Raw genomic sequence first — 109,768 nt, forward strand, 5'->3', positions numbered from 1 at the left:
TGATCGAGCCCGTGCGCTCACCGGTCAGGCCCATGATGGCCCGCAGCGTGGTAGTGCGCCCGGCGCCGTTGCGGCCCAGCAGTGTCACCACTTCGCCCGGCCGCACCACGAGATTGACGTCATGCAGAATGTGGGATTCGCCGTACCAGGCCTGCAGCTTACGGATTTCCAGTGCGGGTGCGCCCATCAATGCCCTCCTTCCAGCGCGCCGGCGCTGGTGCCCATATAGGCTTCCATCACCTGGGGGTTGTTCGATACTTCCTCATAGCTTCCCTCGGCCAGCAAGGCGCCGCGCTGCAACACCGAGATCTTGTCGCAGATGCCGGACACCACGCTCATGTTGTGCTCCACCATCAAAATCGTGCGGTTGGCGGAAACCCGCTTGATCAACTCGGTCACCCGGTGCACGTCTTCGTGGCCCATGCCCTGCGTCGGCTCATCGAGCAGCATCAGTTCCGGCTCCATGGCCAGCGTGGTGGCGATTTCCAGCGCGCGCTTGCGGCCGTAGGGCAGATCCGCCGTCACCGTATCGGCGTAGCTTTCCAGGTCGACCGTCGCCAGCAATTCGCGGGCGCGGTCGTTGAGCTTGTAAAGCGTCGTCTCGCTCTTCCAGAAATGGAATGAAGTCCCGAGCGCGCGCTGCAAGCCGATGCGCACGTTTTCCAGCACCGTCAGGTGAGGGAATACGGCGGAAATCTGGAAGGAACGGATCACGCCGCGATCGGCGATCCGCTCCGGCTTCAAGCCGGTGATGTCCTGTCCCTTGTAAAGGATGGCGCCTGAGGTCGGCGTCAGGAACTTGGTCAGCAAATTAAAACAGGTGGTCTTGCCGGCGCCGTTCGGCCCGATCAGCGCATGGATATGACCCCGCTTGACCTTCAAATTGACTTCATTAACGGCCGTAAATCCCCTGAACTGTTTCGTCAGGTTGCGCGTCTCCAAGATGACGTCTGTCATCGCTCCTCCAGTAGTGTCGATGGATGCCCGTGCGGGCAAGAATGGCTGTCAGAACGCCGCTTGATAAATGGCCAAGGCGTCACTTTCCGTGACCTCGCGCGGATTGTTGGCGAGCAGGCGGGTTTGCAGCATGGCGCTTTCCGCCAAGCGCGGCAGGTCGGTCACCTTGACCCCCACCTGCCGCAGCGTCGTCACGATCCGGGTTGCCTCGGCAAGCCCCTCCAGGTACCGGATGAGCGCCAGCGCGCGCGCTTCGGTGCTTCCCGTACAGCCCGGCACCGCCACGTCAGCAAGCTCGGCATAGAGCGCGTGCGCAACGGGCAGATTGAAACGCAGCACATGCGGCAGGACCAGCACATTGGATGCGCCGTGCGGAACGTGGAATATCCCGCCCAGCGGGTAGGCCAGCGCATGCACTGCGGCCACCGGCGCGTTGGCGAACGCCTGCCCTGCCAGCATGGCGCCCAGCAGCATGGCTTCACGCGCGCGATGGTTGCTGCCATCCTGGCATGCAGGCAGCAGGTTGCCTGTCATGATTTTGATTGCCTGAACCGCAAACATGTCCGACATCGGATTTTTACGGACCCGGCTGGTGTAGGCCTCGATCGCGTGCACCATCGCATCCATGCCGGTCGCCGCCGTGAACTTGGGCGGCAGACCAACCGTCAGTTCGGCATCGAGAATGGCAAGGTCGGCGTACAAATGCGGCGAAACGATACCGGCCTTGGTGGTTTCGCCGGTGGTGACGATGGAAATCGGCGTCACTTCGGAACCCGTGCCGGCAGTGGTAGGAATTTGCACCAGCGGCAAGCGCGGTCCTGTCACCTTGCCCACGCCATACATATCCTCAAGCGGCTGTTCGGACGCCGCAAGGACCGCAATCAGCTTGGCCACGTCCAATGACGATCCGCCACCGAGGCCCAGAATAATTTCCGCCCCGGCTGCACGGGCGCGGACGGCCGCGGCCAGGACCACCGCTTCCGGCGGGTCGGCCACCACGTCGTCGATGACGCACACTGCCCAGCCTTCCTCGCGCAAGCTGGCCAGCGCCGCGTCGAGCAGGCCGCTGTTGTGGAGGTAAGCATCGGTGACCAGGCACAGACGGCGCAGCGGATAACGTTCCCGCAAGATGGCGCCGAGCCGGCGCGCGCCGCCGAACTCGATAATGAAGCTCGGGACGGTTTGAAATTCGAAGTTAGTCATGTCTCTTCCAGTCAGCACTAGAGCTGCTCGCACAGGTATTTGATCTCGAGGTATTCGTCGATGCCGTGATGGGAACCTTCGCGTCCCAGGCCCGATTGCTTGATGCCGCCAAAGGGCGCGACTTCATTGGAAATGACGCCGGTATTGATCCCCAGCATGCCGCATTCCAGGGCTTCGGCAACGCGGCGGCGCCGGCCGAGGTCGTTGGTGTAGAGGTAAGCGGCCAGGCCGAACTCGGTGTCGTTCGCCATCCCGATGGCTTCGGCTTCGGTACTGAAGCGGAATACCGCAGCAACCGGCCCGAATATCTCTTCCCGGGCAAGCCGCATTGCCGGCGTGACGTCCACCAGCACCGTCGGCTGGAAGAAGTTGCCGCCGGCGGCGTGGCGCCCGCCGCCCGTCAACACAGTGGCGCCACACTCGCGGGCGTCGCCGATCAGCGCTTCCACTTTGGCCAGCGCCCGGCTGTCGATCAGCGGGCCCTGCGTCACGTCCGCTTCCAGGCCATTGCCCACCTTGAGCGTGCGCACCCGGTTGGCAAGCGCAATCGTGAACTGGTCGTAGACGGTATCCTGCACCAGGAAACGGTTGACGCACACACAGGTTTGGCCACTGTTGCGGAACTTGGCCTTGATGGCGCCGTCCACGGCCCGCTCGATGTCCGCATCGTCGAACACGATGAACGGCGCGTTGCCGCCAAGTTCAAGCGACAGGCGCTTGATGGTCGGCGCCGACTGGGCCATCAGCAGGCGGCCCACCTCGGTCGAGCCGGTAAACGACAGCTTGCGCACGTCCGGGCTAGAGGTCATGACGCCACCGATAGCCCTCGAGTCGCCCGCCAGTACTTGCAGCACGCCGCCCGGAATGCCGGCCCGCTCGGCAAGCGCGGCCAGCGCAAGCGCCGACAGCGGCGTCAACTCGGCCGGTTTGACGATCATGGCACAGCCCGCTGCCAGGGCAGGCGCCACTTTGCGGGTGATCATTGCGGCCGGGAAGTTCCAGGGGGTGATCGCTGCACAGACCCCCACTGGCTGCTTGAGTACGGTAATTTGCTGGTTTCTCTCGGGGTGGGGCAGGATTTCGCCGGCGATGCGTTTGGCCTCTTCCGCATACCATTCCACGAACGACGCCGCATACTGGATCTCGGCCTTGGCCTCGCTCAAGGGCTTGCCCTGCTCCAGCGTCATGATGAGCGCAAGGTCGTCAATATTGGCCAGGATGGCGTTGAACCAGGCCCGCAGCAGCCCCGCCCGCTCTTTGCCGCTCAGGAGCTGCCATTCCTTTTGGGCAGCAAGGGCATGAGCGACCGCGCGCTGCGTCTCGGCCGCGCCCAAGGCTGCCACATTGACCAGCAGCTCGCCAGTTGCTGGGTTGCAAACCGCCAGCGTTTTGCCATCGTCGGCGCCTATCCATTGACCGCCGACATAAGCGCGCTCGCGGAGCAAGCTTGAATCCTTCAGTATCATTTCGTCTCCATTGTCCCGTATGCGGGATGCTGTTCTGTACCCGGGATGACAGAATCATAGAAGACGTTTTCGTGGCGGTCAATCACTATTTTTCGTGCGCTCGTGCGAAAATCGCGCTTATTTCAACGGCCAAGCGTTCCGCTTTTGGCCTATTTGTTCAGCAAAGTGATCCACTATGTCTTCCAGTCCGGTTCCCGGGTCTTCCATCGTCAGCGCCTCCTCTGAGGCGCTCGACACGCCGCAGGCAGCCAAGAACTTGGCGCCCGCGGTGATGAAAGCGGCGCAAATCCTTGATGTATTTGCCCAGAGCAGTGCGCCGATTTCGCTGGCGGAATTGGCGCGTACCGTTGATCTTCCGAAGAGCACGCTGCACACGCTGTGCAACACACTGGTTCATCTACGCCTGCTTAACCGGCTTGAAACAGGCCAGATGTCATTTGGGCCGCACGTGATGACCTGGGCGAACGCATTCCTCTCCCGTAGCGACGTGACGCAGGAGTTCTTCTCGGTTTGGAACGAAGTCAATGTGCTGCCACAAGAGACCATCACGCTGTCCGTACTTGACGGCGGCAGCGTGATCTATATCGCGTGCCGCAACGGAAATCGACCGCTCGGCGTTACCTTCCGCATCGGCATGCGCTTGCCTGCACCCTACACGGCGACGGGCAAGGCCATACTGAGCACCCTGCCTGAACATGAAATCAGCGCGCTGTATTCGGAGGACTGGCCAGAACCGCTAACGCCGGCAGGAACCCCGAGTCTCCCTGCATTCCTCGATGAAATGCGTGAAGTACGGGAGCGGGGTTTCTCCGTCGACGATGGCGAGGTGCGCGAGGGCATGCATTGCTTTGGCGCGCCGGTGTTCGACTCGACCGGAGGGCGTGCGGTGGCAGGGGTTGCAGTCAGTATGCTGTCGCAGGAAATCACCCCGGAGACCGAGCTGGCGGCCGGCAATGCCATTCGCCTGATTGCGGATCGCTTGTCCAAGAGACTGGGCGCGAACGTTCGATAGATCAGCCACAGGCCTTGCGTTTGATATGGCCGGGCCCATGATATGATCAGAACAGTATGCAACCGTCCCGCACCACGCGCCTTGTCGCCGCCCTCATCACCATGTTCAGCCTGCTGTTCGCCCAGCTCGCTGTCGCGGCGTATGCTTGCCCCGACCTGACGATGTCCTCCATGTCGGCAAAGGCCGCGCAGGATGCCATGCCCGGCTGCGCGGACATGGATATGGCACAGCCGGGATTGTGCCAAGCGCATTGCGCCAGCGGACACCAGTCCCTGGACACGCCCCCCGCCCCGCATGTCCCGGCTTTCGTATCGGGCGGCCTGGTCGCCGTGGTTGCAGTTGCTGACCGCGTATTCTCCACGGCCCCGCCGCCGCTGAGCAGCCCGCTGCTGACGCGTACCACTGCGCCCCCCCTGGCGATACGCCACTGCTGTTTCCGCATTTAACTCCAGAAATACAGAATCCAATGCCACGCCCGCGCAGGGCGTGTCGTTTCCATTCGCTTTCTGGAGTCTCCCATGTCCGTAACACATCCCACGCCAGCGCCGGCAGGCGCACCGGCGTCCCTATTCCTGCGCGCGGCGGGCGCCACCCTTGTGAGCGCCGGCCTGCTGCTGTCGCCCTGTTCCGCCGCCCCGGCGCTGACCTTGCCCGAGGCGCAGAGGCTGGCCCTGCAGCGCTCGCGGCAACTGGCCGCCCACGACTCGTCCCTTGATGCGGCGCGCCAGATGGCGGTTGCGGCGGGCCAGCTCCCCGATCCTGTATTGAAGGCCGGCATCGACAATCTGCCGGTCAGCGGCGCCGACCGTTTCAGCCTGGGCCAGGACTTCATGACGATGCGGCGCATCGGCATCTCACAGGAGCTCACCGGCGCGGACAAGCGCCGGCGCCGCGCCGCGCTATATGAGCAGGAAGGAGCCAAGGCCCTGGCGGCGAAAAGGGCCACCGCCGCCGGCATCGAGCGTGAGACGGCATGGGCCTGGCTGGAACTCCACTTTGCGATCAAGGCGGAGCGGCTGATCGCGGCGCAGGCGATCCAGACACGCAACGAAGTCGAGGCCGCCGAGGGCGCATACCGCGGCGCGCGGGCCAGCCTTGCGGACGTTTCCGCTGCGCGCATGGCATTGGCCCTGGCTGAAAACCAGGCCACCGAAGGCTCCCGCCGCAGGCGCAACGCCACCGTCATGCTGGGCCGCTGGACAGGCACGGATGCAGGCGCCGAACTGGCGGAGTTGCCGCCTATGGCACACATCGGCCTGGATCCGGCCACCCTCGAGGCCACGCTGGCCGGCCACCCCGACCTCGCGGTGCTTGCCCAGCAAGAGCGCATCGCCCGGGCCGAGGCTGACCTGGCCGACGCCAACCGCAAGGCGGACTGGAACGTCGAGCTTGCGTTCCAGCAGCGTGGACAGGGCTATTCGAACATGGTGTCGGTCGGCGTTTCGGTGCCGCTGCAGTGGGACCGGGGGCGGCGCCAGGACCGTGAACTGGGGGCAAAGCTGGCGCTGGCAGAAGCGGCAAGCGCGGAGCGCGAGGAAGCGCTGCGCGCCCGCCTGGCCGAGACCCAAGCCTTGCTGGGTGAATGGGAAAGCGGTCGCGAGCGTCACCTGCGCTTCGAACGGGATGTCTTGCCGCTGGCGCGGCAGCGCAGTGTAGCGGCGCTGGCGGCCTACCGGGGCGGCAAGACGTCCTTGACCGATGTGCTCGCGTCCAGGCGAGACGAGCTCGACGCTACCCTGCAGGGTTTGCAGTTGCAAGCGCAAACGGCCCGCGTGTGGGCCCAGCTCACTTACCTGATCCCATCGCCCCAGGCAGATAAGGACATCAAATGAACAAGCGGCAGCGCATCACCCTCATGACGCTGGCGGCCATCCTTGCCTTCGGCGCCGGCTGCTATGCCGCCTACCAGGCCGGCGTCCGGCACGGCATGCCGGCGGCGCCGGCCAGCCCCGCCACGGCGGACGCAGGCGCGGGCGCCGGCGGCAAGAAGCCGCTGTACTGGCACGATCCCATGTATCCGGCCCAGAAGTTCGACCGGCCCGGCAAATCGCCTTTCATGGACATGCAGCTGGTGCCGGTGTACGGCGACGACGCAAGCGGCGGCGCGGCCGTGTCCATCAGCCCTGGTGTGCAGCAAAACCTCGGCGTGCGCCTGGGCGAAGTCACCGAAGGCGTCATGGCCTCCGACCTGGTGGCGAGCGGCAACGTCGCGTACAACGAGCGCGACGTGGTGCTGGTGCAAGCCAGGAGTGCCGGCTTTATCGAGCGCCAGTATGTGCGCGCGCCACTCGATCCAGTGCGCAAGGGGCAACCGCTGCTTGAACTGTATGTGCCGGACTGGGTGGCCGCTCAAGAAGAATTCCTGTCGGCCAGACGCTTGCAAGGCGGCGGCACGGCGGGCATCGTCGACGCCGCAAGGCAGCGCATGCGGCTGGCCGGCATGCCGGAGGACCTGATCCGGCAAGTGGAAGGAAGCGGCGCCGTGCGCGCGCGCGCGACCTTGACCGCGCCGGCGGGCGGCGTGGTCTCCGAACTGGCGGCGCGCGAAGGCATGACGGTGGCGCCCGGCGCGACGCTGTTCCGCATCAACGGCACCGGCACCGTCTGGGTGCTGGCCGACATCCCGGAAACTGCAGTGGCACAGGTGCAGCCCGGGCTGGCCGTGGAAGCGGGCACGCCGGCATTGCCGGGTGTCGTCTTCAAGGGCAAGGTGAACGCGCTGCTGCCCCGGGTCGACGGCGCCACGCGCACGCTGCAGGCGCGCATCGAATTGGCGAACCCGTCGGCGCAGCTGGTGCCGGGCATGTTCGCGACCGTGAAGTTCGCACGCGCCGCCGGCGGCCGTGTGCTGCAAGTGCCGGCAGAGGCCGTCATACGCACCGGCACCCGCAACGCGGTCATGCTGGCCCAGCCGGGCGGCAAGTTTCTGCCGGCTGAAGTGGAAACCGGCGCCGAGGCCGGTGGCATGGTCGAAATCCGCAAAGGCTTGCAGCGCGGCCAGCAAGTCGTCGTGTCCGGCCAGTTCCTCATCGATTCCGAGGCCAGCCTCAAAGGAACGGCGAACCGTATGGCAGGAGAGGCGGGAGAGGCCGGGGCGGCCGCTTCCGCCGCGCCCGGTCCGCGCCACCATGCGGAAGGACGGGTCGAGCGCATCGCGGACGGCAAAGTGACGATCTCGCACGGGCCGGTCGCCTCGCTGCAGTGGGGGCCGATGACGATGGACTTCGACGCGCCCCCTGGCGGCTTGCCGCGCAATGTCGCCACGGGCGACGCGGTCTCGTTCGACTTCCGGCAGCGCGCCGACGGCGGCTTCGCGCTGATCGCCATTGCGCCGACCAGCGCGGCACCGGCCAGCGTTTCGCCAGCCAGCAAGTCGCCGGAAGCGCCGAAATGATCGCGCGCCTGATACGCTGGTCCATCGCGAACCGCTTCCTGGTGCTGCTGGGGACCGTCCTGCTGACCGCGTGGGGAATCTGGTCGCTGCAGCGCACGCCGCTGGACGCGATCCCCGACCTGTCCGACGTGCAGGTCATCATCCGCACCAGCTATCCCGGCCAGGCGCCGCAGATCGTCGAGAACCAGGTGACCTATCCGCTCACCACCACCATGCTCTCGGTGCCGGGCGCGAAGACGGTGCGCGGCTACTCCTTCTTCGGCGACTCCTTCGTCTACGTGCTGTTCGAGGACGGCACGGACCCGTATTGGGCGCGTTCGCGCGTGCTGGAATACCTGAACCAGGCGCAGTCGCGCCTGCCCGCGCAGGCCAAGCCGTCGCTGGGCCCGGACGCGACCGGGGTGGGCTGGATCTACGAGTACGCGCTGGTGGACCGCAGCGGCAAGCATGACCTGTCCCAGCTGCGTGCGCTGCAGGACTGGTTCCTCAAGTTCGAACTGAAGACGGTACCCAACGTGTCGGAAGTCGCCAGCGTGGGCGGCATGGTGCGGCAATACCAGATCGTGCTGGACCCGGAGCGCCTGCGCGCCTACCGCATCCCGCACGGCAAGGTGATCGAAGCCGTGCAGCGCGCGAACCAGGAGGGCGGCGGCTCCGTCCTGGAACTCGGCGAGGCCGAGTACATGGTGCGCGCCTCCGGCTACCTGCGCTCGCTGGACGATTTCCGCAACGTGCCGCTGCAAGTGAGCGAAGCCGGCGTGCCGGTCAAGCTGGGCGACGTGGCGCATATCCAGATCGGCCCGGAAACACGGCGCGGCATCGCCGACCTGGACGGCGAAGGCGAAGTCGCCGGCGGCGTGATCGTGATGCGTTCCGGGAAAAACGCGCTGGAGACCATCGCCGCCGTCAAAGCCAAGCTGGAAAAGCTCAAGGCCAGCCTTCCCCCCGGCGTGGAAGTGGTGCCCGTGTATGACCGCTCGCACCTGATCGAACGCGCGGTGGAAAACTTGCAGCACAAGCTGATCGAGGAGTTCATCGTGGTGGCGGTGGTATGCGCCATCTTCCTGTTCCACATCCGCTCGGCCCTGGTGGCGATCGTCTCGCTCCCGCTCGGCATTCTCGCCGCCTTCATCGTCATGCACTACCAGGGCGTGAATGCGAACATCATGTCCTTGGGCGGGATTGCGATTGCCATCGGCGCGATGGTCGATGCCGCCGTCGTGATGATAGAGAACGCGCACAAGCATATCGAGGCCTGGCATCGCGCGTATCCGGACCGCAAGCTGGACGGCGACGAGCACTGGCGGGTGGTCGGCGACGCGGCGGCGGAAGTCGGGCCCGCGCTGTTCTTTTCACTGCTGATCATCGTGCTGTCCTTCATCCCGGTCTTCACGCTGGAAGCGCAGGAGGGGCGCTTGTTCGCGCCGCTGGCCTTCACCAAGACCTACGCCATGGCGGCGGCGGCGGGCCTGGCCGTGACGCTGATCCCCGTACTGATGGGCTACCTGATACGCGGCCGCATTCCCGAAGAGCACAGCAATCCGCTGAACCGCTTGCTGATCGCCCTGTACCGGCCGGTGCTGGAGCGGGTGCTGCGCTATCCGAAGGCGACGCTGCTGGTGGCCGGCCTGATGGTGCTGGCCACGCTGTGGCCGATGGCGCGCCTGGGCGGCGAATTCATGCCGCCGCTGGACGAGGGCGATCTGCTGTACATGCCGTCGGCCCTGCCCGGCATCGGCGCCGGCAAGGTGGCGCAGCTGTTGCAGCAGACCGACCGTCTGATCAAGACGGTACCCGAAGTGCACAGCGTGTTCGGCAAGGCGGGCCGCGCGGAATCGGCCACAGATCCGGCGCCGCTGGAGATGTTCGAGACCACCATCCAGTTCAAGCCGCGCGATCAGTGGCGCCCAGGCATGACGCCCGACAAGCTGGTGCAGGAACTGGACCGCGTCGTCAAAGTGCCCGGGCTGTCCAATATCTGGGTGCCGCCGATCCGCAACCGCATCGACATGCTGGCAACCGGCATCAAGAGCCCGGTGGGGGTCAAGGTGGCCGGGGCCAGCCTGCAGGAGATCGACCGCATCACCGGCGAAATCGAACGCGCCGTCAAAAAGGTGGACGGGGTCTCGTCGGCGCTGGCAGAGCGCCTCAACGGCGGGCGCTACATCGACGTGCAGATCGACCGCCCGGCGGCGGCACGCTACGGCCTGAACGTGGCGGACGTGCAAAGCGTGGTGTCGAGCGCGATCGGCGGGGACAATGTGGGCGAAACCGTCGAGGGATTGCAGCGCTTCCCGATCAATGTGCGCTATCCGCGCGAAGTGCGCGATTCCGTGGACAAGCTGCGCGCACTGCCGGTGCTGACCGAGCGCGGCGCGCAAATCCGGCTCGGCGACGTTGCCGCGATCCGCATCCAGGACGGGCCGCCCATGCTCAAGAGCGAAAACGCCAGGCTGTCGGGTTGGGTGTTCATCGACATCCGCGACCGCGACCTGCGCTCGGCGGTGCGCGACATGCAGCGGGCGGTGGCGAAAGCAGTGGCGCTGCCGGCGGGCTATTCGGTCTCCTGGTCCGGCCAGTTCGAGTACCTGGAACGCGCCAGCGCGAAACTGAAGGTGGTGGTGCCCGCGACCTTGCTGATCATTTTGGTGCTGCTGTATCTCACCTTCAAGCGGCTGGACGAGGCGGTCCTGATCATGGCCACGCTGCCGTTCGCGCTGGCCGGCGGCGTCTGGCTGCTGTGGCTGCTGGGGCACCATGTGTCTGTGGCGAGCGGGGTCGGCTTCATTGCGCTGGCCGGCGTGTCGGCTGAATTCGGCGTCATCATGCTGCTCTACCTGAAGCACGCATGGGAAGGCCGCCAACAGGCCGGCACAACGGGCGAGCTCGATCTGCGGGACGCGATCCGCGAAGGCGCCGTGCTCCGGGTGCGCCCCAAGGCCATGACGGTGGCGGTGATCGTGGCCGGGCTGCTGCCGGTGATGATAGGCGCGGGCACCGGCTCGGAGGTGATGCAGCGCATCGCCGCGCCCATGGTGGGGGGCATGATCACGGCGCCGCTGCTGTCGATGCTGGTCGTCCCCGCGCTCTATCTGCTGCTGCGCCGGCGCCAAGCGGGCTAGCCAGGCAGGCGGCGGGCAATTTGCCGCGGCGCTTTGCGCTAGCACAAGGTCGGCTCAAATATTCGTCTTGTGACTTGGCCGGCGGCGGCATAGAGTTTAAATGACGCCGCAGCGCGTTTCACGTTGCGACACCGCTGCGGCAACGCTGCGACACCCTGTCCCGGCTGCGACGGAGGAGAAGACTCATGGATGCACGGCCGACGCATGATGGCAAGCCTACACGAGCGCTGGTCGCGCTTGCGCTCCTTGCTACCGGTGTGACCGGGTATCTGTTGGGATCGGGTCGGCTGCGCTTCGACCCGGTCTCGAAGATGCCGCTGACGTCGGGCCCGCCTGCATTCGATCCCGTATCGGTACAGCGCGTGCCTCAGGTCAATCTTGCTGCGGACACGATCGACGCCTTCGTGCGCTGGGTGGCTGCGACCCCTGGCGCCAATGTTCAAGACGTGCGCGACGCCATCGCAGCGGCCCGCACAGACGACGCAGTGGTGCATGCGCTGATTGCGAACCTCTTCAATCTGCCGACCAGCGACATCGGCCAACATCTGCTTCTGCTGGCGATCGTCGGGGAGATGCGCCAGCCTGCGTTTTCCGAACCACTGGTGGAGTTTATCGGCCTCGCACCGGGCAGCATCGTGGGCGATGTGTCGAATCAGCATGCGTGCGGCACGAGCATTTCGCACATCGATGCAGCCGCGCTGCTGAAGGCCAGAGCGGTGGAAATGCTCGCGTTTCTTCGGACCAGCGAGGCGTTCGAGGCGGTGCTGGGATTTGCTCGCTATCACGAGTCGCGTGTCGTGCGCATTGCGGCCCTCGACGCGTATATTTACAACCACGAGGACAGCCCCGACGCCATCGAGCGGGCCCGCGCGACGGCTCGCCGCAACGAAGCGAAGTTCGTCGGGCTTCCCCGATTTACGCGCGACAGCAATCCGGCGCAATTCGCCGAGAAAATGGCCGCCTTCTACGAGCAGCACCCGGAGGAGCGGCCGCCGGTGCCGCACTTCGCGCGCGGGCCCACCCGGCAGTCGCCGCAACCGCGCCCGCCGCAGTGAGGAACAACCATGTCGTACCCAAGCGAACCCGGCTTTCCATCCGACCCGCCTCCGTCCTTTCCCGTGCATTGCGCAGCCGGCGCGAACGTTGAAGAAATGACGGTGGCCGGCCTCTATGGCGGATGCTGGCGAGAGCTATACGTCTGGGTGTGGGGCGCCTACGACCTCACCGACCCCACCTGGTATCAGGACGGTCTGGCGGATGCGTGCAACGTCACCCTGCCGTTCGCCAAGGTCGTCAACGCCGCCTTCCTCATCAACTATGCGCTGAGCGACAATCTCGCATTGCAGTGGCACTCGACCGAGGACTACCGGAGCTCGTCGCGCGCGGCGGATAACCGCTTCCATGGGCCGTTCTATACCCGGCTCGGTACGACCGGCGCCCCCGATGGCACAACCGAGGCCCAGGCCCAGACGGGCCGCTTCCTGGCGCGGGACCGCACCAACCTCTACTGCCGTTTGTTCAGCGCTGGTTCGCCGAGCGACTCCGCGAGCAATCGCGCGGCGGTCATGGTGCACGAGTCCTGGCACCACTGGCAGTACAAACACGACTTCAAGACCTCGCATATCAAGATCGGATCGCCTCCGGCCGACGCGGACTGGTTCTACCCGCACCGAGTGAGTGATTTCGACTTCGGCTTCCTGCATGGCTACGACACGGACCCGAACCACTTGCTGTTCCACTCGCCATACCAGATGGCGGTCGAGTTCGACGCCGATCTTGCCGAGATGTCGCAGCCGTGGGTGCCGCTGGTGGTGACGCAGGCGGCGCGCGCCTTCGGCAACACGCGCCTAGGCTCCCAGTTCGCGAACACGGTCGCGTACCGGATCGGCAACCCGCGTCCCTTCTGAAGCAGGAATTCGAACCGGAGGCCGCATGGCAAACAGTGTGAGAGTAGGCGTGGAATGGATCAACATTTACCCGCAGCACGACGCTGAGTGCCCGGCAGTCCCCAATCTCAGCTTTATGGACGACGTCGCGGAAGGCTTCCTTCTCGCCATGCGCTCGTGCGGCCACGCCGACATTTTCGACTGGGGCGATGACAACGCGTGGTCGTCGGACTTCGACCATCCCGACTTCGGCGGCGATTCGCTGCGCTGGAGCGACGACGTCCACTTCTGCTATGTGGCCGGGCATGGCGGCCCCACCTTCTCAAACGACCCGTTCAAGGCGTTTAACATCGGGTTTTCGTCGCGGCATATCAATCCAGGTGTGCTGAAGTGCAGGGCGATCAGTTCGAACTGGAGGCTCGGTTCGAAGCGGCTCAAGTGGTTCGTGCTCGACAGCTGCAACATCGTCTCCGACACGGTCGCCGCGCACGTGGTCAAGTTGTGGGGCGGGCCCATGCAGGGCCTGCATCTGCTGCTTGGATTCATAGGTCTCGGCCGCATCTGGCCGAGCACGCGGAACCGCCGGATCTCCTTCGCCCTCGATATTTGCCGGGGCATGCCGATCGCGAATGCCTGGATCGACACCGCGTACGTCCTGGAGAGTCCGGGCCAAGCGGTGCGTCCGATCGCGATTGCCGCAGGCGCCACCCGCGACGAAGCCGTCGCGCGGCGGGAAGGCGAAACGCTGGACTGGCTCTGGTCTGACGTCCGTGCAAGCAACTGGCTCGCATGGAAATGGCGCGACTGACGGCGCCTAAGGGGGGCATACGATGTTTACGTTCGAGGTATCGTGCAAACCGCCAGACGTCGCGCAGGAGCGCGTGCACATCTTCCGGCTGGCGCCGCCGCGGGTCAGCCAGAAAACGGTGCTGGCGCATGCGCGGCGGCTCGGACTTAAAGCCAGCACGAAGGCCGGCACGCTATGCCAGGACGCGCGCCAGATCATCTACAGCGAGGGGTCCTGCAAGATTGTGGCCCATCACGCATCCGGCGGTGTGCGCTTTTTCGACCAGGCGCGCTGGCAGGTTGACGACGGCACGTCCCACGTCGAGTTCGATGACAAGACGGCGATCAGCATGGCCGAGCGCTTCATCGCGACGCACTCGGTCGTCCCAGTTGCCGACTGCAAGGTGCTGCGCGTGACGCGTCTCAACGTCGGTATCGCGGAGAAGGAAACTGGGTTCTCCGAGCACCGCGTCGTCGACGTGGGCGTGGTGTTCGCGCGTGTCGTCGATGGCATCCCCGTCGAGGGGCCGGGGGGCAAGGCGATGGTGTACATCGACGCCAAGGGCAATCTCACGGGGATCGACTGCCTTTGGCGAGACGTCCGGGAGATCCACACCGACCACGTCCCGTTGCGCTCGCCGGACGAGGTCCTGAAAGAAGCGGCCCGGGAGTGGGACATCGAGGGCAGCGGCCGCGTGACCGTGGACGACTTCCGCTTCGGCTATTTCGAGCAGGAATGGGACGTGGCGCAGCGCTACCTTCAGCCTGTTTACATGCTCTCGATGACCGTTACCGCCACCGAAGGCGAGCAGGCGGGGCAAGCCACCATGCGATCCGGTTACCTGGGCGCAGCGGCCGTCGAGTCGCCGGAGAGGCTGATGCCGCGGCGTCCGGCCGCTTCCCCGCAGGCAGCGCGGCAACGCTATAGCACGCAGGGTTTGTAACTGCAATTGACAAATACGGCATTCAGCCTTATCTTTCGGCTGTTTCCATTTCCGGGGTCCCTCATGGGTACTTGTTCGTGTCATAGTTGCCGCCAGACTGATACTGGCACCGCCTCGTCAAGATAACAGCAGCCCCCTGCCGTCATCTTGCTCAACGCGGATGATGGCGTCCCCGGCGAACCGCAGTTTGCCCCGCACCCATCGAATTCCTGCCGCCACCGCGGCGCGCCCGCCGTTGCGCTCCGTATGGACGCAGTGCACGGCGCGCGCCGGCGCGTCGCGGCCCTTCCCTTGTTACGCCCGTCCGCGGGCGTTCTATTGCTGGAAAAATCATGTTGAACACCAATCCAACCGTCGCGGCGCGCGCCCGCACGCCATCCGCCACCTGGCTGAGCAAACTCGGCCCCGGCCTCATCACCGGCGCGGCGGACGACGATCCGAGCGGCATCGCCACCTATTCCCAGGCCGGTGCGCAGTTCGGCCTGAGCATGCTGTGGACCATCTTGTTCACCTACCCGCTGATGGTGGGCATCCAGGTTGTCAGCGCCAAGATCGGCCGGGTCAGCGGCAAGGGCCTGGCCGGCAATATCCGCGAACATTTCCCGGCCTGGCTGGTGTACGCCATCGTGGGCCTGCTGCTGGTCGCCAACACCATCAACATCGCCGCCGACGTGTCGGCGATGGGCGAGGCGATGACGCTGATCGCGGGCGGCCAGCCGCACTGGTACACCGCCTTGTTCGGCCTGGTCTCCCTGCTGCTGCAGGTGTTCATCCCCTACCGCCGCTATGTGCATTTCCTGAAGTGGCTCACGCTCGCGCTGCTGGCCTACGTCGCCACCATATTGACGATCAGCGTGCCCTGGCTGGCGGTGGCGCGCGCCGCCGTGTTGCCGCAGCTGGAATGGTCGCCGGCCTACGTCACCACCATGGTGGCGGTGTTCGGCACGACCATCAGTCCCTATCTGTTCTTCTGGCAGGCCTCCCAGGAAGTCGAGGAACTGCAAGCGTGTCCGAATTCGCAGCCGCTGCGCGAGGCGCCCGGCCAGGCCCGCGCCAATTTTCACAGGATCAAGGTGGACACGGTGATCGGCATGGGGTTCTCGAACCTGGTGGCATTCTTCATCATGCTCACGACGGCGGTGACCTTGCACATGCACGGCGTGCACGACATCGACACCTCGGCCCAGGCGGCGGCGGCGTTGCGTCCGCTGGCCGGGGAGTTCGCCTTCGCCCTGTTCAGCGCCGGCATCATCGGCACCGGCCTGCTGGCGGTGCCGGTGCTGGCCGGTTCCGCCGCGTATGCGATGGCGGGCGCCTTGCGCTGGAAAAAGGGCTTGGAGCACCCGCCGTCCCAAGCCAGGAAGTTTTACAGCATCATCGCCATCTCCACCCTGGCCGGTATCGCCCTCGGGTTCACGGAGATCGATCCGATCAAGGCGCTGTACTGGAGCGCTGTCGTCAACGGCGTGATATCGGTACCCATCATGGCAGTGATGATGCTGATGGCCGGCCGCACCAGCATCATGGGCAAATTCGTGGTCAAGGGGCGCTTGAGATTATTGGGCTGGGGCGCGACCGGGGTGATGGCCCTGGCGGTATTGACCATGTTCTGGATCATGGCCAAATGATCAATATTCAAAAATTCAAGGGCGAATCCGCCATATCCGGCCTGCGCCAAAACGCATAACAGGCGGCGCGCGAACAGGCATAGAATGGGCGCATGGACACTCCCGGAATACAAGCCGCCCTCCGCCCGATGCTGCTGGCGCTGCTCGCGTGCGCCTGCGCCGCCGGCCAGGTGCGCGCCCAGGAGGCAGCCCGGCCGCCGCTGCGCTTCCTCGTGGTGGAGGGCCACGCGATGCCGCTGGGGGAGAGTCCGCGCGGCGCGCTGGGCGCGGGCATCATCCGCGAATGGCAGGACGCGCTGGCCGCCCAGTTGGGACGCACGCCCGTCAACCTGGTGCTGCCGCGCAAACGGCAGGACCAGGCCGTGGCCCAGAACAAGGTGGACCTGCGCTGCTTCGTCAGCCCTGAGTGGCTGACGAAGGAAGCGATCGCCGAATACGACTGGCCCGCGCCCTTCCTGGCGGTCGAGGAACGCGTCGTCACGGCCGCCGGCGCCGCGCCGCTGCGCAGCCTGGACGAACTGGCAGGGAAAACCATAGGCACCGTGCACGGCTACCAGTACCGCAGCCTGGCGCCGCTGTTCGAGACCAGGCGCGCGCGGCGCGACGACGCCCCGTCCGAGGCGGCCCTGCTGCTCAAGCAACTGGCCGGCCGCACCGACGTCTCCGTCATGCGCGCCCTCGATTTCGCCTACCTGCAAAGGCGCGACCCGCGCCTGTCCCGCCTCGCGCTGTCGCCGCTGGTGGTGAGCAGCTTCTCGATGTACTGCGCGCGCACCAAATACGGCAGCGTCACGCTGGAGGCGCTGTCTGCGGCGCAGGAAAAACTGCTGCAAGCTGGCGTGATGGACAGGATACTGCAAAAGCACAAATAACAACGTTAAGATGGCGGCATGCAGACGCCCATTCCAGCCCCCACCTCCACACCTGCCCCAGTCAGCTTCCGCTCAGCGTTCATGTTCTGGCTCAAGCTCGGTTTCATCAGCTTCGGCGGCCCGGCCGGGCAGATCGCCATCATGCACCAGGAACTGGTCGAGCGCCGCCGCTGGATCTCGGAACGGCGCTTCCTGCACGCCCTCAATTACTGCATGCTGCTGCCCGGACCGGAAGCGCAGCAGCTGGCCACCTACATCGGCTGGCTGATGCACCGCGGCTGGGGCGGTATCGTGGCCGGCGCGCTGTTCGTGCTGCCGTCGCTGCTGATATTGACGGTGCTGTCCTGGATCTACATCGCCTTTGGCGACCTGCCGTTGGTGGCCGGGCTGTTCTACGGCATCAAGCCGGCCGTCACCGCCATTGTGCTGCAGGCGGCGCACCGTATCGGCAGCCGCGCGCTCAAGAACAGCTGGATGTGGGGCATCGCGGCCGCGTCCTTCGCCGCCATCTTCGGCGCCGGCGTGCCCTTCCCCGCCATCGTGGCGGCCGCCGCGCTGACCGGCTACGTGGGCGGACGCGTGGCGCCGGACCGTTTCCAGGCAGGCGGCGGCCATGGCGCGGCCAGCCACTCCTTCGGCCCCGCGCTGATCGACGACCACACCCCGCCGCCCGAGCACGCGCGCTTCCGCTGGCGCAGCCTGGCGCGCATCGCCACCGCCGGCGCCGCGCTATGGGCGGTGCCGATGGCGGCGCTGACCGCCGTCTTCGGCTGGCAGCACACGTTGACGCAAATGGGCTGGTTCTTCAGCAAGGCCGCGCTGCTCACCTTCGGCGGCGCCTACGCGGTACTGCCCTATGTCTACCAGGGCGCGGTCGAGCAGCACGGCTGGCTATCCGCGGCGCAGATGATGGATGGCCTGGCGCTCGGAGAAACGACGCCCGGTCCCTTGATCATGGTGGTGGCCTTCGTCGCCTTCGTGGGCGGCTACCTGCAGGCCGTATTCGGCCCGCACGCGCTGTTCCTCGCCGGCGCCGCGGCGGCTGCGCTGGTGACGTGGTTCACCTTCCTGCCCTCCTTCGTGTTCATCCTGGCCGGCGGCCCGCTGGTCGAAGCGACGCACGGCGACCTGAAATTCACCGCCCCGCTGACCGCCATCACGGCCGCCGTGGTGGGCGTGATCGCCAACCTGGCGCTGTTCTTCGGCTACCACGTGCTGTGGCCGCAAGGCTTTGCCGGCCGCTTCGACTGGCTCTCCGCGCTGATCGCCATCGGCGCCGCCATCGCCCTGCTGCGCTACCAGCGCAATGTCATGCACGTGATCGCCGCGTGCGCGCTGATCGGACTGCTGCAGCAGCTGGCCTGAAGCGCGCCCAGGCGGCCCGCATCAGGCCACCGTCACTTGCACGGCATGGTCGCGCCAACTGGTGTTGCCGTAGCCGTGCACATTCTCGATCCGGGATTCAGGCTGCCGGCAGCCCGTGCTGTCCTCGGCGCGCGACACCAGCGTGTGCGTGCCCGCCCCAAGCTGCACCGCCGCCTCGAACCGGCGCCACGCGTAGCGGCCCGGCTCCGGTCCGGTGAAGCGCGCTTCTTGCCAGCTCCGGCCGCCGTCGGCCGACACGTCGACGCGCTTGACCGGGTGCAGGCCGCCGAAGGCCACGCCCTCGACCACGTGCCGGCCCGGCGCCAGCGCGCCGCCTTCAGGCAGCGGGCCACTGATCCACGACTTCACTCCCATCTCCCACATCGATGGATCGCTGGGGACGCTCTCCCGGCCCGGCGCCGTCATGCGGTAGCTGCGCTGCTGGATCTCCGCCCCGCTCTGCTCCGCCGTGAAGGCCAGGCGCTTGATGTATTTGATGTGGTTCACACCCATGTAGCCGGGCACGATCAGCCGCAAAGGGCCGCCGTGGGCCAGCGGTATCGGCCCGCCGTTCATGTCCCACGCCAGCAAGGCCTCGCCCATGGCCTCGGCCGGCATCGAGCGCTCGACCACCACCGTGAGCGGATCGACGCCGTCCGGCAGCGCTTCGCCGCCGGTGCCGGTCATGTATTTCAAGCCCGGGAGCGCGCCGCCCAGCGCCTGCACCAGCGCGCGCACCGGTACGCCGCGCCACTGCACGCAAGCGGCCGCGCCGACCAGCCAGGGGCTGCCGGCAGGCTCGCTGGGGAACATGCCGCGCCCGTTTCCTGAACACTGCAGCACCATGGCCACGCTCTGCGCGTCGAATTCCTTGAGCTCCTTCAAACGCAGCGCGCGCGGATTTCTCACGCCGTCCACCCGCAGGGACCAGGTGTCGCGGTTGGCCACGATGCACGCGTCGGGCACCGGCAGGTTGTTGCGGATGAAGACATGTTCGGCAGGCGTGATGGGGCTGGCGCCCAGCACCGCGCGCCGGGTTTCCAAAGCGTCCGGCCCGTGCACGATCAGCGCGGCGGCATCCTTCCATGCGGCGAAGGCGGGCAGCGGTTTCATCGTGCGGCTACAGGCGAACAAGGTTTCATATCGATATCCTCATCTCTTCAGCAGCTTCATGGCACGGAGTCAGTGCCGGGCCCGCCCAAGCATACAACAGTCCAGAGACCAGAACGCCGCGTCCATGCCGCCGCCGTGTTTTTGTACTTTTTTGCCCTTTTTTGAATCCGGTCCTCGCCGCGCCGCGTATATGCCCATGCAGCACTTCCCCGGACCAGCTATTCAAAGGAGAAACAGCATGGCAATTACCAATACCTATCCGCTGCGGGCCGCCGTGATCGTCGGCCTGATCGCAGCGGCCCTGGCGCAACAAGCGGCGGCGTCCAGCCACCGCGAGGCGCCCTTCATCACCAGGCAGCCGAAAGTGGACGCAACCGACTTCTACATGTTCCGCAGCTACGAGCCGGGGCGTGAGAAATTCGTCACCCTGATCGCCAACTACGTGCCCCTGCAGGACGCCTACGGCGGCCCGAACTTCTTCACCATGGACCCGGACTCGCTGTACGAGATCCACATCGACAACGACGGCGACGCCAGGGAAGACCTGACCTTCCAGTTCCGCTTTTCCAACACCAACAAGGACACCCAACTCACCGTGGGCGGCAAGAAAGTATCGATCCCGCTGGTGATCAACGGCGGCGCCATCAACGGCGTCAACCCGGCCGGCATCAATGTGCGCGAGACTTATAGCGTGAACGTGGTGCGCGGCGACCGGCGCGGCGGCAAGCGGGCCGCCGTCACCAACGCGGCCGGCGGCGGCGCCAGCTTCGACAAACCGATCGACAACATCGGCAACAAGGCCATCCCGGACTACGCGGCCTACGCCGCCAAGCACGTCTACGCGGTCAACATTCCCGGCTGCGCCACGCCGGCCCGCATGTTCGTCGGCCAGCGCAAAGATCCTTTCGTGGTCAACCTGGGCGAGACCTTCGACCTGATCAACATCAAGGCGCCGGCCGTCGAGTTCCTGGCGGGGGCCGAGAAGAACGCCAGGGACGACCTGGACGACAAGAACGTCACCGCCATCGAACTGGAAGTGGCGGCCGACTGCCTGACCGCCGCCAACGGCGCCGGCGCGGACCCCGTCATCGGCGGCTGGACCACGGCCAGCATGCGCCAGGGGCGCTTGCTCAATCCGGCGCCCGGCGGCGGCACAGGCGCGTCCAGGGAAGGCGGCGCCTGGACCCAGGTGTCGCGCCTGGGCGCGCCGCTGGTCAATGAACTGGTGATCGGCCTGAAGGACAAGGACAGGTTCAACCACAGCAAGCCTTCCGGCGACGGCCAGTTCGCCGACTACGTGACCAACCCGACGCTGCCCGCGCTGGTGGAGATCCTGTACGGCAGCGCCGGCGCCAAGGCGCCCACCAACTTCCCGCGCAACGACCTTGTGGCGGCCTTCCTGACCGGCGTGAAAGGCCTGAACCAGCCGGCCAAGGTCACCCCCGCCGAGATGCTGCGCCTGAACACCTCGGTCGCCATTACCGCCAGCGGCGCGCAAAAGCGCCTGGGCGTGATCGACGGCGACAACGCCGGCTTCCCCAACGGCCGCCGCCCCGGCGACGACGTGGTGGACATCGCGCTGCGCGTGGTGATGGGCAAGCTGTGCACGCTGAACCTGGGCTGCACCCCGGCCGACGCGCCGGCCGGCGCATTGCGCTTCACCGACGGCGCCTACCTGGACGAGAGTTTCGTCAACACCAGCTTCCCGTACCTGAAAACGCCGCTGCCAGGCTCACCGCAGAAATAAGGGGAACGCCATGAAAACACTCGTTCTGATCGCCTCCGCCGTGCTGCTCAGCGCCTGCGGCGGCAGCCACGGCACCGATGGCGGCACTGCTGCGCCGCCCGTGATCCCGCCGCCGGTGACTCTGGCCGACACCTTCTACTCGGCGGTGCTGGCCGTGGTCGGCGCCGCGCCGGACGACCAGGAACCGTCCGCCACCGATAGCGCGGTGCTGACCGCGCCTGAAGACAGCGAACCGGCGGCGCTGCAATAAGCGGCAGCGCTACCTCCGGCAATGCCGTCATCGGCAGTGCTGTTATCAAGCGGCGCGGCAACGGCACTGCCGGCGGCGCCGCGCTGACAAGCCAGGGGCAACCATGTACCAGACCACGCTCAAGTTCGCGGCGGCGGCCGCGCCGCCTTTCAGCGCCGTCGCGCTGTCGGCCTTCCTCACGCTGCACGCGCCGGCCGTGCAAGCCGCGCCGCACTTGCCACGCTCGGGCACCGAGGTGATCGAAACGCTGCCGCGCCGCGGTGATCCGCTGCAGCAGGAACTGCGGCGCATGCGCTCCAGGTTGGCGGCCGCGCCGGACGACGCGCAACTGGCCGCCACGCTGGCGCAGCGCTACATCTCCATCGGCCGCAGCGAGTCGGACCCGCGCTACTTCGGCTATGCGCAAGCGGCGCTGGCGCCATGGTGGCGCCAGCCCGCACCGCCGGCCGCCGTGCGCCTGCTGCGCGCCATCCTGTTACAGAACACGCACCGCTTCCAGCCCGCCATGGCCGATCTGGACGCCGTGACGGCGGCCGAACCGGCCAATGCGCAAGCCTGGCTCACGCGCGCGACGGTGCAGGCGGTGCTGGGCCGCTACGGCGCGGCCACCGCCAGCTGCGCACGCCTGTCCGCGCTGGCGGAGCAACTGGCCGGCATCGCCTGCCTGAGCAATGTGTCCGGCGTCACCGGTCGTCTGCTCCAGAGCGACGCGCTGCTCGCCACCACCCTGCAGCGCAACGCGGACACCGCGCCGGAGTTGCGGCTCTGGGCCTTGACGCTGCTGGCCGAGATGGCGACCCGCCGTGGCGACGCCGGCTTGGCCGAGGCGCGCTACAAAACCGCGCTCGCGCTGGCCCCGCGCGACAGCTACCTGCTGGGCGCCTACGCCGACTTCCTGCTCGACCGCCAGCGCGGTGCGGAAGCGACAGAACTCCTGAAAGACCAGCACCGTATCGACGGCCTGCTGCTGCGCCATGCGCTCGCATTGAAGCAGATCCAGCAGAGCCAGCAAGGCCGGCATCGCGACCGGCGCCAGGCCGCCGGCGCCGCCGCCAGCACGGAACTGGCTGACGCCATCAACGAGCTGCATGCCCGCTTCGCTGCCGCCGCGCTGCGCGGCGACAGCGTGCACCAGCGCGAGCAGGCGCGCTACGAACTGCACCTGCGCGGCGACGTCGGGGCGGCGCTGGCGCTGGCGCAGCAGAACTGGGCGGTGCAGAAGGAGCCCGCCGACCTGCGCATCTTGCTGGAAGCGGCGCACGCCGCCGGTGACCGCAGCGCCGCCGCACCGGCGCTGGCGTGGATGGCCCGGAGCGGGCTGGAAGACATTGCCATCGCGCCGCTGGCCGCGCAGCTCGGCATACAGCCAGCGAAACCTGCCCTCCAGCTGCAAAGCCAGGCGAAAGGCCGGCCATGATGCGCCGCCTGCTCATTGCCTGTCTGCTGCTGTGCGGCGCCACCGCCCCGGCCCACGGCCACAAACCCAGCGACAGCTATCTCACGCTGCGCGCCGACGGCCAGCGCATCGAGGGCCAGTGGGATATCGCACTGCGCGACCTGGACTACGCGCTTGGCCTGGACAGCGACGGCGACGGCCAGCTGACCTGGGACGAAGTACGCGAACACCATCACCAGATTGCCGCCTACGCGCTGGCCCGCCTGACACTGGCCTCCACGGAGGCGGGGGCGGCGACGGGTGCCAGCAGCGCCGGCGACGCGAGCGCGAACTCAGCCGGAGCCGTGGCCGGAGCCACAGCCTCGGCCCTGCCTGCCGCTACGCCCTGTGCAATTTCCGCAGGCGAGCAACTGATCGACCGCCACACCGACGGTGCTTACACCGTGCTGCGTTTCAGCGCCTTCTGCCCCACCGCGCCGGTTGCGCTGCGCATCGGCTACCGTCTGTTCGCCGACACCGACCCGCAGCACAAGGGCCTGCTGCGCCTGGAGCGCGGCGGGGCGACCGTCAGCGCCATCTTCGGCGCCGGCCAGGCCGAGCAAACGGTGCAGCTGGCGCACGCTTCCCGCTATGCGCAGTTCGCCGCCTACCTGAAGCACGGTGTCTGGCACATCTGGATAGGCTACGACCACATCCTGTTCCTGTTGTCGCTGCTGCTGCCGGCCGTGCTGGTCTGGCGCGACCGCGCCTGGCACCAGGCGCCGGACTTCAAGGCCGCCGCCATCGACGTGCTGAAGACCGTCAGCGCCTTCACACTGGCGCACTCGATCACCCTCAGCCTGGCCGCGCTGAACCTGGTGTCGCTGCCGTCGCGCCTGGTCGAGTCGCTCATCGCCGCCTCGGTGATCGCCGCCGCCCTGAACAACCTCATGCCTGTCGTGCGCGGCCGGCGCTGGGCGGGCGCTCTCGCATTCGGCCTGATCCACGGCTTCGGCTTCGCCAGCGTGCTGGGCGACCTCGGCCTGCCGCAAGGCGCGCTGATGCTGGCGCTGCTGGGCTTCAACGCGGGCGTGGAAGTGGGCCAGCTGGCCATCGTGGCCGCCTTCCTGCCGCTGGCCTTCATGCTGCGCGCCACCTGGTTCTACCGCCGCCTTGTATTCACGGGCGGTTCCGCCCTGATCGCGGCGGCGGCCTGCGTGTGGCTGGGCGAACGGGCCTTCTAGAAGCGGCTGCAGCAGCGTGGCGGCTACAGCAGCTTCACCCAGTTCCCCTTGTACAGCACCGGCCCGGTCGGCCCGTCGGGGTTGGGCGAGCCGCCCTTCGGCTCCAGGCTGATCGCCAGCAGCTGCACGTCGCCGCCGATGGCGCGCTCGGACAGCGCCAGCCTTGCGCTGCGGTTGTCCGGCAGGATGCCCAGCGAGCGCGGATTGCCCTGCTTTGGAATCGCCCACAGCTGCAGCGTCTTGTCGGCCGCGACGGCCACGCTGTTTACCACGCGCACATCCAGGGTATGGCGGCGGCTGTCGCCCGTCAGCAGGATGGCGGTCTGCGACTGTTCATCCGTCAGCGTAGCGGCGTAGTTGATGGCGGGCGTTTCCGGTGCCCGGGTCAGCGATACCGCGAACACCACGGCCAGCGCCGCCACCGCGCCCGACGCCATGCTCAAGGCGCGCCAGAAGTCCAGCGACTCGCGCCGCCAGAACTGCCAGGCCGGCGCCGGCGGCGCCAGATTCAGGCGACGCTCGATGCCGCGCCATACTTCGGCGCGCGGCGCCTGCTCGCCGGCGAACTCGGACAAGGGCAGCAGACGCTCCTCCCACTCGGCCACGGTGCGGCGCAGTGCCGCGTCGCCGTGCAGCCAGCCTTCGAAGCGGCGCCTTGCACCGCCCTTCAAGGTGCCCAGCACGAATTCGGCCGCGAGCTTCTCGCGCAGGACGGCATTGCCACGGATGTTCATGGCCGCTCCCCTTTCGCCAGACAGGTCTTGAGCCGCTCAAGGCTGCGCCGTATCCAGGTTTTCACGGTGCCGATCGGGATTGCCAGTTGCTGCGCCACCTCGCTGTGCGACAGGTCGTGATAAAACGCCATGCCGATCACCTGCCGGTGCAGGCCTTCGAGCATCGCCATGCAATAGGCCAGCGCCTTGGCGTCGCCGCTGATCTGCAGCGCCTCGATCGGCGTCGCGGCCGGATCCCGCAAGGCGTCCAGGATGGTGCTGTCGAAAGTATCCACGTCTATCTCCAGGCTGCCGTCCGTGCGGCGCAGTGCGTCGAGCGCCTTGTTGCGCACGACGGCCGCCATCCACGTCATGGGCGCGGCCAGCTCGCTCTGGTAACTGCGGGCACTGTGCCAAATGGAGATGAAACTCTCCTGCAGCACCTCCTCGGCCAGCTCGCGCTTGTGCAATATACGCAGCGCGTAGCCGAACAGTTTCGGCGAAGTGGCGTTGTACAGCAGGCGGAAGGCCTTGGCGTCGCGCGCGGCGGCGGCCGCCAGCCAGGTGCGCAGTTGTTGCGGATCGGCGGAGGGCGCAAGGGCCACGGCTAGCCTCGGGTTGGTGTGCATTGGTCGGAACAACGATGGTGTGCAAGATTATCGCAAATTCAACGCCCTGCCCAACACGATCGGTCCTGTCTCGTCAGCAAGCCGTTTAATAGCCGATCAGCATTCCAGCATGCAAGCTGGCGCGGGCGCACGGCTGGAACTGCTACATTGCTTCCATGGAATCACGAGGAGGACGGCCATGAGCGCCCAACTGAAACTGGCCGGCAAGCCGGACACCGCCGAAGTGCACAGCGCGCGGCCGAACGGGCCGGCCAGCGACGCCGTGCGCGCCGCGCCGCTGGCGCTGAACAAGGAACTCAGCGTGGAGCAGTCCTTCCGCCGCATCGCTGCCAGCTGCTGCGAACACATCGAGGCCAACCACGCCGCGGTGGCACGCGGCAACGCGCCCGAAGCGCTGCACCAGATGCGCGTGGGCCTGCGCCGCCTGCGCTCCGCCCTGGACCTGTTCGGCCATCTGCTGGAGCTGCCCGAGCCGCTGCGGCGCGACCTGGACTGGCTGGGCAAGGAACTGGGCGCCGCGCGCGACTGGGACGTGCTGGCCTCGTCCACCCTGCCGCGCGTGGCCGAGGACCTGCCCGACGACATGGAACTGGTGCTGGTGCGGCTGGCGGCCGAAACGCGCGCCAACGATTTGCGCGCGGCCGCCGCTGACGCGGTCAGCTCGGCGCGCTACGCCGACATGATGCGCAACCTGGCCAGTTGGCTGCATGACGCGGAATGGCGCGGGCATTGCACGGCACGGCAGCGCCGCTTGCTCGGCAAGGGCGCCGCCGGTTTCGCGGACCGGGTGCTGGAGGCAAGCCGCGCGCGCCTGCTCAAGCGCGGCGGCAAGCTGAAAGGCGCCGGCGCCAGGACGCGCCACCGCGTGCGCACCGCCGCCAAAAAAACGCGCTACGCCGCCGAATTCTTCCAGTCGCTGTATGCGAAGAAGCGCGTGCGGCCTTTCGTCAAAGCCTTGTCCAGGCTGCAGGATGAACTGGGCTGGCTGAACGACACCGCCGTGGCCGACAACCTGCTCAAGAAGCTGCAGCACGGCGAGGCCCGCCTGGACGGCAGCGCCGCCTTCACGCGCGGCTACCTGGCCTCAACCAGGCAAGGTTCCGGCCGCACGCTGCGCCGGCTGTGGCGCGCGTTCGAGGCAAGCAAGACACCGGCCTGATTGGCTGATTGGCTGATTAGCTGCTTGGCTGATTGGCCTGGTTGGCCTGGCTCCGCCAGCGCGGGCCCGTTCTCCCTCGGCCGCCGCCGCAGCCGGCACCAGGTCCCGCCCGGGCAGCTACTCGGGCTTGTCCTCGAAGTAGTAACCGACGCCGTACATGGCGTGGATGAAGCCGCGCTCCGGCGCCAGCAGCTTGACCTTGCGGCGCAGGTTCTTGATGTGGGTGTCGATGGCGCGTTCGCTGATGTCGCGGAATTCCTGGTGCATGGCGTTGAGCAGCGCTTCGCGCGTAAAGACGCGGCGCGGCGCGGCCGCCATGGTGCGGAACAGGCGTTCCTCCACCCGCGTGAACGGCACTGGCCGGCCGTCCCACAGTACGCGGTCGGCCGGGCCGCCCAGCACGAAGCCGGCCGCCTGCGGCTGCGCGCCGGTGCGCAGGCCGGGGTCGGCGCGGCGCAGCATGGCGCGCACCCGCGCCACGATTTCGCGCGGACTGAAGGGCTTGCAGACGTAATCGTCGGCGCCGCAATTGAGACCGTCCAGGCGGTCCTCCTCGTCGCCGCAGGCCGACAGCATCAGGATGGGCACCGCGCTGCTGGCGCGCACCGCGCGGCACACTTCCAGGCCGCTCATCACCGGCAGCATCACATCCAGGATGACCACCGACGGCGCGCCAGCCAGGATGGCTCGCAGCGCGGCCCCGCCGTCGGCCACGCGCTGGGTGCGAAAGCCGTCCTGCGCCAGGTAGTCGGCCAGCACGCCGGCGATCTGGTCGTCGTCCTCGGCGATCAAGACACTGTATTCATTCATGCTTTTTCCGGTAAAAATGGCAGTTCCACGCACACCCGCACGCCGCCCAGCGGGGAGGCCGACACGGCGATGCTGCCATGGTGCGCGTCCACGATGGCGCGGCAAATCTTCAGTCCCAGGCCACTGCCGCCGCTGCGCCTGCTGCGTGCGGCCTCGGCCCGGAACAGCGGCTCGAACACCTGTTCCAGTTCGCGCTGTTCCAGCCCCGGCGCGCTGTCCTCGATCTCGATGCGCACCTGTCCCCGGGCGGCGCCGGCGCGTATCAGGATGCGGCCCGGCGCGTCGGTGTAGGCGATGCTGTTGCCGATCAGGTTGATCAGCAGCTGGTTGATGCGGCCGCTGTCCCATCTTACCGGCGGCGGCAGCAGGCCGCAATCCGCGGCCGCCGCCTCCGCCCCTGCCTCCACCTCGGTCCCGAGCCCCGGGACCAGGCCCGGCTCCAGCGCCAGCTCCAGCTCCACGCCACGCTTGCGCGCCTCCGGCATGAAATGCGGCATCAGGTCGGCCAGCAGCTGCTGGTAATCGACCGGCGCGTAGCGGCACGCGAGCGGACGCAGATGGCTCATGGCCAGCTCGTGCAGATCGTCCACCAGCCGCGTGAGGCGTTCGGCGGCGCGGTGCAGCGACTCCAGGCGCGCCAGGTCGAGCGGATGGACGCCGTCCAGCATGGCCTCGATCTGCGCGATCAGGCCCGCCAGCGGCGTGCGCAGCTCGTGGCTGATCTCGGCGATCCAGTGGCGCCGCCCGCCCTCCAGCCGCGCCAGCGATTCGGCCATGGCGTTGACGCTGGCCGCCAGCGGCTGCAGCGCCCTCTCCTCGGGCATCGGCAGGCGCGCCGCGAATTCGCCGTCGGCCACGCGCTGGGTGACGGCCCCCACTTCGGCCACGAAGGCGGCGCGCCGCTCCATCGCCGCCAGTGCCCGGCTGCGCGCCGACATCTCCGCCTCCAGGTAGGCGTTGCGCTCGGCCAGCGCGCGCTCGTGCGCCTGTTCCAGTTCGCGCTGGCGGTCCTGCATCAGGCGCACATGGTCGTGCTGGGCCACTGCCAGCAGCAGCAACTCGGCGAAGTAGATACCCTGGAAGTTGACGAAGCCGTCGTAGGCGTAGATGCCGAAGCGCACGCCCGCCAGGCCGACCGCCAGCGGCACGGTACTGGTCAGCTGCGCGAAGAAGAACCAGCGCGCGTGCACCATGCCGCGCCGCCAGGCCTGCCAGGCCGCCAGCGCGGTCACCGAGCTCAGGGCCATCAAAGCCAGCGCCAGCTGCGCCACCAGCGTGTACACGCCGCTCAGGCGCAGCAGGATGCCGCCGCAGGCCAGCAGTATCATCGCGCGGAAGACCAGGTCGAAACCCGGCATCTGCGTGCGCGTCTGTAGGAACTCGCGCGCGAACAGCGTGAGGAAGATGGTCTGCACCAGCAGCAGCATGTGCAGCAGGCTGTTGAAAAGGTCCGGCGCGTCGAATTGCAGGAAGCGGGCGAAGTGCCCGTTGAAGCCTATCCAGGTGGCGACCGTGGCCAGCGCGTACAGCGCGTAGGTGGAGAAGCGGCGGTCGCGCGCCACCGCCGCGCCGACCATGGAGGAGAAGGCCAGCGCCAGCGGCACGCCGTACAGGATGCCGAGCAGGTTCTCGTCGGCGCTGGCGGCGGCGATGAAGGCGGTCAGCGTGTCGAGGCGGAACACCATCTGCAGCTCGGCCTTGTTCTCGTTGCCGAGGCGGACGTAGATGTCGGCCGTCTCGCCGGGGGCCGACGTGAATTTGAAGCTGGGCAGGTGGGACGGCATCTGCCGCTGCGCTTCCAGCGTGCGGTCGCCGGCGGTCTCCCTCAGCCGCAACTGGCCGCCGGTCAGCACCGACACCTGCACATAGTCGGTGAACGGCAGGCGGTGCTGCAGCACCCAGTCCACCGGCAGCGCGGACGTGTTGCGCACCGAAAAGCGCACCCAGTAGCTGGACGCGGTGAAGCCCTTGCTGAAATTGCGCGCCGTCAGCGGCGTGTAGCGCTGCGGCGGCATGGCGCGCACTTGCTCCAGCGTCAGGGCGCCCGAGGCGTCCTCCAGATATTCGAGTTTTTCCACTAATTGCAGCGGCAAGCCGTCCGGCATGGCCAGCACGGTGCCCGCCGCGCGGGCCACGGGCGCGTGCAGGCAGAGCGAGAGCAGCAGGGAACACCAGATCAGCAGGGCGCGCGGCGTAGGCCAGTTCATGCGGGAAATTGTAACGCACGGAAACAACACCGGCCATGCGCCAGTGACATTGCGACCACAATGCTCATAATTTCTTCACAAGTGTTTTATATGCTCGGCAACTTGCCAGCGCGTGCCCCACCCCCGCACGCCACGGGCCTCATAAAAATACAACGTTTAGGGATGCATCACCATGCAACTAGCCTTACCGGCGCCAGCCTCGACATCGCTGGCCAAACTCGCGCTGTGCGTCATTGCCGCGCTGCTTCCGCCCCTGCCGTCAGCGCAGGCCGCCAATTCGCTCAGCGCGGCCAAAACCGCGCCGGTGCAGAAGGCCATGCAGGAGACTTCCGAAACCCGCATCACCGACGCCTACGCCGAGTCGCTGCGCCAGTGCACGCTGCGCGCCAGCGTGACAGGCGAGATCGGCGAGTTGCTGGTCAAGGCCGGCGACCGCGTGCATGCGGGCCAGGTGCTGGCGCGCGTCGGCGCCAGCGAGATCACGGCGCCGTACGAGGCCGTCGTCTCGGCGACGATGGCGCGGCCGGGCGAGATCGCCACGGCGGGCCGGCACATCATCACCCTCTACGATCCGGCCCATATGCGGGTGGTGGCCTCGGTGCCGCGCTCGCGCCTGCGCGAGCTGAACCTGGACGAGCCGGTGCAGGTGGACGTGGCGGCGCTGAGCCAGCGTGTGAAGGCGCACAAGGTGATCGTCATTTCGCAGGGCGACAAGCCGATGCAGATGGCCAAGCTGTACCTGGAGCTGGGCGACGTGCCCGGCCTGCAGCCGGGCCAGCCGGCCCGCGCCACGTTTGCGCTGAGCAGTTGGCCGTCGCTGCGGCCGTAGCGGGAAAGACGCAGCGAAAAGAGTATACTGTCGCCCTCGAATCCGAATCGCCGCGCGGCCAGGCGCCGCGCAACAGTATCGCCATGACAACAGCAGAAACCGCGCTGCAGTGCCGCCCCGGATGCGGCGCGTGCTGCACCGCGCCCTCGATCACCTCGCCCATCCCCGGCATGCCCAATGGCAAGCCGGCGGGCGTCCGCTGCGTGCAGCTGGCCGACGACATGCGCTGCCTGGTCTTCGGCCGGCCCGAGCGGCCCGCCTTCTGCGGCGGCCTGCAACCGGCCGCCGACATGTGCGGCGCCAGCCGCGAGCACGCAATGCTGTGGCTGGCCGACCTGGAGCGCGCGACCGCGCCCTGAACGTCATTGGCCGCTTATTTCCCGCTTACTGGCCGCCTACTGGCCGCGCGGGCCCTTGTCGGCGCCCTTGTGGTCTTTCTGGCCGTCATTCTTGTGGCGGCCGGCCACTTCGCTTTCCTCGGCGCGCTGCTGATTCCTGTTCGCGTCCTGCTGCGCCTGTTGCGCTTCGCGCTGCTGTTTCATGCGTTCATCGTTGCTGTGCTTGGTCATGGCGGACTCCTGAGAAAGTGAAGTCCCACCTTACGCCCCTGTGCCCGCCGGCACCGTACGCTGGCGAACACAGGCGGGCGCACGACACAACAACTCATACCGTTCCAAGCATGGCTTGTTGAGGATCACCCTCCAAACTCAGGTACTCCAATCGCCACTCCTTTAGCAAACGGCTCTGCGCAACTGTCATGGCGTTGTCTGAAATTGACGAGCAGTCCAGCAACTGAATGTTGTGCCATCCTGTTGCCGACTGAAAGATTGATTCAAAGATCTCGACGATTGCGTCGCAAGCCAACTCAGCGGCAGCATGTGCTGCCGGTTCATCCTTGCCACTCTCGTAGAGCAAAGTGACACGCAAGCTGTACAAGTCATCAACATCCGTGCGTGCCACTTCATGGCCGCCATCTACGTCGAAGAAGACGGCAATAATATGCTGCCCCGCTGGCTCCAGCGCTTTGGCGATCTTTCTTGCAGCCTTACTTCGCAAGCGCTCTTCAAACTGCTCGGGAAACGCGGAACGTCTGTATCTGGCCGCAAGCCAAGCCTGCAATATCACCAAATCTTCAGATAGCAAGCACCATCCCGCTCGAGGAAGGTGCCGCCTTAGCGCCTGATTGGGTATTAGCCGTTTGTCGATCGCCTGAAGTTCGACCGCAACCGGTCCACTTTCTGTCTGGAACGCAATGTGCAGACGACGCGGTGTCTTGGCATTCGCATCTGCGCCCAATACCGCGATGCGCCTTCCCGTGATTACTTCGACCTGAGGCTCTTTCTCCAGATTGGCTATGTCGCAATCGTGGCTAATGACGACCACCACCCGCTCGGCAGGTCCTTCGCCCGCCAGACCAAACTCCACTACGGCCTCATCCTGGAGAACCATTCCTTGGCGCCAAGGCGTATCGCGGGTAGATATGGTCATGACCGGAGAAGCTAGTCATCACTTGGAAGTGCGGGGCTACCGTAGTCGTCCACCCGCACAGGCGGCGGAGCACGACCGGCCAACTGACGGCTCAATTGAGCACGTTGACTGCCCTCTCTTCTCAGAGTCTCGACCAAAGCGCGCGCAAGCTGAATGGCGTCTGCCCCCGTCAAGACGGCCCTCAACAAGGTTTCACTGCCGCCTACCTTGCGGTGCAAGGTCTGGGCATCGACTGTAACGCCAGAGTCTGCGAAAACTTTTGCCGCTTGGGCAAGCACTGCCAATTTTTCTTCAGACTCCGCGTTCGGCTGCGCGCCAGTTTGCCAAGCGTGGACTGCTTGCCGTGAAACGCCGAAGAGACTGGCCAATTCCAACACGCTAGGTTTCAACACTTCACGGATAAGCATGAGGTTTTGCGCTGGAGTCGGATGCAGCACCAGCGCCTGAGACGGACTCGTCAATACTGATTTGTAATGATTCCTTGCCGGATTTGACGTCGTGCGTATCGGAACCGCACCTTCGCTAGCAGGGCTCACTGAGGTTCCGGTACCTGCATAAACATAAGGTGCGTAGACTTTCTCCAGTCCCAAGCTGTCTTGGCTCAGATGAATGTAGGCTTGATGACCCGAAACTCGTTTCGCCTGTGCGGCGTTTTCCATCGCAGACATAAGTCCTCCCGTCAGCCCCAGGCATTCAAAGCGACGTCGGTAACGCTCGCTTGGAACGCCAAATGTACTTTGCTGTGCAAAGCCTCCAAGCGGAGGCGTAATTGTTCCACGTTAAAATCCTCGCGCCCAGCTTGCGAAGCGTCCGTGTCGATAATGGCATGCAGACCATCTATTTCCCGGAACCGGTCAGGGACAATCCAACCTTGGGGTTCCAAGTCACCAGGGAACCCCAACTGCCCATTTCGAACGATCGTCCTTGACAATAGATATGCGCCATCCATTGGCACGTGAGTCTCAGACAACGATAAGGCAATCGGTGCATTGCCCGGCAAACGACCGTGCAAGCCGAGCACCCCCGGTGTGAGGTAACGCTTCAAGTCCGGCTCACTCTCGTTCGGAACCACCGCATCAAGGTAACGCATGCCAAGCCGGTCCGAATAATCAAGCGACAGGATCGAATGGACAATCTCAAGCCCCGAGAAAAATGCGGAAGAAAATGTCTCGAAGGTGTCGTAATCGGTGGTCTGAAACGACAAACCATCGTGCTCAACAATGAAACCATGCGAACAATCCCGGTCGAGAAACGAATGCCGCTCTGTCTGCCTGTGAGCGCCAGCCTCGCCGTTTGGCCCCGTTAAATTGACAATCAGGGATTTTCCGGGACGGTGATCGGGATAGCCAGCCAGGCGCATCCGGTCTTGGATCTCTGGGATATAAGAGTCCAGCATCAAGACGGAATTGTGCCTCACCTGCGCTATGACAAAATAAACAGGCGCCTGCCTCATTTTCCTACTCATCACATCCCCGCTTTACAGTGGACTTTACATAACCACACTATACCCCACTGTCCACTGAACGCAAGCGAACCCTAGTTGAAGCCCGCCACCGGATGCGGCACGTAGGCCGATTCCAGCAGGCGCAGCTCGTCGGCCGTCAGGCGCACTTGCAGCGCCTGCACCGCGTCGTCCACGTGGGAGAACTTGGCGGCGCCGACGATGGGGGCGGTGACGGCCGGCTGCTGCAGCACCCAGGCCAGCGCCACCTGGGCGCGCGGAATGCCGCGCGCCTCTGCCACCTGCTTGACGCGCTCGGCCACCAGCCGGTCCGAGGCCTCGGTCGCGGTGTACATCTCCTTGGCGATCAGATCGGTGTCGGAGCGGTGGCTGGCCTCGGCCCAGTCGCGCGTCAAGCGGCCGCGCGCCATCGGGCTCCACGGAACCACGCCTATGCCCTCGGCCACGCACAGCGGCAGCATTTCGCGCTCTTCCTCGCGGTTGATCAGGTTGAGCTGGTTCTGCATGGTGGCGAAACGGGTCCAGCCGTGCCGGTCGGCCGTGTACAGCGCCTTGGCGAACTGCCAGGCGTACATCGACGAGGCGCCGATGTAGCGCGCCTTGCCGGCCTTGACGATGTCGTGCAACGCCTCCAGCGTTTCCTCGATCGGCGTGGCGTAGTCCCAGCGGTGGATCTGGTACAGGTCGATATAGTCGGTGCCGAGGCGGCGCAGGCTGTTGTCGATTTCGGCCATCAGCGCCTTGCGCGACAGGCCGCGCTGGTTCGGTCCCTTGCCCTGCGGGAAGTAGACCTTGGTGGCGATCACCACTTCCTCGCGGCGGGCGAAGTCGCGCAGCGCGCGGCCGGTGATTTCTTCGCTGGTGCCGTCCGAATAGGAATTGGCGGTGTCGAAGAAGTTGATGCCGGCCTCCAGCGCGTGGCGGATGACGGGACGGCTTTGCTCCTCGTCCAGCGTCCATGCGTGGCCGCCGCGCTCGGGTACGCCGTAGGTCATGCAGCCCAGCGCCAGGCGCGACACTTTCAGGCCGGTGCGGCCGAGATTCACATAGTCCATGCAGGCTCTCCTTGTTGTCCGGCCGGTCAGTATGCCGCGCCGGGGTCCGCTCCAGCATAGCTAAATAGTGGTTAGTTAAGCAACTAAAAATTGGCCATACCGGGTATATCCCGGCCGGCAGGGTAAAATGCCGTCCGCCTGCGTCCGCTACACAAGAACCGGGCCGGGCCATGGTAAGCTTCGACGCCGCTTTCGCGCCACTCTTTCCACCACGACATCACACACGACCTATGGACATCACTCTCGCGTTGCAGGCCATCATCATGGGCCTGGTTGAAGGTTTCACCGAATTCCTGCCGATTTCCTCCACCGGCCACCTGATCCTGGCTGGCAGCCTGCTCAACTTTGTCGGCGAGAAGGTCAAAGTGTTCGAGATCGTGATCCAGGCCGGCGCCATTGTCGCCGTTATGTGGGAATACCGCGCGCGCATCGCCGCGGTGCTGTCGGGCATGTTCAGCGACGCCAAGGCGCAGCGCTTCATCGTCAACGTGATCGCCGGCTCGCTGCCGGCCGGCATGCTCGGCATCCTGTTCAACAAGAGCATCAAGGCCTATCTGTTCCACCCGATCCCGGTGGCGGCCGCCTTCATTGTCGGCGGCTTCGTCATCCTGTGGGTGGAAAAGCGCGCCAAGGCCAACCCGGCCGCGGTGCGGGTCGAGAGCGTGGACGACATGACGCTGATGGACGCCGTGAAAGTCGGTTGCGCCCAGGCGTTCGCGCTCATTCCCGGCACCAGCCGCTCGGGCGCCACCATTATCGGCGGCATGATGTTCGGCCTGTCGCGCAAGGCGGCCACGGAATTTTCCTTCTTCCTCGCCATTCCCTTGCTGCTGTCGGCCACGGTATACTCGCTGTACAAGGAACGCGCGCTGCTGTCGGCGGCCGATCTGCCGATGTTCGGCCTGGGCATGCTGGCCGCCTTCGTGTCGGCCTTCCTGTGCGTGCGCTGGTTGTTGCGTTATATCAGTTCGCACGACTTCACAATTTTTGCGTGGTATCGCATCATATTCGGACTGGTGGTAATCGCCAGCGCCTATTCCGGCCTGGTAGTCTGGGCCGACTAAGTTAGAGAAATGACCAATCAGGACACCAGCGAACGCGCCCTCAACCTGCTCCAGACCGTATTCGGCTACCCAGCCTTCCGCGGACAGCAGGCCGACATTGTCGACCACGTCAGCAACGGCGGCGACGCGCTGGTCCTGATGCCCACCGGCGGCGGCAAGTCGCTGTGCTACCAGATTCCCGCCATGGTGCGCGATGGCGTCGGCGTGGTGATCTCGCCGCTGATCGCGCTGATGCAGGACCAGGTCGACGCGCTGGCCGAGGTCGGCGTGCGCGCCGCCTTCCTGAACTCGACCCAGACCTACGAGGAAGCGAGCCGCATCGAACGCCTGGTGCGCACCGGCCAGATCGACCTGGTGTACGTGGCGCCCGAGCGCCTGATGACGCAGCGCTGCTTCGAGCTGCTGCAGGCGTCCAATATCGCCCTGTTCGCGATCGACGAGGCGCACTGCGTGTCGCAGTGGGGCCACGACTTCCGGCCCGAGTACATCAAGCTGTCGATCCTGCACGAGCAGTTCCCCAACGTGCCGCGCATCGCGCTCACGGCCACGGCCGACCAGCAGACCCGCGCCGAGATCGTCCAGCGCCTGAAGCTGGAGGACGCGATGCAGTTCGTGTCCTCCTTCGACCGCCCCAACATCCGCTACCAGATCGTCGAGAAGGCCAACGGCCGCAAGCAACTGCTCGACTACATCACCGCCGAGCACGCCGGCGACTCCGGCATCGTCTACTGCCTGTCGCGCAAAAAGGTCGAGGAGACCGCCGAATTCCTGTGCGAGAACGGCATCCGCGCCATGGCCTACCACGCCGGCATGGACCACGCCAAGCGCTCGGCCAACCAGTCGCGCTTCCTGCGCGAGGACAGCATCGTCATGTGCGCCACCATCGCCTTCGGCATGGGCATCGACAAGCCGGACGTGCGCTTCGTGTGCCACCTGGACCTGCCCAAGTCGATCGAGGGCTACTACCAGGAGACCGGCCGCGCCGGCCGCGACGGCGCCCCTGCCAGCGCCTGGATGGCCTACGGCCTGCAGGACGTGGTGCTGCAGCGGCGCATGATAGACGAGTCGGAAGCCGACGAGACCTTCAAGCGCGTGCTGGGCATGAAGCTGGACGCCATGCTGGGCCTGTGCGAAACGCTGAGCTGCCGGCGCATGCGGCTGCTGGAGTATTTCGGCGAGCAGGCCACGCCCTGCGGCAACTGCGACACCTGCTTGATCCCGCCCGTGTCCTTCGACGGCTCGGTGCCGGCGCAAAAGCTGCTGTCGGCCATCTACCGCGTCGACCAGCGCTTCGCCGCCGGGCACGTGATCGAAGTGCTGCGCGGCGTGGAGACGGAGCGCATCAAGACCTGGCACCACGATTCCCTGTCCGTGTTCGGCATCGGCGCCGACCGCAGCGAGCAGGAATGGCGCGCCATCCTGCGCCAGCTGATCGCGCTCGGGCTGGTGACGGTGGACCACGAACAATACAGCTCGCTCAAGCTGACCGACGCCGCGCGTCCTGTGCTCAAGGGCGGGCAAAAAGTGCAACTGCGGCAGTACCAGAAGCCGGTCAAGCAGAAGCGCTCGACGGCGGCCGCCGCCAAGGGCTACGCGGAGACCGAACTGTCGGGCAAGGAACAAGCCATCTTCGACAAGCTGCGCTGGTGGCGGGTCGAGACGGCGCGCGCGCACAGCGTGCCGGCCTACGTGATTTTCGTCGACGCCACCCTGCGCGAGATCGCCAAGGCGCAGCCGATGTCGCTGGACGACATGCGCGGCATCAGCGGCGTGGGCGAAAAGAAGCTCGCATCCTACGGCGAGGAAATCGTCGCCCTGATCGCCGAGATGCTGTAACGGCCGAAGGGGACCTCGAAATACCTGTCGTTCTCGAATAAGCGGGAACCCATACGTCGCATGCTTAGACGCGCAGCATGGATTCCCGCGTGCGCGGGAACGACAAATCGGTGGAGGCCCGTAGGGCGGATTAACGCAGCGTAATCCGCCACACGGCGGCGCGGCGGCTCCGGCGGACTGCGCTACCGCGCCGCACGTCCCGCTACCAGCCTACCCCACAATCTGCCGGTAACGCCCCGGCGGCGCGCCGACCGCGGCGCGGAAGCGGTGGCTGAAATGGCTCAGGTCCGCGTAGCCGCAAGCGTCCGCCACCTGCTGCAGCGGCAGCGCGGTCTCGCGCAGCATGCTGCGCGCTCGGTCCAGCCTGCGCTGCGCCACCCACGCCGACGGCGGCATCCCGAACGACACCCTGAACATGCGCGCCAAGTGGAACTCGGACATGCAGGCCAGCTGTGCCAGCATGCCCAGCGTGATGGTGTCGGCCAGATGGGCGTCGATATACTCCGCCAGCCTGCGCCGCACCACCGGCGCCAGTCCGCCGCGCAGGCGGGCGCCCGGATCCACCATGGCTTGCGAGCGCAGCAGCTCACTCAGCGTTTCATGCGTGATTTCATTGGCGCGCAGCAGTCCGTCGCTTCCCTCCCAAGACGTCGCCACCAATGCATCGCACAGCTGCACCAGGCGCGGGTGCTCGAAATAGGTACGGTCGGCCAGGGTCAGCTCGCGCGGCTCCCGGTCCAGTTCGACGACGGCGCGCTGCGTGAAATGCTGCGGCATGAAGTACACGTGCAGCAGGCGCAGCTTGTCGCGCACCAGCCAGTGCGACTCGTGCCAGTCCGGCAAGGTGCATAGCCGCTTCGGCGCCCCGTACTGCCCCGGCGCGACGCCGGCCCCGCCGCGCTCGGTGCGGTAGCCCCCGCCCAGATAGCACGAAAAAGTATGGTGGCCCGGCTGCAAGTAAGCGGTCACTTCCTCGTCCGTCTCACGCTGCCAGATGGCGGCGGCCAAGCCATCGCCCAGCCAGGCGAAGCGTTCCAGGGTTGCATCGGTGTTCGACATAGTCCTGAAAACCGCATGCGACAACGCCTCCGCGCCGGGCGGCGCGGCGGTATCGATAGCGGGACGGGAAGTGGTAGCCATGCGAAAAGTCTAGCACGCCCCCATCGAGCCCGCCGCCGCCCGCCAAATTTTGCGCAAGATCAGACAATCAACCGCCCAGCCCGGTTTCTACCAGGGCTTTGACGGGAACGCCGAGTCCCCAGGTAGACAGTCCGCAAGTGCATGGATTGTCTACGAGGGATCTGACGGGGACGCCGAGCCGGGCTCGTGGGTGAAATTGCGCAAGATGGGACAAGCGCGGCCGGCGCGCGCCGCTCAAGATGCAAGCTCATACTCAACCAGGCACCGCCATGAATATCTTTCTCTATCTGCTGACCGTCCTGATCTGGGGCACCACCTGGATCGCCATCAAATTCCAGCTCGGCGTGGTGCCGGCGCCCGTGTCGATCGCCTACCGCTTCTGGATCGCGGCGGCGGTGCTACTGCTGTTCCTGCTCGCCACGCGCAAGAAGGTGTGGCCGCCGCGCCAGGCGTGGCGCTACCTGGTGGCGCAGGGCCTGGCCCTGTTCTGCTGCAATTTCCTGTGCTTTTATTACGCCAGCCAGTGGGTGCCGAGCGGCCTGGTGGCGGTGGTGTTCTCCACCGCGCCGATCTGGAACGCGCTCAACGGGCGCCTGTTCCTCGGCCGCGCGCTGCGCCCGCAAGTGGTCGGCGGCGCGCTGCTGGGATTGTGCGGCATCGCCTTGCTGTTCCTGCCGCAGATGGCCGGCCACTGGAACGACGGCGGCATGCTGGCCGGCCTGGGCCTGGCCCTGCTCGGCACCCTGTGCTTCTCGACCGGCAACCTGCTGTCGAGCCGCATGCAGTCGCTCGGCCTGGCGCCCTGGCTGACCAATGTCTGGGCCATGATGGTAGGCGCCACCATCCTCACCCTGGGCGCCCTGGCGCTGGGCATGCCGTTCACCTGGGAATCGTCCACCCGCTACGCCGGCTCGCTGCTCTACCTCGCCATCCCCGGCTCGGTGGTGGCCTTCACCGCCTACCTGTTGCTGGTGGGCCGCATCGGCCCGGACCGCGCGGCCTATTCCACCGTGCTGTTTCCCATCGTGGCGCTCACCGCGTCCACCTTGTACGAGGGCTATCACTGGACCGCACTGGCCTTCTGCGGCCTGGCGCTGGTCCTGGCGGGCAACCTGCTGGCCTTCATGCCGTCGTGGCCGGCGCTGGGTGCGGGCAAGCCCGCGACCGGAATCTAAGGCTGCCTGAACTTGAAACGGCACACCTGGCCGCCGATCGCCATGCATTCCTGGTGCTCCACGTCGCCTTCGGTGAAGGCCGACATCAGCGCCAGGTCGAATTTGCAGATATGGGGATTGGCGGCCGCCAGATTGTGGAAGACGCAATTGTCGGCTTCGATCAGGTTCGCGTCCGGGCCGCCCTGCACGCTGGCGTCATAGCCCAGCTCCTGCATCAGGCCGGACAATTGCCGCAGGCGCTCCGCCGGTTGCGACGCACCGGCCAGCTGCGCGCGCAATTGCTGGCCAACCTGCGTTCCCATCGCCTCGAAGCGCTCCCCCATGCCGTCCGCGCCCACCTCGCGCTGGATCGACTCGATCAGCAACTGCGCGAACCAGACATAGTGGCGCGGAAAGCACTCTCGCCCCTTGTCCGTCAGCACGTATAGCTGCTCCGGCCGGCCGCGCGTGGCCCGGCTCGTGCCCTTGCCGACCAGCCCCTCGTTTTCCAGCGCCGCGATGTGCTGGCGCACCGCGCTGCGCGTGATCGCGAGCCCGTCCGAGATCTGTTCCACCGTGATCCCCGCCTTGTTTTTCTGCAGCAGCCGCAGCAAGTCCTTCTGCCTGTCACCCAGCATGTCCAGCATGATGCCCTCCAATGTCCAAGCTCCATTTTACCGCATGAACAACTTTACCAACTTAAAACATATAAAACTGTACAAAGTATTTTAAATTGATTATTCTTATGTTCATCAACCACCACCCACTAGCCAGGAGCACACCATGCAAACCATACAAACCCTTCCCCGCCGTTCCTTCCTGCGCAACAGCAGCGCGGCCATGCTGTCCACCGGCGCGGTGCTGCTGCTTGCAGGCCATGGCGCGCAGGCCGCCAGCCAGGGCGACGCGGCCGCCGATGCCGGCATCCTCAATGTCGCACTAGGCCTGGAGCACCAGGGCATCAACGCCTATACGCTGGGCGCCAAGAGCGGACTGCTGCAAAAGCCGGTGCTCGATATCGCGCTCAAGTTCCAGGCCGACCACAAGGTGCACCGCGACCTGCTGATCGACGCGATCCGCAAGCTCGGCGGCAAGCCGGTCGAAGAGAAATCGCTGGAGGCCTATGCGACCGCGCTGAACGCCAACACGCTGCGCAATCAGTCGGACGTGCTGACGCTGGCCGCTTCCCTGGAACTGGGCGCGACCAACGCCTACCTGGGTGTGATTCCGACCTTCAAGGATCACGCCTACGCCAAGGTTGCGGCCCGGCTGGCGGCGGACGAAGTCTCGCACTGGACCACCCTCAACCAGGCGCTCGGTCTGCCGCTGCCGAAACCCATGATGTTCGGGGCATGAACAGACTTCTAGCCTGCATGCTGCTGGCCGTGTGCGCCGCGCCGCCAGCGCCGGCCAAGGCCGGGGGCGACGCCGTCCGGGGCAAACAGCTCTACAGCGCGCACTGCATGGCCTGCCATTCGGCCGACGTCAGCATGGCAGGACCGGCGCACCGGGGCGTGTTCGGACGCAAGGCGGGATCGGTCGCGGACTTCGCCTACAGCCCGGCATTGAAGCGCTCCGGCATCGTATGGGACGCCGGCACGCTGGACCGCTGGCTGAGCGATCCGGAAAAGCTGGTGCCGGGCCAGGCGATGAATTACTCGGTAGCCGATGCCCAGGCCCGCGCCGACCTGATCGCCTATCTGCGCACCTTGCAGCCGGCCGCAGCGGCACCGCCGCGACGCTGATCGGGACACTGATCGGGACACTGGCCGGAACACGCCGGTCGGCGCGGGCAATTCCACAGTATCATTCCTTACCGCGCCACCGGCTTCGGACGGCGCGGCCAAGAGGAGACTGTGCATGGCCCGAACCGCAATCGCTTTGACATCCCTGCTGCTGGCGGCGGCCGCCCACGCGGCGCCGGCGGACACGGTCTACCGCAACGGCTATGTCTACACGGTCGATGCGCAGGACAGCGTGCAGCAGGCGCTCGCCGTGCGCGCCGGCCGCATCGTCTACGTCGGCGACAACGCGGGCGCGCAAGCCCACACCGGCGGCAAGACCCGCGTGATCGACCTGCAAGGCCGCATGCTGATGCCCGGCCTGATCGATGGCCACATGCATCCGCAGTCCGGCGGCGCGCGCCTGCTCAGCTGCAGTCTGGATTACGAATCGCTGACCGTCCCGCAGTTCCAGGCGCGCATCCAGGCCTGCCTGGACAAGGACAAGAACCCCGATCCCAAGCGCTGGCTGCTGGTCGTCAACTGGTTCCAGCAAGGCATGCTGCCCGACGGCGTGGACACCGCCAGCGCCACGCTGGACAGCCTGAAGACCAGCCGCCCCGTCATCGTGCGCTCCTCCTTCGGCCACTCGGTCCTGCTCAACACCAGGGGCATGCAGCTGGCCGGCGTGAAACGCGATACCCCCGACCCGGAAGGCGGCAAGATCGCGCGCGACGCGGCCGGCAACGCCACCGGCATCCTGGAGGACGCGGCGCAAGACATGGCGATGAATTTACTGCCGCCGCTCACGCCGAAGCAGAACCTGGCCGCCTCCAGCGCGGCGCTGGCCGCGATGCGCAAGCAAGGCATCACCACCTTCCTCGACGCCTATACCGACCCCGAAACGCTGACCGCTTTCTCGCAACTGCACAAGCAGGGCAAGCTCACCGCGCGCGCCCACTTCGCGGTGCTGATCGATCCGAAGGATGCCCTGTCCGGCAAGGGCATCCGGGAAGCGCGCAAGCTCGCCAGGCGATTCGACCAGGGCGCGACGCGGGTGGAGCCGTCCATGCAGGTACGGCACGCCAAGCTGTTCATGGATGGCGTGATCTCCGCTCCCGCCTTCACCGGCGCCATGCTCGCACCCTACTACACGAACCAGGGCACGCAGCAAGAGCCGCGCTGGGCGCCCGGCGCCAACAAGGGCCCGGACAGCTACTTCGCCCCGGCGCTGCTGAAGGCCACCCTGTCCGCGCTGGCCAAGGCCCGCATCGACCCGCACATCCACACCGACGGCGACGGCGCGGTGCGCGACGCGCTGGACGCGCTGCAGGCGCTGCGCGACACGCCGGAAGGCAAGGACGTGCGCCCCGCGCTGGCGCACGACGAGATCGTCGATCCGGCCGACTTCCCGCGTTTCAAGCAGCTAGATGCAACGGCCGTGCTGTCGTTCCAGTGGGCCAAGCCGGCGCCGGACACGGTGGGCGCGCTGAAGGAATACATGGGCAAGGAACGCTACGCCATCGTCGAACCGCAATCGCTGCTGCTGGACGCCGGCGCGCGCATCGCCTACGGCAGCGACTGGCCGGTCGATCCGCTGGACATGTGGTTTGCTTTGAAAGTGGGCGTGACCCGCACCGCCGCGCCGGACGCGGGCGCGGAGTACGCGGGCCGCCTGGGCGCAGCGCCGGGCATGCGGCGTGCTGCCGTGCTGCGCGCGGCCACGCTGAACGCGGCGTACACGCTGAGGCAGGAAAAGGAGACGGGATCGCTGGAGGTGGGCAAGCTGGCCGACCTGATCGTCCTGGACCGGAACTTCCTGGAAGTGCCGGCCGAGGACATCGCCAACACCAAGGTGCTTCAGACCATGGTGGGCGGGAAGATCGTGTTTACTTCTTGGTGAACACCAGGTCCCACACGCCGTGGCCCAGCTTCAGGCCGCGGTTTTCGAACTTGGTCAGCGGACGGTAGGCCGGCTGCGGCGCGTAGCCCTCGGCGGTGTTCTGCAGGCCAGGCTCGGCGCCCAGCACTTCCAGCATCTGCTCCGCGTATTCCTGCCAGTCGGTGGCGCAGTGCAGGTAGCCGCCCGGCGCCAGCTTCTCGGTCAGCAGCTTGACGAAGGGACCCTGGATCAAACGGCGCTTGTTGTGGCGCGCCTTGTGCCAGGGGTCCGGGAAGAACACGTGCACGCCGGCAAGCGAGCCGTCCGGGATCATGTTGTTCAACACTTCCACCGCGTCGTGCTGGATCAGGCGCAAGTTGCCAAGCTCCTGTTCGCCAATCTGCTTGAGCAGGCTGCCCACGCCGGGCGTGTGCACTTCCACGCCGATGAAATCCTTCTCCGGCATGCCGCGCGCGATGTGCGAGGTGGTGTCGCCCATGCCGAAACCGATCTCCAGCACCACCGGCGCCTTGCGGCCGAAGGCCTGCTCGAAGTCGAGCGGCGCTTTCACGTAAGGCACCATGAATTTCGGGCCCAACTCCTCCAGCGCGCGCGCCTGCGCGGTGGACAGGCGTCCGGCGCGCGTCACAAAGCTGCGGATGCGGTGTTCGGTCGGGTCGTACAGCATGGCACGCGCTGGGTTGGCTGGATTATCGTTTGGAGTATCGGAAGACATGGGATGGACAAATTCAAAGGACGATCCGCCATTATACGTGAAGCGGTTTTCCCCGGTCCACCGCACCCGGCCTGCGATAATACGGCCTCGAACCACATGGGCGCCACGCGCGCCGCCACCGAACATGACCGACGCACTGCTCCTCGCCATCATGGCGCTCTCCCTGGCTGGCACCTATCTGCTGATAAAGAACGGCTTCAGGACGCCTCCGCCGCTGGCAAAAGACAAACCGGCCGGCGCGGGCTACCTCCCCGCGCAACCAGGCGCCCCGGCCGAACACTGGACCGACGGCGGCCGCTTCCTGACCGAGGTGGTGGCCGAGTCGCGCTACCAGGCGACGGTGCGCGAACTGGCGGGCGAGCACGGTGAAGCGAACGCCGACACGCGCTTGCAGGCCGTGCTGGCGGTGGATCCGCACAACCCCTACGACGACAGGCCGGTGGCCGTATTTGTCGCCGGTCGCATGACGGGCTACCTGTCGCCCAAGGACGCGGAAGCGTTCCGCACGCTGCAGGCGCGCAAGGAGATCGCAGGTCAGCCGGTATCATGCGACGCGGCCGTACGCGGCGGCGCAATCTGGCAAGGCAAGCGTTTGGAGTACGCGGTTTGGCTGGACCTGGAGCCAGCCCGTTAAATCCGACCGGAATCGAAAGAAAGCCGAAATCTGTCGGCCTTTCTTATGCAGGTCCCCAGGCTTGCAAGCGCGCTGTGCATTCAGCTTTGGGCAACCGGGCATTCGCGGCCAACATAGCAGTGAGGCTCGCATGCGCTTGTTGGGGCGTTATCAGACCAAGCTCGACCAGTCTATCCAGCAACCACAGTGCGCCGTGCACCTGCAAGCCATCTTTCACCGCCTGCTTCCGCAATTGGCCGTCGCCCGTCAACAACGGGAAACCGGTCTGCTTTGCCAAGTGGTAACAGGAGACATCAGCTAACGAGCTATTGTTATGCGCAGCTTTCAAATCTGTCAGCCCAACAATGGATTCCTCGTCTAGCTCTTTGACCTGCAATCCGCGAGCAATCAGATCTTCGTGATCAAAGTCGTTCAGTTCACTCAGAACAAAGTCGGTGCAGCACAATGAGAACGGCAGCGTGAACAACACTTCAAGCAACCCGGCATGTCGAAAATCAATCCAGATATTCGTGTCGCTTATGTATATGGAATTCATCCGTGCGCCAGCGCTCCGTACACCTTTGGGTCAAGTGCGCTGATAGGTAGCTGCAGAAACTCAGCTGCTCTGGATATAGTGAAGAATTCTTCTGCCAAGCCCCTAAACACCAGGGACTCGAATCGCCTGGGGCGCTCGGCCACCAAAGCCCCCGGCTCGCTCTTCCGCCAGCCGTTCGTATTCATAGTGAAAATGAGGGCTTTATACCCGCCTTCACTCAGCAAGCCAAGGTCCTTCAAGCGATACATGGCTACTTGCATTGAAACGCCATACAGAGCCTTTGCATTCAGTAGCTCCTGCGGATGGACTCGCGACCGCTGAATTTCACCGAACTCTGCCCGAACCTGAGCGGCGGGGAACAGGAAGGCCCCAGCAAACCTATGGCAGCAACGCTCCTTGATCTTTTCAGGCATAGAAGCCGGCAGATCCATAACCCAATGGCCCAGTTCATGCGCAGCAGTGAAGCGCATCCTCTCACCTGGACGAGCTGCGTTCAACGATATGAGCACATGCTGCTCATCATCAGTCGCGGCGCACGCACCATCAAAATCATCCGACACGTCCAAGAGCACAATCTTGAAACCATTGTTCTCCAGCAGATCGGTGAGATTGGCGATCGCATCGTCTCCAACTTTCCAATCCTGTCTCAGTTGTTCAGCAGCCTTCTCCGCTTCCTCCACTGACGCTACCTGAATAGATCGTGCAGCAGTAAGGCCAACCTTGATGGAGGCACCGAAACAATCCTCTAAGGAAATGTACCGTTCCAAGTGGTCGCGCATTTGTTCGCGCACTTGATCCTGTCGGTATTTAGGCATTTTCGCCAACTTTCGGAACTCTAGCGGCGCAAGAGCGAACGACTCTTGCCGGAAGAAATATTCCGGCTTCACCTCCAAAGCCTTCGCCAGTTTCAGGAGCCTTGCCGAGTTCGGTGCGCTTTGACCGCTTTCAAACTTGCTCAGCGCCTGCTTACTAATGTCGCCCATCCTGCCTGCGACGTCTTCCAAACTGAGGCCCCGTGACACACGTGCCCGGCGAATTCTTTCGTTCAGTTTTACTTTTTCCATAGTTGACAAACTACGCAAATTAGGAAATTCTGTCAACCAAAGTCAATCATGCATCGGGTGCAGGAGGCGACCCTAAGCAATAATTTGAGAGCCATCTCTTGCAGTGGCCTGCGGTTGCTCTCACGACGCCGAGCGCGATGGTTTGGCAGACTGGTCATGCAGAAGAAGGAATTTTGAGGGGGGAATGCAGGAATTGCGGAGCAGGGCTAGAACTGCGGAGCGACGACGACTGTGATATTCAGGCCGTTTTTCTCTTATGGAGCGGGTGAAGGGAATCGAACCCTCGTCGTAAGCTTGGGAAGCTTCTGCTCTACCATTGAGCTACACCCGCGTCACCCGCATTCTACGCGGGATTGTCCGTTATTGACAACTTCTCAAGCTGGACAGTGCGACAGCGCCCGCTGAAGGACAAAAAACCGCACGCATCGCATTTGAGCTTGAGTCCTCCCCACGGCAGAGGTACTATGGTGCAGTGCAATAAATTTCGGCCTGCACATTTTCATTGCCTTTTAGCAGGCCGCGTCCCTTCCCCCACTTAGAAGCGAGCGCAGCATGAAAAATCTGTTCAAGATCGTCCTGTTGAGTCTTTGCCTGTCCGGTTTCCACGGCGCCGTGGCGGCTGCCGAGAAGGGCACGGCCGAAGAAGCCGTGGCAATGGTGAAGAAAGCCAAGGAGTTCATCAAGAAAAACGGCAAGGAAAAGGCGTTCGCCGAATTCAACAACCCCAGCGGCCAGTTCATCCAGAACGACCTGTACGTCATGGTCTACGACATGGAAGGACTGAACAAGGCACACGGCGGCAACGCCCGCCTGATCGGCAAGAACCTGCTCGACATCAAGGACGCCAACGGTGTCTTCATCGTCAAGGGTTTCATCGAGGTCGCCACGACCAAGGGCAAGGGCTGGGTCGATTACAAGTGGTTCAACAAGGTCAGCAACGCCGTCGAGTCTAAATCGACCTATGTCGAAAAATCCGACGATGTCCTCGTTGGCGTGGGCATCTACAAATAACCGTTGCACCCCGGAGGTGGGCCATGGCTTGGTTGAACGACTTTCGTATCCGTACCCGTCTGCGCTTCGGTTTCGGCGTGATCCTGGCGCTGCTGGTCGCGGTCCTCGTCACTGACAATGTCATCAGCATCAAGAACAGGGAACACCTGTTCGACGGCATCGCGGCCTCCAACGTCAAGGTCGACCTCACGGCGAGGATGAAGGCGGCTCAGCTGGAAGGCGTGGTCGCGATCCGCAGCATCGGCCTGCATACCGAGGCCGCCGCCATGAACCAGGAGCAGGAGCGCCTCAAACAACAGCGCAAGCTGTATGTGGAGGCGCGCGACCAGCTGATGGCGCTGGGGATCTCCGAGGCGGGGCGCCAGGTCTTCGCCAATCTGGCCCGGCTGGACCGGGAACTCGAGGCGCCCACCTCGGACGCGATCGCCCAGGCGCTCGGCTTCAATCCCGATGCCGTGGCCAGCCTGATCTCGACCCGTATCGACCCCTTGTACCGCGCGGTGCTGGTGGAAATGAACAAGCTGGTCGCGCTGCAGAAAGCGGAACAGGACCAGCTGCTGGCGAAAGCCACTGCATCCGGCCAGCAATTGATGTATCTGCTGTCGGTGATCGGCCTGCTCGCGCTGGTGGTCGGCATCGTCTTTTCCCAGCTCATCACAAACAGCATCGTCGCGCCGCTCAACGCCGCGGTCGCCGTCGCGAAGCGGGTTGCCGCCGGCGATTTGAACAGCGATATCCGGACCGGCGGCCGCGATGAAACGGGCGACCTGCTGCAGGCCCTGGACGAGATGAACCGCAGCCTGACCCACATCGTGGGCAAAGTGCGGGGCGGCACCAGCACCATCGCCCAGGTCTCGCAACAAATCGCAAGCAGCAACCAGCATCTGTCGGCGCGCACGGAGCAGCAAGCCAGCGCCCTGGAACAGACAGCGTCTTCGATGGAAGAGCTGACGTCGACCGTCAGGCAAAACGCCGACAACGCCCGGCAGGCCAATCTGCTGGCGCTCGAGGCATCCGGCGTGGCAGTCAAAGGCGGCGCCGTGGTGTCCCAGGTGGTCGACACCATGGGCGCGATCAACGACTCGTCGAAAAAGATCGTCGATATCATCGGCGTGATCAATGGCATCGCCTTTCAAACCAATATCCTGGCCCTGAACGCGGCGGTGGAAGCCGCGCGCGCCGGCGAGCAGGGACGCGGCTTCGCCGTGGTGGCGTCCGAGGTGCGCAACTTGGCCCAGCGTTCGGCCGCCGCCGCCGAGGAAATCAAGCTGCTGATCGGCGCTTCGGTGGAACGCGTGGACGCCGGCGCCAAGCTGGTCAACCAGGCCGGCGCGACGATGAACGACATCGTCAACAGCGTGCGCCGCGTCACCGACATCATGGCCGACATCAGCAACGCCAGCCAGGAACAGACTTCCGGCCTGGAGCAGATCAACCAGGCCATCGCCCAGATGGATGAAGTGACCCAGCAAAATGCCAGGCTGGTGGAAGAGGCGACGGCCGCCGCCGCGTCCCTGCAGGACCAGGCGGGCAGCCTGCTGCAAGTGGTGCGGGTGTTCGCCGTCGACCAGCCCGGCGCGCCGGCGCCAATCATCGAACTGGCGGCGGCCCGCGCCGGAGCGGAGCAGGCAGCCGCGCCCCGGCCTCGTATCGCCCGGGCACGATAGCGATACGGCGGCACCGGACAAGCCGGCGGTCCGTCAAAGGCAACTGTCGCTGTCCCTGGACTGATACAGCATGTGTCTGCCACCTTGGCCTTGTGCCTTGTTGCCGCCGCGCCGCGTCCCTAGACTTGAGCCATTCCCACTCAGCGAATGGCATGCCATGACCGAACTCCTTCCCCTGATGAGCTATTGCCTTGTCATGTCGGCCACGCCCGGGCCGAACAATGTCATGCTTGCCACCACGGGCGCCAATTTTGGCGCGCGCGGCGCGCTGCCGGCCATACTGGGCATCCAGGCCGGCATGTTCGTGCAAACCATACTCATGTGCGCTGGGCTGGGCAGTGTCTTTACGGCCTACCCATGGTTGCAGCAAGTGCTGCGCATCGCTGGATCGCTGTACCTGGTGTTTTTGGCGTGGAAGCTCAGCGGGGCGTCTGTTGGCGGGGCACAAGCCCCGAAGGCGGTGTCGTTTTCCCAGGCTACGGCATTTCAGGCGCTCAATCCCAAGAGTTGGGTGAAGGCCATCACCGTGGCATCGGTATTCATGCCGGCGGGGCACAACACGCTTGTCAGTGCGCTGCTGGTGGCGGTGACGGGCGCCTTGGTGGGAGCGCCTTGCAATGTCGTGTGGGCTTTGTTTGGCGTCTCGATCCGCCGCTTGCTGAAAGATCCGCGCAAGCAGCGTGTATTCAATTTGACCATGGGCGCCATCCTGCTGATCCTGGCCATCCTGTTTTTACGCTAGACTTTCACCATGTTCGCCATCGACCGCTCCTCTCCCATCGCCCTGTCCAAGCAGATTGAGACCAAGTTGCGCCACATGGTCGAGAGCCGGGCCCTGGCCGGCGGCGCCAAGCTGATGTCGATACGCCAGCTGGCCTTGCAGCTGGCCGTCAGCACCAACACCGTCGTGCTGGCCTATGACAGGCTGGTCGCGGCAGGCGTCATCGATACGCACGGCACGGCGGGATTCTTTGTCCGCACGACGAACGACGCCGGCAAGTCCATCCCCGACGAGGTCGCCCTCGAAGCGGGGGCGGAGCAAGAGCCCGTCTGGCTGGCGCAGCAGGCAAATGACCAGCGCGCTGGTGTATTGCAGGCCAGCAGCGGCGCATTGCCGCCAGGCTGGCTGCAAGATGCGGTACCGGCCGCCGCCGTGCAACGGGCCCTGGCCCGCAGCGCCGCCGGCATGGCGTCGCGCTGTCCGCCCCAGGGACTGCCGGAATTGCGCGAGCACATCGCGCTGCTGTTGCGCGGCATAGGCGCCCCCTTTGATGCCGGCCACGTACTCACCACCTTTGGCGGCACCCACGCGATCGACTTGATTTGCCGCAGTTTTTTGCAGGCCGGCGACACCGTGCTGGTGGAAGACCCGGGGTATTTCCTGATGTTCGGCCGCTTGCGCCAGGATGGCATACGCGTGGTGTCCATCAGGCGCGGCCCCGACGGCCTCGACCTTGAGGCATTGGAGGCCGCCTGCCGCGAGCACCGCCCACGCCTGCTGTTCGTGCAGACGGCCTTGCACAACCCCACCGGGTGGAGCAGCAGCGCGGCCAATTTGCACAAGGTCTTGATGTTGGCGCGGCAATACGGTTTCCTGATCGCCGAGGACGACGTGCACGGCCATTTTCAGCAAGGCCACAGTACCCGGCTGGCATCCCTGTCCGGGCTCGACGGGGTGATTTACTACTCCAGCTTTTGCAAGGCGCTGAGCCCCGCCTTGCGCATGGGCTATCTGGCCGCCGCCCCGGCCTTGCTCAAAGTGCTGATGCGGACCAAGATCCATTCCATCATGACGACGCCGGCGCTGAACGAATATGTGCTGCTGGAAGTGCTCAGGGCCGGCAACTTGCGCAAACATCTGGACCGGCTGCAACGCAAGATCATGGTGGCGCGCAACGCCAGCATGCAGCAGCTGGGCGCGGCGGGCGTGCTGTTCGAACAGCCCGGCGATGCGGGCATTTTCTTGTGGGGCACCATGCCGGACGGCCTGGACGTGGACTTGCTGGTGCAGGACGCCTACGCCAACAAGATCCTGCTCATGCGCGGCGCCGCCTTCTCGGCGAACGAGACGCCCGACCGGCACATCCGCTTCAACGTCGCCTTCAGCCAGCATCCACGCCTGAGCAACTACCTGCAGGAGCGCTTGCAGGCCGTGGCCGGAGCGCGCTCAAGTTTGGCACGCGCCAGCGGCGCGGCCACCGGGACTGCGCGCTGAGCAGCAGGACCCGAGGATCCCGGACTGAACGGCCCGGATTCGGCCACAAGATTGCCGTTGCAACGTATCCGCTTAGCAACAAATTGAAAGACTGCTATTGCCTAAAGATAACATCTTGTAAAATGAGGGGAACCCATTCCCTTCCCCATGCTCAGCATCCATACCAATTCGGCCTCGCTGTCGGCACAAGTCTCGCTCGCCCGCACCGAGGGCAGGATGACCCTTGCCATGACGCGGCTGGGTACGGGCTTGCGCGTCAACTCCGCGAAGGACGACGCCGCCGGACTGCAGATCGCCACCCGCTTGTCGGCCGAGCGCCACGGCATGGCGGCCGCGCTGGCCAACATCCAGAAGTCCATGTCCATGCTGCAGACCGCCGAGGGCGCGCTCGATGTCGGCAGCGCGATCCTGATCCGGATGAAGGACCTGGCCACCCAAGCTGCCGACGGCTCCGCTTCGGACGAGGACCGCGTCGCGCTGCAAGCCGAGTACACCTCGCTGACGCATGAATTGAGCCATCTCTCCAGCGCCACCACCTTCGGCGGCGCCAAACTGCTGCTCGGCGATTCCACGGACGAACGCGCCAACGTCGCCGCCGCAGCAGCCAACGCGGCCGCAGCCGCCGGCAACGCCGGGGCCGCGCTGGGCGCCGCCCAAGGCAACCACGCCAACGCCCTCGCCGCCAGCCAGGCCACGCCGACGGTGGCCACACTGGGCGCGCTGGCGGCCGCCACCGGCGCCCTGGCGCAAGCGAACGCGGCTTTCGGCGTGGCGACCACGGCCGCGCTCGATGCCGCCGACTACGCCAACGCGGTGGCTGCGGCGACCGCTGTCGACGGCGTCTTTTCCAAGCCGCTCGACTTCCAGATCGGCGGCGCGCCCGAGCAGGTCATGACGGTCCGGCTGACGGGCCAGCTGACGGCCATGCACGGCGCCTTGCACGGCGCAGCCAGCACTTACGACACCTTCGGCATCGAGCGCAGGGGCACAGGCACCGACCTGGTGATCGCCAGCGCGGCGTCGACCACCATCGCCATGCTGGACGATGCGATCGATGTCGTCGCCCGCGTGCGCTCCTCGCTGGGCGCGGCAGCCAACCGCCTGGACCATGTGGCGTCCAACCTGGAACAGTCCCAGGTCAACAACAGCGCCGCCACCGGGCGCATCATGGACGCCGACTACGCGCAGGAAAGCGCCAGCATGCTGGCTCAGCAAATGCTGATGCAGTCCGGCACTGTCGTGCTGCGCCGGGCCAACCGCATTTCCTCCTTGCTGATGCAGTTGCTGCGTTAGCAGCGACGTCCCGCCTTGAAAACCGCGCTAAAACCGAAGTAAATTCCGTGGCATTTGTGGCAATATGCCACACCTCTCCCATGCCAAGGACAGCCGCATGCGCGTACCCTTCACTTCCCGCTCTTTCCGGCGCTTGACCGCCATCGCGCTGTCGCTCTCGGTGATGGGCGCGTGCAGCATGCTGCCGCTGCGGATCGACGACACGGCCAGCGCGCCCGTGCTCGACGGCTTCGGCGCGGGCAGCCTGCTGCCGTCGCAAGGCAACGAGGCGGCGCGCCGCCTGTTCGCGCAAGGCATGGCCCAGGTCTACGCCTTCAACGGGCCGGAAGCCATCCGCGCCTTCAAGGCGGCGCTGGCGCAGGATCCGGACTGCGCGCTGTGCGCCTGGGGCGTGGCCTACCAGATGGGACCGAACATCAACGACACCAAGCGGCACGACCTGCGCGAAGCGGTGAAGTACGTGGACTATGCGATGCGGCGCAGCGCCGGCGCCTCGCCGCGCGACCTGGCGCTGATCGGGTCGCTGGCGCTGCGCTACGGCCATGCCAGCACGGCGCGCGAGACCGCGCCGCTGAAGGCCGAGGTGTGCGGCCCGGGCGGCGCGGAGCGCGCCGACCCGCTCGACATCGCCTACGCCGGGCGCGTGCGCGAACTGGCCGAGCGCCACCCGGACGACGCCGACCTGCTGTCCATCTACGCCGAGGCCGAAATGGTGGCCACCACCGGCGACTGGTGGGACCGCGACAGCGGCAAGCCGGCCGGCCGCATCGGCGAACTGGCCGGCATGCTGGAAGCCGGCCTGGCACGCCATCCCGGGCATGTCGGCCTGAACCACTACATGATCCACGCGGTCGACGCGGTGCAGGTGGCCGCCCGCGCCGTGCCGGCCGCCGACCGGCTGGGCCGGCTGGCGCCGAAGTCGCCGCACCTGCTGCACATGCCGTCCCACACCTATGCCCAGGTGGGACGCTACGCCGACGCCACCCGCGTCAACCAGCAGGCGCTGGCGGCCGACGAGGCCATGATGCAGGAATTGAAGCGGCAGGGTTTCAAGGACAGCAAGGACTGGCGCGGCCACAACCGCCACTTCCAGTGGTACGCGGCGCTGATGGAAGGGCGTGCCGAACTGGCGCTCAAGACGGCGCGCGCGGCCGCGCTGGCGGCCAAGGGTGACCACGAGTACGCCGAGTACGTGCGCAGCCTGCCGATGCTGACGCTGCTGCACCTGCAGCGCTGGGACGCGCTGCTGAAGGAGCCGCTGCCGGGCGGCGGCAAGGGCATGGCGGCGGTGCTGGGCGACATGGCGCAGGGCATCGCCCAGGCCCGCAGCGGCCTAACCGGCGAGGCCAGGGCCGCGCTGGCGCGCCTGGAGCCGGCGGCCGCCAAGCTGGCCCGGCAATACACGGGGCAGGACTTCATGGGCAAGATGGTGCGCAGCCTGGTCAACACCGCGCAAGCGCAGTTGCGGGCGGAAATCGCGCTGGCCGACCAGCAGACCGACGACGCGCTGGCGCGGCAGACAGAGGCCGTGGCCGCGTCGCTGGACGCCGACGGCTTCGAACCGCCTATGCTGGCCAGCGGACCACGCCAGCGCCTGGGCGCGATGCAGTTGCAGGCAGGGCGCCACGCGGCCGCCGAACAAAGCTACCGCGCCGACCTGGCCCGCCATCCGGGCAGCGGCTGGGCCTTGCAGGGACTGGCCAGGGCGCTGGCGGCGCAAGGCAAGCAGGCCGAGGCGCAAACCGTCAGCGTCGATCTGGATCGCAGCTGGGCGGTGGCCGACAGCGGCTTGCGCACGCCGCAGTAGTCAAGGTATAAACCGGATCCGGCGCGACGCGCAAGCCAAGCCTGCCCAAAACTGATCCGCTCAGTCCGGGCTTTCCACCTTGTAGCCCCTGGCCTCCAGCGCGGCGATGTAGCCTTGCGGGCCGAGTATGTCCTTCAAATGCAGCATGGCGAAGGTGCTGGCGTTGGCCGCCAGCGCCTTTTCCGCCGCCGCCATCCACGCCGCCCGCGCGCGCGCTTCCATGTCCTTGAAAGCCGGCTGGTCCTTGACGAAGGCGGCGTTGCGCATGGCGTCGTCGCATGCGGCGCGGTGGTCGGCAAAGCTCAGCTTCTGGATCCCTGCCAGGTCGCCCTTGGACCAGGCGTTGGCGCGCACGCGCATGGCGTCGAGGTCGCTTTCCAGCCGTTCCAGCGTCTTCGAGAAACAGGCCACGTCCTCCAGCGGCGAATTCTTGAACTTCCTGATCATCCTGGCCGGATCGTCCACCTCCAATTCGATCCGGGGCGAGGTCACCTTCAGCTTGTTCTTCTTGATCTGCTGGTCGATCGCGGCGCGCACTTCGTAGCCGTTCGACAGGCCGGCGTGCTTCAGGCCGGCGCGGTACAAGGTCTCGGCCGCGAAGATCGGGCGCTCGCGCTCGATGCCGTCGTTGTCGCCGAGGTATTTGCCCTTCAGCGTCTGCCAGCGCGCGTAGACGTCGGCCGGCAAAACGTCCTTCAGCGTGGCGCCGTCGGGATTTTTCTTGATGCCGATCACGTAGGGCAGCAGGGTGATGCCGCGCAGCCAGCCCACATGCGCGGACGCGCCGGGCTCTTCCAGTACTTCCTGCGACTGTGCCAGGATGGTTTCCACCTGCTGCGAGCGCCACACCATTTTCTGCGGCAGCGGCCCGTAGGTGCCGAACACCCACAGTACATGCTCGTCCTTGGATACCTTCCACAAGCCCGGCCCCGGGCGCTGGCCTGCCACCAGGATTTTCTCGCCGGCGGGGTCGGTGGCCTCGGCTACTTCGCCGGGGTCAGCCGGCGGCGTGCCGGCGGGGGCGGCCGAGACGGCGGCGGCGGGAGCGGGAACGGCTGCGGAGCCGGGGGCGGCGGACTGGGACTTGGCGGCCCCGCTCAGCGCGATCAGGCACAGCGCGGGGATCGCACGGGAAAGCATGTGGGAATGCAGGCGGCGAAGCAGGCCTTGGAACATGGGCACCATCCTTTCTATTGAGCACCCAAGATTACTGTTTTTGCACTTGTAAGTCGTAAATATTTCAGTATGTTACAAAGTTGCCTGAATGCGAATGCGGGGCCCGATGCACGCACGGCGCAATCCGGCCCGTTAGCGTTGACACCACCCCGCTTTGCCTTTAGATTCACCCGCACGTCCGTACCAGCATACGCCATGAAGAAACGTCTTTTCCGCATTGCCACCATCGCTGCGATAACCATCGTCGCAGCCGCGCCGGCCGCCGCGCAGGATTACCAGCGCGCAGGCGTCGAGCACAACATGCCCGTGTTCCAGCAGGCCTTGAAGGCCAGGCTGAGCTTTCCGATGGCGTGGACGCCGCAGGTGAAGGACTTGCCCGCCTGGCGCAGCGCGGGCCGCGCCAAGCTGTGGGAGCTGACGCTGCAGGCGCCCGACAGCACGCCTTACGCGCCGCAGCTGATCGCCGCGACAGACCGTGGCAGTTATGTGGCGCGGCAAGTGGTGTTCAACCTCACCGCCGACAGCCGCGTGCGCGCGCTGATGCTGGTACCCAAGGGCACGGGCCCCTTCCCCGCCGCGCTGATGCTGCACGACCATGGCGGCAAGTTCGACATCGGCAAGGAAAAAGCGATCGAGCCATGGGGCGGCACGCCGCAGGACACGGCGCGGCTGGCGGCGTCGCAGGCCTGGGCCGTCAAGCATTTCTCCGGCCGCTATCCGGGCGATGCGCTGGCCAGGCGCGGCTACGTGGTGCTGGCGGTGGACGCGCTGGGCTGGGGCGACCGCGGCCCGCTGACCGGCGACACGCAGCAGGCGCTGGCGGCCAATGCATTTAATCTGGGCAGCTCGCTGGCCGGCATCATGGCCATGGAGGACGCCCGCGCGGCCGGCTTCCTCGCTGCGCAGCCGGAAGTGGACAGCCGCAAGGTGGCGGCCATCGGTTTCTCCATGGGGGCCTTCCGCGCCTGGCAGGTGGCGGCGCTGTCGGACGCGGTGACGGCCGTGGTGGCGTCGAACTGGATGGCCACCACCGAGGGCCTGATGGTGCCCGGCAACAATCAGCTGCGCGGCAGTTCGGCGTGGAACATGCTGCATCCCGGCCTGCTGCGGCAGATGGACTTCCCCGACGTGGCCAGCCTGGCCGCGCCCAAGCCTGCGCTGTTCTTCGCCGGCGCCGAGGACAAGCTGTTCCCTGCCGCGTCGGTGCAAGCGGCCTACGGCAAGATGGCCAAGGTATGGCAAGCGTGGAACGCGGCCGACAAGTTCGAGGCCCGCCTGCTGCCCGGCGGCCACGTCTTTCCACAGGAATCGCAAGATGCCGCCTACGACTGGCTGGACCGCCAGTTCGGCCGCGCGCCCGTCACCCAGCCGGCCCCAAGCAAGAACTAGCGTCTTGCCTGCCAATCCAGCAGCGTCGCTGCAAGCTTGCGGGAGATATTGACGTAGTACTGCATTGCGTCCCGAAGCTCTCGCTCCGCATCGGCATGAATCCGAACCTTCACGGCCGGGAAAACTCTGCCGCCAGGCGCTTCAAAACTTCTGTTGCGTCGCTGGCGGTGGAGTCGCCCTGCGCCAGCGACGCAAGCCGTTGCTGCACTTCTTGCGCCCAAGCTGCCTCCCATGCTGCATCGTCGATGCAGGCGGATGCCAGCAGTTCCTCGGCGAGCGCGATTTTCTCCGGTGCCGTCAGCATCGCAAGTTGCTCAATCAGTGTTTTGGCGGTCGCGCTCATGGCATAGGCTCCACAAATCCATTCCGATATTGTACGGACTACGCCGAGGCTTGTCTTGACGCCGCTCAGCGCAGCAGCGCCAGCACCTGGCTTTGCGAGCTGTGGGCCTGGGCGACCATGGCAATGCCGGCTTGCTGCAAAATCTGGCTGCGGGTCAGTTCCATGGTCTCGCTGGCGTAGTCGGTGTCGAGGATGCGCGAACGGGCGGCGGCCAGGTTGAGCGCGCCCGTCTGCAGGTTGCCGTAGGCGGCGCTCATCCGGTTCTCGGCCGCGCCCAAGGTGGCGCGCAGGCCATTGATGATGTCGAGTTTGCCGTCCACGTAATCCAGCACGGCCGAGGCCGACGCGGCGCTGCCGACATCGACCGGCGGGTCGCCCGAGCCGACCGCCCGCAGCACCGTGACGAACTGGCCGGTGCCGATGGGCGCGATGGTGCCGGCCGCAAAGCCGGCCGCACCCGGATTGTTGCCGCCGATTACCAGGCTGCCCGGCTCGACTTCGGCGAAGCCGCTCACCGCCACGACGCCGCGCGCGGTGCCGTTGTTGATGCCCAGGCCGCCGCTGGCGCCGGTCACGCTGATGTCGCGCCCGTCGGCCGCCGTCAGGGTCAAGGTGTTGCCGCTGGCGCTGGCCGACACGCCGGCCCCGGCGCCGCTGATGGCCGCCGCCGCCGCCGCCGCGAAGGCGCTGGCGTTGCCGCCGGCGAAGGCGCCGATGGCAACGCCGTTGATCTCCAAGGCGCCGGCAGCCACCACGCCGGCGCCGCCCGCGTTGCCGGTCACCGTGGTGGTGGCGGTGGCTGCCAGGCCGGCCGGGTTGGCGGCGTTGATGGCGGTCGCCACGGCATAGGCGCTGACCCGGCTCTGTCCCACGCCCGGCCCGTCCACCGTGGCGGCTATGGCCGTGCCGTTGATGGTCAGGTCGCCCGTCTGCAGGCCGGAAACGGCGCCGCCGGTGGAATTGATCTGGCGCAGCTCGACGTCGACCGGCTTCACCTGGGTCTGGTTGACCGGCAGCACCGCCGGCAAGGTCAGCTGCACGCTCTGGCCGGCCCCCGCGCCGACCTGGAAGGTTTCGTTGAAGCGGCCGTCCAGCAGCTTGTGGCCGTTGAAATTGGCCTGCCCCAGGATCTCGTAATTGGCCTTCATCAGCGCGTCGACTTCGCCCTGCAGGGCCTGGCGGTCGCTGGCGCTGTAGGTGCCGTTGGCGGCCTGCACCGCCAGCTCGCGGATGCGCTGGAAATTGTCCGTCACCTGCCCGGCCGCCCCTTGCGCGACCTGCAACATTGATATGCCGTCACTGGCATTCTGCGCGGCGCGGTTCATGCCGTTGATGCTGGCCGTCATGCGCTGCGAGATGGCCAGTCCGGCCGCGTCGTCGCGCGCCGAATTGATGCGCTGGCCGCTGGAGAGCCGCACCATGCTGCCGCCAACCGACGCCGCCGCCCGCGCAAGGCTGCGCTGGGCGGTCAGTGAATCAAGGTTGGAATTGATTTGCATGGTCGATGGATAGACGGTTCTCCATCGGGTTAACGGCCTGAAAGCCAGGCAACTTTAACCAAGGCAACAAATTCAGGCGACGATGTGGGCGGCGGTCGGGCTGGACAGTGGGCTGGACAGTGGGCTGGATAGCGGGCCGGACGCCGGGGCCGGCAGTTGCTCGACCCGTTCGCGCAGCTGCGCCAGCTGGGGCGCATCCATGCGGCCGGCGGCGGCCTGCAGGTATTTGCCGGCGCCGGGCACGCCGCCGCGCTCGGCCATGGACAGCCACAGCCAGGCTTGCGCCATATCGGCCGCCACGCCCTGGCCGCTGTAATACATCAGGCCGACGTTGAACTGGGCCCGCGCGTGGCCCTGCGCCGCCGCCTTCTGATACCAGGCCAGCGCCTCGCCGTAGTCGCGCAGCAGGCCGTGGCCGGTGTCGTAGCGCAGTGCCAGCGCGAACTGGGCCAGCGCGTGGCCCTGCTCGGCCGCCTTGCGGTACCAGAAGCCGGCCTGCACGCAGTCCGGCGCCGGACCGTCGTCGCTGTCGAGCAGCTGGCCCAGCATGTACTGCGCGGCCGCGTATTCCTGTTCGGCCGCCTTGCGGTACCAGGCCAGCGCCTTGCGCCCGTCCCGCGGCACGCCGCGCCCGGTTTCATAGCGCAGGCCGAGGTCGAACTGGGCCCGCAGATGGCCCTGGTCGGCCGCCTTGCGGTACCAGAACACGGCTTCCTGCGCGTCGGCAAGCACGCCGTGACCGTTGTCATATAGCAAACCCAGGTGGTACTGGGCGGCCGGGAAGCCCTGCTCGGCCGCCTTGCGGTACCACAGCTGCGCCTGCTCAAAATCCTGCGCCACACCCTGGCCGTGGTCGTAGCGCAGGCCGAGGTTGTTCTGCGCCGCCGCGTGGCCCAGGCCGGCCGCCTTGCGGTACCAGTGCAGCGCCTTCTGCTCGTCGCGCGGCACGCCCTGGCCGCCGCTGCTGCCGTTGTCGTAGATCAGCCCCAGGTTGAACTGCGAGCTGGCGTGGTCCTGCTCGGCGGCGCAGCGGTACCACTGGACGGCCTGCTGGCTGTCCTGCGGCACGCCGTCGCCCTTGTCGTAGCGCAGCGCCAGGTTGAACTGGGCCGGCGCATAGCCCTGGTTGGCCGCCTTGCGGTACCAGGACATGGCCTGATGCACATCCTTGGGCACGCCCTGCCCGTTGTCGTAGCGCAGCCCGAGGTTGAACTGGGCCCGCGCATAGCCTTGCTCGGCCGCCTTGCGGTACCAGTTGATGGCTTGCCTGAAGTCCTGCGGCACGCCTTTGCCGGTGTCGTACATCATGCCCAGGTTGTTCTGCGCGCCGGCGTCGCCCTGCTCGGCTGCCTTGCTGAACCAGTGCATGGCCTGCTGGGTGTCCTGCGGCAGGCCCTGGCCCTTGGCGTACATCCAGCCCAGGTTGTACTGGGCGGCGGCATAGCCCTGCTCGGCCGACAGCTGGTACCAGCGCGCCGCCTCGGCAAGATTCTGCGGCAGGCCCTGGCCCTTCTGGCACATCACGCCCAGGTTGTACTGCGCGTGCTCCAGGCCCGCCGTGGCGGCCTGGCGATACCAGGCCACGGCCAGCTCGAAACTCTGCGCCACGCCCTGGCCGTTGAAATACATGAAGCCCAGGCTGTGCTGGGCGTTGGCCACGCCGCGCTCGGCCAGGTCCTTAACGCGCAGGAATTCGGCGGTGAAATTGTCCGGCCCCGTGCCGACGCCGGGGGCATGCGCTTCGGAGGCCGAGAACTTTTGCATGGCCGTTTACGCCTGGACCGCGACCATGGGCGGCGCCAGGTGCGGCAGCTGCTGCTGCGCCTGTTGCCACCGGGCCGCCAGTTCGACGCCGCCCTGGCTTTGCAGCACGGCGATGAAACTGGTCAGCGAAATCGGACGGAAATACAGATAGCCCTGCATCGTGGTGCAGCCGTTGGCCTGCAGGTAGCGCGCCTGCACCTCGGTCTCCACGCCTTCGGCCACCAGGTGCAGGCCGAGGCCGCGCGCGATCGAGATGATGGCCAGGATCACCGGATAGTGGCCCTGCTCGTCGTGGATCTCCTTGACGAAGGACTGGTCGATCTTGATGGTGTGGATGGGGAAGCGGTGCAGATAGGACAGCGACGAGTAACCGGTGCCGAAATCGTCGATCGCCACCGACACGCCCAGCTGGCACAGCTTGTTGAGCTGCTCGATCGCGTACAGCGGATTGCGGATGCAGATGTTCTCGGTGATCTCGACCTCGATCTGCGCCGGCGATATGCCGTAGCGCGTCAGCGCGCCGCGCATCTTCTCGAAGAAGTCGCCCCGGTCCAGGTATTGCGGCGACAGGTTGAGCGACAGGCGCAGCGCCTCGCCGCCGGCCGCGTTCCACTGCACCAGGTCGCGGCACAGCGCGCCCAGCATCCAGTCCGAGATCGGCAGCATCAGGCCGTTCTCCTCGGCGAAGGGCAGGAACTCGCCGGCCGACAGCAGGCCGCGCTGCGGATGGTTCCAGCGCATCAGGCCCTCGGCGCCGATGATGCGGCCGCTGGCCACGTCGATCTGCGGCTGGTAGTACATTTCCAGTTCGTTCTGCTCCAGCGCGCGGCGCAAGGCCTGCTCCAGCGCGATCTTCTGGTGCGACATGTCCAGCATCGAGTTGTGGTAGAAGCTGTGGCCGTTCTTGCCCAGCGCCTTGACCTGGTACATGGCGATGTCGGCGTGGCGCAGCAGCTCGTCGATGCTCTCGCCGTCGCCCGGGTAGATGGCGATGCCGATCGAGGCCGAGATGTGCACCTGGTGGCCGTCCAGGTCGAAGGGCTTTTGCAGGCTCTCCAGGAACTTCTCGGCGATCACCTTGGCGTCGCCGCGGTCGCGCAGCTCCGGCAGCACGATGGTGAACTCGTCGCCGCCCTGGCGCGCCAGCGTGTCGCCCCTGCGCAGGCATTCCTTCAGGCGCAGCGCCGCCTGCTGCAGCAGCTCGTCGCCCTTGACGTGGCCCAGCGTGTCGTTGACCAGCTTGAAGCGGTCCAGGTCGACGAACATCACGGCCAGCTCGGTGAGCTTGCGCTTGGCCTGGATCACGGCCAGTCCGAGCCTGTCCTTGAACAGCATGCGGTTCGGCAGGTCGGTCAGGATGTCGTGGTAGGCCTGGTAGGAGATCACTTCCTCGGCGCGCTTGCGGTCCGTGATGTCGCGCGCCACGCCGTAGATGCCGAACTGCTCGTGCCGCAGCTGGTCAGCGACATGGACGCCGATGGCGTTCATCGACATCGTCATCAGGGTGTTGCTGAAGGTGCGCTCGACGCCGTTGCCCTTGCACTTCAGGCGCAGCTCCACGTTGCGCGAAGTGCGCTCGTCCGGGCGGCGCTCATTGAACACATAGCGCGCGCGTTCCAGGTCCTCGTCGTGTATCAGCACCGAATAGTGCTTTCCCAGCAGTTCCTCCCGCGCGAAGCCGAGCAGCTGCTGGGCGCGGTCGTTGACGAAGGTGAACAGGCCGTCGTGGTTCAGGGTGTAGATGATGTCCGGCGAACTGTCGACCAGGTTGCGGTACATGCGCTCGGAATTCTCCAGGCGCGAGGCGATGCGTTCGTTGTCCACCGCCAGGCGGCGCTGCGCCAGCGCGTTCTCCACCGTCTTGAGCAGCTCCTCGCGGCTGTAGGGCTTGCGCAGGTAGTCGTAGGCGCCGCGTTTGAGCGCGCCGATGGCGGCCTCGATGCCGACGTCGCCGCTCATCACGATGACGTCGCAGGCGATGCCCTTGCTGTTCATGAAGTCCATGATTTCATGGCCGCTCATGTCCGGCAGGCGCAGGTCCAGCAGCACCAGGTCGAACTGCAGTTTGGTCAGCTGCGCCAGCGCCTCGCTGCCGCAGGTGGCGGTCACCAGCTGGTAGTCGCGGTCGCGCAGCAGCTCGTAGAGGGAGGACAGCAGGCGCGGTTCGTCGTCCACCAGCAGCAGGCGCGGACTGTAGTCGTGCGCCAGGGGTGCGTCGCTTGCCAGATGCAGGGTTTGGGCGTTGGCATTCATCGCGTTAGTCAGTTAATCAAACAGAGTCCATGGCCCGCGTTGTTACGCCGGCGCTCAGGCTGGAGCTGCCGCGGGCCGGCAGCAGGATTTCAAACGTGGTGCCGCTCTTGCCGCTGCGGCAGGTGATCATGCCGTTCAGCTTCTTGACCAGGCTGTGCACGATGGACAAGCCCAGGCCGTGGTGCTTGCCTTCCTTGTTGCTGCGCACCGGCGTAAACAGGTTGGCCAGCACCTCGGTCGACAGGCCGGGGCCGTTGTCGCCGATCGCCAGCTCCAGGTACAGCTTGCGCTCGCGGTTCACGTGGCCGCGGTTGGCGACCTCGATCTTGCCGCCGTCCGGCAGCGCCTCGACCGCGTTCTTGACCAGGTTGACCAGGATCTGCTTGAGGATGTCGGCGTCGCCGTCGATCTCGGCCGGCTCGTCCTGCATGCGCACCAGGATCTGCACCGAGGCCGGCACGAAGTCGGTGGCGCGGAACAGGCGCAGCACGTCGTCCACCACGCGCGCGACGTCGGTGACGCGGTTGCCGTCGCTCGGCTGCAGGTCGGCCAGACCGTTGATCAGCGAGCCGACGCGGTCGATCTCCTCGTTCAGGATGGACATCTCGCCGACCACCGGCTCGCGCCGCGCCAGCTTGGTGTCCAGCACCGACAGGTAGTTCTTGATGATGGACAGCGGGTTGTTCACCTCGTGCACCACGCGGCGCGAGGCCTCGCGGTATTCCTCGGCCACGTGGGCGATCTGGCGCCGCGCGTGCCCGCGTTCGCTCAAGCTGGTCTCCAGCGCCGCGGCGGCCTGGTTGCCGAAGGCCTGCAGGAAGCGCTCGCGCTTCTGGTAGGAGGGCAGTTGCCAGGCGGCCGCGCCGCCCACCAGCACGCCCAGGCAGCGCTGGCCGGCGACCAGCGGCAAACACACCATGCTCTCGGTGCCGAGGATGCGGAACAGCTGCTCCTCGGCGATGCCCAGCGCCTGAACCGAACCCGGCGCGGCCTTGCTCAGGAATGCCATGCGGCGCTCCTGCGCGGCCTCGGCCACCGGGCCGCCCTTGGCCAGCGGGATGGAGAATTCGGCCAGGCGCTGCTGCTCGCCGGCCGTCATGCCGACCAGCGCGTGGCCGGTGGGGTTCTCCAGCAGGATCACGGTGTTGTCGAAATCGAACAGGATGCGCGCCGAGCGCGTCATGGCCTCCAGCAGTCCGGTCTCGCCGCTCTGGCGCGCGAAGGTCTGGCCCATTTCGGACACCAGCACCATGTTGCGCACCTCTTCGGACAGGCGCTGCTGCACCGGGTCGGCCGGCGGCGGCGGCGCGTAGGCGGCCGGGGCGACGATGTCGTCCGCGCCGGCCAGCTCGATGCCGAGATAGGCGGCCGACTTTTCCACCTGGCGCGTGGCGGCGTGGCAGATGACGTGCAGCGTGTCGCTGTCGAGGGCGCACAGGCCGGCGCCTTGCGCGATCGCCTCGTCCTCGTCCTCGTGGCTGCACAGCAGGTGCGCCAGGCGCACGATGCGGATCAAAGGATGGGCAGCTTCCAGGCGCGCCACCGGCTCGTGGTGGTACAGCACGCTGTCGGCCAGGAAGGAGTCGAGGTTCCAGCGCTCGATCAGCCAGGCGCCCGCTTCGGCATGCGTGATCTGCAGGGTGCGCTGCTCGACCGCGCACAGGTCCTCGTCGTCGCGCGCGGTGAAGTTGAACGTGTATTCCTTGGGCGCGGTGGCCAGCAGCGCCAGGCGGCCGACGTTGTGCAGCAGGCCGGCGAGGTAGGCTTCCTCGACCTGGGGGTAGTCCAGCTGCCTGGCGATGTCGCGCGCGAGCACGGCGGTGGTCAGCGAGCTCTTCCAGAAGGCGCGCAGGTCGGTGCTGCCGGAATGGGGGAAGCTGTTGAAGGTCTGGAACACGGACTCGCTGATGACCAGCGTCTTGATCATGTCGGTGCCCAGCGACACCAGCGACTGCTCGAGCCCGACGGCGCGGTTGTTGCGGTGGTAGGCGGAACTGTTGGCCACCGACAGTATCTTGCTGGTCATGCCTGCGTCCTTGGCGATCAGCGCGGCCAGCTCCGGCATGCCGGCATCGTCGGCCTGCAAGTGCTCTATCAACTTGATGAGTATCTGCGGCATGGCCGGCAGACGGGCAATCAGCAAGCGATTGCGAATATCATGGTCTGATTGATGCATCGTATCAAGCATTGCCGCCAAGGAACTTCATCGGAAGGGGATGTGCGCTCAACGGCCAGGCGCGCCACCGCGTTAATCATATACCAATAGTCTGGGCAGGCAAGCCAGCCCGACCTTTTTTGCCAACTGCAAAAATCGATATTAGCATAAACAACTTGCATAACTTATCAGCAAGAAAAATTTCTAGCTAAACTTTTTAGCCATCTTGCCGATAATTATCCGCCTGCCGGATGGCGTAGCAGCATGCTCCGGTAATAGCGCGACGTCAACCATAAGGCCAGCGCCGACACGGTAAACCCGAGTTGGCCGTAGGCCAGCCACAACACCGAGTCCGACAGCACCGGCGCGATGGCGCCGGCCACCACGGCGCCCAGCAGCGTGGTGGCGAAGGACTGGCAGGAGGCGACCGTGCCCCGGATATGCGGGAACAGGTCCAGCCCCAGCAGCGTGGCCGCCGGCGCCACCACCGACATCCCGAAAGTGTAGAAAAACAACGGCGCCACGCTCCACGGCAGCGACGGCGGCTGGAACAAATGGTAAGCGACGTTGAAGCTGGCGGCGGCGATCAGGAAGCAGAAGCCGATGCCGATCTGGCGCGCGAAACTCATCTTGCCGGCGATGCGGTTGGCAGCCAGCGCGCCGAGGAAGATGCCGCTCACGGCGGGGATGAAGAGCCAGCCGAACTGGTCCGGCCCCAGGCCGAGGTGCCGCGGCAGCATCACCGGCGCGGCCGTGATGTAGACGAACAGGCCGGCGAAATTGAGCGCCACCACGCCGGACTTCATGTGGAACAGCGGCGACATCAGGATGGCGCGGTAGTTGCGCACCAGGTAGCGCGGATTGAAGGGCTGGCGTTTTGCCGGCGGCAGCGTTTCGGGCAGGCGGCGCCAGCACACCAGGAACAGGCCAACCGTGTAGACGAACAGGAACAGGAAGATGGCGCGCCAGTCCAGGTATTTGACGATGATGCCGCCCAGCACGGGGGCGATGGCGGGCGCGATCGAGAAGATCATCGTGACCATGGACAGCAGGCGCGCGGCGTGCGCGTCGGCGTACAGGTCGCGGATGATGGCGCGGCCCACCACCACGCCGGCGCCGGCCGAGACCCCCTGCAGCACGCGGAAGAACCACAGGTAGTGCACCGAGTGCGCGGCGGCGCAGCCCATGGTGCCGATGGCGAACAGCACCAGCGACACCAGCACCACGTTGCGCCTGCCGAAGGCGTCGGCCAGCGCGCCGTGCCACAGCACCATGGCGGCGAAGGCCAGCATGTAGGCGGTGAGCGTCTGCTGCACTTCGATCGGCGTGGCGCGCAACGAGGCTTCGATGCTGGGGAAGGCCGGCAGGTAGGCGTCGATCGAGAACGGCCCGAGCATGGCCAGCGCGGCCAGCACGATGGCCAGCGCAAAGGCGCTCAGCGGCCTGGCGTGGCTCGGTTCGGGCGGCGGGATTTCGGGGATGGGGTCGGGCGGCAGGTTGGCAGGCGGGGTGGGGAACATGAACAGTCTCGCGGAGAGATGTCATCCCCGCGCACGCGGGGACCCATGCTGACTGGCCTGGCCCGCGCCGCATGGGTTCCCGCGTGCGCGGGAACGACAAGGTTATTGCGGAGCTTTCGGCTTGGCTTCTTCGCGGCGGTTGTAGCCGGCCACCATGTCGAAACGGAACAAGCGGCATTCCAGCGCGCCGTTGAAGAACGGCGTCTTGCGGGCCTCCTTCAAACGCAGCAGCTTGGGCAAGCCCAGGTCGGCGGTGAACAGGAAGGCGGTCCAGCCGGCGAAGCGCTGCTTGAGCGTGGTGCCGAAGGCCGAGTAGAACGACGTGGCCAGTTCATCCTCGCCCAGCGAACTGTCGCCGCGCACACCGATACGCTCGCCGTACGGCGGGTTGGTCAACAGGATGCCCGGCTGCTCGGTCGGCGCTTTCACTTCCTGCGCTTCGATCTGCTTGAGCGGCACGTCGAACATGATGCCGGCGCATTTCAGGTTGTGGCGCGTCATGGCCACCATGTCGCCCGAGATGTCGGAACCGAAGATGGTCGGCTCGGATGGCAGCGGATTGGGCTTGATGGCGTTCTTCATGTCCGCCCAAGGCTGCGGATTGAAGTCGTGGAATTTCTCGAAGGCGAAACGGCGGCGCGCGCCGGGCGGGATGCCCTGCACCATCTGCGCCGCTTCGCACAGGATGGTGCCGGAACCGCACATCGGATCGAACAGCGGCGTGCCCGGCTTCCAGCCCGACACGCGCAGCAGGCCGGCGGCCAGGTTCTCGCGCAGCGGCGCGTCGCCCGTCTCGTCGCGCCAGCCGCGCTTGAACAGCGCCTCGCCCGAGGTGTCCAGGTAGACGATGAACTGGTGCGCGTCGAGGAAACCGACGATGCGCATGTCCGGCTCGCGGGTGTTGACCGACGGGCGCGTGGTGTACAGGTCGCGGAAGCGGTCGCAGATCGCGTCCTTGATCTTCAGCGTGGTGAACTCCAGGCTTTTCAAGGGCGACTTCACGGCCGTCACGTCGACGCGGATGGTGTGGTCGACGCCGAACCACTCTTCCCACGGCTGCGCCAGGGTCAGGTCGTAGATGTCGTTCTCGTTCTTGTAGCCGCCGGCGGCCATGCGCATCAGCACGCGCGAGGCGATGCGCGAATGCAGGTTGACGCGGTAGGCGTCTTCCAGCGCGCCGGAGCAATGCACGCCGCCGGGAACCTGGTTGTGCACTTTCAGGGTGCTGCCGGGCAGCTGCGTGATTTCAGTCAGTTCTTCGGCCAGCGCCGCTTCCATACCGCGCGGGCATGGGCAAAAATAGGAAGCCATCAGGGGTACCTTTTATCCGTTGTGATACACACACGCTCACCACTGTCATTCCCGCGCAGGCTCGGCGCCACCGCGGGAATCCATGCCGCGCCGAGCGGGGATACCCGGCATGGTTCCCCGCCTGCGCGGGGACGACAGAATAACTAAAGGGCCATGGCCCGCTCGAGGAAATCGAGCCGGTCCTGTCCCCAGAAACTTTCACCTTCCAGGATATACCACGGCGAGCCGAATACATTGGCGGCGGTGGCGTCCTCGGTGTTCTTGTCGTATTCGGCCTGCACGCTGGCCGTCTGCGACGATTTGGTGAGTCCTCGCCCATCGAGCCCGCAGCTGTTCGCGATCTGCACCAGCGTCTCCTCGTCGCCGATGTTGCGCTCCTCCGCCCACAGGCCGCGCATGATGGCGCCGGATAGTTCCAGCGCCACATCCACGCCGTGCGTCAGGCGCGTGGCGACGATCAGACGGGCCGCCGCGTCCGGCGAGACCGGGAAAAACTTCGGCTGCACGTTGAGCGGCACGCCGAGGAAGGCGGACCAGCGCGCCAGCTCCACCACGCGGTAAGCCTGGCGCTGCGGCGCGCGCTTGGCCAGCGGCAGGCCGCCGGACACGCCGAACACCTTGCCCAGATCGACCGGGCGGATGTCGGCCTGCACGCCGTGCTGTTTGCACAGCGCGACAAAGCGTTCGTGGCCCAGATAGCTCCACGGCGAATGCGGGGCGAAATAGTATTGACAGGTCTTGCTCATTCCGTACCCGTTCAGAAAGGTTTGACAACGACCAGTACCACGATGGCCAGCAGCATCACCACCGGCACCTCGTTGAACCAGCGGTACCAGGTGTGGCTGCGCTTGTTTGCGCCACGCTCGAACTTCTTCAGGATGGCGCCGCAGGCATGCGAATAGCCGATCGCGAGCACCACCAGCGCCAGCTTGGCGTGCATCCAGCCCGGCATCTTGAAGCTGTCGCCGCCGCCATACTGCAGCCACAGCAGCCAGGCGCCCAGCAGCACTGCCGGCACCGACAGCATCATCATGAAGCGGTACAGCTTGCGCGCCATCAGCAGCAGGCGCTCGACGCTGACGCTCTCCTTCTCCAGCGCCAGGTTGACGAAGATGCGCGGCAGGTAGAACAGCCCGGAGAACCAGGACACGACGAACAGGATGTGGAACGCTTTGACCCAGAGCATAGGCTTCCTTACTTGCGTACTTCGCCGTGGCCGAACACCACGTACTTGAGCGAGGTCAGGCCTTCCAGGCCGACCGGGCCGCGCGCGTGCAGCTTGTCGTTGGAAATGCCGATCTCCGCGCCCAGGCCGTATTCGAAACCATCGGCGAAACGGGTCGATGCGTTCACCATCACCGAGGCGGAATCGACTTCGCGCAGGAAGCGCATGGCGTCGCTGTAGTCTTCGGTGATGATCGCTTCGGTGTGCTTGGACGACCAGGTGCTGATATGGTCCATGGCCTGGTCGATGCCGTCGACCACGCGCACGGCCAGGATAGGCGCCAGGTATTCGGTGGCCCAGTCCTCCTCGGTGGCGTGCACCAGGTGCGGATAGCCCTCAAGGAGCTTGTACGACTCCGGGTCGCAGCGCAGTTCCACCTTCTCGGCCGCGTACAGCCTGGCCAGTTCCGGCAGCACCTGCGGCGCGATGGCGCGCGCCACCAGCAGCGTTTCCATGGTGTTGCAGGGGCTGTAGCGCTGGCATTTGGCGTTGAAGGCGACGTCCAGCGCCTTCTTCATGTCGGCCTTGGCGTCGATGTAGACGTGGCAGATGCCGTCCAGGTGCTTGATCATCGGCACGGTGGACTCCTTCATCAGGCGCGCGATCAGGCCCTTGCCGCCGCGCGGCACGATGACGTCCACGTATTGCGGCATGGTGATCAGGGCGCCGACGGCGGCGCGGTCGGTGGTGTCGACCACCTGCACGCCGTCCACGGGAAGGCCGGCGCCCTGCAGGCCTTCCATCACCAGCCTGGCCAGCGCGCGGTTGCAGTGGATGGCTTCCGAACCGCCGCGCAGGATGGTGGCGTTGCCGCTCTTGATGCACAGGCCGGCCGCGTCCACCGTGACGTTCGGGCGGGCTTCGTAGATGATGCCGATGACGCCCAGCGGCACGCGCATCTGGCCCACCTGGATGCCGCTCGGGCGGAACTTCAGGCCGCTGATTTCACCGATGGGGTCCGGCAGCGCCACGATCTGGCGCAGGCCTTCCACCATGGTGGCGATGGCCTTGTCGGACAGCGCGAGGCGGTCCAGCAGCGCCGGCGCCATGCCGGCGGCGGCGGCCGCGTCCAGGTCCAGCTGGTTGGCGGCGCGCAGGGCGTCCGCTTCGCGCTCGATCGCGTCGGCGATCAGCAGCAGCGCGCGGTTGCGCTGCGCACTGTCGGCGCGGGCCATGGCGCGCGATGCGACGCGCGCCTGGCGGCCCACTTGTTCCATGTACTGCGTGATGTCCATTTCAGTCCCGTTCAGTGATGGCGGGTTACGGCTGCGCCTAACCCGCCATGGCTCAGCCGCGCGCCACCTTCAGCGCCAGCTGCAGCATTGCATCCCATGCGTCGCCCGCGTAGGCTTTGGCGCGCAGGCCCTTGATCATCTTGTCTATCTGCGCCGCTTCCTGCAGCGCGCCTTCCAGCACCGGCAGCGTCACGCGCCGCAGGGCCGGTTCCATCATGCGCTCTTTCGGCCCCCAGATGCGGTACTCCTTGAGCAGCGCCCCCAGCGGCCTTCCCTGCGCCATGCCGGCCTTCAGCTTGAGCAGCACGCGGATTTCCTCCGACACCGCCCACAGCACCAGCGGCAGCGCTTCGCCTTCGCCCTTCAGCCCTTCGAGCATCCGCACCAGCCGCGCGGGGTCGCCGGACAGCATCGCTTCGCTCAATTTAAACACATCGTAACGCGCCACGTTCAGCACCGCGTCATGCACCTGCTCGTAGGCCAGCTTGCCCGGTTCGTGCAGCAGGCCCAGTTTCTGGATCTCCTGGTGCGCCGCCAGCAGATTGCCTTCAACGCGGTCGGCGATGAAGTCGATGCTCTGGCGGTCCGCGCTCTGGCCTTGCGCGGCCAGCCGGTTGCCTATCCAGCCCGGCAGGGCGGCGCGCTCGATATTCGGAATATCGATGTACACGGCCGCCTGCTGCAGGCTGGCCACCCAGGCCGCCTTCTGCGTCTGCCAGTCCAGCTTGGGCAGCGTGATCAGCGTCAGGTTGTCCGGACTCAGGTCCTTCACATAATTCTGCAGCGCCGCGCCGCCATCCTTGCCCGGTTTGCCGGTCGGGATGCGCAGCTCGATCAGCTTCTTGTCGCCGAACAGGGACATGGCCTGGTTCGCCGCCAGCAGTTCGCCCCACTTGAAGCTGCGCTCCACGGTCAGCACGTCGCGCTCGGAATAGCCCTGCGCGCGCGCGCTGCGGCGGATCTTGTCCGCCGCCTCCAGCGCCAGCAGGTGCTCGTCGCTGGTGATGACGTACAGCTGCGCCAGCGGCTTGTTCAAATGCCCGTCCAGCGCGTCCAGCCTCAATTGCATACGCTTATTCCTTCGGCGCGGCGACCGCCGCGGCCGGCGCCAGCGACATCTGCGACACCGGCTTGATGGCCGCCATGCGGCGCATCATCTGCTGCACCAGGTCGGTCTGCATGTCGCGGTACAGCAGCGCCTCTTCCTGCTCCTTGGCCAGCAGCTGGGTTTCGTCGAAGGTGATGGGACGATTCAGGCTGATGGAAGTGGGCGCCAGCAGCTCGTTGCCCAGCTTGTCGCGCACGCGGAACACGATGTTGTAGGCCAGCAGATATTCACGCACGCGGCCATTGTTGTTCAGCGACAGAATGGTCTTGGTGCGGGTTTTCTCCGGGTCGGTCAAGACCTCGATCACGCCGTCGGCCTTGGCCGGATCGCTGACCACCACCGTGTGGCCGTTGACGCGGATGTTGCGCTTCAAGTCGATGCCCAGCGGCGAGGATTCGGGCAGGCCCACGTACATGGCCGGGAACGGCAGCGTGTAGTGGCCGCCCGAGCCGCGCAGGTGGAAACCGCACGCGGACAGCGAACCGCCCAGGACGGCGGCCAACGAAATCGCAACCACCGCGCGGCGCAGCGTGTCACTCCCGCGCGCGCGGGAGTCCATGCGGCGCGCCCGCAGTGGCGCAGTATGGTCCGCATCGGCGGGCCGTCCCGCGTGCGCGGGAACGGCGGTGGTTTCGGCGAGTTTGGTCATCTTTTACACCACGATGTTGACGAGTTTGCCCGGCACCACGATGACCTTTTTCGGCGTGCCTTCAATGAACTTCTGCACGCTTTCCTCGGCCAGCGCGGCCGCTTCGATGGCGGCCTTGTCGGCGCCCTTGGCCACCTTGACCGAGCCGCGCAGCTTGCCGTTAACCTGGATCATCATCTCGATCTCGGACTGTTCCAGCGCGGCCGCGTCGACCTGCGGCCACGGCGCGTTCAGGATGTCGCCCAGCGCCTTGCCGTAGCCCAGCTCCTGCCACAGCACGTGGGTGATGTGCGGCGCCACGGGGTTCAGCAGGCGCAGGAAGATGGCAAAGCCTTCGGAGATCACGCTGTCCGCGCTGTTGTCACCGGCCGCCCCGTCTTCCAGCTTGGCCGATTCCATCGTATTCAGCATCTTCATGCAGGCCGACACCACGGTGTTGTACTGGATGCGCTTCAGGTCGTAGTCGGCCTGCTGCAGGATCTTGTGCAGTTCGCGGCGCAGGGTTTTCTGCGCGTCGGTCGACGCGGTGGCGGCGACGGTGGCGCCGGCCGCTTCGATGCGGCCCTTCTGCGCGTAGCCGTAGGCCCACACGCGGCGCAGGAAGCGGCTGGCGCCCTCCACGCCGCTGTCGGACCACTCCAGCGTCTGCTCCGGCGGCGAGGCGAACATGGTGAACAGGCGCGCGGTGTCCGCGCCGTACTGGCCGATCTGCGCGGCCGGGTCGATGCCGTTGTTCTTCGACTTCGACATCTTCTCGGTGCCGCCGATGTGGACCGGCAGGCCGTCCTCACGCAGCAGCGCGCTTTGCGGGCGGCCCTTGTCGTCGGTGGTCAGGTTGATGTCGGCCGGGTTGTACCAGGTCTTCTTGCCCGCCGCGTCTTCGCGGTAGTAGGTTTCGTTGAGCACCATGCCCTGCGTCAGCAGGTTGACGAAGGGCTCGTCGAACTTGACCAGGCCGAAGTCGCGCATGATCTTGGTCCAGAAGCGCGCGTACAGCAGGTGCATCACGGCGTGCTCGATGCCGCCGATGTACTGGTCCATCGGCATCCAGTAGTCGGTGCGCTCGTCGACCATGGTGCTCGCGCCCGGCGAGGTATAGCGCATGTAGTACCACGACGAATCGACGAAGGTGTCCATGGTGTCGGTTTCGCGGCGCGCAGGCTTGCCGCACTTCGGACAGTCGCACTTCAGGAAAGCCTCGTACTTGTTCAGCGGGTTGCCGGTGCCGTCCGGCACGCAGTCTTCCGGCAGCACGACAGGCAGGTCTTGTTCAGGCACCGGCACCGGGCCGCAATCGCCGCAGTGGATCATCGGGATAGGCGTGCCCCAGTAGCGCTGGCGCGAGATGCCCCAGTCGCGCAGGCGGAAGGTGATCTTCTTCTCGCCCAGGCCCTTGGCTGCCATGTCGGCCGCCACGGCGTCGACGGCGGCGGCATAGCCCAGGCCGTCGTACTTGCCCGAATTGACGACGATAGCCGCGTCCTTGTCGCCATACCAGTCCTGCCATTCGGTGCTGGAGAACGCCGGCTTGGGGGCGGTGGTAATGACCTGCTTGATCGGCAGTTGGTATTTGTTGGCGAAGGCGAAATCGCGCTCGTCGTGGCCAGGCACGCCCATCACGGCGCCGTCGCCGTAGGTGATCAGCACATAGTTGCCGATCCAGACCTCGACCTGCTCGCCGGTCAGCGGATGGCTGACGAACAGGCCGGTCGACATGCCCTTCTTCTCCATCGTCGCCATGTCGGCTTCGATCACGGAGCCCATCTTGCACTCGGCGATGAAGGCTTGCAGTTCAGGGTTGTTCTGCGCGGCGTGCGCGGCCAGCGGGTGCTCGGCAGCCACGGCGCAGAAGGTCACGCCCATGATGGTGTCCGGACGGGTGGTGAAGACGTACATCTTGCCGTCCTGGATCAGCGCGCCATCGGCGCCCTTGATCTGGTGCGGGAAGGCGAAGCGCACGCCGGTCGATTTGCCGATCCAGTTGGTCTGCATGGTGCGCACGCGCTCGGGCCAGCCCGGCAGCTTGGTGTCGACATAGTCCAGCAGCTCGTCCGCGTAGTCGGTGATGCGGGCGTAGTACATCGGGATTTCGCGCTTTTCGATCAGCGCGCCCGAGCGCCAGCCGCGGCCGTCGACCACCTGCTCGTTGGCCAGCACGGTCTGGTCTACCGGGTCCCAGTTCACGGTGCCGGTCTTCTGGTAGATGATGCCTTTTTCCAGCATCTTGAGGAACATCCACTGGTTCCACTTGTAGTACTCGGGCTTGCAGGCGGTCATCTCGCGCGACCAGTCGATGGCCAGGCCCATGGATTCCATCTGCTCGCGCATGTGGGCGATGTTGGAATAGGTCCACTGCGCCGGCGGCACGTTGTTGGCCATAGCCGCGTTCTCGGCGGGCATGCCGAACGCGTCCCAGCCCATCGGCATGAGCACGTTGTAGCCGTTCATGCGCAGGTAGCGGTACATCACGTCGTTGATCGTATAGTTGCGCACGTGGCCCATGTGCAGCTTGCCGGAAGGGTAAGGCAGCATGGAGCAAGCGTAGTACTTGCCCTTCGGGAAGCGCGGATCGTGCTCGACTGCTTTATAGGCGTCGATCGCCTTCCAGTGGGATTGGGCGGCTTGTTCGACGTCGGCGGGACTATATTTATCTTGCATGATGTGTGCGGCCAATGGAAAAAAAGGATATGAACCGGTCATTATACTGGTTCACGCCGCGCCGTAGCACAGAGCGGCCGCGGCCGCTCGCGCAGCCCCCGCGCCGCGCCCGCCCGAGCTCCCTCCGGCTCCCGAAAAAGTGTCGAAAAACTTTACACTTTTTGACAACTCCGGCAAATATGAATTTTCAACATTTATATTTAACTAATTAAATCAAACAGTTGGCATTTAATCAAGCAGATGGTATGAATTGTGCTTCATGCTGCCGTCTGGGCAAAGTTGAGAAGTATCTACATTTATTTCTCAAAGCCTCAGGCGCTCATCCACCGTAGGCATGCCACAAGCGTGCCGCTACCTGTTCTGGAGGCAGTACCGCATGATCAAGAAACCCCTCTGTGCCCTGTTGCTGTCGGGCGCTGCCATGTCCGCCCACGCGGGCGTGCTGCTGCAGCAATCGTTCGACAACGTCGCCAGCCTATCCGGCAGCGGCTGGGTCAGCACCAACGCCAGTACGCCTGGCGGCATCACCGGCTGGTATCAAGGCGACCAAGGCATTTTCAGCGCGCAAAACGGCGCGCCCGACAGCTATGCCGCCGCCAACTATAACAACGCGGCCGCCGGCGGCACGCTCGACAACTGGCTGATCAGCCCGGAATTCGCGCTGAACATCGGCATGGGCGCCACGGTCTCCTTCTGGCTGCGCGGCGACGCGGCCCAAGGCTATAGCGACCAGGTTGCCGTGGGCATCAGCAACGGCGGCAGCGCCATCGCCGACTTCGTGCAGCAGGCGACCTTCACCGCGCAGACCGACGGCTGGGCGCAGTACACCTTCAGCTTCCTGAACACTGCCGGCAACGCACGCTTCGCCATCAACTACACCGGCCCGGCCGACAACGCCAACTACATCGGCATCGACTCGTTCGAGGTGGCCGCCATACCCGAACCGGCCACCGCGCTGCTGTTCGGCGCCGGCGCGCTGGGACTGCTGGCAGCCCGCCGCCGCCGTGCAATCTGAAGCGCATCGCGTCGTTATAAAAACAAACCAGGAGAAAGCCATGTCCAAGAATAAACACACCAGCCAGCGCCTGCTGCGCGCCGCCGGCGCCACCCTGGCGCTGCTGGGCGCCACCGCCGTGCCGCCGTCCGCCCAAGCCCAAACCCAAGCCCAGCCCCAGACCGAGAGCCTAGCCGCACTGGAAACCGGCATCGGTGCCAGCGACGACATCACCGTCGTGCGCGATGCCGAGTCCGGCAAGCTGCGCGCGCCCACCGCCGAGGAACACGCGGCCCTGAAGAAGAAGTCCAGCGCCAACGCCCGCGTGCAGCGCGCCGCGCCGCCGCCGCCGATGCAGAAGTTCCACGCCAGCGGCGCCCGGGGTGCCCGCTTGACCGATGAATTCGTCAGCTCCGCAGTCATGGTGCGCGGCCCCGACGGCAAGCTGGCGGCGCAATGCGTCGACTCGCACGACGCCGCCGAAGGCATACACAAAGCCGGCCACATCCACACCACCAAAGCGACCGCGGAGTAAGGCATGCGAACCAAACCATCCCCCCTGCCACAATTTACCCGTACGCTGATCGCCGCCGCCTGCGCGCTGGGCTGCTTCAGCGCCACGGCCGCCTCCATCGTCGTCACCAGCCGCGACGCGCCCGGCGTCGGCTTCAACGACCCGACTCCGGTCGAGCCAGTCGGCGGCAATATGGGCACCACGCTGGGCCAGCAGCGCATGAATGTGTACCGCCACGTGGCCGACATCTGGGAAGCCAACCTCGACAGTCCGGTGACGATCACCGTCAGCGCAGCCTGGGAGGCGCTCACTTGCACCGAGAGCTCGGCCACGCTGGGCAGCGCCTCCGCATGGAACATCTGGCATGACTTCCCGAACAGCAAGCCGGGCACCTGGTATCCGCAGGCGCTGGCCAACAAGCTGGCCGGCACCAACCTGAGCGCCAGCACGCCGGACGACGGCTCCGGCTTCGGCAACGTCGACATCAAGACCCAGTTCAACGTCAACCTCGGCAACCCAGGCTGCCTGACCGGCAACAGGTTCTACCTCGGCCTGGACGGCAACGCCGGCAGCAACGTCAACTTCGTCGCCACCCTGCTGCACGAACTAGGCCACGGCCTGGGCTTCGCCGCCACCGGCGTGAATTCTTCGACCGGCCAGCGCATCAATTCGGCCGGCACCGCCTGGAGCGACACCGGCTTGCCCGGCGTATGGGAAGCCTATATGTACGACAACAGCACGCAGAAGCGCTGGCTCGACATGACGCCGGCCGAGCGCAAGGCCTCGGCCATCAACCCGCTCAAGCTGGCCTGGACCGGCACGAACGCCGTCACCGGCGCCACCTTGCTGAAACCGCTGTCGGTGGTCAAGACCGCCACGCCGGTACCGGGCGGCGCGGGCAGCTACGACTTCAACCCCTCGCCGTTCGGCCGCGCCATCGTCACGCCGAGCACGCTCGGCGCGCTGGCCGTCATCGCGGCCCAGCCGGGCGAAGCCGGCCCTGGCTGCGATCCCTTCAATGCGGCCAACCGCGCCGCCGTGCTCGGCAAAGTGCCCGTCATCAGCCGTGGCGGCTGCACCTTCGCGCTCAAGGTCAAGAACGCGCAGGATGCCGGCGCGGTCGGCGCACTGCTGGCCAACAACGCGGCAGGCGCGCTGGTGCCGGGCGGCAGCGACGCCACCGTCACCATCCCCTCGGCCGGCATCACCATGGCCGACGGCGTCGCGTTGAAGGCGGCGGTGGCGGCGGCGCTTCCCTACGGCACGCGCGGCAAGCCGGGCGTGGTGACGGCCACCATGGCGGCCGACCCGGCCCGCGTCGCCGGCGCCGACAGCTACGGCCGTCCGCTGCTGTACACACCGAACCCGCTGGTCGGCGGTTCCTCGGTCTCGCACTGGGACGTGACCGCGTCGCCCAACCTGCTGATGGAGCCGAGCATCAATTCGGACCTGACCAAGACGCTGGTGCCGCCCAAGGACTTGACGGTGCCGCTGCTGAAGGATCTCGGCTGGTAATCCACATCCGCATCTGGCTCTAGCCGCCCGTGGCGGCGGGCTGCTGCAAGATAGTTCTCTATCGCCACGCAGCCCGCCGCCATGGCAAGATGCTGCTTTGCCAACTTAACCAGGAGAACAGCATGATCAAAGGATTGCGTACCGTGAAATACCCCGTCAACGACCTGGCCAAGGCCAAAGCCTGGTACAGCGAGGTCTTCGGCACAGCGCCCTATTTCGACCAGCCGTTTTACGTCGGCTTCGCCATTGCCGGCTTCGAGCTGGGCCTGGTTCCGGACGGCGAGCCCGGCAGCGCCGGCTGCTGCGCCTATTGGGGCGTGGACAATATCGAAGACGAGGTGGCGCGCATCGCGGCGCTGGGCGCCAAGGTGCACGCCGACATCCAGGACGTAGGCGAAGGCATCAAGGTAGCCGAGCTGGCCGACCCGTTCGGCAACCTGCTGGGCCTGATCTGCAACCCGCTGTTCAAGGTCGAGGACGTGCGCTGATGCATTAAATCCCTGTCCATGATAATATACGTTTCATATACAAACCATATATGAAAGCAAAACCGTGGGCATCGTTAAAATTTCCGATCAAATGCATGAAAACCTGCGCGTCGCGAGCGGCGCGCTGAGCCGCTCCATCAACGCGCAGGCCGAGCACTGGCTGCGCATCGGCATGCTGGCCGAGACCAATCCCGACCTGCGCTACAGCGACATCTGCCAGATGCTGCTGCGTTCCGCGCAGGACGGCCCGACCCTGGCCGACGCCATCGCCACCACTCCCATCGCGGAACGGAGGCACCATGCGTAAGAAGCGCGACGAAATCCTCATCAAGAGCCCCGACCAGATCGCCCAGGCGCGCGTGGCGGCCCAGCTGGCGGCCGACGTGCTGACCATGATAGGCCCCTATGTAAAGGCCGGCGTCACCACCGAATACCTGGACAAGATCTGCAACGACTACATCGTCAAGGAACAGCAGGTCATTCCGGCCAATGTCGGCTACGGCGGCTTCCCGGCCACCGTCTGCACTTCGGTCAATGAAGTGATCTGCCACGGCATCCCCTCGCCCAAGCGCGTGCTGCGCGACGGCGACATCATCAACATCGACGTGGCGGTGATCAAGGACGGCTGGCACGGCGACACCAGCCGCATGTATTACGTCGGCCAGCCCGGCAAGCAAGCCGAGCGCCTGGTGGACGTGACCTACAAATCGATGTGGGCGGGCATCCGCGCGGTGAAGCCGGGCGCCACCCTGGGCGACGTCGGCCACGCGATCCAGACCGTGGCCGAGGCGGCCGGTTTCAGCGTCGTGCGCGACTATTGCGGTCACGGCATCGGCCTGGTGTACCACGAGGAGCCGGAGGTGCGGCACTACGGCAAGCCCGGCGCCGGCATGGTCCTGCAGACCGGCATGCTGTTCACCATCGAGCCGATGATCAACGCCGGCAAGCCGCAATCGCGCGAAATGCCGGACGGCTGGACCGTCGTCACAGCCGACCGTTCCTTGTCCGCGCAATGGGAACACATGGTGGTGGTCACCGAGACCGGCTACGAAGTCCTGACGCTCGCCCCCGGCGAACAAGGCTGAGGCAGCGCTGCAATGACATTGTCATTGCAGCTTTCGATGGCCCGCCTATACTTCTTTGCAACGCAAGGAGGGCACCATGGCGCCACCGGACAAACGCAGCACACTGAATATACGCATCAAGCCCGAAGAGCGGGATTTGATCGACCGCGCCGCCAGGGTACAGGGCAAGAATCGCACCGATTTCATTTTGGATGCCGCACGCCGCGCGGCAGAAGACGCCCTGCTCGACCGGACTGTCATGCTCGCCGGTCCAAAAAACTACGCCGAATTCCTGGCGCGGCTGGACATGCCGCCACAGCCAAATCAGCATTTGCTGAAAACAATGCAAGCGGACGCGCCTTGGGATAAGGAGTGAGCATGCTCGCACCGGCACTGTTAGCCGGCGAGCACGACGTTTCCTCATTCAGCTGTGGCGTTGAAAGTCTAGATCAATGGCTCAAGCGCCGCGCGGCCAACCAGGCCAGCGGCGCATCGCGCACTTACGTGGCTTGCGAAGGCCCGCAAGTGGCCGCCTACTACTCGCTGTCATCCTACGCGGTGGGAAGCGATTCAGCGCCGGGGGCATTCCGCCGCAATATGCCTGATCCGATTCCCGTCGTCCTGCTGGGGCGGCTAGCGGTCGATCAAAAATTTCAAGGCCGGGGCATCGCCCGTGCCCTGCTGCGCGACGCGGGTCAACGCGTGTGTCAGGCCGCCCACACGATAGGCATACGTGGCCTTCTGGTCCACGCCGTCAATGAAGAGGCGAAATCGTTCTACCAGCGTGTCGGCTTTGAAGTGTCACCGTTGGATCCGATGACCTTGATGATAACGCTGGCCGACTTGAAGGCCGCGCTGGGCATCAGCGCAGCGTGAGCTTGAGGGCGGGCTTTTCGCCGTAGTCTTCGTAGCGCTCGTTAATGCCGCCGACGCAGAAGGTGATTTCTTCCAGGATGTCGGGCACGGCCGCCTTCATCGCGGCGGCGTCCTTGACGACGATCTCCAGCACTTCGTTCGGCTTCAAATGGAAACGGGTCATGCCGTCTTCGTCGCGCACATAGCTCATGCAGTCTATCCACGCGTCCATCGTGTTGCCGTAGGTGTCGGGGAAGCCGAAGGCGGCCTTGCACTCGGCGTGGAAGCTGTCGAAATCCTTGATCGCTGCGCCGTTCAGTTCTGCGGTAGCCATTATTTTTTATCCTTCGGGTCGTCCGTGACGAAACCCATCTTGGTCAGGCCGCGCGTCTGCGCCGCCGCCATCACTTGCGCCACGATTTCGTAGCGGGTGTCCTTGTCGGCCCGCAGCTGCAGCTCGGGCTGCAGTTCCAGTTTGGCCGCCTCGCCCAAGCGCTGTTCGAGCACCGGCTGGCTGACCGCCTCGTTGTTCCAGTAGATCTTGCCGGCGCCGTCGATGGCCACCGTCACGATGGCCGCAGGCGGCTGCTGCGCGGCCGCCTGCGCCTTCGGCAAGTCCAGCTTGACGGCGCTGGTGAAGGCGGGCGCGCCCAGGATGAAAATCACCAGCAGCACCAGCATCACGTCCACCATGGGCGTGACGTTGATGTCGGACATCGCTTCCTTCTGCCGGTGGTGGTTGAACGCGCCGAATGCCATGCCGCTGTCCTAGGTCCCGGTCCGGCGCACCCGGTCGCCGGTGGTCAGGTAGGCGTGCAGGTCGTGCGCGAACGCGTCCAGTTCGGACAGCGTGAGCCGGTTGACGCGGTTGAAGCCATTGTAGGCCAGCACCGCCGGGATCGCCACCATCAAGCCGATGCCGGTCATGATGAGCGCTTCGCCGACCGGGCCGGCGATCTTGTCGATCTGCACCGTGCCGCCGCTCGATACGGCCGACAGCGCATGGTAGATGCCCCACACGGTGCCCAGCAGCCCGACGAAGGGCGCGGTGGAGCCGATCGACGCCAGCAAGGTCAAGCCGCTTTCCAGCTTGTTGGTGGAGCGGTGGATGGCGCCGCGCAGCACCCGCGTGACCTGCTCGGCATGGCCCATCTCGCCGGCCAGCGTGCGCTTGTGCACGATGTCCAGCTGCGCCGCGCCCTGCTGCGCGAGCGGCAGGTAGATCCGTTCCGGATCGGCCGCCGTCAGCGCGGCGACGCCGTCGCCCATGGTCGGCGCGGTCCAGAACGCGTCGACCGCGTCGGCGCTGCGCCGCACCCGCCACGAGGCGTAAGCCTTGGACAGGATGAAGTACCAGCTCACCAGCGACATCGCCAGCAGCACGTAAGCCACCGCGTGGCTCAGCGCGTCGCCCTGCGCCCAGTAGCGCGCCAGGCTGAAGTGGTTCTCCAGGTCGTCCATCGTCAGTTCAGCGACAGCACGTCATTCATGTCGTACAGGCCCACGGTCTTGTCGGCCAGGAAGCGCGCGGCGCGCAGCGAACCGTTGGCGTAGCTGACGCGGCTGCTGGACTTGTGGCTGATCTCGATGCGCTCGCCGTCCGCCGCGAACAGCACGGTGTGGTCGCCGATGATGTCGCCGCCGCGGATGGTGGCGAAGCCGATCGAGGACGGGTCGCGCGGACCGGTCACGCCTTCGCGCGCGTAGACGGCGCATTCCTTCAGGTCGCGGCCCAGCGCGTCGGCGATCACTTCGCCCATTTTCAGCGCGGTGCCGGACGGCGCGTCCACCTTGTGGCGGTGGTGCGCTTCGACGATCTCGATGTCGTAGCCCACGTTCAGGTTCTTGGCGGCCATCTGCAGCAGCTTGAGCGTGACGTTCACGCCCACGCTCATATTAGGCGCGAACACGATGGCGGTCTTCTTGGCGGCCTCGGCGATGGCGGCCTTGCCGGCCTCGTCGAAGCCGGTGGTGCCGATGACCAGTTTGATGCCGTGCTCGGCGCAATAGGCCACGTGCTCCAGCGTGCCTTCGGGGCGGGTGAAGTCGATCAGCACCTGGGCACCGGCCAGGCCCTTGGCCAGATCCGATTCGATGGCCACGCCGGCCGGCTTGCCGAGGAAGGCGGCGGCGTCCTGGCCCAGGCCGGGCGCACCCGGCACGTCCAGCGCGCCGGCCAGGCGCGCGTCGGGCGCGTTCTGCACGGCTTCCACCAGCATGCGGCCCATGCGGCCGCCGGCGCCTGCGATTGCGATGTTCAGTTCAGTCATGATGGTCCTTCTTACTTCGATTCGGTTTTAGGCTTGATGTCGATGTCGACGGCGGACGGTGCCGGCTTGTCGGTACCGGCCGGCAGCGGGTTCTGCGTACCGGGCAGGACTTTCTGCTTGTCCTGCTCCTTCAGCGCCTGCTTGGCGTTCTTGGCCGGGCCGGCGATCAGCGCGATGTATTCCTGCTCCGTCGGCAGGTTGCCGCCCTCGAAGCGGTCGACCTTGCCTTCCTTGAAGAACACCACCACGGTGCTCGAGATGGTCTCGCCATTGCCGCGCGCCAGACGGAACGGGTAGTCCCAGCGGTCGGCGTGGAAGATGTCCATCAGCAAGGGGGTGCCGAGGATGAAACGGACCTGGTCGCGCGTCATGCCCGGCTTCAGCTGCTGCAGCATTTCCTGCGAAATGAAGTTGCCCTGCTGGATGTCCGGACGGTAAGGCGAGAAGAACCACATGAACTTCTGCAACTGCGAAATGGAGCGGACCTGCGCGCCCTTGCCGGCCACGACTGCGGTGTCTTCCGCTTTCAGGTCGGCTTTTTTCTCGCCCAACGTGCTGAGTGAAGCGCAGCCGGACATGGCCAGCGCGAGGGAAACCGCGCCCGCCACCAGGGGCGTGCGGCGCTTCAAACTGTGCAATATGGACTGCGGTGTAGCCTTGGTGACGCGCATAAATGACCTCAAATCGATTGAGCGGAAGTGCCAAAACACTATATGATAAAGCACATTGTCCCACACACGAGTAAGAAACATGAGCAACAACCCAACAGACCTGAAGGCAAGCGGCCTGAAAGCGACTCTGCCGCGCCTGAAGATCCTCGACATTTTCCAGAATAGCCCGGTGCGCCACCTGACTGCGGAGGATGTCTACAAGATCCTGCTGGCGGACAATATGGATGTAGGCTTGGCAACGGTTTACCGCGTGCTGACCCAGTTCGAGCAAGCCGGCCTGCTGAACCGCAACCACTTTGAGACCGGCAAGGCCATCTTCGAACTGAACGCCGGTTCGCACCACGACCACCTGGTGTGCCTGGACTGCGGCCGCGTGGAAGAGTTCTTCGACGAGGAAATCGAGCAGCGCCAGCACAATATCGCCGAAGCGCGCGGCTTCAAGATCGCCGAGCATGCGCTGGCCATCTACGGCAATTGCGTCAAGACCGCCTGCCCGCACAAGCCCTGAGGCTGGCGGGTTAGGCGGCACGCCGTAACCCGCCGGTTCAGTGGTTGCTCAGTGCATTCGACAGCAGCTTGGCGGTGATGTCCACGATGGGTATCACCCGCTCGTAGGCCATGCGCGTCGGCCCGATCACGCCCAGGGTGCCGACAATCTTGCCGTTGGCCTCGTACGGCGCCGTCACCACGCTCATGTCGTCCATCGGCACCAGGTTCGATTCGCCGCCGATGTAGATCTGCACGCCCGACGCTTTGCTGGACACATCCAGCAACTGCATCAGCCCGGTCTTCTGCTCGAACATGTCGAACATCTGGCGCAGCGAGCTCATGTTGGACGACAAGTCGCTCACCGACAGCAGGTTGCGCTCGCCGGAGATGACCATGTCGTCGGCGCTGTCGGCCATCGCCTCGCTGCCCGCCTCGACCGCCGCCTGCATCAACCGGCCCATGTCGTTCTGCAACTGGCGCAACTCGCCCTGCATGCGCCCGCGCACTTCCTCCAGCGCCAGGCCGCTGTAATTCTGGTTGATGTAGTTGGCCGACTGGACCAGCTGGGCCGGCGTGTAGTCGACGTCGGTCAGCAGCATGCGGTTCTGCACGTCGCCCGACGGACTGACGATGACCAGCAGGATGCGCTTTTCCGACAGGCGCAGGAATTCAATCTGCTGGAACACAGACTCGCGGCGCGGCGCCATCACCACGCCGGCGAACTGGGACAGGGAGGACAGCATCTGCGCCGCGTTGGCGATCAGCTTTTGCGGCTGCTGGCTCGGCAGGCGCATGCGCGACTCGACCGAGCTTTCGTCGATGTGCTGCACCGTCAGCAGCGTGTCGACGAAGATGCGGTAGCCGCGCGGCGTGGGGATGCGGCCGGCCGAGGTGTGCGGGCTGGACACGTAGCCCATCTCCTCCAGGTCGGCCATGATGTTGCGGATGGTGGCGGGGGACAGCTCCAGCCCCGAAATCTTGGACAGCGCGCGCGAGCCCACCGGCTGGCCGTCGGCGATGTAGCGCTCAACGAGCGCCTTGAGCAGGGTTTGGGCACGGATATCGAGTTGCATTAGTTTCTGCCAAACACAAATGTTTACGGTCTTATTATGCACGCAGTCGCCGCTGCGCTGTGCATCAATCTGCCAGCTGGGTCTCCAGCCAGGCCAGAAGTTCGTCGAAGCTGCTACAGATGGCGTCCGGGACGATGCCGGCCGCCGCGGCCGCCTGCCGGGCTGCGGCGCCGCCGCGGTTCATCCATACCGCGCGCAGGCCGGCGCGCTGCGCACCCTCCACGTCCAGCCTCAGGTCGTCGCCGACATACACCGCCGCGTGCGGCGCCACGCCCAGCGCCGCGCAGGCCGCCAGGAAGATGGCCGGTTCCGGCTTGGCGCTGCCGAAATGGGCGGCCGCCAGCGACACCTGAAAATGGTGGGCCATGCCGACAACTTCAAGGTCGGCGTTGCCGTTGGTGATGGTGCCCAGCACCAGGCGCTCCTTCAGCTTGAGCAGGCCGGGCAGCACGTCGTCGTACAGCGTGACGGCGTTGCGGGCGGCGGCGAAGTGCCGCATGGCCTCGTCGAGGTGCCGCTCGTCCTCGCCCAGCTCGGCGAACGCGGCCTGCAGGCCGGCGCGGCGCAGCCTGGCCATGTCCCACTGGTAATCCGGCTGCGCCTGCAGCAAGGCCATGCGGCGCGCGCGCAGTTCGTCGATGGAAAATTGCTGCGCCACGCGCGGGGCGTGCTCGGCCAGCCAGGCGTGCAGGGTCACCTCGGCCTGGGCGATCACGGGGGCGATCGGCCACAAGGTATCGTCGAGGTCGAACAGGATGGCTTGGGGGGGCGTGCTGGGGTTCATCGCACTATTGTCGCATGGGTACGCCGGGCCGCGAAGCTCGGCGGCGACCGCGCGTGCATGTTAAATTAGCGGATTGTCCACCCGGAGCCGCACTTGCCTATCCCGCACCGCCCGCCTGCCGCCCTGCTGCCGCTGACCACCCCGATCCGCAAGCAGGCCGCCCGTCCGACTTCCTTCAACGTGATCGCGTTGCTGCCGCTGTTAGTACTGGCGGGCTGCGCCAGCCAGGCGCCCGCCCCACCGGTCCCGCCGGTCTCGCCGGTCCCGCAACCGGCACCGGCGCAGCAAACCCCGCCAGCCTCCCGGACCCAGCCGCCACCGTCCGCCCCATCCGTGCCGGCCGGGTTTGCCGCCTTCGACGCGGCTGCTTATGTCCTGCTGGGCGAAAACGGCGCCGCCGTGGCGCGCGTTGTGCTGGACGCGCCGGCTTGCCCGGCCATCACGGTGGACGGCGCCAGCCGCCCCATGGCGCTGCGCGCGGCGCCCGCCACACTGGCGCTGCGGCACAATCCCGCCAAGGGCGACGCCAAGCCGTCCGCCTTCCCGCTGCGCACCTGCGAGGCCGGGTTGCCGGCCGGCGCCGCCAGCGCCAGCGTATTGGGCCGCGCCCTGCCATTGCCGCGCGCCTTGCCGCAGCGCATCGTCGTCATCGGCGACACCGGCTGCCGCCTGAAAAAGAGCAGCAATGAATACCAGGACTGCAACGACCCGCAAGCCTATCCCTTCGCCGCCGTGGCCGCGGCGGCGGCAGCCTGGAAGCCCGACCTGGTGGTGCACGTGGGCGACTATCATTACCGCGAAGTACCTTGCCCCGATGGCAGCGCCGGCTGCGCCGGCAGCCCCTGGGGCTACGGCTGGGACGCCTGGCGCGAGGACTTCTTCCGCCCGGCCGCCGCCCTGCTGAACGCCGCGCCATGGGTGGTGGCGCGCGGCAACCACGAAAGCTGCGAGCGCGCCGGCCAAGGCTGGTGGCGCCTGCTCGATCCGCGCCCGCTGCGCACCGGGCGCGACTGCATCGACCCGGCCCGCGACCGCGACGGCAACTACAGCGATCCCTACGCCGTGCCCCTGGGCGGCGACACCCAGCTGCTGGTGGCCGACACCGCCTCCACCACCTGGAAGGGATTGAAACCGGGCGTGCCCGGCTACGAGGAATACCGCGCCACTTACCGCGGGCTCGAGGCCCTGTCGCAGCGCGCCGCCTGGAACATCGGCATCACCCACCATCCCGTCCTGGGCGTGGGGGCCGAGCTGAAGGACGGCAAGCTGGACTGGCACCTCGGCGACACCGGCCTGCAGCAGAGCTTCGGCTCGCTCAACCCGCTGCTGCTGCCGCCCGGGGTGCAAGCCATGCTGTCCGGCCACGTCCACCTGTGGCAGCAGCTGAGTTTCTCCAGCCCGCACCCGACCCAGTTCGTGGCCGGCTTCTCCGGCACCGCCGAGGACATGGCGCCGCTGCCGGCCACGCTGCCGGCCGGCATCACCCCGGCGCCGGGCGCGGTGCCCGAGCAATTCAGCAACTGGATCGGCGGTTTCGGCTTCATGGCCATGGAGCGCGGCGCGCCCGGCGAGTGGACGGTGACCGTGCACGACCGGCACGGCGCGGTAAAAAACCGCTGCCAGATCAGCGGCCGGCGTTCCGTCTGCAGCGTGACGCAAGTACAATAGCCCGTTTCGCCATGCCGAAGTCACAAGCTGTTACAAGTTGCCGCTTCTGAATGCACTAAAATAGGCGCCGATTGCGCCTACCGCAGCCGCAAGGCCCGGCCAACCCGACCCCCTAGTATCTGGAGAGTTTTATGAATAGTTTGACCTCGCGTTGCGGCGCAGCCCTGCTGATCGCCAGCGCGCTGGCCGCTTGTGGCGGCAGCGGCGGCGGCAGCCTGCCGGTAAGCGGCACCATCAATGGCATGAACGGCACGCGCACAGCCCTGGTCCTGACCAACGGCGGCAAGCGGCTGGAACTCACGACGCCGGTGAGCAGCTTCTCCTTCCCGGACCTGCTGGCGCCGGACACCGAATTCGAGGTCAAGGTCGAAAAGAGCCCGAACGGCCAGCAGTGCACCGCGAGCAATAACAAGAACAAGATCAACTATTACACCTACAGCACCACGGTCATCAACTGCATCACCGATCCGTACCCGCTGGGCGGCACCATCACCGGCCTGACCAGCAACGGCCTGGTGCTGGCGAACGGCTCGAACACGGCCGCACCGCTGGCCGGCGCCACGAAATTCACCTTCGTGTCCCAGGTGCCGAACGGCGCGCTGTTCGGCGTGACCGTGCTGTCCCAGCCTGCCGGCCAGACCTGCATCCTGACCGCCAATGCGTCCGGCATCATGCCGGTGGGCGCCAAAGAAGACATCGCCGTATCCTGCAAATAAGCCTGGAGAAATAATGAAAGCTATTCCTGTACGCACTGCCGCCGCAGCGGCCCTGTTGCTGGCGCTGAGCGCCTGCGGCGGCAAGGCCTCGTTCGACGTGGGCGGTGTCTTCGTCAATTCCCAGGGCGTTTCCCAGCCATTGGCCAATAGCGGCCTGGTGCTGAAAAACGGCAGCGACACGCTGCCGGTCGCGGTCGGCTCCACCTCGTTCAAGTTCAACAACAGCATTTCCTACGGCACCGCCTACGAGATCAGCGTGCAGACGCCGCCCAACCACATGAATTGCACAGTGGCCAACGGCAGCGGCTCGGCCGGCCACACGCAGACCATCACGGCCAGCGTGATCTGCAGCCAGAACACCTACAAGATCGGCGGCACGGTCAGCGGCATCACCGGCGACACCGTGGTCACGCTGATCAACGGCAGCCTGGGCGGCTCGGTCACCCTGAACAAGGACAGCACCAGCTACGCCTTCGCGGCCGAAGTGGCGGACGGCCAGGCGTACGGCGTGACCGTGGCGCAAGTCGAGCCGGCAGGCGCGCTGAAGTGCGTGGTGGCGAATCCGAGCGGCGTGATGAGCAATGCGCCGCGCACCGACATCAACGTCACCTGCTCGGCGCCTTAAGGAAGAGTCATTCAGGAGGAGAATAACTGGTATCGCCAAAATAAATTGGCGATATATTCCGCGGCGCAGCATAATGCACCTGTCTCCTCCATTTCTTCCCAAAGAATTGGATTTCAGCCCGCTCCCTGAGCGGGCTTTTTTTTTGTCCAAAAAGGGGCCAGGGTTAATTAATTTGTGATTACAAATTAATTAACCCTGGCCCCTTTTTGCGTTTTGGGTGGCTTAGACCGGCTTGAGCAGGTTGGCGAGGGCGACGTAGGCTTCCAGGCCGACGGTCTCGGGACGCGCGGTCGGCAGGATGCCGGCCGCGACGATCTGCTCTTCGGTAAACATGCCTGACAGGCAGTTGCGGATGACCTTGCGGCGCTGGGAGAACGCTTTCTGCACCACCGCTTCCAGCGTTTCACGGTCGCACTTCAATGGGTTTTCGACCGGGATCATGCGCACAATGGCGGACTCGACCTTCGGCGGCGGGTCGAACGCTTCGGGCGGCACCACGAACAGCAGGTCCATGTGGTAGCGCCATTGCAGCATCACCGACAGGCGGCCGTAGGTCTTGCTGCCCGGCTCGGCCACCATGCGCTCGACCACTTCCTTTTGCAGCATGAAGTGCTGGTCCTGCACCAGCGGCGCAAAGTCGGCCAGGTGGAACAGCAGCGGGCTGGAGATGTTGTACGGCAGGTTGCCCACCACGCGAAGCTTCTTGCCTTCGGGCACGGGAATGCTGCCGAAGTCGTATTTCAGCGCGTCGCCGGAGTGGATGGTCAGGCGCGACGGGTCGTATTTCTTTTCCAGCCGCGCCACCAGGTCGCGGTCCAGCTCGACCACGTGCATGTGCTTGAGCGAGCGCAGCAACTGGTCCGTCATCGCGGCCAGGCCGGGCCCGATTTCGACCATGGTGTCGCCGTCGCGCGGGTTGATGGACTCGGTGATGTTGGACAGCACGTTGTTGTCGTGCAGGAAATTCTGGCCGAAGCGCTTGCGTGCGATGTGTTTCATAGTGTTCTTTAAGTGTTATTGGCGGCCATGGCGGCTGCGATCGCGATCGCCTCCTGCATGCTGCCGCAGTCGGCGCGGCCCAGGCCTTGCGCTGCCAGGTCCAGCGCCGTGCCGTGGTCGACCGAGGTGCGTATCAGCGGCAGGCCGAGCGTGATGTTGACGCCGCGCCCGAAAGTGGCGTACTTGAGCACGGGCAGGCCCTGGTCGTGGTACATGGCCAGCACGCAGTCGGCGTCTTTCAGGTATTTGGGCTGGAACAGGGTGTCGGCCGGGTAGGGGCCGCGGACGTCGATGCCGCGCGCCTGCGCCGCCGCGATGGCCGGCGCCACCACCTCGATGTCCTCGCGCCCCAGGTAGCCGTTCTCGCCCGCGTGCGGGTTCAGGCCGGCCACCAGGATGCGCGGCGCGGCGATGCCGAACTTGGCTTGCAGGTCGCGCGCGATGATGTCCAGGGTGGCGCCCAGGCCTGCCACGCTCAGCGCGGCCGCCACGTCCTTGAGCGGCAGATGGGTGGTGGCCAGCGCCACGCGCAGCGGCGGCTGCGGCGCCTCGCCGGCCGGCGCCAGCGGCTGCCCGGCCAGCATCATCACCACTTGCGCGGTGCCGGTCTTGTCGGCGTAATATTCGGTGTGGCCGGAGAACGGCACGCCGGCGTCGTTGATGGTGCTCTTTTGCAGCGGCGCGGTGGCCACGGCGTCGAACCAGCCTGCCTGGATGCCTTCGATCGACGCGTCCAGCGTGGCCAGCACGGCGCGGCCGTTTTCCTTGTCCAGCGTGCCGGGCACCACGTGGGCCGCCAGCGGCACGTCGATCACGCTGACGGTGGCGGGGCCGAAATGCGGCAGGCCGCCGTTGCGCACCGCCTGCAGCGACAGCGCCGACAGGCGGATCTCCGGGTCGATATAGCTGGCCGTCATGGCCAGGAAGGCGGCGTCGCCCAGCAGCACGCAATTGACTTCCTTGCGCATGGCCCAGGCGGCGCGGATGGCGATTTCCGGACCGATGCCGGCCGGCTCGCCCACCGTGACGGCGACGGCGGGGCGTGTTCCAGGGGCGCGCGCTCTAGTGCGCCCGGCTTGCAGAGTGGCGCTCATCGAGTCTGCCCCTTTCCTTATTTCAGGTCGTCGCTGCGGTACTCGACGTAGGCGCGGTCGCGCACCTGGCGCTGCCAGTCTTCGGCCGCTTCCTCGGTCTTGCGTTCGCGGATGGCGTTGCGGGCGGCGTTGCGCTGCTTCTCTTTCGACAAGTCTTCGCTCTTACGCTCCAGCACTTCGATCAGGTGATAGCCGAAGCTGGTCTCCACCGGCTCGCTCACTTCGCCGATCTTCAAGCCGTTCACGGCCGCTTCGAACTCCGGCAGGGTGTCGCCCGGATACAGCCAGCCCAGGTCGCCGCCCTTGCTGGCCGAGGTGTCGTTCGAGGCCAGACGCGCCAGGTCTTCGAACTTGGCCGCCTTGTTGTCCAGGCGCTCCTTCAGTTCGACCAGCTTGCGCTTGGCATCGGCCGCGCTCACGGTCGGCGTGACCTTGATCAGGATGTGGCGCACGTGGTTCTGCGTCACCGCGGCCGCAGCCTGGGCTTCGGCCACGCTGCGCTTGTCGGTCAGCTTGATGATGTGGAAGGCGCCCACGCTCTTCATTACCGGCGTGACCTGGCCCGGCTTCAGTTTTTCCAGCGCTTCGGCGAACAGCGGCGGCAGGCGCTCGGCGCTGCGCCAGCCCACTTCGCCGCCCTTGAGCGCGTCGCTGGCGTCCGAATAGGTGGCGGCCATCTTGGCGAAGTCGGCGCCGGTGCGCAGCTGGCGCATCACTTCGTCGGCGCGCGCCTTGCGCTGCGCGATCACCTCGGGCGAGGCGTTTTCCGGGATGCGTATCATGATTTGCGAGATGTTCATTTCGAACTGCTCGGCGGCGGCGGCCGCCTCGGCCGCCAGGTGGGCGTCCACCTCGGCGTCCGAGACCTGGACCTTGGAATCGACTTCATGCTCGCGCAGGCGCTGCATGACGATCTCCTCGCGGATCTCTTCGCGGAAGGCGGCGAAGGTGATGCCTTCCTTTTCCATCTGGTTGCGCATGTCCTGCACCGTCAGCTTCTGCTGCTCGGCGATGCGGGCGATGGCGCGGTCGAGCTGGTTGTCGTCGACGCGCACGCCCATCTCCTTGGCCAGCTGCATCTGCGCGCGTTCGACGATCATGCGCTCCAGGATCTGGCGCTGCAGGTCGGCATCGCCGGGCAGCTGCACGCTCTGCGCCTTCATGCGGCCGACCACGGTCTTGATGCGCTCGGCGAGCTCGCGGCGGGTGATGACGTCTTCGTTGACCACCACGGCGATCGAATCGATCGGCGTGTTGCTGGTCTGGCCGACCGGCACCGGCGGCGTGAAGCCGCCGGCCGGCTTGGTGTTCTGCGCCAGGGCGTTGCCGCCTGCAGTGATGGCGCACAGCAGCAGTGCTGCGATCTTGAGTTGGTGCATACGGGCATTACGCATAGATGTGACGCTCATGAGTCAGGGTGAAGGATAAAGCCGGGTTAGCGGCGGGTGCTCTCATTCAGGCGCTGGTAGCCCGGGATGCTGTTGCGCAGCGCTTCCAGCGGACTGCCGACGCCGAACTTGGACAAACCGTTCAGTTCGAGCTGGAAGAAGATCGGCGTCGACGCTTCCTTGGCGGTCGTCACGAAGCGCTGCGCGCCCATGCGGAACACCCAGCAATCGCCGTTATATTCGAGTCCGACCAGGCTTTCCAGGATCTTCTTGTCTTTCATGGAATAACTGATGCGGCCGACGCCGAACCAGCGCATCGACAGCGGCCATTGGCTGGAAAATTCAACATTCTTGATCACGTCCGTATTGCTGACCGGATCGCGCAGGTAGCGGTAGCCCATGTTCAGCACCTTTTTCGGGCCCGGCATCCAGCGCGCCGTGTAGCTCGAGCTGATCACGCGGCTGTCCGATGGATTGTACTGCACCGCGCTGTCGATGAACCAGGTGTCGGACACCACGCCGGTGGCCGCCAGCAGGATGTCGGACTTGGCGTCGCGCGTGGGCGTGGTGGCGTTGAGCTGCACGCGCTGGTCGCTGAAGTAGAAGCGCTGGCCGAAAGCCAGGCGCAAGCGCTCGGCGCCGCTCGCTTCCAGGAAGCGCGACACCACCGCCGCCGTCACCTGGTTGGCGTCGCTGACGCGGTCGGCGCCGACGAAGCGGTTCTCGCTGAAGATCTGCGAGAAGTTGAAGGTGGCCACCGCCGTGTCGAAGTTAGGGAATTCTTTCTGGTCGCGGTAGGGCGTGCGCACGTAGAACAGGCGCGGCTCCAGCGTCTGGGTGGCGGCGCGGCCGAACAGCTTGGTGTCGCGCTCGAACACCAGGCCCGAATCGAGCGACATGGTGGGCACGGCGCGGGTCAGCGACTTGCCCTCGAGCGTGCCGTTCGGGTCGAGCTGGTAGGCCGCCGCGTTGAGCATCAGCTTGGGCGTGATGAAGAAGCTCGGTCCGATGATGGGGTAGCTCACCTGGGGCACCGCCACCAGGCGGTTGCCGCGCGTCAGCGTCGGATGCCAGAAGCTGGTCAATTCGCTGCTGAACTGCCAGTCGAAGCCGGCCACGTCGTAGCGGGCGGCCTGGAAATTGATGGCGGGCAGGCGGTCGTAGGGGCGCGACACGAACAGCGTCGGGTCGGTGGCGGCGGCCGGATCCTGCAGCACCTGGTACTTCTGCACCCGGGCCGACAAGCTCCAGAACTCGCCGCGGTAGTCGGTGCGCAGTTCACGCAGCAACTGGCGCTCGGCGGAACCGGACACGGTCTTGGAAAAGTCGTTCGGGTAGTTCTCGTCCGAGGCGGCGCGCACGTTCCAGCCGAAGGACCAGTCCCTGGCGATGGCCTGCGTATGGCTGGAGGTGAACATCCAGCGGTCGGCATTGGCCTGCTTGTCGTTCGGCAGGTACTCGACGAAGGTGTCGCCGGCGTAGCTGCCGGCGTCGGTTTCGCCGATGTAGCGCGCGTGCGCGCCCAGCTGGATGCCGCGCCGCGCGATCAGGCGCGGGAACAGCGTCAGGTCGCGGTTGGGCGCGATGTTGAAGTAATACGGCACCGTCAGCTCGGCGCGGCCCTTGGAGCCGAAGCCCGGGATGGGCGGCAGCCAGCCGGAGCGGCGCGCGCCCGACAGCGAGAACGACATGGCCGGCGTGCCGATGATGGGCACGTTCTTGAAATACACGATGGTCTTGCCGGCCACGCCCACGTCGCGCCCGGAGTCCAGGTTCAGCGTGCTCGACTTAAGGTACCAGTCCGGATTGGGGCCCTGGCAGGTGCTGTAGGTGCCGTCGATGACGACCGCCTCGTCCTCGTTCAGGAAATTGACGCGCTGCGCCTTGCCCTGGGCCGCGTTGGCCTCCAGCCGGTAGGTCGGGTTGAGCATATAGCCCTTGCCCGATTCCAGGTTCAGTTTCACCTCGTCGCCGGTGTAGTAGTCGCCGAAACGCCAGATCTTGACGTGGCCGCGCGCCTCCAGCTCGTCCTCGACCTGGCGGAAACAGGCCACGTCGGCAGTCACACGTGTCTTGTCGCGCACCAGTTCCACGTCGCGGCCCAGGTTCAGCTCACGCTCGGGCCGGCCGTCGATATCCTCGGCGCGGATGATGGTGGGGGCGTCCTTGTCCACCACGTGCGTGCGCTTGGGCGATCCGGGGGCGGTCTGGGCGTAGCCCGGCACCGCCGTGGCGGTGGCGAGTGCGGTGAGCGCGAACGCCCAGTGGTGGGGGCTGGGAGGGGCTGGGAACCGGCTCATGAAATGAAGGGGCGAAACACCATGACAGGCGATTTTTTGAGTTGAATCCCTTATTATATGGGAATTGTTCACACCAACCGGATTCCACAGGCTAGTTTAATGTCTTTATTGTCTAATTTATCATCACAGGGCGCTGATGCCCGCCTGATCCTGTTGCAAGACTGGCTGGCCTCCCTCGAGCTGGTCGACCCGGCTTCCGCGCGCCCCGCTTCGGCCGACGCCAGTTTCCGCCGCTACTTCCGGGTCGACGTGCTGCCGGCGCTGCAAGCGAGCCACGGCGCCACGCTGATCGTCATGGACGCGCCGCCCGAGCGCGAGAACGTGCCGGCCTTCGTCAAGGTGGACGCGCTGTTCGCCGAGGCCGGCGTCTCGGTGCCGGCCATCGTCGCGCAGGACGTCGAGCGCGGCTTCCTGCTGCTGTCCGACCTGGGCGTGACCACTTACTTGCAGGTGCTGGACCACGACAACGCGTCCACCATGTACGCCGAGGCGCTGGAGGCGCTGGTGAAAATCCAGAAGGCCAGCCGGCCCGGCGTGCTGCCCGAGTTCGACCGCGCCTTCATGCTGCGCGAGCTGAACCTGTTCCCGGAGTGGTATATCGCCAAGCACCTGGGCGCCGTGCTGAGCGAGGCGCAGGCGGCCGAGCTGCAGAAGGTGTTCGACGCCATCACCGCCAACTGCCTGGCGCAGCAGCAAGTCTATATGCACCGCGATTTCCACTCGCGCAACCTGATGTGGATGGACGAGGGCAACCCCGGCATCCTCGATTTCCAGGACGCGGTGTACGGCCCCATCACCTACGATGTGGCCTCGCTGCTGCGCGACGCCTATGTCTCGTGGGACGAGGAGATGGTGCTGGACTGGGCCGTGCGCTACTGGCAGCACGCCAAGGCCGAGGGCTTGCCGGTGAGCCGCGACATCGATTCCTTCTACAAGGACTTCGAATACATGGCGCTGCAGCGCCACCTGAAAATCCTCGGCATCTTCTGCCGCCTGAACTACCGCGACGGCAAGCCGCTGTACCTGGGCGACCTGCCGACCGTGCTCGACTACGTGCGCAAGACGGCCAACCGCTACAAGGACCTGAAGCCGCTGGTGCGCCTGCTGGACTCCCTGGAAAACAAACAGCCCCAGGTCGGCTACACATTCTGAGGGCGCAGCGATGAAAGCAATGATACTGGCTGCCGGACGCGGCGAGCGCATGCGTCCGCTCACCGACACCGTCCCCAAGCCGCTGCTCAAGGTGCGCGGCCGGCCGCTGATCGTCTGGCACATCCTGAACCTGGTGCGCGCCGGCATCAAGGACATCGTCATCAACCATTCCCACCTCGGCCACATGATAGAGGACGCGCTGGGCGACGGCAGCCAGTTCGGCGCGCAGATCCGCTATTCGCCGGAACCGGTGCCGCTGGAGACGGCGGGCGGCATCGCGCAGGCGCGGCACCTGCTGGGCGAAGAACCCTTCCTGGTGATTTCGGCCGACATCTATTGCCCCTACTTCGACTTCGAACAGGTCAAGGACGTGCTGCACGATAAGGACATGTGGGGCAACCCGCACCCGGCGGACAAGCGCGACATGGCCTGGGTCTACCTGACCAAGAACCCGTGGCACAACCCCAAGGGCGACTTCGCGCTGCAGATGTACACGGTGGCCAACGAAGGCGACACGCTGTGGAATTTCGGAAATATCGGCGTCTACCGCGCCGAGATGTTCGACGGCATAGCGCCGGGCCAGCGCGCCGGCCTGGGCCAGCTGATACGCAAATATGCGGACCTGAAGCAGGTCGGCGGCGAGCTGTACGAGGGCGACTGGGTCAACGTCGGCACCGCCGAGCAGCTCAATGAGCTGAACGGCGCGCCGGCCGGCGCCGCCGGCGGATCGGCCGCGCCATGAACGCCTACGCGCTGCGCCGCAAGCGCCTGCTGGCGCTGATGGAGCCGGGCGGCGTGGCCGTGCTGCCCACCGCGCCGGAAGTGGCGCGCAACAGCGACAGCGACTATCTGTACCGCCACGACAGCCACTTCTACTACCTGACCGGCTTCACCGAACCGGAAGCGCTGCTGGTGCTGGTGGCCGCGCGCGGCGACGACCCGGCCCAGGCCATCCTGTTCTGCCGCGAGAAGAACGCCGAGCGCGAGATCTGGGACGGCTACCGCCACGGCCCGGAAGCGGCGCGCGCCGCCTTCGGCTTCGACAGCGCCCACCCGGTGGCTGCGCTCGACACCGAGATGGCGCGCCTGCTGGCCAATGCGCCGGCGCTGTACGCGCCGCAGGGCGGCGGTGCGCGTCTGGCGCAGCTCGACAGCCGCATCCAAGGCTGGCTGGACGCGGTGCGCGGCCAGTCGCGCAGCGGCGTCACCGCGCCCGAAACGCGGCACAACGTGCTGCCGCTGATCGACGAGATGCGCCTGATCAAGGACGAGGGCGAGCAGGCCACCATGCTGCGCGCCGCCACCATTTCGGGCCAGGCGCATGCGCGCGCCATGCGCGCCTCCCGGCCCGGCATGCACGAATACGAAATCGAAGCGGAGCTGCTGTACGAGTTCCGCCGCAACGGCGCGCAGGCGCCGGCCTACAACTCCATCGTCGCCAGCGGCGCCAACGCCTGCGTGCTGCACTACAACGCCAACAATGCGCAGACCAGGGACGGCGACCTGGTGCTGATCGACGCCGGCTGCGAGCTCGACGGCTACGCCTCCGACATCACGCGCACCTACCCCGTCAACGGCCGCTTCAGCGCGCCGCAGCGGGAACTGTACGAGCTGGTGCTGGCGGCGCAGGCGGCCGCGCTGCAGGCGATCCGCCCCGGCCAGCCCTACCAGTCGGTGCACGACGCCGCCGTGCGCGTGCTGGTGCAGGGCATGCTGGACCTGGGCCTGCTTGACAAGAACAAGCACGCCAGCGTGGACGACGTCATCGCCAACAAGAGCTACACCCAGTTCTACATGCACGGCACCGGCCACTGGCTGGGCATGGACGTGCACGACGTGGGCCTGTACCGCGACGTGCAAGCGGCCGGCAAGCCGTCGCGCCCGCTGGAACCGGGCATGGTGCTGACGGTGGAGCCGGGCATCTACGTGCGTCCGGCCGAAGGCGTGCCGGAGCAGTACTGGAACATCGGCATCCGCATCGAGGACGACGTGCTGGTGACTGCCACCGGCCACACCATCCTCAGCGCCGCCGCACCCAAGACCGTGGCCGAGATCGAGCACCTGATGCGGCAGCCATGAGCGAGCCTCGCGCAGAGTCCGCGCCCGAAGCGGCGGGAGCGGCCAGGACGACAACGGTGCAGGCGCCGGCACAAGCAACGATGAGTGCGCCCGAAGCGCCACCGGCGGCCGCGACTGGCGGCGCGCCGCTCGACTACGACGTCGCCATCTGCGGCGCGGGCCCGGCCGGCATGGCGCTGGCGGCGCTGCTGGCCAGGCGCGGCGTCGCGCCCGGCCGTATCGCATTGATCGACGCGCGCACCTTGCAGCAGGCCGGCAACGACCCACGCTCGCTGGCCCTGTCCTACGGCAGCCGCCAGATCCTGGAAGACATCGGCTGCTGGCCGGTGCCTGCCACGGCGATCCACCAGATCCACGTGTCGCGCCGGGGCCAGTTCGGCCGCAGCGTGATCGACCGCGACGAGCACAAACTGGAAGCGCTGGGCTACGTGAGCCGCTACGGCGCGCTGGTGACTGAGCTGGGCGCGGCGTGCGAGCGCGTCGGTATCGCGGCGCTGCGCCCCGCCCTCGTGACGGGCCTGGACGAGCAGCCCGGCCACGTCGCCGTCGAGATCGAGGAAGAAGGCGGCGTCCGCCGCACGCTGAGCGCCGCCATCGTGGTGCAGGCCGAGGGCGGGCTGTTCGGCGAGCAGCAGGCCAAGTCCGTGCAGCGCGACTACGGCCAGACCGCCATCATCGCGCAAGTGCGCAGCAGCGCGCCGGTGGCGCACCGCGCCTACGAGCGCTTCACGGCCCAGGGCCCGCTGGCGCTGCTGCCGCAGGACGACGAATATTCGCTGGTCTGGTGCGTGCGCCACGACACCGCGCAGGCGCTGCTGGGCCTGGACGACGCGGCCTTCCTGGCGCAACTGGGGGACGCTTTCGGCACCCGCGTGGGCGGCTTCACCGGCGCCACGCGGCGCCTGGCCTTCCCGCTCGGCCTGAACGCCGGCGCGCAGGGCAGCGCGCGCGTGGCAGCCATCGGCAACGCCGCGCAGACGCTGCACCCGGTCGCGGGCCAGGGCCTGAACCTCGGCCTGCGCGACGCCGCCGTGCTGGCCCGCCTGCTGGCGCAAGGCGCCAATCCGGCCATGCTGGCGCAGTACGCAACCCTGCGCAAGGACGACCGCGGCCTGACGGTGCGCCTGACCGACACCATGGCGCGCGTGTTCGCCAACGACTCCCCCGCGCAAGCCTTGCTGGGCGCATCCCTGGCCGCCATCGACCTGTTCAGCCCCGCGCGCGGCGTATTGGCCGAACTGATGATGTACGGACGCCGCTAAAAAAAAGGCGGGTTGAGCAGCTTGTGCTAACCCGCCCTACCTTCCATGGCGTTTCGCAGGGCGGCTTGGCGCGAAGCGGCTCGCCCCCCGCGTAACCCGCCAACGCCAGGCTATTCGACCGCTTTCACCATATCTTCAATGACCTTCTTCGCATCGCCGAACACCATCATGGTGTTGGCCTGGTAGAACAGGTCGTTGTCCAGGCCCGCGTAGCCGGAGGCCATCGAGCGCTTGTTGACGATGATGCTCTTGGCTTTGTAGGCTTCCAGGATGGGCATGCCGGCGATCGGCGATTTCGGGTCCTTGGCGGCGGGGTTCACCACGTCGTTGGCGCCCAGCACCAGCACCACGTCGGTCTGGCCGAATTCGCCGTTGATGTCTTCCATCTCGAACACCTGGTCGTACGGCACCTCGGCTTCGGCCAGCAGCACGTTCATGTGGCCCGGCATGCGGCCCGCCACCGGGTGGATCGCGTACTTCACGGTCACGCCCTTGTGCGTCAGCTTCTCGACCAGCTCTTTGAGCGAGTGCTGCGCGCGCGCCACCGCCAGGCCGTAGCCCGGAACGATGATGACGGTTTCCGCGTTCGACATGATGAAGGCCGCGTCGTCCGCCGAACCGGATTTCACCGGACGCGCAGGCTGCGCGCCGCCGCCCGACGTGGCCGCAGCCGCGTCGCCGCCGAAGCCGCCCAGGATCACATTGAAGAAGGAGCGGTTCATGGCCTTGCACATGATGTAGGACAGGATCGCGCCCGAGGAACCCACCAGCGAACCGGCGATGATCAGCATCGAGTTGTTCAGCGAGAAGCCGATGCCGGCCGCCGCCCAGCCCGAATACGAGTTCAGCATGGACACCACCACCGGCATGTCGGCGCCGCCGATCGGGATGATGATCAGCACGCCGAGCACGAAGGCGATGGCGGTCATGATGACGAACGGGGTCCAGGCCGGGGCCACGCCGCCGTCGAACACGAACACCAGGCCCAGCGCCACCATGACGATGGCCAGCGCCAGGTTCAGCATGTGCTGGCCGGAGAACACCACCGGCGCGCCCTGGAACAGGCGGAACTTGTATTTGCCCGCCAGCTTGCCGAAGGCGATCACCGATCCGGAGAAGGTGATGGCGCCGACGAAGGTGCCGATGAACAGTTCGATGCGGTTGCCGACCGGCAGCGCCTCGCCGATCTTGGCGATGTTGAAGGCGTGCGGTTCCGACACGGCAGCGACCGCGATGCAGACGGCGGCCAGGCCGATCAGCGAGTGCATCGCCGCGACCAGTTCCGGCATCTTGGTCATCTCGACGCTCTTGGCCAGGTAGGCGCCGATGCCGCCGCCGACCACCACGCCCAGCGCCACCAGGCCCAGGCCCATGCCGTGGCCCGAGCCCGCGCTGGCCATGTCGGCCCGCAGTTTCATGATCAGCGCCAAGGTGGTCACGGCGGCGATGGCCATGCCGGACATGCCGAAGGCGTTGCCCCGGCGCGCGTTGGCCGGCGACGACAAGCCCTTGAGCGCCTGGATGAAGCAGACCGAGGCGATCAGGTACATCATCGTGACGAGGTTCATGCTGACGAAGCTCATGCTTTTCCTCCCTCTAAGGCGGCCACCGCAGGCTTGGCCTTCGGTTCCTTCTTCTTGAACATCTCCAGCATGCGCTGGGTGACCAGGAATCCGCCGAACACGTTGACGGCGGCCAGGGCCACCGCCACGGTGCCGGAGATCTGGCCGATCAGGCCTTCGGTCAGGCCGGCGGCCAGCATGGCGCCGACGATGATGATGGCCGAGACCGCGTTGGTGACGGCCATCAGCGGCGTGTGCAGCGCGGGCGTCACGCCCCAGACCACGTGGTAGCCGACGTAGATCGCCAGCACGAAGATGATCAGATTGATGATGGTGTGGCTAACTTCCATGTCTATTCTCCTTATTTGCGTAAAACGGCGCCGTCGGCGCACACCAGGGCGGCCTTCAGGATTTCGTCTTCGCGGTCTATCACCAGCTTATCTTCCTTGTCGACGATGAGCTTGAGGAAGTCCAGCACATTGCGCGCGTACAGGGCCGAAGCGTCGGCCGGCACCAGGCAAGCCAGGTCCGGCTCGCCGACGATGTGCACGCCGTGCTTGACGACCGTCTTGTTCAGCTCCGACAACGGGCAGTTGCCGCCCTGGCTCACCGCCAGGTCGACGATGACGGAACCGGGCTTCATCGCTTTCACGGTGTCCTCGGAAATCAGGATGGGCGCGGCGCGGCCCGGTATCAGCGCGGTGGTGATGATGATGTCGGCCAGCTTGGCCCGTTCATGCACCAGTTCGGCCTGGCGCTTCATCCAGTCGGCCGGCATGGAACGGGCGTAGCCGCCCACGCCCTTGGCGATTTCCTTTTCCTCGTCGGTCAGGAAGGGCACGTCGATGAACTTGGCGCCCAGCGACTCGACCTGCTCCTTGACCGGCGGGCGCACGTCGGAGGCCTCGATCACCGCGCCCAGGCGCTTGGCCGTGGCGATGGCCTGCAGGCCGGCCACGCCCACGCCCATGATGAGCACGCGGGCCGCTTTCACGGTGCCGGCGGCGGTCATCAGCATCGGCATGAAGCGGCCGTAGGTGTTGGCGGCCACCAGCACGGCCTTGTAGCCGGCGATGTTGGCCTGCGAGGACAGCACGTCCATCGACTGGGCGCGGGTGATGCGCGGCACCGCCTCCAGCGCGAACGCCTGCAGCCCGGCCGCGGCCATGGCGGCGATGTTGTCCGCGTCGAAGGGGTTGAGCATGCCGATCAGGACCGTGCCCGGTTTCATCAGGGCGCGCTCCTCCGCGTTCGGGGCGCGCACCTTCAGGACCACCTCCGCGCCATAGGCGTCGGCTGCGCTGCCTATGGTGGCGCCGGCGGCCGCGTAGGCCTCGTCGGTGACCGATGCCGTCAGGCCGGCCCCGGCCTGGACGACAATTTGATGCTTGGCCGCCAATTTCTTCACTGTTTCGGGCGTGGCCGCAACCCGGGTTTCCCCCGGCCGCGTTTCGGCCGGAATGCCTATCCTCATGTATTCCTCCTGGATTGCTATAGTTGCTATTGATGTATGTACTGCTTAGAACATAACACGATTTTCTAGAAAGATAACCTTTTTACCCGAGCAACAATCATATGCTGTCGCCTATGAGATACCTTTGGTTTCATACGGTGAAACCCATATCCCATGTAGTGCAATTAACCGGTTTTAATTGAGTCTCCCCTCTATTTAGTGGCGATTGGAACGTTGGGCACCGGAACAAGCTAAAATGGCGGCTCTTTCAAGGAAGAGACACATGCCGCGAACCTGGAGACCCTCTGTTACCGTTGCCGCCGTCATCGAGCGCGATGGGAAATTCCTATTGATCGAAGAAGAAACCAGCGACGGCATCCGCCTGAACCAGCCGGCCGGTCACCTCGACCCGCTCGAATCGCTGGAACAGGCCGTGGTGCGCGAAGTGCTGGAGGAAACGGCCTACGATTTCACGCCGACCGGCCTGGTCGGCATGTATATGTCGCGCTACCGCTCGGCCCGCACCGGGGAAGCGGTGCAATACCTGCGTTTCGCGTTTTGCGGCGTGGCCGGCGCACTGCACGAAGACCGGCCGCTGGACGAGGGCATCCTGCGCACCATGTGGCTCACGCGCGATGAAATCGCCGCCTGTGCCGACCGCCACCGCAGCCCGTTGCTGCTGACCTGCGTGGACGAATACCTGGCCGGCAAGCGCGCGCCGCTGGACCTGTTGCATACTCACACGTCCGTATTTGATGAAGTTTGATCGCAGTTTTATAGGCATCAAGAATGAGCAAACAAAAAGTCGTTATCGGCATGTCGGGCGGGGTTGACTCCTCGGTTGCGGCGTGGATGCTGAAGGAACAGGGCTATGAAGTGATCGGCCTGTTCATGAAGAATTGGGAAGACGACGACGATAGTGAATACTGCTCGACCCGCGAGGACTGGATCGACGCGGCCAGCGTGGCCGACGTGGTGGGCGTGGACATCGAGGCGGTGAACTTCTCCGCCGAATACAAGGACCGCGTGTTCGCCGAGTTCCTGCGCGAATACCAGGCCGGCCGCACGCCGAACCCGGACGTGCTGTGCAATGCCGAAATCAAGTTCAAGGCCTTCCTCGACCACGCCATGCACCTGGGTGCCGACCTGATCGCCACCGGCCACTATGCGCGCGTGCGGCAGAACCCCGCCAGCCAGCGCTTCGAACTGCTGAAGGCCTTCGACCACACCAAGGACCAGAGCTATTTCCTGCACCGGTTGAACCAGGCGCAGCTGTCGAAGACCTTGTTCCCGCTGGGCGAGATCCCGAAAACCGAAGTGCGCCAGATCGCCGAAAAGCTGCAGTTGCCGAACGCGGCCAAGAAGGATTCGACCGGCATCTGCTTCATCGGCGAGCGCCCTTTCCGCGAGTTCCTGGGCCGCTACCTGTCGCACAAGCCCGGCCCGATGAAGACGCCGGACGGCAAGGTGGTGGGCGAGCATGTGGGCCTGTCGTTCTACACGCTGGGCCAGCGCAAGGGCATCGGCATCGGCGGCGTGAAGACCTACCAGAACGCCGACGGCAGCAGCGACGCCTGGTACGTGGCGCGCAAGGACATTGAAAACAACACGCTGTGGGTGGTGCAGGGGCACGACCATCCGTGGCTGCTGTCGTCCGCGCTGACGGCGGACCAGGCCAGCTGGGTCGCCGGCGTGGCGCCGGAGGCGGGCCGCATCTCGGCCAAGACGCGCTACCGCCAGGCCGACGTGCCGTGCGACGTGGCCGCCAGCGGCCTGCTCGACTTCTCGCTCGGCTTCCCGGACGCGCAGTGGGCGGTGACGCCGGGCCAGTCGGCCGTGCTGTACGACGGCGACGTCTGCCTCGGCGGTGGCATCATCGCCGCATCCACCTTCGCAACGTAGGGCGGGTTACGCTTCGCCGTCCGCGCCCGCTGCGCCGTTTTGATCCGCCAGCGCTTTCTGCTGGCGTTTTACCATGGCGATCACGGTGTTGCGTATGGTCTTGAGCACCGTGCCGGCGTTGAAGGGCTTGACGATGAAGCCGTTCACGCCCATCGCGTGGGCCTTCTGCACGGTGTCCGCGTCGAACTCGCTGGACACCATGAACAGCAGCGACTTCGGCCAGTCCTTGCGCAGTTCGCGCACCGATGCCTCGTCGGCGTCGAACACGTCGCGCGCGATGCAGACGATCTGCGGCTGGTATTTGACCATCAGCGCGATGGCGCTGTTGCCGGTGTGGCCCTGGCCCACCACGTCGTAGCCGCCGTCCATCAGCACGGTATTCAGCAGGCCGCGCGCCACCGCACTGGTGTCGATAATGACTGCCTTTAACATCTCTCACCCCACTCTTTTCTTATTATCACGCGGACTCCCAGGCCAGCATATTCCAGCTCACGCCGACCCGCACATCCGTCTTCAGCTGCACCAGCTGACGAGAAAGATACAGCATCTCGCGCTCTTTTCGTAGCGTTTCGCCCAGCGTGTCCTTGAGGATGCCCGCGCCGGCCATGATGGCGTCCAGGGTGCCGTAAGTACGCAACAGTTTGGCCGCCGTCTTCAGACCAACCTTGGACACGCCCGGAATGCTGTCGGTGGCGTCGCCCATCAGCGCCAGCAGGTCCGGCAGCTGTTCGGGCGGCACGCCCCACTTCTTCTCGCACCAGTCGTGGTCGTGCCATTCGCTCTTGAAATGGTCCCACACCAGCGCGCCCTGGGCAACCAGGCAGTGCAAGTCCTTGTCGGTGGTGGCGACCACCGCCGCGCCGCGCCCCTCGGCCAGCCAGCGCATCACCACGGTGCCGATCACGTCGTCCGCCTCCACGTCGGGCAGGCTGATGACGCGCAGGCCGAAGCCGGCCAGGCGCTGGTAGAACTCGGGCAGCGCCTCGCGCAGCACGCCGGGCATGGGCGCGCGGCCCTCGCGGTAGCCGGCGTAGAGTTCGTGGCGCCAGGTCGGGCCGCCGAAGTCGAAGGCCGGCAATACGTGCGTGGGCTGGTGGTCGGTGATCAGGTTGCGGAACGAGGACAGCGCGTGGCGCAGCGCGATTTCGGCCTTCAGGTCCGAATCGGGTTCGGGGCTGGCTTCATACACGCGGCGCACGATGTTGAGGCCGTCGATGGCGAGGAGTCTACCCATGGAAATTTGCTTCTGATTCGATCCGACATTTTAACTTATCACCGCATGGCCTGCCTCGACGCACCGCGCCCCGCCCATTGCGGATATCCGTCAGCAATTCCTCCGGGCCGCCCGGCGCGCGGCGGCTGGCCGCAATCCGCCTGCTTAGCATTGCCGTCATCGTTGCGCGGACGGCAATGCGGATCTCAATGCAAATGATAACAATTCCTATTTACATTCCTATTGCAAGTTGGTATCATCTTTGCAGATTTTTACAAAACATCCACCGAGAAGAAACATTATGGCAATCAAGAGCCGCAAACACGCTACCCCAGCTTTCACCCAGATGAACACGCTATTGGCTGCCATGTTGCTGCCGATGGCTGCCGCCCATGCCGCCGACGCGCCGTCCGCCGCAGCCGCCGAAGCCGATGCCGCGGCATCAGGCGCGGTGACGGAAGTGCGCGTCGAAGGCAGCAAGACCAATGATTTCAAGGCCGACCGCGCCTCGTCGATGAAATACACGGAACTGCTGGTGAACACGCCGCAGACCATTACCGTCATCAAGCGCGAACTGATCGAACAGCAAGGCGCCGCCACGCTGACCGAGGCGCTGGCCAACACCCCGGGCGTGGGCACCTTCTTCCTGGGCGAAAACGGCAACACCAACACCGGCGACGCGATTTACATGCGCGGTTTCGACACCTCCAGCAGCATCTACGTGGACGGCGTGCGCGACATGGGCTCGATCTCGCGCGACGTGTTCAATATCGAACAGATCGACGTGCTGAAAGGCCCGGCCGGCACCGACGGCGGCCGCGGCTCGCCGACCGGCTCGATCAACCTGAGCTCCAAGCAAGCGCAGATGCAGGACGCCTATTCCGGCCGCGTGACCCTAGGCAGCGCCAAGGAAAAACGCGCCACCGCCGACCTGAACACCGTGCTGAACGCGGAAAAAGGCATCGCCTTCCGCCTGAACGCGCTGGCGCTCGACAGCGGCAAGCCCGGCCGCGACGTGGTCAAGAACGAGCGCTGGGCGATCGCCCCGACCGTCGGCTTCGGCATCGGCAGCCCGACCCGCGTGATCCTGAGCTACCTGCACGTGGACCAGGACAACATCCCCGACGGCGGCGTGCCGACCATCGGCCTGCCCGGCTACACCAGCCCGGATTCGAACCAAAAAGACCCGGCCAAGCGCCGCACCTACCTGAACACTGCCGCCAGGGTCAATTCGGAAAGCTTCTACGGCTCGACCAGCGACTACGACAAGGTGAAAGCCGACATGGCCACCGTGCGCGTGGAACACGACTTGTCGCCGACCGTCAAGCTGCAGAACACCGCCCGCTACGGCAAGACCAAGCAGGACTACCTGCTGAGCGCCTTCACCGCCACCGGCACCAACCTGACGACCGGCGCCGAGGGCAACCTGGTGACCGAGAAAAACGGCAAGGTGCTGCCTTCGTCGGACTGGGAGCTGAAGCGTACCCTGCGCACCGTCAAGGACCAGCGCAACGAGATCCTGACCAACCAGACCACCGTCTCGGCTGAATTCGACGCTGCCGGCATGAAACACACCGCCATCGCCGGCCTGGAATTCGTCAACGAGAAGCAGGTCACCTACGGCTACGTGCCGGCCAGCCTGGGCGTGCTGGCGGACAGCAAGCTGTACAACCCGAACCCATCGGCGCCGGTGGGCGGCCTGAACCCGGTGCGCAACGGCGTATTCGGCGACGGCGCGACCAACACCCAGAGCCTGTACCTGTTCGACACGGCCAAGCTGGGCGAGCGCTGGATGTTCAGCGGCGGCGTCCGCGCCGACCACTTCAGCACCACTTTCCACGGTGCCGCACTGGCGACCGCGACCGCCAATCCCGGCGTGCCGGTCGGCTCGCTGGTGGCGACCAACCTGGAGCTGAAGGACACGCTGGTCAACGGCAAACTGTCGGCACTGTACAAGCCGACCGCCGAGAGCAGCGTGTACGCCACCGTGGCCAGCTCCAAGCAGCCGCCGGGCGGCGCCTCCTTCTCGCTGGCCACCACCGCCAACAGCGCGACCAATCCGAAGTTCGACCCGCAGGAAACCACCACCCAGGAAATCGGCGGCAAGTGGGACCTGCTGAAGCAGAAGCTGGCCCTGAACGCGGCCATCTACCGCACCACGGTGAAGAACGAAGTGGAAGCCGATCCGACCGACGCGACCAAGTTCTATCAAACCGGCAAGAAGCGCGTTGAAGGCGTGGAAATCGGCGTCACCGGCGAGATCACCCGCGGCTGGCTGGTCAGCGCGGGTTACGCCCACATGAAGACCGAAGTCCTGTCCGGCAAAGTGGTCACCGCCAGCGGGCAGAACCAGCTGAGCTACACGCCCAAGGATTCGTTCACCGCGTGGACCTCGTACACGCTGCCGTACGGCGTGAAAGTGGGCGGCGGCCTGCGCTACTCCGGCAAGCTGCTGCGCGGCACCGACGGCGCGGTCGGCACGCCGACCTATGCCGACGGCTACTGGGTCGCCAATGCGATGGCATCCTATGCCATCAACCGCAACGTGGACCTGCAGCTGAACGTGAACAACATCACCGACGAGACCTATGTCGCGGCGATCAACAAGTCCGGCTACCGCTACACCCCGGGCGCACCGCGTTCGGCCAGCCTGACCGCCAACATCCGCTTCTAAGGCGCAGCCCGCAGCACCCGCAAGCTCCCCCTACGGCAGGTCTTCACGGACCTGCCGCACCGCGCCACCGCTCATACCGGTGGCGTTTTTTTTGCTCCACCTCTACAATCGGCCCACTATCCCCGCGCCCGGAGCGTTCATGAGCCTATTGCGTTATTCCGCATTCGCCGGCGCCGCCGCCGCCCTGCCGCTGTCGCTGGCCTTGGGAGCGCCGCTGTGGGTGCCGGTGGCGGCGGGCTGCCTGACCATGGTCGGCATCGCCGACGTGCTGCAGACCAAGCGCGCGCTGCGCCGCAACTACCCCATCCTGGCGCACTTCCGCTTCATGTTCGAGGCCGTGCGCCCCGAGATCCGCCAGTACCTGCTGGAGGACGATATGTCGGCCGCGCCGTTCTCGCGCAACCAGCGCAGCATCGTCTACCAGCGCGCCAAGCTCGATTCCGACAAGCGCCCCTTCGGCACCCAGCTCGACGTCTACCAGGCCGGCTACGAATGGATCAACCACTCGATCCAGCCAGCCGCCGTGAACGGCCACAACTTCCGCATCGAGATCGGCAACCATCCGGACTGCCCGCGCGCGCAGCCCTATTCGGCCAGCGTGTTCAACGTCTCGGCGATGAGCTTCGGCGCGCTGTCGGCCAACGCCATCCTGGCGCTGAACGGCGGCGCGCGCATCGGCGGCTTCATGCACGATACCGGCGAAGGCAGCATCAGCCCCTACCACCGGCAAAACGGCGGCGACCTGGTATGGGAAATCGGCTCGGGCTACTTCGGCTGCCGCAACGACGACGGCACGTTTTCGGAAGAGCGCTTTGCCGCCAATGCCTGCACCGAGCAGGTCAAGATGATAGAACTGAAGCTGTCGCAAGGCGCCAAGCCGGGCCACGGCGGGGTGCTGCCCGGCTCCAAGGTGAGCCTGGAGATTGCCGCCACGCGCGGCGTGACGGCGGGCGTCGACTGTATCTCGCCGGCCAACCACTCGGCCTTCGGCACGCCGCTGGAAATGCTGGCCTTTATCGACAGGCTGCGCACTCTGTCCGGCGGCAAGCCGGCCGGCTTCAAGCTGGCGATCGGCCACCCGTGGGAGTTTTTCGGCATCGTCAAAGCCATGCTGGCGAGCGGCATCACGCCGGACTTCATCGTGGTCGACGGCAGCGAGGGAGGCACCGGTGCGGCGCCGGTGGAGTTCACCGACCATGTCGGCACGCCGCTGCAGGAAGCGCTGCTGCTGGTGCATAACACGCTGGTGGGTGCCGGATTACGCGACAGGATCAAGATTGGCGCGTCGGGCAAGATCATCACCGCCTTCGACATCGCACGCACCATGGCGCTGGGCGCCGACTGGTGCAATTCCGCGCGCGGCTTCATGTTCGCACTGGGCTGCATCCAGAGCCAGAGCTGCCACACCGACCACTGCCCGACCGGCGTCGCCACGCAGGACAAGCTGCGCCAGCGCGCACTGGTGGTCCCCGACAAGACCAGCCGCGTGGCCCACTTCCACCAGAACACCCTGAAGGCGCTGGCCGAGCTGATCGCCGCCGCCGGCCTGACGCACCCGTCCCAACTGAAGCCGCACCACATCGTGCGCCGGATCTCGCCCAACCAGGTGAAGCTGGCCTCGGCCCTGCTGCCCTACCTGGAGCCCGGCCAGCTGCTCGACCCCAGCCTGCTGTCCAAGCTGCCGCCGGTGTTCGGCCTGTACTGGCCGATGGCGCAGGCCGAGTCCTTCCACCCGCTGGAGCTGTGATAAAGGGGTCAGGGTTAGTTAGATTCGAAATCTACTAACCCTGACCCCTTTATTTTTTTCGGCCCACGGCTCAGCGCTGGACGTGGAGCTTGATGACGCGGTGGGTCGTGGGCGGGGATGGCGGGGCGGGCTTGTCGGTGTCGCAGGAGCCGCAGCTGCCGCAGCCGGAACCGCAGCCGTCCTGCACCTTGAACAACTTGGCCAGCCTTGCCTGGCTGTAGCCGCGCCGGGACAGCGCGTAGACGATCTGCCTGCGCCACGCGGCAGGCAGGTATTTGGTGCAGGCGTGCAGCAGGGCCGCCGCGACGATCAGTCCGACAATAATCTGCTGCCACATATCAGGCTCCCAGCGCCAGCGCGGCGCGGTAGGTGATGAACGACGCCGTATAGGCCAGCGCGAACATATAGCCTGCCATCGCCAGCGCGTAGCGCAGTTTGCCGGTCTCGCGGCGCACCA

104 protein-coding genes and 1 tRNA gene (2 of these 105 cut by a window edge) are annotated in these 109,768 nt (G+C 65.9%); 53 read left to right on the plus strand and 52 right to left on the minus strand.

What is annotated here, in order from left to right; all coding sequences use genetic code 11:
• The 4 genes in view from ACSQ8Y_RS21695 to ACSQ8Y_RS21710 are tightly spaced (at most 48 nt apart) and all read right to left on the minus strand, a layout consistent with a single transcriptional unit that may run on beyond the window.
• A protein-coding gene (locus ACSQ8Y_RS21695) for an ABC transporter ATP-binding protein (RefSeq protein WP_436268493.1) crosses the window boundary here: on the minus strand, positions 1 to 187 show its start. The gene continues 524 nt to the left of window position 1, outside the view; 187 of the gene's 711 nt are visible here — the first part of the coding sequence; the start codon lies at positions 185 to 187; its stop codon lies beyond the left edge, outside the window.
• The gene (locus tag ACSQ8Y_RS21700) at positions 187 to 957 is read right to left on the minus strand and encodes an ABC transporter ATP-binding protein (protein ID WP_436268494.1); all 771 of its coding nucleotides are present in this window, start codon (positions 955 to 957) and stop codon (positions 187 to 189) included. Before ACSQ8Y_RS21700 ends, ACSQ8Y_RS21695 begins: the two co-directional genes overlap by 1 nt.
• A 48-nt stretch (positions 958 to 1,005) precedes the next feature.
• Positions 1,006 to 2,160 carry an iron-containing alcohol dehydrogenase gene (locus ACSQ8Y_RS21705; protein WP_436268495.1) on the minus strand — a complete coding sequence of 385 codons (1,155 nt, stop codon included), beginning with the start codon at positions 2,158 to 2,160 and terminating at the stop codon, positions 1,006 to 1,008.
• 17 nt (positions 2,161 to 2,177) lie between these two features.
• Complete coding sequence (locus ACSQ8Y_RS21710) at positions 2,178 to 3,626, minus strand: NAD-dependent succinate-semialdehyde dehydrogenase (protein ID WP_436268496.1); 1,449 nt, start codon at positions 3,624 to 3,626, stop codon at positions 2,178 to 2,180.
• 175 nt (positions 3,627 to 3,801) lie between these two features.
• Between ACSQ8Y_RS21710 and ACSQ8Y_RS21715 the strand changes: the two genes are divergently transcribed.
• The 12 genes from ACSQ8Y_RS21715 (at position 3,802) to chrA (ending at position 18,635) form a co-directional block, all read left to right on the plus strand.
• The gene (locus ACSQ8Y_RS21715) at positions 3,802 to 4,638 is read left to right on the plus strand and encodes an IclR family transcriptional regulator (RefSeq protein WP_436268497.1); all 837 of its coding nucleotides are present in this window, start codon (positions 3,802 to 3,804) and stop codon (positions 4,636 to 4,638) included.
• Between the two features lie 56 nt (positions 4,639 to 4,694).
• Positions 4,695 to 5,084 (plus strand): hypothetical protein, encoded by a 390-nt coding sequence (locus tag ACSQ8Y_RS21720; protein WP_436268498.1) that lies wholly within the window; start codon positions 4,695 to 4,697, stop codon positions 5,082 to 5,084.
• A gap of 72 nt (positions 5,085 to 5,156) precedes the next feature.
• The gene (locus ACSQ8Y_RS21725) at positions 5,157 to 6,470 is read left to right on the plus strand and encodes a TolC family protein (protein ID WP_436268499.1); all 1,314 of its coding nucleotides are present in this window, start codon (positions 5,157 to 5,159) and stop codon (positions 6,468 to 6,470) included.
• Positions 6,467 to 8,032 carry an efflux RND transporter periplasmic adaptor subunit gene (locus ACSQ8Y_RS21730; RefSeq protein WP_436268500.1) on the plus strand — a complete coding sequence of 522 codons (1,566 nt, stop codon included), beginning with the start codon at positions 6,467 to 6,469 and terminating at the stop codon, positions 8,030 to 8,032. Before ACSQ8Y_RS21725 ends, ACSQ8Y_RS21730 begins: the two co-directional genes overlap by 4 nt.
• The gene (locus ACSQ8Y_RS21735; RefSeq protein WP_436268501.1) at positions 8,029 to 11,154 is read left to right on the plus strand and encodes an efflux RND transporter permease subunit; all 3,126 of its coding nucleotides are present in this window, start codon (positions 8,029 to 8,031) and stop codon (positions 11,152 to 11,154) included. Before ACSQ8Y_RS21730 ends, ACSQ8Y_RS21735 begins: the two co-directional genes overlap by 4 nt.
• A gap of 185 nt (positions 11,155 to 11,339) precedes the next feature.
• Positions 11,340 to 12,209: a hypothetical protein gene (locus ACSQ8Y_RS21740; RefSeq protein ID WP_436268502.1), complete on the plus strand. Its 870-nt coding sequence runs from the start codon at positions 11,340 to 11,342 to the stop codon at positions 12,207 to 12,209.
• Between the two features lie 9 nt (positions 12,210 to 12,218).
• Entirely contained in the window at positions 12,219 to 13,061 is an 843-nt protein-coding gene (locus ACSQ8Y_RS21745) for a hypothetical protein (protein ID WP_436268503.1), read from the plus strand.
• Between the two features lie 49 nt (positions 13,062 to 13,110).
• The gene (locus ACSQ8Y_RS21750) at positions 13,111 to 13,848 is read left to right on the plus strand and encodes a DUF6345 domain-containing protein (protein WP_436268504.1); all 738 of its coding nucleotides are present in this window, start codon (positions 13,111 to 13,113) and stop codon (positions 13,846 to 13,848) included.
• A gap of 22 nt (positions 13,849 to 13,870) precedes the next feature.
• The gene (locus ACSQ8Y_RS21755; protein ID WP_436268505.1) at positions 13,871 to 14,770 is read left to right on the plus strand and encodes a hypothetical protein; all 900 of its coding nucleotides are present in this window, start codon (positions 13,871 to 13,873) and stop codon (positions 14,768 to 14,770) included.
• A 332-nt stretch (positions 14,771 to 15,102) separates the two neighbouring features.
• Positions 15,103 to 16,398, plus strand: coding sequence for an NRAMP family divalent metal transporter (locus ACSQ8Y_RS21760; RefSeq protein WP_436268506.1), 1,296 nt, complete (start codon positions 15,103 to 15,105; stop codon positions 16,396 to 16,398).
• A 92-nt stretch (positions 16,399 to 16,490) separates the two neighbouring features.
• Complete coding sequence (locus tag ACSQ8Y_RS21765; protein WP_436268507.1) at positions 16,491 to 17,270, plus strand: substrate-binding periplasmic protein; 780 nt, start codon at positions 16,491 to 16,493, stop codon at positions 17,268 to 17,270.
• 18 nt (positions 17,271 to 17,288) lie between these two features.
• Positions 17,289 to 18,635 (plus strand): chromate efflux transporter, encoded by a 1,347-nt coding sequence (gene chrA / locus ACSQ8Y_RS21770; RefSeq protein ID WP_436268508.1) that lies wholly within the window; start codon positions 17,289 to 17,291, stop codon positions 18,633 to 18,635.
• Between the two features lie 21 nt (positions 18,636 to 18,656).
• On the opposite strand, the gene ACSQ8Y_RS21775 is transcribed toward chrA, so the two are convergent.
• The gene (locus tag ACSQ8Y_RS21775; RefSeq protein ID WP_436268509.1) at positions 18,657 to 19,748 is read right to left on the minus strand and encodes a sulfite oxidase; all 1,092 of its coding nucleotides are present in this window, start codon (positions 19,746 to 19,748) and stop codon (positions 18,657 to 18,659) included.
• 238 nt (positions 19,749 to 19,986) lie between these two features.
• Between ACSQ8Y_RS21775 and ACSQ8Y_RS21780 the strand changes: the two genes are divergently transcribed.
• From ACSQ8Y_RS21780 to ACSQ8Y_RS21795, 4 genes are all read left to right on the plus strand, one after another.
• Entirely contained in the window at positions 19,987 to 21,495 is a 1,509-nt protein-coding gene (locus tag ACSQ8Y_RS21780) for a DUF4331 domain-containing protein (protein ID WP_436268510.1), read from the plus strand.
• Positions 21,496 to 21,505: 10 nt separating this feature from the next.
• On the plus strand, positions 21,506 to 21,745 hold the full coding sequence (locus tag ACSQ8Y_RS21785; protein WP_436268511.1) for a hypothetical protein: 240 nt from the start codon (positions 21,506 to 21,508) through the stop codon (positions 21,743 to 21,745).
• A 103-nt stretch (positions 21,746 to 21,848) separates the two neighbouring features.
• Positions 21,849 to 23,162, plus strand: a complete 1,314-nt coding sequence (locus tag ACSQ8Y_RS21790; RefSeq protein WP_436268512.1) for a hypothetical protein — start codon at positions 21,849 to 21,851, stop codon at positions 23,160 to 23,162.
• Positions 23,159 to 24,364 (plus strand): HupE/UreJ family protein, encoded by a 1,206-nt coding sequence (locus tag ACSQ8Y_RS21795; RefSeq protein ID WP_436268513.1) that lies wholly within the window; start codon positions 23,159 to 23,161, stop codon positions 24,362 to 24,364. The genes ACSQ8Y_RS21790 and ACSQ8Y_RS21795 overlap by 4 nt, the downstream gene beginning before the upstream one ends.
• Before the next feature lie 23 nt (positions 24,365 to 24,387).
• Here the strand turns inward: ACSQ8Y_RS21795 and ACSQ8Y_RS21800 are convergent, their stop codons facing one another.
• Both ACSQ8Y_RS21800 and ACSQ8Y_RS21805 read right to left on the minus strand, forming a co-directional pair.
• Positions 24,388 to 25,098 carry an anti-sigma factor gene (locus ACSQ8Y_RS21800; RefSeq protein ID WP_436268514.1) on the minus strand — a complete coding sequence of 237 codons (711 nt, stop codon included), beginning with the start codon at positions 25,096 to 25,098 and terminating at the stop codon, positions 24,388 to 24,390.
• Positions 25,095 to 25,682, minus strand: coding sequence for a sigma-70 family RNA polymerase sigma factor (locus tag ACSQ8Y_RS21805; protein WP_436268515.1), 588 nt, complete (start codon positions 25,680 to 25,682; stop codon positions 25,095 to 25,097). The genes ACSQ8Y_RS21800 and ACSQ8Y_RS21805 overlap by 4 nt, the downstream gene beginning before the upstream one ends.
• 202 nt (positions 25,683 to 25,884) lie before the next feature.
• Here ACSQ8Y_RS21805 and ACSQ8Y_RS21810 point away from each other — a divergent pair, with 202 nt between their 5' ends.
• Positions 25,885 to 26,865: a CHAD domain-containing protein gene (locus ACSQ8Y_RS21810; RefSeq protein WP_436268516.1), complete on the plus strand. Its 981-nt coding sequence runs from the start codon at positions 25,885 to 25,887 to the stop codon at positions 26,863 to 26,865.
• Between the two features lie 117 nt (positions 26,866 to 26,982).
• Here ACSQ8Y_RS21810 and ACSQ8Y_RS21815 read toward each other — a convergent pair whose 3' ends face one another.
• Positions 26,983 to 27,675: a response regulator gene (locus ACSQ8Y_RS21815; protein ID WP_436268517.1), complete on the minus strand. Its 693-nt coding sequence runs from the start codon at positions 27,673 to 27,675 to the stop codon at positions 26,983 to 26,985.
• A complete protein-coding gene (locus tag ACSQ8Y_RS21820; RefSeq protein ID WP_436268518.1) occupies positions 27,672 to 29,882 on the minus strand; it encodes a 7TM-DISM domain-containing protein in 2,211 nt (736 codons plus the stop codon). Before ACSQ8Y_RS21820 ends, ACSQ8Y_RS21815 begins: the two co-directional genes overlap by 4 nt.
• A gap of 172 nt (positions 29,883 to 30,054) precedes the next feature.
• Between ACSQ8Y_RS21820 and ACSQ8Y_RS21825 the strand changes: the two genes are divergently transcribed.
• Positions 30,055 to 30,711: an HlyD family efflux transporter periplasmic adaptor subunit gene (locus ACSQ8Y_RS21825; protein ID WP_436268519.1), complete on the plus strand. Its 657-nt coding sequence runs from the start codon at positions 30,055 to 30,057 to the stop codon at positions 30,709 to 30,711.
• Positions 30,712 to 30,794: 83 nt separating this feature from the next.
• Positions 30,795 to 31,070: a YkgJ family cysteine cluster protein gene (locus tag ACSQ8Y_RS21830; protein WP_436268520.1), complete on the plus strand. Its 276-nt coding sequence runs from the start codon at positions 30,795 to 30,797 to the stop codon at positions 31,068 to 31,070.
• 36 nt (positions 31,071 to 31,106) lie between these two features.
• Here the strand turns inward: ACSQ8Y_RS21830 and ACSQ8Y_RS21835 are convergent, their stop codons facing one another.
• The 5 genes from ACSQ8Y_RS21835 to ACSQ8Y_RS21855 all read right to left on the minus strand — a co-directional run bounded on the left by ACSQ8Y_RS21835 (position 31,107) and on the right by ACSQ8Y_RS21855 (position 34,716).
• A complete protein-coding gene (locus ACSQ8Y_RS21835) occupies positions 31,107 to 31,280 on the minus strand; it encodes a hypothetical protein (RefSeq protein WP_436268521.1) in 174 nt (57 codons plus the stop codon).
• A 94-nt stretch (positions 31,281 to 31,374) separates the two neighbouring features.
• Complete coding sequence (locus ACSQ8Y_RS21840; RefSeq protein WP_436268522.1) at positions 31,375 to 32,199, minus strand: hypothetical protein; 825 nt, start codon at positions 32,197 to 32,199, stop codon at positions 31,375 to 31,377.
• Positions 32,200 to 32,210: 11 nt separating this feature from the next.
• Positions 32,211 to 32,867: a hypothetical protein gene (locus tag ACSQ8Y_RS21845; protein ID WP_436268523.1), complete on the minus strand. Its 657-nt coding sequence runs from the start codon at positions 32,865 to 32,867 to the stop codon at positions 32,211 to 32,213.
• A gap of 11 nt (positions 32,868 to 32,878) precedes the next feature.
• On the minus strand, positions 32,879 to 33,652 hold the full coding sequence (locus ACSQ8Y_RS21850) for a TIGR04255 family protein (RefSeq protein WP_436268524.1): 774 nt from the start codon (positions 33,650 to 33,652) through the stop codon (positions 32,879 to 32,881).
• Between the two features lie 83 nt (positions 33,653 to 33,735).
• On the minus strand, positions 33,736 to 34,716 hold the full coding sequence (locus ACSQ8Y_RS21855; protein WP_436268525.1) for an aldo/keto reductase: 981 nt from the start codon (positions 34,714 to 34,716) through the stop codon (positions 33,736 to 33,738).
• Between the two features lie 230 nt (positions 34,717 to 34,946).
• Between ACSQ8Y_RS21855 and ACSQ8Y_RS21860 the strand changes: the two genes are divergently transcribed.
• Positions 34,947 to 35,780, plus strand: a complete 834-nt coding sequence (locus tag ACSQ8Y_RS21860) for an undecaprenyl-diphosphate phosphatase (RefSeq protein ID WP_436268526.1) — start codon at positions 34,947 to 34,949, stop codon at positions 35,778 to 35,780.
• A 9-nt stretch (positions 35,781 to 35,789) separates the two neighbouring features.
• Positions 35,790 to 37,616 (plus strand): DNA helicase RecQ, encoded by a 1,827-nt coding sequence (recQ, locus tag ACSQ8Y_RS21865; RefSeq protein WP_436268527.1) that lies wholly within the window; start codon positions 35,790 to 35,792, stop codon positions 37,614 to 37,616.
• A gap of 210 nt (positions 37,617 to 37,826) precedes the next feature.
• Here the strand turns inward: recQ and ACSQ8Y_RS21870 are convergent, their stop codons facing one another.
• Positions 37,827 to 38,756, minus strand: coding sequence for a helix-turn-helix domain-containing protein (locus ACSQ8Y_RS21870; RefSeq protein ID WP_436268528.1), 930 nt, complete (start codon positions 38,754 to 38,756; stop codon positions 37,827 to 37,829).
• A gap of 269 nt (positions 38,757 to 39,025) precedes the next feature.
• On the opposite strand from ACSQ8Y_RS21870, the gene ACSQ8Y_RS21875 reads away from it, so the two are divergent.
• On the plus strand, positions 39,026 to 39,931 hold the full coding sequence (locus tag ACSQ8Y_RS21875) for a DMT family transporter (protein WP_436268529.1): 906 nt from the start codon (positions 39,026 to 39,028) through the stop codon (positions 39,929 to 39,931).
• On the opposite strand, the gene ACSQ8Y_RS21880 is transcribed toward ACSQ8Y_RS21875, so the two are convergent.
• Positions 39,928 to 40,557: a helix-turn-helix transcriptional regulator gene (locus tag ACSQ8Y_RS21880; protein ID WP_436268530.1), complete on the minus strand. Its 630-nt coding sequence runs from the start codon at positions 40,555 to 40,557 to the stop codon at positions 39,928 to 39,930. The genes ACSQ8Y_RS21875 and ACSQ8Y_RS21880 overlap by 4 nt on opposite strands.
• Before the next feature lie 136 nt (positions 40,558 to 40,693).
• On the opposite strand from ACSQ8Y_RS21880, the gene ACSQ8Y_RS21885 reads away from it, so the two are divergent.
• The 3 genes from ACSQ8Y_RS21885 to ACSQ8Y_RS21895 all read left to right on the plus strand — a co-directional run bounded on the left by ACSQ8Y_RS21885 (position 40,694) and on the right by ACSQ8Y_RS21895 (position 43,534).
• Positions 40,694 to 41,266, plus strand: coding sequence for a ferritin-like domain-containing protein (locus ACSQ8Y_RS21885; RefSeq protein WP_436268531.1), 573 nt, complete (start codon positions 40,694 to 40,696; stop codon positions 41,264 to 41,266).
• Complete coding sequence (locus tag ACSQ8Y_RS21890; protein ID WP_436268532.1) at positions 41,263 to 41,655, plus strand: c-type cytochrome; 393 nt, start codon at positions 41,263 to 41,265, stop codon at positions 41,653 to 41,655. Before ACSQ8Y_RS21885 ends, ACSQ8Y_RS21890 begins: the two co-directional genes overlap by 4 nt.
• Positions 41,656 to 41,770: 115 nt before the next feature.
• Positions 41,771 to 43,534, plus strand: a complete 1,764-nt coding sequence (locus tag ACSQ8Y_RS21895) for an amidohydrolase (protein ID WP_436268533.1) — start codon at positions 41,771 to 41,773, stop codon at positions 43,532 to 43,534.
• On the opposite strand, the gene trmB is transcribed toward ACSQ8Y_RS21895, so the two are convergent.
• Positions 43,521 to 44,201 (minus strand): tRNA (guanosine(46)-N7)-methyltransferase TrmB, encoded by a 681-nt coding sequence (gene trmB, locus ACSQ8Y_RS21900; protein WP_436268534.1) that lies wholly within the window; start codon positions 44,199 to 44,201, stop codon positions 43,521 to 43,523. The genes ACSQ8Y_RS21895 and trmB overlap by 14 nt on opposite strands.
• Positions 44,202 to 44,373: 172 nt before the next feature.
• Here trmB and ACSQ8Y_RS21905 point away from each other — a divergent pair, with 172 nt between their 5' ends.
• Positions 44,374 to 44,883, plus strand: a complete 510-nt coding sequence (locus tag ACSQ8Y_RS21905) for a hypothetical protein (protein WP_436268535.1) — start codon at positions 44,374 to 44,376, stop codon at positions 44,881 to 44,883.
• Positions 44,884 to 44,926: 43 nt separating this feature from the next.
• Here ACSQ8Y_RS21905 and ACSQ8Y_RS21910 read toward each other — a convergent pair whose 3' ends face one another.
• From ACSQ8Y_RS21910 to ACSQ8Y_RS21920, 3 genes are all read right to left on the minus strand, one after another.
• Positions 44,927 to 45,418, minus strand: coding sequence for a PIN domain-containing protein (locus ACSQ8Y_RS21910; RefSeq protein WP_436268536.1), 492 nt, complete (start codon positions 45,416 to 45,418; stop codon positions 44,927 to 44,929).
• A complete protein-coding gene (locus ACSQ8Y_RS21915) occupies positions 45,415 to 46,482 on the minus strand; it encodes a helix-turn-helix domain-containing protein (protein ID WP_436268537.1) in 1,068 nt (355 codons plus the stop codon). Before ACSQ8Y_RS21915 ends, ACSQ8Y_RS21910 begins: the two co-directional genes overlap by 4 nt.
• A gap of 257 nt (positions 46,483 to 46,739) precedes the next feature.
• A tRNA-Gly gene (locus ACSQ8Y_RS21920) sits at positions 46,740 to 46,813 on the minus strand.
• A gap of 221 nt (positions 46,814 to 47,034) precedes the next feature.
• Here ACSQ8Y_RS21920 and ACSQ8Y_RS21925 point away from each other — a divergent pair.
• The 6 genes from ACSQ8Y_RS21925 (at position 47,035) to ACSQ8Y_RS21950 (ending at position 54,475) form a co-directional block, all read left to right on the plus strand.
• Positions 47,035 to 47,493, plus strand: coding sequence for a cache domain-containing protein (locus tag ACSQ8Y_RS21925; protein ID WP_436268538.1), 459 nt, complete (start codon positions 47,035 to 47,037; stop codon positions 47,491 to 47,493).
• Between the two features lie 23 nt (positions 47,494 to 47,516).
• Complete coding sequence (locus tag ACSQ8Y_RS21930; protein WP_436268539.1) at positions 47,517 to 49,160, plus strand: methyl-accepting chemotaxis protein; 1,644 nt, start codon at positions 47,517 to 47,519, stop codon at positions 49,158 to 49,160.
• A gap of 157 nt (positions 49,161 to 49,317) precedes the next feature.
• Complete coding sequence (locus ACSQ8Y_RS21935) at positions 49,318 to 49,902, plus strand: LysE family translocator (RefSeq protein WP_436268540.1); 585 nt, start codon at positions 49,318 to 49,320, stop codon at positions 49,900 to 49,902.
• A gap of 9 nt (positions 49,903 to 49,911) precedes the next feature.
• On the plus strand, positions 49,912 to 51,375 hold the full coding sequence (locus tag ACSQ8Y_RS21940; RefSeq protein WP_436268541.1) for a PLP-dependent aminotransferase family protein: 1,464 nt from the start codon (positions 49,912 to 49,914) through the stop codon (positions 51,373 to 51,375).
• Positions 51,376 to 51,522: 147 nt separating this feature from the next.
• The gene (locus ACSQ8Y_RS21945) at positions 51,523 to 52,668 is read left to right on the plus strand and encodes a flagellin (protein ID WP_436268542.1); all 1,146 of its coding nucleotides are present in this window, start codon (positions 51,523 to 51,525) and stop codon (positions 52,666 to 52,668) included.
• Positions 52,669 to 52,765: 97 nt separating this feature from the next.
• Positions 52,766 to 54,475 carry a hypothetical protein gene (locus tag ACSQ8Y_RS21950; protein WP_436268543.1) on the plus strand — a complete coding sequence of 570 codons (1,710 nt, stop codon included), beginning with the start codon at positions 52,766 to 52,768 and terminating at the stop codon, positions 54,473 to 54,475.
• A 60-nt stretch (positions 54,476 to 54,535) separates the two neighbouring features.
• On the opposite strand, the gene ACSQ8Y_RS21955 is transcribed toward ACSQ8Y_RS21950, so the two are convergent.
• On the minus strand, positions 54,536 to 55,615 hold the full coding sequence (locus tag ACSQ8Y_RS21955; protein WP_436268544.1) for a TraB/GumN family protein: 1,080 nt from the start codon (positions 55,613 to 55,615) through the stop codon (positions 54,536 to 54,538).
• Between the two features lie 231 nt (positions 55,616 to 55,846).
• Between ACSQ8Y_RS21955 and ACSQ8Y_RS21960 the strand changes: the two genes are divergently transcribed.
• Positions 55,847 to 57,040, plus strand: coding sequence for a dienelactone hydrolase family protein (locus tag ACSQ8Y_RS21960; RefSeq protein ID WP_436268545.1), 1,194 nt, complete (start codon positions 55,847 to 55,849; stop codon positions 57,038 to 57,040).
• Positions 57,041 to 57,149: 109 nt separating this feature from the next.
• Here the strand turns inward: ACSQ8Y_RS21960 and ACSQ8Y_RS21965 are convergent, their stop codons facing one another.
• From ACSQ8Y_RS21965 to leuS, 13 genes are all read right to left on the minus strand, one after another.
• Positions 57,150 to 57,383, minus strand: coding sequence for an addiction module protein (locus tag ACSQ8Y_RS21965; RefSeq protein WP_436268546.1), 234 nt, complete (start codon positions 57,381 to 57,383; stop codon positions 57,150 to 57,152).
• 65 nt (positions 57,384 to 57,448) lie between these two features.
• A complete protein-coding gene (locus ACSQ8Y_RS21970) occupies positions 57,449 to 58,882 on the minus strand; it encodes a flagellin (protein ID WP_436268547.1) in 1,434 nt (477 codons plus the stop codon).
• Positions 58,883 to 58,954: 72 nt separating this feature from the next.
• Positions 58,955 to 60,646, minus strand: a complete 1,692-nt coding sequence (locus ACSQ8Y_RS21975; RefSeq protein WP_436268548.1) for a tetratricopeptide repeat protein — start codon at positions 60,644 to 60,646, stop codon at positions 58,955 to 58,957.
• Between the two features lie 6 nt (positions 60,647 to 60,652).
• Positions 60,653 to 62,899, minus strand: coding sequence for an EAL domain-containing protein (locus ACSQ8Y_RS21980; protein ID WP_436268549.1), 2,247 nt, complete (start codon positions 62,897 to 62,899; stop codon positions 60,653 to 60,655).
• A 16-nt stretch (positions 62,900 to 62,915) separates the two neighbouring features.
• A complete protein-coding gene (locus tag ACSQ8Y_RS21985) occupies positions 62,916 to 65,018 on the minus strand; it encodes an HDOD domain-containing protein (RefSeq protein WP_436269888.1) in 2,103 nt (700 codons plus the stop codon).
• Between the two features lie 272 nt (positions 65,019 to 65,290).
• Positions 65,291 to 66,574: a multidrug effflux MFS transporter gene (locus tag ACSQ8Y_RS21990; RefSeq protein WP_436268550.1), complete on the minus strand. Its 1,284-nt coding sequence runs from the start codon at positions 66,572 to 66,574 to the stop codon at positions 65,291 to 65,293.
• 102 nt (positions 66,575 to 66,676) lie between these two features.
• A complete protein-coding gene (locus tag ACSQ8Y_RS21995) occupies positions 66,677 to 67,885 on the minus strand; it encodes a THUMP domain-containing class I SAM-dependent RNA methyltransferase (protein WP_436268551.1) in 1,209 nt (402 codons plus the stop codon).
• A 143-nt stretch (positions 67,886 to 68,028) separates the two neighbouring features.
• A complete protein-coding gene (locus ACSQ8Y_RS22000) occupies positions 68,029 to 68,631 on the minus strand; it encodes a 2-hydroxychromene-2-carboxylate isomerase (RefSeq protein WP_436268552.1) in 603 nt (200 codons plus the stop codon).
• Positions 68,632 to 68,642: 11 nt separating this feature from the next.
• Positions 68,643 to 69,071 (minus strand): CopD family protein, encoded by a 429-nt coding sequence (locus ACSQ8Y_RS22005; protein ID WP_436268553.1) that lies wholly within the window; start codon positions 69,069 to 69,071, stop codon positions 68,643 to 68,645.
• 8 nt (positions 69,072 to 69,079) lie between these two features.
• A complete protein-coding gene (locus ACSQ8Y_RS22010) occupies positions 69,080 to 70,345 on the minus strand; it encodes a glutamate-5-semialdehyde dehydrogenase (protein WP_436268554.1) in 1,266 nt (421 codons plus the stop codon).
• 52 nt (positions 70,346 to 70,397) lie between these two features.
• On the minus strand, positions 70,398 to 71,414 hold the full coding sequence (gene holA, locus ACSQ8Y_RS22015) for a DNA polymerase III subunit delta (protein WP_436268555.1): 1,017 nt from the start codon (positions 71,412 to 71,414) through the stop codon (positions 70,398 to 70,400).
• Between the two features lie 4 nt (positions 71,415 to 71,418).
• Positions 71,419 to 72,102: an LPS assembly lipoprotein LptE gene (locus ACSQ8Y_RS22020; protein WP_436268556.1), complete on the minus strand. Its 684-nt coding sequence runs from the start codon at positions 72,100 to 72,102 to the stop codon at positions 71,419 to 71,421.
• A 3-nt stretch (positions 72,103 to 72,105) separates the two neighbouring features.
• Complete coding sequence (gene leuS / locus ACSQ8Y_RS22025) at positions 72,106 to 74,760, minus strand: leucine--tRNA ligase (protein ID WP_436268557.1); 2,655 nt, start codon at positions 74,758 to 74,760, stop codon at positions 72,106 to 72,108.
• A gap of 376 nt (positions 74,761 to 75,136) precedes the next feature.
• Here leuS and ACSQ8Y_RS22030 point away from each other — a divergent pair, with 376 nt between their 5' ends.
• The 8 genes from ACSQ8Y_RS22030 (at position 75,137) to ACSQ8Y_RS22065 (ending at position 80,211) form a co-directional block, all read left to right on the plus strand.
• Complete coding sequence (locus ACSQ8Y_RS22030; RefSeq protein WP_436268558.1) at positions 75,137 to 75,775, plus strand: choice-of-anchor J domain-containing protein; 639 nt, start codon at positions 75,137 to 75,139, stop codon at positions 75,773 to 75,775.
• 40 nt (positions 75,776 to 75,815) lie between these two features.
• Positions 75,816 to 76,289 (plus strand): post-PEP-CTERM-1 domain-containing protein, encoded by a 474-nt coding sequence (locus tag ACSQ8Y_RS22035; RefSeq protein WP_436268559.1) that lies wholly within the window; start codon positions 75,816 to 75,818, stop codon positions 76,287 to 76,289.
• Between the two features lie 3 nt (positions 76,290 to 76,292).
• Positions 76,293 to 77,783 carry a PA domain-containing protein gene (locus ACSQ8Y_RS22040; protein ID WP_436268560.1) on the plus strand — a complete coding sequence of 497 codons (1,491 nt, stop codon included), beginning with the start codon at positions 76,293 to 76,295 and terminating at the stop codon, positions 77,781 to 77,783.
• A 122-nt stretch (positions 77,784 to 77,905) separates the two neighbouring features.
• Positions 77,906 to 78,271, plus strand: coding sequence for a VOC family protein (locus ACSQ8Y_RS22045; protein ID WP_436268561.1), 366 nt, complete (start codon positions 77,906 to 77,908; stop codon positions 78,269 to 78,271).
• A gap of 64 nt (positions 78,272 to 78,335) precedes the next feature.
• Entirely contained in the window at positions 78,336 to 78,578 is a 243-nt protein-coding gene (locus ACSQ8Y_RS22050; protein ID WP_436268562.1) for a ParD-like family protein, read from the plus strand.
• Positions 78,571 to 79,356 (plus strand): type I methionyl aminopeptidase, encoded by a 786-nt coding sequence (map, locus tag ACSQ8Y_RS22055; protein ID WP_436268563.1) that lies wholly within the window; start codon positions 78,571 to 78,573, stop codon positions 79,354 to 79,356. The genes ACSQ8Y_RS22050 and map overlap by 8 nt, the downstream gene beginning before the upstream one ends.
• A 76-nt stretch (positions 79,357 to 79,432) precedes the next feature.
• Complete coding sequence (locus tag ACSQ8Y_RS22060; RefSeq protein WP_436268564.1) at positions 79,433 to 79,711, plus strand: DUF1778 domain-containing protein; 279 nt, start codon at positions 79,433 to 79,435, stop codon at positions 79,709 to 79,711.
• 2 nt (positions 79,712 to 79,713) lie between these two features.
• Positions 79,714 to 80,211, plus strand: a complete 498-nt coding sequence (locus ACSQ8Y_RS22065) for a GNAT family N-acetyltransferase (protein WP_436268565.1) — start codon at positions 79,714 to 79,716, stop codon at positions 80,209 to 80,211.
• Here ACSQ8Y_RS22065 and ACSQ8Y_RS22070 read toward each other — a convergent pair.
• Genes ACSQ8Y_RS22070 through ACSQ8Y_RS22090 form a run of 5 tightly spaced genes read right to left on the minus strand, consistent with a single transcriptional unit; the run spans position 80,198 to position 83,131 of the window.
• Positions 80,198 to 80,524 (minus strand): barstar family protein, encoded by a 327-nt coding sequence (locus ACSQ8Y_RS22070; RefSeq protein ID WP_436268566.1) that lies wholly within the window; start codon positions 80,522 to 80,524, stop codon positions 80,198 to 80,200. The genes ACSQ8Y_RS22065 and ACSQ8Y_RS22070 overlap by 14 nt on opposite strands.
• Positions 80,524 to 80,949 (minus strand): ExbD/TolR family protein, encoded by a 426-nt coding sequence (locus ACSQ8Y_RS22075; protein WP_436268567.1) that lies wholly within the window; start codon positions 80,947 to 80,949, stop codon positions 80,524 to 80,526. Before ACSQ8Y_RS22075 ends, ACSQ8Y_RS22070 begins: the two co-directional genes overlap by 1 nt.
• Positions 80,950 to 80,958: 9 nt before the next feature.
• Positions 80,959 to 81,651: a MotA/TolQ/ExbB proton channel family protein gene (locus tag ACSQ8Y_RS22080; RefSeq protein WP_436268568.1), complete on the minus strand. Its 693-nt coding sequence runs from the start codon at positions 81,649 to 81,651 to the stop codon at positions 80,959 to 80,961.
• A gap of 2 nt (positions 81,652 to 81,653) precedes the next feature.
• Positions 81,654 to 82,460 (minus strand): 4-hydroxy-tetrahydrodipicolinate reductase, encoded by an 807-nt coding sequence (gene dapB, locus ACSQ8Y_RS22085; protein WP_436268569.1) that lies wholly within the window; start codon positions 82,458 to 82,460, stop codon positions 81,654 to 81,656.
• 11 nt (positions 82,461 to 82,471) lie between these two features.
• Positions 82,472 to 83,131 (minus strand): outer membrane protein assembly factor BamE, encoded by a 660-nt coding sequence (locus tag ACSQ8Y_RS22090; protein WP_436268570.1) that lies wholly within the window; start codon positions 83,129 to 83,131, stop codon positions 82,472 to 82,474.
• A 79-nt stretch (positions 83,132 to 83,210) separates the two neighbouring features.
• Between ACSQ8Y_RS22090 and fur the strand changes: the two genes are divergently transcribed.
• The gene (fur, locus tag ACSQ8Y_RS22095) at positions 83,211 to 83,639 is read left to right on the plus strand and encodes a ferric iron uptake transcriptional regulator (protein WP_436268571.1); all 429 of its coding nucleotides are present in this window, start codon (positions 83,211 to 83,213) and stop codon (positions 83,637 to 83,639) included.
• A gap of 37 nt (positions 83,640 to 83,676) precedes the next feature.
• Here fur and hrcA read toward each other — a convergent pair whose 3' ends face one another.
• Entirely contained in the window at positions 83,677 to 84,693 is a 1,017-nt protein-coding gene (gene hrcA / locus ACSQ8Y_RS22100; protein ID WP_436268572.1) for a heat-inducible transcriptional repressor HrcA, read from the minus strand.
• A gap of 64 nt (positions 84,694 to 84,757) precedes the next feature.
• A complete protein-coding gene (locus tag ACSQ8Y_RS22105) occupies positions 84,758 to 85,477 on the minus strand; it encodes an HAD family hydrolase (RefSeq protein WP_436268573.1) in 720 nt (239 codons plus the stop codon).
• Positions 85,478 to 85,570: 93 nt separating this feature from the next.
• On the opposite strand from ACSQ8Y_RS22105, the gene ACSQ8Y_RS22110 reads away from it, so the two are divergent.
• From ACSQ8Y_RS22110 to ACSQ8Y_RS22120, 3 genes are all read left to right on the plus strand, one after another.
• Complete coding sequence (locus tag ACSQ8Y_RS22110) at positions 85,571 to 87,145, plus strand: metallophosphoesterase (protein ID WP_436268574.1); 1,575 nt, start codon at positions 85,571 to 85,573, stop codon at positions 87,143 to 87,145.
• 131 nt (positions 87,146 to 87,276) lie between these two features.
• Positions 87,277 to 87,861 carry a hypothetical protein gene (locus ACSQ8Y_RS22115; protein WP_436268575.1) on the plus strand — a complete coding sequence of 195 codons (585 nt, stop codon included), beginning with the start codon at positions 87,277 to 87,279 and terminating at the stop codon, positions 87,859 to 87,861.
• Positions 87,862 to 87,874: 13 nt separating this feature from the next.
• The gene (locus tag ACSQ8Y_RS22120) at positions 87,875 to 88,486 is read left to right on the plus strand and encodes a hypothetical protein (protein WP_436268576.1); all 612 of its coding nucleotides are present in this window, start codon (positions 87,875 to 87,877) and stop codon (positions 88,484 to 88,486) included.
• A 222-nt stretch (positions 88,487 to 88,708) separates the two neighbouring features.
• On the opposite strand, the gene rsmA is transcribed toward ACSQ8Y_RS22120, so the two are convergent.
• Genes rsmA through ACSQ8Y_RS22140 form a run of 4 tightly spaced genes read right to left on the minus strand, consistent with a single transcriptional unit; the run spans position 88,709 to position 94,267 of the window.
• Complete coding sequence (gene rsmA / locus ACSQ8Y_RS22125) at positions 88,709 to 89,485, minus strand: 16S rRNA (adenine(1518)-N(6)/adenine(1519)-N(6))-dimethyltransferase RsmA (protein ID WP_436268577.1); 777 nt, start codon at positions 89,483 to 89,485, stop codon at positions 88,709 to 88,711.
• Between the two features lie 8 nt (positions 89,486 to 89,493).
• Positions 89,494 to 90,579, minus strand: coding sequence for a 4-hydroxythreonine-4-phosphate dehydrogenase PdxA (gene pdxA / locus ACSQ8Y_RS22130; RefSeq protein WP_436268578.1), 1,086 nt, complete (start codon positions 90,577 to 90,579; stop codon positions 89,494 to 89,496).
• A 17-nt stretch (positions 90,580 to 90,596) separates the two neighbouring features.
• Positions 90,597 to 91,958 (minus strand): peptidylprolyl isomerase, encoded by a 1,362-nt coding sequence (locus tag ACSQ8Y_RS22135; protein ID WP_436268579.1) that lies wholly within the window; start codon positions 91,956 to 91,958, stop codon positions 90,597 to 90,599.
• Between the two features lie 56 nt (positions 91,959 to 92,014).
• The gene (locus ACSQ8Y_RS22140; RefSeq protein WP_436268580.1) at positions 92,015 to 94,267 is read right to left on the minus strand and encodes an LPS-assembly protein LptD; all 2,253 of its coding nucleotides are present in this window, start codon (positions 94,265 to 94,267) and stop codon (positions 92,015 to 92,017) included.
• A gap of 99 nt (positions 94,268 to 94,366) precedes the next feature.
• On the opposite strand from ACSQ8Y_RS22140, the gene ACSQ8Y_RS22145 reads away from it, so the two are divergent.
• The 4 genes from ACSQ8Y_RS22145 (at position 94,367) to ACSQ8Y_RS22160 (ending at position 98,760) form a co-directional block, all read left to right on the plus strand.
• Entirely contained in the window at positions 94,367 to 95,419 is a 1,053-nt protein-coding gene (locus tag ACSQ8Y_RS22145; protein ID WP_436268581.1) for an aminoglycoside phosphotransferase family protein, read from the plus strand.
• Between the two features lie 10 nt (positions 95,420 to 95,429).
• Positions 95,430 to 96,161, plus strand: a complete 732-nt coding sequence (murU, locus tag ACSQ8Y_RS22150) for an N-acetylmuramate alpha-1-phosphate uridylyltransferase MurU (protein ID WP_436268582.1) — start codon at positions 95,430 to 95,432, stop codon at positions 96,159 to 96,161.
• Positions 96,158 to 97,498 carry a Xaa-Pro aminopeptidase gene (gene pepP / locus ACSQ8Y_RS22155; protein ID WP_436268583.1) on the plus strand — a complete coding sequence of 447 codons (1,341 nt, stop codon included), beginning with the start codon at positions 96,158 to 96,160 and terminating at the stop codon, positions 97,496 to 97,498. The genes murU and pepP overlap by 4 nt, the downstream gene beginning before the upstream one ends.
• A gap of 80 nt (positions 97,499 to 97,578) precedes the next feature.
• Positions 97,579 to 98,760: an FAD-dependent monooxygenase gene (locus ACSQ8Y_RS22160; RefSeq protein ID WP_436269889.1), complete on the plus strand. Its 1,182-nt coding sequence runs from the start codon at positions 97,579 to 97,581 to the stop codon at positions 98,758 to 98,760.
• A 110-nt stretch (positions 98,761 to 98,870) separates the two neighbouring features.
• On the opposite strand, the gene ACSQ8Y_RS22165 is transcribed toward ACSQ8Y_RS22160, so the two are convergent.
• From ACSQ8Y_RS22165 to ACSQ8Y_RS22175, 3 genes are read right to left on the minus strand one after another with little or no spacing between them, the layout of a single operon-like run.
• Positions 98,871 to 100,343: an NAD(P)(+) transhydrogenase (Re/Si-specific) subunit beta gene (locus ACSQ8Y_RS22165; RefSeq protein ID WP_436268584.1), complete on the minus strand. Its 1,473-nt coding sequence runs from the start codon at positions 100,341 to 100,343 to the stop codon at positions 98,871 to 98,873.
• The gene (locus ACSQ8Y_RS22170; RefSeq protein WP_436268585.1) at positions 100,340 to 100,672 is read right to left on the minus strand and encodes an NAD(P) transhydrogenase subunit alpha; all 333 of its coding nucleotides are present in this window, start codon (positions 100,670 to 100,672) and stop codon (positions 100,340 to 100,342) included. The genes ACSQ8Y_RS22165 and ACSQ8Y_RS22170 overlap by 4 nt, the downstream gene beginning before the upstream one ends.
• Before the next feature lie 11 nt (positions 100,673 to 100,683).
• The gene (locus tag ACSQ8Y_RS22175; protein ID WP_436268586.1) at positions 100,684 to 101,796 is read right to left on the minus strand and encodes a Re/Si-specific NAD(P)(+) transhydrogenase subunit alpha; all 1,113 of its coding nucleotides are present in this window, start codon (positions 101,794 to 101,796) and stop codon (positions 100,684 to 100,686) included.
• Between the two features lie 262 nt (positions 101,797 to 102,058).
• Here ACSQ8Y_RS22175 and ACSQ8Y_RS22180 point away from each other — a divergent pair, with 262 nt between their 5' ends.
• On the plus strand, positions 102,059 to 102,541 hold the full coding sequence (locus tag ACSQ8Y_RS22180) for an NUDIX hydrolase (RefSeq protein WP_436268587.1): 483 nt from the start codon (positions 102,059 to 102,061) through the stop codon (positions 102,539 to 102,541).
• A 23-nt stretch (positions 102,542 to 102,564) separates the two neighbouring features.
• Positions 102,565 to 103,677, plus strand: a complete 1,113-nt coding sequence (mnmA, locus tag ACSQ8Y_RS22185; RefSeq protein ID WP_436268588.1) for a tRNA 2-thiouridine(34) synthase MnmA — start codon at positions 102,565 to 102,567, stop codon at positions 103,675 to 103,677.
• Between the two features lie 6 nt (positions 103,678 to 103,683).
• On the opposite strand, the gene ACSQ8Y_RS22190 is transcribed toward mnmA, so the two are convergent.
• On the minus strand, positions 103,684 to 104,109 hold the full coding sequence (locus ACSQ8Y_RS22190) for a response regulator (protein WP_436268589.1): 426 nt from the start codon (positions 104,107 to 104,109) through the stop codon (positions 103,684 to 103,686).
• 25 nt (positions 104,110 to 104,134) lie between these two features.
• Positions 104,135 to 104,911, minus strand: coding sequence for a 5'-3' exonuclease (locus tag ACSQ8Y_RS22195; RefSeq protein ID WP_436268590.1), 777 nt, complete (start codon positions 104,909 to 104,911; stop codon positions 104,135 to 104,137).
• Positions 104,912 to 105,191: 280 nt separating this feature from the next.
• Between ACSQ8Y_RS22195 and ACSQ8Y_RS22200 the strand changes: the two genes are divergently transcribed.
• The gene (locus ACSQ8Y_RS22200; protein WP_436268591.1) at positions 105,192 to 107,564 is read left to right on the plus strand and encodes a catecholate siderophore receptor Fiu; all 2,373 of its coding nucleotides are present in this window, start codon (positions 105,192 to 105,194) and stop codon (positions 107,562 to 107,564) included.
• 139 nt (positions 107,565 to 107,703) lie between these two features.
• Positions 107,704 to 109,311, plus strand: coding sequence for an FMN-binding glutamate synthase family protein (locus ACSQ8Y_RS22205; protein WP_436268592.1), 1,608 nt, complete (start codon positions 107,704 to 107,706; stop codon positions 109,309 to 109,311).
• Between the two features lie 70 nt (positions 109,312 to 109,381).
• Here the strand turns inward: ACSQ8Y_RS22205 and ACSQ8Y_RS22210 are convergent, their stop codons facing one another.
• A complete protein-coding gene (locus tag ACSQ8Y_RS22210) occupies positions 109,382 to 109,648 on the minus strand; it encodes a DUF6587 family protein (protein ID WP_436268593.1) in 267 nt (88 codons plus the stop codon).
• Between the two features lies 1 nt (position 109,649).
• Positions 109,650 to 109,768: the end of a ferrous iron transporter B gene (gene feoB / locus ACSQ8Y_RS22215; RefSeq protein ID WP_436268594.1), read on the minus strand. It continues 1,771 nt past the right edge of the window; 119 of the gene's 1,890 nt are visible here — the last part of the coding sequence; the start codon falls outside the window, past its right edge; its stop codon occupies positions 109,650 to 109,652.

Source organism: Pseudoduganella sp. LjRoot289, from assembly GCF_964252925.1.
Lineage (GTDB): Bacteria > Pseudomonadota > Gammaproteobacteria > Burkholderiales > Burkholderiaceae_D > Rugamonas.

Excerpts from the sequence above, each read along its gene's own strand:
- ACSQ8Y_RS21700 (WP_436268494.1), bottom strand. The coding sequence starts at position 957 with ATGACAGACGTCATCTTGGAGACGCGCAACCTGACGAAACAGTTCAGG.
- ACSQ8Y_RS21705 (WP_436268495.1), bottom strand. The coding sequence starts at position 2,160 with ATGACTAACTTCGAATTTCAAACCGTCCCGAGCTTCATTATCGAGTTC.
- ACSQ8Y_RS21710 (WP_436268496.1), bottom strand. The coding sequence starts at position 3,626 with ATGATACTGAAGGATTCAAGCTTGCTCCGCGAGCGCGCTTATGTCGGC.
- ACSQ8Y_RS21715 (WP_436268497.1), top strand. The coding sequence starts at position 3,802 with ATGTCTTCCAGTCCGGTTCCCGGGTCTTCCATCGTCAGCGCCTCCTCT.
- ACSQ8Y_RS21720 (WP_436268498.1), top strand. The coding sequence starts at position 4,695 with ATGCAACCGTCCCGCACCACGCGCCTTGTCGCCGCCCTCATCACCATG.
- ACSQ8Y_RS21725 (WP_436268499.1), top strand. The coding sequence starts at position 5,157 with ATGTCCGTAACACATCCCACGCCAGCGCCGGCAGGCGCACCGGCGTCC.
- ACSQ8Y_RS21730 (WP_436268500.1), top strand. The coding sequence starts at position 6,467 with ATGAACAAGCGGCAGCGCATCACCCTCATGACGCTGGCGGCCATCCTT.
- ACSQ8Y_RS21735 (WP_436268501.1), top strand. The coding sequence starts at position 8,029 with ATGATCGCGCGCCTGATACGCTGGTCCATCGCGAACCGCTTCCTGGTG.
- ACSQ8Y_RS21740 (WP_436268502.1), top strand. The coding sequence starts at position 11,340 with ATGGATGCACGGCCGACGCATGATGGCAAGCCTACACGAGCGCTGGTC.
- ACSQ8Y_RS21745 (WP_436268503.1), top strand. The coding sequence starts at position 12,219 with ATGTCGTACCCAAGCGAACCCGGCTTTCCATCCGACCCGCCTCCGTCC.
- ACSQ8Y_RS21755 (WP_436268505.1), top strand. The coding sequence starts at position 13,871 with ATGTTTACGTTCGAGGTATCGTGCAAACCGCCAGACGTCGCGCAGGAG.
- ACSQ8Y_RS21760 (WP_436268506.1), top strand. The coding sequence starts at position 15,103 with ATGTTGAACACCAATCCAACCGTCGCGGCGCGCGCCCGCACGCCATCC.
- ACSQ8Y_RS21765 (WP_436268507.1), top strand. The coding sequence starts at position 16,491 with ATGGACACTCCCGGAATACAAGCCGCCCTCCGCCCGATGCTGCTGGCG.
- chrA (WP_436268508.1), top strand. The coding sequence starts at position 17,289 with ATGCAGACGCCCATTCCAGCCCCCACCTCCACACCTGCCCCAGTCAGC.
- ACSQ8Y_RS21775 (WP_436268509.1), bottom strand. The coding sequence starts at position 19,748 with ATGAAACCGCTGCCCGCCTTCGCCGCATGGAAGGATGCCGCCGCGCTG.
- ACSQ8Y_RS21780 (WP_436268510.1), top strand. The coding sequence starts at position 19,987 with ATGGCAATTACCAATACCTATCCGCTGCGGGCCGCCGTGATCGTCGGC.
- ACSQ8Y_RS21785 (WP_436268511.1), top strand. The coding sequence starts at position 21,506 with ATGAAAACACTCGTTCTGATCGCCTCCGCCGTGCTGCTCAGCGCCTGC.
- ACSQ8Y_RS21790 (WP_436268512.1), top strand. The coding sequence starts at position 21,849 with ATGTACCAGACCACGCTCAAGTTCGCGGCGGCGGCCGCGCCGCCTTTC.
- ACSQ8Y_RS21795 (WP_436268513.1), top strand. The coding sequence starts at position 23,159 with ATGATGCGCCGCCTGCTCATTGCCTGTCTGCTGCTGTGCGGCGCCACC.
- ACSQ8Y_RS21800 (WP_436268514.1), bottom strand. The coding sequence starts at position 25,098 with ATGAACATCCGTGGCAATGCCGTCCTGCGCGAGAAGCTCGCGGCCGAA.
- ACSQ8Y_RS21810 (WP_436268516.1), top strand. The coding sequence starts at position 25,885 with ATGAGCGCCCAACTGAAACTGGCCGGCAAGCCGGACACCGCCGAAGTG.
- ACSQ8Y_RS21815 (WP_436268517.1), bottom strand. The coding sequence starts at position 27,675 with ATGAATGAATACAGTGTCTTGATCGCCGAGGACGACGACCAGATCGCC.
- ACSQ8Y_RS21820 (WP_436268518.1), bottom strand. The coding sequence starts at position 29,882 with ATGAACTGGCCTACGCCGCGCGCCCTGCTGATCTGGTGTTCCCTGCTG.
- ACSQ8Y_RS21825 (WP_436268519.1), top strand. The coding sequence starts at position 30,055 with ATGCAACTAGCCTTACCGGCGCCAGCCTCGACATCGCTGGCCAAACTC.
- ACSQ8Y_RS21830 (WP_436268520.1), top strand. The coding sequence starts at position 30,795 with ATGACAACAGCAGAAACCGCGCTGCAGTGCCGCCCCGGATGCGGCGCG.
- ACSQ8Y_RS21835 (WP_436268521.1), bottom strand. The coding sequence starts at position 31,280 with ATGACCAAGCACAGCAACGATGAACGCATGAAACAGCAGCGCGAAGCG.
- ACSQ8Y_RS21840 (WP_436268522.1), bottom strand. The coding sequence starts at position 32,199 with ATGACCATATCTACCCGCGATACGCCTTGGCGCCAAGGAATGGTTCTC.
- ACSQ8Y_RS21845 (WP_436268523.1), bottom strand. The coding sequence starts at position 32,867 with ATGTCTGCGATGGAAAACGCCGCACAGGCGAAACGAGTTTCGGGTCAT.
- ACSQ8Y_RS21850 (WP_436268524.1), bottom strand. The coding sequence starts at position 33,652 with ATGAGGCAGGCGCCTGTTTATTTTGTCATAGCGCAGGTGAGGCACAAT.
- ACSQ8Y_RS21855 (WP_436268525.1), bottom strand. The coding sequence starts at position 34,716 with ATGGACTATGTGAATCTCGGCCGCACCGGCCTGAAAGTGTCGCGCCTG.
- ACSQ8Y_RS21860 (WP_436268526.1), top strand. The coding sequence starts at position 34,947 with ATGGACATCACTCTCGCGTTGCAGGCCATCATCATGGGCCTGGTTGAA.
- recQ (WP_436268527.1), top strand. The coding sequence starts at position 35,790 with ATGACCAATCAGGACACCAGCGAACGCGCCCTCAACCTGCTCCAGACC.
- ACSQ8Y_RS21870 (WP_436268528.1), bottom strand. The coding sequence starts at position 38,756 with ATGGCTACCACTTCCCGTCCCGCTATCGATACCGCCGCGCCGCCCGGC.
- ACSQ8Y_RS21875 (WP_436268529.1), top strand. The coding sequence starts at position 39,026 with ATGAATATCTTTCTCTATCTGCTGACCGTCCTGATCTGGGGCACCACC.
- ACSQ8Y_RS21880 (WP_436268530.1), bottom strand. The coding sequence starts at position 40,557 with ATGCTGGACATGCTGGGTGACAGGCAGAAGGACTTGCTGCGGCTGCTG.
- ACSQ8Y_RS21885 (WP_436268531.1), top strand. The coding sequence starts at position 40,694 with ATGCAAACCATACAAACCCTTCCCCGCCGTTCCTTCCTGCGCAACAGC.
- ACSQ8Y_RS21890 (WP_436268532.1), top strand. The coding sequence starts at position 41,263 with ATGAACAGACTTCTAGCCTGCATGCTGCTGGCCGTGTGCGCCGCGCCG.
- ACSQ8Y_RS21895 (WP_436268533.1), top strand. The coding sequence starts at position 41,771 with ATGGCCCGAACCGCAATCGCTTTGACATCCCTGCTGCTGGCGGCGGCC.
- trmB (WP_436268534.1), bottom strand. The coding sequence starts at position 44,201 with ATGCTGTACGACCCGACCGAACACCGCATCCGCAGCTTTGTGACGCGC.
- ACSQ8Y_RS21905 (WP_436268535.1), top strand. The coding sequence starts at position 44,374 with ATGACCGACGCACTGCTCCTCGCCATCATGGCGCTCTCCCTGGCTGGC.
- ACSQ8Y_RS21910 (WP_436268536.1), bottom strand. The coding sequence starts at position 45,418 with ATGAATTCCATATACATAAGCGACACGAATATCTGGATTGATTTTCGA.
- ACSQ8Y_RS21915 (WP_436268537.1), bottom strand. The coding sequence starts at position 46,482 with ATGGAAAAAGTAAAACTGAACGAAAGAATTCGCCGGGCACGTGTGTCA.
- ACSQ8Y_RS21925 (WP_436268538.1), top strand. The coding sequence starts at position 47,035 with ATGAAAAATCTGTTCAAGATCGTCCTGTTGAGTCTTTGCCTGTCCGGT.
- ACSQ8Y_RS21930 (WP_436268539.1), top strand. The coding sequence starts at position 47,517 with ATGGCTTGGTTGAACGACTTTCGTATCCGTACCCGTCTGCGCTTCGGT.
- ACSQ8Y_RS21935 (WP_436268540.1), top strand. The coding sequence starts at position 49,318 with ATGACCGAACTCCTTCCCCTGATGAGCTATTGCCTTGTCATGTCGGCC.
- ACSQ8Y_RS21940 (WP_436268541.1), top strand. The coding sequence starts at position 49,912 with ATGTTCGCCATCGACCGCTCCTCTCCCATCGCCCTGTCCAAGCAGATT.
- ACSQ8Y_RS21945 (WP_436268542.1), top strand. The coding sequence starts at position 51,523 with ATGCTCAGCATCCATACCAATTCGGCCTCGCTGTCGGCACAAGTCTCG.
- ACSQ8Y_RS21950 (WP_436268543.1), top strand. The coding sequence starts at position 52,766 with ATGCGCGTACCCTTCACTTCCCGCTCTTTCCGGCGCTTGACCGCCATC.
- ACSQ8Y_RS21955 (WP_436268544.1), bottom strand. The coding sequence starts at position 55,615 with ATGCTTTCCCGTGCGATCCCCGCGCTGTGCCTGATCGCGCTGAGCGGG.
- ACSQ8Y_RS21960 (WP_436268545.1), top strand. The coding sequence starts at position 55,847 with ATGAAGAAACGTCTTTTCCGCATTGCCACCATCGCTGCGATAACCATC.
- ACSQ8Y_RS21965 (WP_436268546.1), bottom strand. The coding sequence starts at position 57,383 with ATGAGCGCGACCGCCAAAACACTGATTGAGCAACTTGCGATGCTGACG.
- ACSQ8Y_RS21970 (WP_436268547.1), bottom strand. The coding sequence starts at position 58,882 with ATGCAAATCAATTCCAACCTTGATTCACTGACCGCCCAGCGCAGCCTT.
- ACSQ8Y_RS21975 (WP_436268548.1), bottom strand. The coding sequence starts at position 60,646 with ATGCAAAAGTTCTCGGCCTCCGAAGCGCATGCCCCCGGCGTCGGCACG.
- ACSQ8Y_RS21980 (WP_436268549.1), bottom strand. The coding sequence starts at position 62,899 with ATGAATGCCAACGCCCAAACCCTGCATCTGGCAAGCGACGCACCCCTG.
- ACSQ8Y_RS21985 (WP_436269888.1), bottom strand. The coding sequence starts at position 65,018 with ATGCCGCAGATACTCATCAAGTTGATAGAGCACTTGCAGGCCGACGAT.
- ACSQ8Y_RS21990 (WP_436268550.1), bottom strand. The coding sequence starts at position 66,574 with ATGTTCCCCACCCCGCCTGCCAACCTGCCGCCCGACCCCATCCCCGAA.
- ACSQ8Y_RS21995 (WP_436268551.1), bottom strand. The coding sequence starts at position 67,885 with ATGGCTTCCTATTTTTGCCCATGCCCGCGCGGTATGGAAGCGGCGCTG.
- ACSQ8Y_RS22000 (WP_436268552.1), bottom strand. The coding sequence starts at position 68,631 with ATGAGCAAGACCTGTCAATACTATTTCGCCCCGCATTCGCCGTGGAGC.
- ACSQ8Y_RS22005 (WP_436268553.1), bottom strand. The coding sequence starts at position 69,071 with ATGCTCTGGGTCAAAGCGTTCCACATCCTGTTCGTCGTGTCCTGGTTC.
- ACSQ8Y_RS22010 (WP_436268554.1), bottom strand. The coding sequence starts at position 70,345 with ATGGACATCACGCAGTACATGGAACAAGTGGGCCGCCAGGCGCGCGTC.
- holA (WP_436268555.1), bottom strand. The coding sequence starts at position 71,414 with ATGCAATTGAGGCTGGACGCGCTGGACGGGCATTTGAACAAGCCGCTG.
- ACSQ8Y_RS22020 (WP_436268556.1), bottom strand. The coding sequence starts at position 72,102 with ATGACCAAACTCGCCGAAACCACCGCCGTTCCCGCGCACGCGGGACGG.
- leuS (WP_436268557.1), bottom strand. The coding sequence starts at position 74,760 with ATGCAAGATAAATATAGTCCCGCCGACGTCGAACAAGCCGCCCAATCC.
- ACSQ8Y_RS22030 (WP_436268558.1), top strand. The coding sequence starts at position 75,137 with ATGATCAAGAAACCCCTCTGTGCCCTGTTGCTGTCGGGCGCTGCCATG.
- ACSQ8Y_RS22035 (WP_436268559.1), top strand. The coding sequence starts at position 75,816 with ATGTCCAAGAATAAACACACCAGCCAGCGCCTGCTGCGCGCCGCCGGC.
- ACSQ8Y_RS22040 (WP_436268560.1), top strand. The coding sequence starts at position 76,293 with ATGCGAACCAAACCATCCCCCCTGCCACAATTTACCCGTACGCTGATC.
- ACSQ8Y_RS22045 (WP_436268561.1), top strand. The coding sequence starts at position 77,906 with ATGATCAAAGGATTGCGTACCGTGAAATACCCCGTCAACGACCTGGCC.
- map (WP_436268563.1), top strand. The coding sequence starts at position 78,571 with ATGCGTAAGAAGCGCGACGAAATCCTCATCAAGAGCCCCGACCAGATC.
- ACSQ8Y_RS22060 (WP_436268564.1), top strand. The coding sequence starts at position 79,433 with ATGGCGCCACCGGACAAACGCAGCACACTGAATATACGCATCAAGCCC.
- ACSQ8Y_RS22065 (WP_436268565.1), top strand. The coding sequence starts at position 79,714 with ATGCTCGCACCGGCACTGTTAGCCGGCGAGCACGACGTTTCCTCATTC.
- ACSQ8Y_RS22070 (WP_436268566.1), bottom strand. The coding sequence starts at position 80,524 with ATGGCTACCGCAGAACTGAACGGCGCAGCGATCAAGGATTTCGACAGC.
- ACSQ8Y_RS22075 (WP_436268567.1), bottom strand. The coding sequence starts at position 80,949 with ATGGCATTCGGCGCGTTCAACCACCACCGGCAGAAGGAAGCGATGTCC.
- ACSQ8Y_RS22080 (WP_436268568.1), bottom strand. The coding sequence starts at position 81,651 with ATGGACGACCTGGAGAACCACTTCAGCCTGGCGCGCTACTGGGCGCAG.
- dapB (WP_436268569.1), bottom strand. The coding sequence starts at position 82,460 with ATGACTGAACTGAACATCGCAATCGCAGGCGCCGGCGGCCGCATGGGC.
- ACSQ8Y_RS22090 (WP_436268570.1), bottom strand. The coding sequence starts at position 83,131 with ATGCGCGTCACCAAGGCTACACCGCAGTCCATATTGCACAGTTTGAAG.
- fur (WP_436268571.1), top strand. The coding sequence starts at position 83,211 with ATGAGCAACAACCCAACAGACCTGAAGGCAAGCGGCCTGAAAGCGACT.
- hrcA (WP_436268572.1), bottom strand. The coding sequence starts at position 84,693 with ATGCAACTCGATATCCGTGCCCAAACCCTGCTCAAGGCGCTCGTTGAG.
- ACSQ8Y_RS22105 (WP_436268573.1), bottom strand. The coding sequence starts at position 85,477 with ATGAACCCCAGCACGCCCCCCCAAGCCATCCTGTTCGACCTCGACGAT.
- ACSQ8Y_RS22115 (WP_436268575.1), top strand. The coding sequence starts at position 87,277 with ATGAATAGTTTGACCTCGCGTTGCGGCGCAGCCCTGCTGATCGCCAGC.
- ACSQ8Y_RS22120 (WP_436268576.1), top strand. The coding sequence starts at position 87,875 with ATGAAAGCTATTCCTGTACGCACTGCCGCCGCAGCGGCCCTGTTGCTG.
- rsmA (WP_436268577.1), bottom strand. The coding sequence starts at position 89,485 with ATGAAACACATCGCACGCAAGCGCTTCGGCCAGAATTTCCTGCACGAC.
- pdxA (WP_436268578.1), bottom strand. The coding sequence starts at position 90,579 with ATGAGCGCCACTCTGCAAGCCGGGCGCACTAGAGCGCGCGCCCCTGGA.
- ACSQ8Y_RS22135 (WP_436268579.1), bottom strand. The coding sequence starts at position 91,958 with ATGCACCAACTCAAGATCGCAGCACTGCTGCTGTGCGCCATCACTGCA.
- ACSQ8Y_RS22140 (WP_436268580.1), bottom strand. The coding sequence starts at position 94,267 with ATGAGCCGGTTCCCAGCCCCTCCCAGCCCCCACCACTGGGCGTTCGCG.
- ACSQ8Y_RS22145 (WP_436268581.1), top strand. The coding sequence starts at position 94,367 with ATGTCTTTATTGTCTAATTTATCATCACAGGGCGCTGATGCCCGCCTG.
- murU (WP_436268582.1), top strand. The coding sequence starts at position 95,430 with ATGAAAGCAATGATACTGGCTGCCGGACGCGGCGAGCGCATGCGTCCG.
- pepP (WP_436268583.1), top strand. The coding sequence starts at position 96,158 with ATGAACGCCTACGCGCTGCGCCGCAAGCGCCTGCTGGCGCTGATGGAG.
- ACSQ8Y_RS22160 (WP_436269889.1), top strand. The coding sequence starts at position 97,579 with ATGAGTGCGCCCGAAGCGCCACCGGCGGCCGCGACTGGCGGCGCGCCG.
- ACSQ8Y_RS22165 (WP_436268584.1), bottom strand. The coding sequence starts at position 100,343 with ATGAGCTTCGTCAGCATGAACCTCGTCACGATGATGTACCTGATCGCC.
- ACSQ8Y_RS22170 (WP_436268585.1), bottom strand. The coding sequence starts at position 100,672 with ATGGAAGTTAGCCACACCATCATCAATCTGATCATCTTCGTGCTGGCG.
- ACSQ8Y_RS22175 (WP_436268586.1), bottom strand. The coding sequence starts at position 101,796 with ATGAGGATAGGCATTCCGGCCGAAACGCGGCCGGGGGAAACCCGGGTT.
- ACSQ8Y_RS22180 (WP_436268587.1), top strand. The coding sequence starts at position 102,059 with ATGCCGCGAACCTGGAGACCCTCTGTTACCGTTGCCGCCGTCATCGAG.
- mnmA (WP_436268588.1), top strand. The coding sequence starts at position 102,565 with ATGAGCAAACAAAAAGTCGTTATCGGCATGTCGGGCGGGGTTGACTCC.
- ACSQ8Y_RS22190 (WP_436268589.1), bottom strand. The coding sequence starts at position 104,109 with ATGTTAAAGGCAGTCATTATCGACACCAGTGCGGTGGCGCGCGGCCTG.
- ACSQ8Y_RS22195 (WP_436268590.1), bottom strand. The coding sequence starts at position 104,911 with ATGGGTAGACTCCTCGCCATCGACGGCCTCAACATCGTGCGCCGCGTG.
- ACSQ8Y_RS22200 (WP_436268591.1), top strand. The coding sequence starts at position 105,192 with ATGGCAATCAAGAGCCGCAAACACGCTACCCCAGCTTTCACCCAGATG.
- ACSQ8Y_RS22205 (WP_436268592.1), top strand. The coding sequence starts at position 107,704 with ATGAGCCTATTGCGTTATTCCGCATTCGCCGGCGCCGCCGCCGCCCTG.
- ACSQ8Y_RS22210 (WP_436268593.1), bottom strand. The coding sequence starts at position 109,648 with ATGTGGCAGCAGATTATTGTCGGACTGATCGTCGCGGCGGCCCTGCTG.